100 protein-coding genes and 3 pseudogenes (1 of these 103 only partly in view) are annotated in these 114,114 nt (G+C 73.5%); 42 read left to right on the top strand and 61 right to left on the bottom strand.

All coding sequences use genetic code 11. From position 1 onward, the window contains the following. On the top strand, positions 1–1,136 hold the 3' portion of the coding sequence (locus QSK45_RS03385; RefSeq protein ID WP_285553017.1) for an amino acid permease. Its footprint begins 373 nt before the window's first position; the window shows 1,136 of its 1,509 coding nt (coding positions 374–1,509); its start codon lies beyond the left edge, outside the window; it ends in the stop codon at positions 1,134–1,136. 43 nt (positions 1,137–1,179) lie between these two features. Here QSK45_RS03385 and QSK45_RS03380 read toward each other — a convergent pair whose 3' ends face one another. Then, on the bottom strand, positions 1,180–1,578 hold the full coding sequence (locus QSK45_RS03380; RefSeq protein WP_285553016.1) for a PIN domain-containing protein: 399 nt from the start codon (positions 1,576–1,578) through the stop codon (positions 1,180–1,182). 77 nt (positions 1,579–1,655) lie between these two features. Between QSK45_RS03380 and QSK45_RS03375 the strand changes: the two genes are divergently transcribed. Together QSK45_RS03375 and QSK45_RS03370 are read left to right on the top strand one after the other, a co-directional pair. After that, entirely contained in the window at positions 1,656–2,672 is a 1,017-nt protein-coding gene (locus QSK45_RS03375) for a DUF8189 domain-containing protein (protein WP_285553014.1), read from the top strand. Positions 2,673–2,823: 151 nt separating this feature from the next. Next, entirely contained in the window at positions 2,824–4,059 is a 1,236-nt protein-coding gene (locus QSK45_RS03370; protein WP_285553013.1) for an epoxide hydrolase family protein, read from the top strand. Between the two features lie 72 nt (positions 4,060–4,131). Here QSK45_RS03370 and QSK45_RS03365 read toward each other — a convergent pair whose 3' ends face one another. The 5 genes from QSK45_RS03365 to QSK45_RS03345 form a co-directional block, all read right to left on the bottom strand. After that, positions 4,132–6,258: a 3-hydroxyacyl-CoA dehydrogenase NAD-binding domain-containing protein gene (locus QSK45_RS03365; RefSeq protein WP_285553011.1), complete on the bottom strand. Its 2,127-nt coding sequence runs from the start codon at positions 6,256–6,258 to the stop codon at positions 4,132–4,134. Then, a complete protein-coding gene (locus QSK45_RS03360; protein ID WP_285553009.1) occupies positions 6,255–7,472 on the bottom strand; it encodes a thiolase family protein in 1,218 nt (405 codons plus the stop codon). Before QSK45_RS03360 ends, QSK45_RS03365 begins: the two co-directional genes overlap by 4 nt. Before the next feature lie 255 nt (positions 7,473–7,727). Continuing rightward, on the bottom strand, positions 7,728–9,017 hold the full coding sequence (locus tag QSK45_RS03355; protein WP_285553007.1) for a ribonuclease D: 1,290 nt from the start codon (positions 9,015–9,017) through the stop codon (positions 7,728–7,730). Between the two features lie 212 nt (positions 9,018–9,229). Next, on the bottom strand, positions 9,230–9,889 hold the full coding sequence (locus QSK45_RS03350; protein WP_030777669.1) for a response regulator transcription factor: 660 nt from the start codon (positions 9,887–9,889) through the stop codon (positions 9,230–9,232). Between the two features lie 318 nt (positions 9,890–10,207). Beyond that, positions 10,208–10,885: a DUF3000 domain-containing protein gene (locus QSK45_RS03345; RefSeq protein ID WP_285553005.1), complete on the bottom strand. Its 678-nt coding sequence runs from the start codon at positions 10,883–10,885 to the stop codon at positions 10,208–10,210. Between the two features lie 111 nt (positions 10,886–10,996). Here QSK45_RS03345 and hemE point away from each other — a divergent pair, with 111 nt between their 5' ends. Then, a complete protein-coding gene (gene hemE, locus QSK45_RS03340; RefSeq protein WP_285553000.1) occupies positions 10,997–12,064 on the top strand; it encodes a uroporphyrinogen decarboxylase in 1,068 nt (355 codons plus the stop codon). Positions 12,065–12,067: 3 nt separating this feature from the next. Here the strand turns inward: hemE and QSK45_RS03335 are convergent, their stop codons facing one another. Continuing rightward, positions 12,068–12,892: a rhomboid family intramembrane serine protease gene (locus QSK45_RS03335; RefSeq protein WP_285552999.1), complete on the bottom strand. Its 825-nt coding sequence runs from the start codon at positions 12,890–12,892 to the stop codon at positions 12,068–12,070. A gap of 52 nt (positions 12,893–12,944) precedes the next feature. Next, complete coding sequence (locus tag QSK45_RS03330; RefSeq protein WP_285552998.1) at positions 12,945–14,330, bottom strand: FAD-dependent oxidoreductase; 1,386 nt, start codon at positions 14,328–14,330, stop codon at positions 12,945–12,947. A 290-nt stretch (positions 14,331–14,620) separates the two neighbouring features. Between QSK45_RS03330 and hemG the strand changes: the two genes are divergently transcribed. Continuing rightward, complete coding sequence (hemG, locus tag QSK45_RS03325; RefSeq protein ID WP_285552997.1) at positions 14,621–16,072, top strand: protoporphyrinogen oxidase; 1,452 nt, start codon at positions 14,621–14,623, stop codon at positions 16,070–16,072. A gap of 4 nt (positions 16,073–16,076) precedes the next feature. Next, complete coding sequence (gene hemQ, locus QSK45_RS03320) at positions 16,077–16,808, top strand: hydrogen peroxide-dependent heme synthase (protein ID WP_285552996.1); 732 nt, start codon at positions 16,077–16,079, stop codon at positions 16,806–16,808. 3 nt (positions 16,809–16,811) lie between these two features. Here the strand turns inward: hemQ and QSK45_RS03315 are convergent. The 3 genes and pseudogenes from QSK45_RS03315 to QSK45_RS03305 all read right to left on the bottom strand — a co-directional run bounded on the left by QSK45_RS03315 (position 16,812) and on the right by QSK45_RS03305 (position 20,680). Beyond that, positions 16,812–18,267 (bottom strand): annotated as a pseudogene (locus QSK45_RS03315) (alpha/beta hydrolase). A 107-nt stretch (positions 18,268–18,374) separates the two neighbouring features. After that, on the bottom strand, positions 18,375–19,160 hold the full coding sequence (locus QSK45_RS03310; RefSeq protein ID WP_285552994.1) for a TIGR04222 domain-containing membrane protein: 786 nt from the start codon (positions 19,158–19,160) through the stop codon (positions 18,375–18,377). A 179-nt stretch (positions 19,161–19,339) separates the two neighbouring features. Continuing rightward, positions 19,340–20,680, bottom strand: a complete 1,341-nt coding sequence (locus tag QSK45_RS03305; RefSeq protein WP_285552992.1) for an MbnB/TglH/ChrH family RiPP precursor modification enzyme — start codon at positions 20,678–20,680, stop codon at positions 19,340–19,342. A gap of 474 nt (positions 20,681–21,154) precedes the next feature. Here QSK45_RS03305 and QSK45_RS03300 point away from each other — a divergent pair, with 474 nt between their 5' ends. Beyond that, complete coding sequence (locus tag QSK45_RS03300) at positions 21,155–21,697, top strand: helix-turn-helix domain-containing protein (protein WP_285552990.1); 543 nt, start codon at positions 21,155–21,157, stop codon at positions 21,695–21,697. Positions 21,698–21,754: 57 nt separating this feature from the next. Here QSK45_RS03300 and QSK45_RS03295 read toward each other — a convergent pair whose 3' ends face one another. The 6 genes from QSK45_RS03295 to QSK45_RS03270 form a co-directional block, all read right to left on the bottom strand. Continuing rightward, positions 21,755–22,834, bottom strand: a complete 1,080-nt coding sequence (locus QSK45_RS03295) for a peptidase C39 family protein (protein WP_285552989.1) — start codon at positions 22,832–22,834, stop codon at positions 21,755–21,757. 55 nt (positions 22,835–22,889) lie between these two features. Beyond that, positions 22,890–24,596, bottom strand: a complete 1,707-nt coding sequence (locus QSK45_RS03290; protein WP_285552987.1) for an ABC transporter ATP-binding protein — start codon at positions 24,594–24,596, stop codon at positions 22,890–22,892. Next, positions 24,593–25,420 carry an ABC transporter permease gene (locus tag QSK45_RS03285; protein WP_285552986.1) on the bottom strand — a complete coding sequence of 276 codons (828 nt, stop codon included), beginning with the start codon at positions 25,418–25,420 and terminating at the stop codon, positions 24,593–24,595. The genes QSK45_RS03290 and QSK45_RS03285 overlap by 4 nt, the downstream gene beginning before the upstream one ends. 8 nt (positions 25,421–25,428) lie before the next feature. Beyond that, entirely contained in the window at positions 25,429–26,385 is a 957-nt protein-coding gene (locus QSK45_RS03280) for an ABC transporter permease (RefSeq protein ID WP_285552985.1), read from the bottom strand. Beyond that, a complete protein-coding gene (locus tag QSK45_RS03275; RefSeq protein WP_285552984.1) occupies positions 26,382–28,025 on the bottom strand; it encodes an ABC transporter substrate-binding protein in 1,644 nt (547 codons plus the stop codon). The genes QSK45_RS03280 and QSK45_RS03275 overlap by 4 nt, the downstream gene beginning before the upstream one ends. A 488-nt stretch (positions 28,026–28,513) precedes the next feature. Further along, the gene (locus QSK45_RS03270; protein ID WP_285552983.1) at positions 28,514–29,224 is read right to left on the bottom strand and encodes a peptidyl-tRNA hydrolase; all 711 of its coding nucleotides are present in this window, start codon (positions 29,222–29,224) and stop codon (positions 28,514–28,516) included. A gap of 100 nt (positions 29,225–29,324) precedes the next feature. Here QSK45_RS03270 and QSK45_RS03265 point away from each other — a divergent pair, with 100 nt between their 5' ends. After that, positions 29,325–30,182 carry an ABC transporter ATP-binding protein gene (locus tag QSK45_RS03265; protein WP_285552982.1) on the top strand — a complete coding sequence of 286 codons (858 nt, stop codon included), beginning with the start codon at positions 29,325–29,327 and terminating at the stop codon, positions 30,180–30,182. Further along, the gene (locus QSK45_RS03260; protein ID WP_285552980.1) at positions 30,179–30,850 is read left to right on the top strand and encodes an ABC transporter; all 672 of its coding nucleotides are present in this window, start codon (positions 30,179–30,181) and stop codon (positions 30,848–30,850) included. Before QSK45_RS03265 ends, QSK45_RS03260 begins: the two co-directional genes overlap by 4 nt. A 3-nt stretch (positions 30,851–30,853) precedes the next feature. Here QSK45_RS03260 and QSK45_RS03255 read toward each other — a convergent pair whose 3' ends face one another. The 6 genes from QSK45_RS03255 to zapE all read right to left on the bottom strand — a co-directional run bounded on the left by QSK45_RS03255 (position 30,854) and on the right by zapE (position 37,806). Beyond that, positions 30,854–31,708, bottom strand: coding sequence for a polysaccharide deacetylase family protein (locus QSK45_RS03255; RefSeq protein ID WP_285552979.1), 855 nt, complete (start codon positions 31,706–31,708; stop codon positions 30,854–30,856). Between the two features lie 122 nt (positions 31,709–31,830). Next, positions 31,831–33,393, bottom strand: a complete 1,563-nt coding sequence (locus tag QSK45_RS03250) for an FAD-dependent oxidoreductase (protein ID WP_285552978.1) — start codon at positions 33,391–33,393, stop codon at positions 31,831–31,833. Positions 33,394–33,423: 30 nt separating this feature from the next. Further along, entirely contained in the window at positions 33,424–34,266 is an 843-nt protein-coding gene (locus tag QSK45_RS03245; RefSeq protein WP_285552977.1) for a PPK2 family polyphosphate kinase, read from the bottom strand. A gap of 608 nt (positions 34,267–34,874) precedes the next feature. Continuing rightward, complete coding sequence (locus QSK45_RS03240) at positions 34,875–35,861, bottom strand: slipin family protein (RefSeq protein ID WP_285552976.1); 987 nt, start codon at positions 35,859–35,861, stop codon at positions 34,875–34,877. Positions 35,862–35,963: 102 nt separating this feature from the next. After that, positions 35,964–36,542, bottom strand: coding sequence for a carbonic anhydrase (locus QSK45_RS03235; RefSeq protein ID WP_285552974.1), 579 nt, complete (start codon positions 36,540–36,542; stop codon positions 35,964–35,966). A gap of 160 nt (positions 36,543–36,702) precedes the next feature. Then, positions 36,703–37,806: a cell division protein ZapE gene (zapE, locus tag QSK45_RS03230; RefSeq protein WP_285552972.1), complete on the bottom strand. Its 1,104-nt coding sequence runs from the start codon at positions 37,804–37,806 to the stop codon at positions 36,703–36,705. A 37-nt stretch (positions 37,807–37,843) separates the two neighbouring features. Between zapE and QSK45_RS03225 the strand changes: the two genes are divergently transcribed. The 8 genes from QSK45_RS03225 (at position 37,844) to QSK45_RS03190 (ending at position 44,870) form a co-directional block, all read left to right on the top strand. Beyond that, positions 37,844–38,701, top strand: a complete 858-nt coding sequence (locus tag QSK45_RS03225; RefSeq protein ID WP_285552970.1) for a pyrimidine reductase family protein — start codon at positions 37,844–37,846, stop codon at positions 38,699–38,701. 129 nt (positions 38,702–38,830) lie between these two features. Beyond that, entirely contained in the window at positions 38,831–39,304 is a 474-nt protein-coding gene (locus QSK45_RS03220; protein ID WP_285552968.1) for an indole-3-glycerol phosphate synthase, read from the top strand. Between the two features lie 76 nt (positions 39,305–39,380). Beyond that, positions 39,381–40,772, top strand: coding sequence for a UDP-N-acetylmuramate--L-alanine ligase (gene murC, locus QSK45_RS03215; RefSeq protein ID WP_285552966.1), 1,392 nt, complete (start codon positions 39,381–39,383; stop codon positions 40,770–40,772). Between the two features lie 13 nt (positions 40,773–40,785). Next, positions 40,786–41,193, top strand: coding sequence for a peptide-methionine (R)-S-oxide reductase MsrB (gene msrB, locus QSK45_RS03210; protein WP_285552963.1), 408 nt, complete (start codon positions 40,786–40,788; stop codon positions 41,191–41,193). Positions 41,194–41,396: 203 nt separating this feature from the next. Next, positions 41,397–42,509: an ABC transporter ATP-binding protein gene (locus tag QSK45_RS03205; protein WP_285552961.1), complete on the top strand. Its 1,113-nt coding sequence runs from the start codon at positions 41,397–41,399 to the stop codon at positions 42,507–42,509. Then, entirely contained in the window at positions 42,506–43,159 is a 654-nt protein-coding gene (locus QSK45_RS03200; protein ID WP_285552959.1) for an ABC transporter permease, read from the top strand. Before QSK45_RS03205 ends, QSK45_RS03200 begins: the two co-directional genes overlap by 4 nt. Next, on the top strand, positions 43,156–43,824 hold the full coding sequence (locus tag QSK45_RS03195) for an ABC transporter permease (protein ID WP_285552957.1): 669 nt from the start codon (positions 43,156–43,158) through the stop codon (positions 43,822–43,824). Before QSK45_RS03200 ends, QSK45_RS03195 begins: the two co-directional genes overlap by 4 nt. A gap of 125 nt (positions 43,825–43,949) precedes the next feature. Further along, on the top strand, positions 43,950–44,870 hold the full coding sequence (locus QSK45_RS03190; protein WP_285552955.1) for an ABC transporter substrate-binding protein: 921 nt from the start codon (positions 43,950–43,952) through the stop codon (positions 44,868–44,870). Positions 44,871–44,973: 103 nt separating this feature from the next. Here the strand turns inward: QSK45_RS03190 and QSK45_RS03185 are convergent, their stop codons facing one another. The 3 genes from QSK45_RS03185 to QSK45_RS03175 all read right to left on the bottom strand — a co-directional run bounded on the left by QSK45_RS03185 (position 44,974) and on the right by QSK45_RS03175 (position 46,663). Further along, positions 44,974–45,429, bottom strand: coding sequence for a tellurite resistance TerB family protein (locus tag QSK45_RS03185; RefSeq protein WP_285552953.1), 456 nt, complete (start codon positions 45,427–45,429; stop codon positions 44,974–44,976). A gap of 98 nt (positions 45,430–45,527) precedes the next feature. Then, positions 45,528–45,965, bottom strand: a complete 438-nt coding sequence (locus QSK45_RS03180; protein WP_285552951.1) for a DUF6114 domain-containing protein — start codon at positions 45,963–45,965, stop codon at positions 45,528–45,530. Positions 45,966–45,970: 5 nt separating this feature from the next. Then, positions 45,971–46,663, bottom strand: coding sequence for a DUF6230 family protein (locus tag QSK45_RS03175; protein ID WP_285553391.1), 693 nt, complete (start codon positions 46,661–46,663; stop codon positions 45,971–45,973). 778 nt (positions 46,664–47,441) lie between these two features. Here QSK45_RS03175 and QSK45_RS03170 point away from each other — a divergent pair. The 3 genes from QSK45_RS03170 (at position 47,442) to QSK45_RS03160 (ending at position 50,346) form a co-directional block, all read left to right on the top strand. Further along, positions 47,442–48,092, top strand: a complete 651-nt coding sequence (locus QSK45_RS03170) for a Tat pathway signal sequence domain protein (RefSeq protein WP_285552950.1) — start codon at positions 47,442–47,444, stop codon at positions 48,090–48,092. 390 nt (positions 48,093–48,482) lie between these two features. Next, complete coding sequence (locus tag QSK45_RS03165) at positions 48,483–49,127, top strand: ScbR family autoregulator-binding transcription factor (RefSeq protein WP_285552947.1); 645 nt, start codon at positions 48,483–48,485, stop codon at positions 49,125–49,127. Between the two features lie 22 nt (positions 49,128–49,149). Then, positions 49,150–50,346 carry a damage-control phosphatase ARMT1 family protein gene (locus QSK45_RS03160; RefSeq protein ID WP_285552945.1) on the top strand — a complete coding sequence of 399 codons (1,197 nt, stop codon included), beginning with the start codon at positions 49,150–49,152 and terminating at the stop codon, positions 50,344–50,346. Here QSK45_RS03160 and QSK45_RS03155 read toward each other — a convergent pair. Together QSK45_RS03155 and QSK45_RS03150 are read right to left on the bottom strand one after the other, a co-directional pair. Further along, positions 50,318–51,580: a cytochrome P450 gene (locus QSK45_RS03155; protein WP_285552942.1), complete on the bottom strand. Its 1,263-nt coding sequence runs from the start codon at positions 51,578–51,580 to the stop codon at positions 50,318–50,320. The two genes, QSK45_RS03160 and QSK45_RS03155, sit on opposite strands and share 29 nt — an antisense overlap. Beyond that, positions 51,577–52,353: an alpha/beta fold hydrolase gene (locus QSK45_RS03150; protein ID WP_285552940.1), complete on the bottom strand. Its 777-nt coding sequence runs from the start codon at positions 52,351–52,353 to the stop codon at positions 51,577–51,579. Before QSK45_RS03150 ends, QSK45_RS03155 begins: the two co-directional genes overlap by 4 nt. Before the next feature lie 133 nt (positions 52,354–52,486). On the opposite strand from QSK45_RS03150, the gene cyc2 reads away from it, so the two are divergent. After that, complete coding sequence (cyc2, locus tag QSK45_RS03145) at positions 52,487–54,649, top strand: germacradienol/geosmin synthase Cyc2 (RefSeq protein ID WP_285552938.1); 2,163 nt, start codon at positions 52,487–52,489, stop codon at positions 54,647–54,649. Positions 54,650–54,775: 126 nt separating this feature from the next. Here cyc2 and QSK45_RS03140 read toward each other — a convergent pair whose 3' ends face one another. Next, positions 54,776–55,573, bottom strand: a complete 798-nt coding sequence (locus tag QSK45_RS03140) for a class I SAM-dependent methyltransferase (protein WP_490993498.1) — start codon at positions 55,571–55,573, stop codon at positions 54,776–54,778. Positions 55,574–56,078: 505 nt separating this feature from the next. On the opposite strand from QSK45_RS03140, the gene QSK45_RS03135 reads away from it, so the two are divergent. Then, on the top strand, positions 56,079–57,206 hold the full coding sequence (locus tag QSK45_RS03135) for a M24 family metallopeptidase (protein WP_285552937.1): 1,128 nt from the start codon (positions 56,079–56,081) through the stop codon (positions 57,204–57,206). A 61-nt stretch (positions 57,207–57,267) separates the two neighbouring features. Continuing rightward, positions 57,268–58,200, top strand: a complete 933-nt coding sequence (locus tag QSK45_RS03130) for a phosphotransferase (RefSeq protein ID WP_285552935.1) — start codon at positions 57,268–57,270, stop codon at positions 58,198–58,200. Positions 58,201–58,341: 141 nt separating this feature from the next. Here QSK45_RS03130 and treZ read toward each other — a convergent pair whose 3' ends face one another. After that, on the bottom strand, positions 58,342–60,087 hold the full coding sequence (gene treZ / locus QSK45_RS03125; protein ID WP_285552934.1) for a malto-oligosyltrehalose trehalohydrolase: 1,746 nt from the start codon (positions 60,085–60,087) through the stop codon (positions 58,342–58,344). A 201-nt stretch (positions 60,088–60,288) separates the two neighbouring features. Here treZ and QSK45_RS03120 point away from each other — a divergent pair, with 201 nt between their 5' ends. Next, positions 60,289–60,852: an FHA domain-containing protein gene (locus QSK45_RS03120; protein ID WP_285552932.1), complete on the top strand. Its 564-nt coding sequence runs from the start codon at positions 60,289–60,291 to the stop codon at positions 60,850–60,852. 85 nt (positions 60,853–60,937) lie between these two features. Then, a complete protein-coding gene (locus QSK45_RS03115; RefSeq protein WP_285552929.1) occupies positions 60,938–61,336 on the top strand; it encodes an SSI family serine proteinase inhibitor in 399 nt (132 codons plus the stop codon). Positions 61,337–61,344: 8 nt separating this feature from the next. Here the strand turns inward: QSK45_RS03115 and QSK45_RS03110 are convergent, their stop codons facing one another. The 3 genes from QSK45_RS03110 to glgX all read right to left on the bottom strand — a co-directional run bounded on the left by QSK45_RS03110 (position 61,345) and on the right by glgX (position 67,853). Continuing rightward, on the bottom strand, positions 61,345–62,598 hold the full coding sequence (locus QSK45_RS03110; RefSeq protein WP_285552927.1) for a M14 family zinc carboxypeptidase: 1,254 nt from the start codon (positions 62,596–62,598) through the stop codon (positions 61,345–61,347). 669 nt (positions 62,599–63,267) lie between these two features. Further along, on the bottom strand, positions 63,268–65,637 hold the full coding sequence (gene treY / locus QSK45_RS03100) for a malto-oligosyltrehalose synthase (protein ID WP_285552925.1): 2,370 nt from the start codon (positions 65,635–65,637) through the stop codon (positions 63,268–63,270). Between the two features lie 107 nt (positions 65,638–65,744). Beyond that, positions 65,745–67,853 (bottom strand): glycogen debranching protein GlgX, encoded by a 2,109-nt coding sequence (glgX, locus tag QSK45_RS03095; protein ID WP_285552924.1) that lies wholly within the window; start codon positions 67,851–67,853, stop codon positions 65,745–65,747. Positions 67,854–68,133: 280 nt separating this feature from the next. Here glgX and QSK45_RS03090 point away from each other — a divergent pair, with 280 nt between their 5' ends. Both QSK45_RS03090 and QSK45_RS03085 read left to right on the top strand, forming a co-directional pair. Continuing rightward, positions 68,134–69,372: a DUF5919 domain-containing protein gene (locus tag QSK45_RS03090; RefSeq protein ID WP_285552922.1), complete on the top strand. Its 1,239-nt coding sequence runs from the start codon at positions 68,134–68,136 to the stop codon at positions 69,370–69,372. 100 nt (positions 69,373–69,472) lie between these two features. After that, a complete protein-coding gene (locus QSK45_RS03085; RefSeq protein ID WP_285552920.1) occupies positions 69,473–70,195 on the top strand; it encodes a 3'-5' exonuclease in 723 nt (240 codons plus the stop codon). Between the two features lie 33 nt (positions 70,196–70,228). On the opposite strand, the gene QSK45_RS03080 is transcribed toward QSK45_RS03085, so the two are convergent. Next, on the bottom strand, positions 70,229–71,092 hold the full coding sequence (locus QSK45_RS03080; RefSeq protein WP_285552918.1) for a phosphotransferase enzyme family protein: 864 nt from the start codon (positions 71,090–71,092) through the stop codon (positions 70,229–70,231). A gap of 301 nt (positions 71,093–71,393) precedes the next feature. Between QSK45_RS03080 and QSK45_RS03075 the strand changes: the two genes are divergently transcribed. From QSK45_RS03075 to QSK45_RS03065, 3 genes are all read left to right on the top strand, one after another. Further along, positions 71,394–71,945, top strand: coding sequence for a DUF1697 domain-containing protein (locus QSK45_RS03075; RefSeq protein ID WP_285552916.1), 552 nt, complete (start codon positions 71,394–71,396; stop codon positions 71,943–71,945). A gap of 22 nt (positions 71,946–71,967) precedes the next feature. Continuing rightward, the gene (locus QSK45_RS03070) at positions 71,968–73,011 is read left to right on the top strand and encodes a ketopantoate reductase family protein (RefSeq protein WP_285552915.1); all 1,044 of its coding nucleotides are present in this window, start codon (positions 71,968–71,970) and stop codon (positions 73,009–73,011) included. 382 nt (positions 73,012–73,393) lie between these two features. After that, a complete protein-coding gene (locus QSK45_RS03065; RefSeq protein ID WP_285552914.1) occupies positions 73,394–73,717 on the top strand; it encodes a hypothetical protein in 324 nt (107 codons plus the stop codon). 37 nt (positions 73,718–73,754) lie between these two features. Here QSK45_RS03065 and QSK45_RS03060 read toward each other — a convergent pair whose 3' ends face one another. The 15 genes from QSK45_RS03060 to QSK45_RS02995 form a co-directional block, all read right to left on the bottom strand. Then, positions 73,755–74,492 carry a sirohydrochlorin chelatase gene (locus QSK45_RS03060; protein WP_285552913.1) on the bottom strand — a complete coding sequence of 246 codons (738 nt, stop codon included), beginning with the start codon at positions 74,490–74,492 and terminating at the stop codon, positions 73,755–73,757. Positions 74,493–74,497: 5 nt separating this feature from the next. Then, positions 74,498–75,388, bottom strand: a complete 891-nt coding sequence (locus QSK45_RS03055; protein ID WP_285552911.1) for an ABC transporter permease — start codon at positions 75,386–75,388, stop codon at positions 74,498–74,500. Further along, positions 75,375–76,154 carry an ABC transporter ATP-binding protein gene (locus tag QSK45_RS03050; RefSeq protein WP_285552909.1) on the bottom strand — a complete coding sequence of 260 codons (780 nt, stop codon included), beginning with the start codon at positions 76,152–76,154 and terminating at the stop codon, positions 75,375–75,377. The genes QSK45_RS03055 and QSK45_RS03050 overlap by 14 nt, the downstream gene beginning before the upstream one ends. A gap of 34 nt (positions 76,155–76,188) precedes the next feature. After that, on the bottom strand, positions 76,189–77,298 hold the full coding sequence (locus QSK45_RS03045; RefSeq protein WP_285552907.1) for an aliphatic sulfonate ABC transporter substrate-binding protein: 1,110 nt from the start codon (positions 77,296–77,298) through the stop codon (positions 76,189–76,191). 225 nt (positions 77,299–77,523) lie between these two features. Further along, positions 77,524–78,858 (bottom strand): sulfate adenylyltransferase subunit 1, encoded by a 1,335-nt coding sequence (locus QSK45_RS03040; RefSeq protein WP_285552905.1) that lies wholly within the window; start codon positions 78,856–78,858, stop codon positions 77,524–77,526. 2 nt (positions 78,859–78,860) lie between these two features. Next, a complete protein-coding gene (gene cysD, locus QSK45_RS03035) occupies positions 78,861–79,796 on the bottom strand; it encodes a sulfate adenylyltransferase subunit CysD (protein WP_285552903.1) in 936 nt (311 codons plus the stop codon). Next, positions 79,793–80,389, bottom strand: coding sequence for an adenylyl-sulfate kinase (gene cysC, locus QSK45_RS03030; RefSeq protein WP_285552901.1), 597 nt, complete (start codon positions 80,387–80,389; stop codon positions 79,793–79,795). The genes cysD and cysC overlap by 4 nt, the downstream gene beginning before the upstream one ends. After that, on the bottom strand, positions 80,386–81,096 hold the full coding sequence (locus tag QSK45_RS03025) for a phosphoadenylyl-sulfate reductase (protein WP_285552899.1): 711 nt from the start codon (positions 81,094–81,096) through the stop codon (positions 80,386–80,388). The genes cysC and QSK45_RS03025 overlap by 4 nt, the downstream gene beginning before the upstream one ends. After that, on the bottom strand, positions 81,093–81,275 hold the full coding sequence (locus tag QSK45_RS03020) for a hypothetical protein (RefSeq protein ID WP_285552897.1): 183 nt from the start codon (positions 81,273–81,275) through the stop codon (positions 81,093–81,095). Before QSK45_RS03020 ends, QSK45_RS03025 begins: the two co-directional genes overlap by 4 nt. Further along, positions 81,272–82,969, bottom strand: coding sequence for a nitrite/sulfite reductase (locus QSK45_RS03015; protein ID WP_285552896.1), 1,698 nt, complete (start codon positions 82,967–82,969; stop codon positions 81,272–81,274). Before QSK45_RS03015 ends, QSK45_RS03020 begins: the two co-directional genes overlap by 4 nt. 158 nt (positions 82,970–83,127) lie before the next feature. Then, positions 83,128–83,211, bottom strand: coding sequence for a putative leader peptide (locus QSK45_RS38305; RefSeq protein WP_310739661.1), 84 nt, complete (start codon positions 83,209–83,211; stop codon positions 83,128–83,130). 127 nt (positions 83,212–83,338) lie between these two features. Next, positions 83,339–83,911 carry a GNAT family N-acetyltransferase gene (locus tag QSK45_RS03010; RefSeq protein WP_285552894.1) on the bottom strand — a complete coding sequence of 191 codons (573 nt, stop codon included), beginning with the start codon at positions 83,909–83,911 and terminating at the stop codon, positions 83,339–83,341. A gap of 55 nt (positions 83,912–83,966) precedes the next feature. Then, positions 83,967–85,301, bottom strand: coding sequence for a hypothetical protein (locus tag QSK45_RS03005; RefSeq protein ID WP_285552893.1), 1,335 nt, complete (start codon positions 85,299–85,301; stop codon positions 83,967–83,969). Between the two features lie 199 nt (positions 85,302–85,500). Beyond that, entirely contained in the window at positions 85,501–86,796 is a 1,296-nt protein-coding gene (locus QSK45_RS03000) for a GAF domain-containing protein (protein WP_490993505.1), read from the bottom strand. A 344-nt stretch (positions 86,797–87,140) separates the two neighbouring features. Continuing rightward, positions 87,141–88,778, bottom strand: coding sequence for an acyl-CoA dehydrogenase family protein (locus QSK45_RS02995; protein WP_285552888.1), 1,638 nt, complete (start codon positions 88,776–88,778; stop codon positions 87,141–87,143). Between the two features lie 234 nt (positions 88,779–89,012). Between QSK45_RS02995 and QSK45_RS02990 the strand changes: the two genes are divergently transcribed. Both QSK45_RS02990 and QSK45_RS02985 read left to right on the top strand, forming a co-directional pair. Continuing rightward, entirely contained in the window at positions 89,013–90,290 is a 1,278-nt protein-coding gene (locus tag QSK45_RS02990) for a YihY/virulence factor BrkB family protein (protein WP_285552886.1), read from the top strand. Between the two features lie 51 nt (positions 90,291–90,341). Continuing rightward, positions 90,342–91,034, top strand: a complete 693-nt coding sequence (locus QSK45_RS02985; protein WP_285552884.1) for a helix-turn-helix domain-containing protein — start codon at positions 90,342–90,344, stop codon at positions 91,032–91,034. On the opposite strand, the gene QSK45_RS02980 is transcribed toward QSK45_RS02985, so the two are convergent. Further along, the gene (locus QSK45_RS02980; protein WP_285552882.1) at positions 91,017–91,418 is read right to left on the bottom strand and encodes a VOC family protein; all 402 of its coding nucleotides are present in this window, start codon (positions 91,416–91,418) and stop codon (positions 91,017–91,019) included. The genes QSK45_RS02985 and QSK45_RS02980 overlap by 18 nt on opposite strands. Before the next feature lie 63 nt (positions 91,419–91,481). After that, on the bottom strand, positions 91,482–92,114 hold the full coding sequence (locus QSK45_RS02975) for a VOC family protein (protein ID WP_285552879.1): 633 nt from the start codon (positions 92,112–92,114) through the stop codon (positions 91,482–91,484). Between the two features lie 308 nt (positions 92,115–92,422). Here QSK45_RS02975 and QSK45_RS02970 point away from each other — a divergent pair, with 308 nt between their 5' ends. From QSK45_RS02970 to QSK45_RS02960, 3 genes are all read left to right on the top strand, one after another. Then, positions 92,423–93,286: an isocitrate lyase/PEP mutase family protein gene (locus tag QSK45_RS02970; RefSeq protein ID WP_285552877.1), complete on the top strand. Its 864-nt coding sequence runs from the start codon at positions 92,423–92,425 to the stop codon at positions 93,284–93,286. Next, positions 93,283–93,537 (top strand): hypothetical protein, encoded by a 255-nt coding sequence (locus tag QSK45_RS02965; protein WP_285552876.1) that lies wholly within the window; start codon positions 93,283–93,285, stop codon positions 93,535–93,537. Before QSK45_RS02970 ends, QSK45_RS02965 begins: the two co-directional genes overlap by 4 nt. A gap of 268 nt (positions 93,538–93,805) precedes the next feature. Beyond that, positions 93,806–95,365 (top strand): carboxylesterase/lipase family protein, encoded by a 1,560-nt coding sequence (locus QSK45_RS02960; RefSeq protein ID WP_490993504.1) that lies wholly within the window; start codon positions 93,806–93,808, stop codon positions 95,363–95,365. Positions 95,366–95,512: 147 nt separating this feature from the next. Here QSK45_RS02960 and mmuM read toward each other — a convergent pair whose 3' ends face one another. After that, positions 95,513–96,448: a homocysteine S-methyltransferase gene (gene mmuM, locus QSK45_RS02955; protein WP_285552874.1), complete on the bottom strand. Its 936-nt coding sequence runs from the start codon at positions 96,446–96,448 to the stop codon at positions 95,513–95,515. Between the two features lie 135 nt (positions 96,449–96,583). Here mmuM and QSK45_RS02950 point away from each other — a divergent pair, with 135 nt between their 5' ends. Further along, positions 96,584–97,399, top strand: a complete 816-nt coding sequence (locus tag QSK45_RS02950) for an isocitrate lyase/PEP mutase family protein (protein WP_285552873.1) — start codon at positions 96,584–96,586, stop codon at positions 97,397–97,399. Here the strand turns inward: QSK45_RS02950 and QSK45_RS02945 are convergent. The 4 genes and pseudogenes from QSK45_RS02945 to QSK45_RS02935 all read right to left on the bottom strand — a co-directional run bounded on the left by QSK45_RS02945 (position 97,333) and on the right by QSK45_RS02935 (position 100,898). Then, positions 97,333–98,064 (bottom strand): alpha/beta fold hydrolase, encoded by a 732-nt coding sequence (locus QSK45_RS02945; protein ID WP_285552871.1) that lies wholly within the window; start codon positions 98,062–98,064, stop codon positions 97,333–97,335. The genes QSK45_RS02950 and QSK45_RS02945 overlap by 67 nt on opposite strands. A gap of 98 nt (positions 98,065–98,162) precedes the next feature. Beyond that, a complete protein-coding gene (locus tag QSK45_RS38300; protein WP_490993497.1) occupies positions 98,163–98,567 on the bottom strand; it encodes a beta-galactosidase small subunit in 405 nt (134 codons plus the stop codon). A 26-nt stretch (positions 98,568–98,593) separates the two neighbouring features. Further along, positions 98,594–99,535, bottom strand: a pseudogene (locus QSK45_RS02940) (sugar-binding domain-containing protein); the annotation flags it as partial. A 118-nt stretch (positions 99,536–99,653) separates the two neighbouring features. Further along, positions 99,654–100,898 carry an FAD-binding protein gene (locus tag QSK45_RS02935; RefSeq protein ID WP_285552869.1) on the bottom strand — a complete coding sequence of 415 codons (1,245 nt, stop codon included), beginning with the start codon at positions 100,896–100,898 and terminating at the stop codon, positions 99,654–99,656. Between the two features lie 107 nt (positions 100,899–101,005). On the opposite strand from QSK45_RS02935, the pseudogene QSK45_RS02930 reads away from it, so the two are divergent. The 6 genes and pseudogenes from QSK45_RS02930 (at position 101,006) to QSK45_RS02905 (ending at position 108,032) form a co-directional block, all read left to right on the top strand. Beyond that, positions 101,006–102,007: pseudogene (locus tag QSK45_RS02930) on the top strand (hydroxyacid dehydrogenase). 99 nt (positions 102,008–102,106) lie between these two features. Continuing rightward, a complete protein-coding gene (locus tag QSK45_RS02925) occupies positions 102,107–103,444 on the top strand; it encodes a radical SAM protein (RefSeq protein ID WP_285552867.1) in 1,338 nt (445 codons plus the stop codon). A 138-nt stretch (positions 103,445–103,582) separates the two neighbouring features. Beyond that, positions 103,583–105,049 carry a cellulose-binding domain-containing protein gene (locus QSK45_RS02920; protein WP_285552865.1) on the top strand — a complete coding sequence of 489 codons (1,467 nt, stop codon included), beginning with the start codon at positions 103,583–103,585 and terminating at the stop codon, positions 105,047–105,049. 217 nt (positions 105,050–105,266) lie between these two features. Continuing rightward, a complete protein-coding gene (locus QSK45_RS02915; RefSeq protein WP_145486504.1) occupies positions 105,267–105,464 on the top strand; it encodes a tautomerase family protein in 198 nt (65 codons plus the stop codon). A 160-nt stretch (positions 105,465–105,624) separates the two neighbouring features. Further along, positions 105,625–106,899: a multidrug effflux MFS transporter gene (locus QSK45_RS02910; RefSeq protein WP_285552858.1), complete on the top strand. Its 1,275-nt coding sequence runs from the start codon at positions 105,625–105,627 to the stop codon at positions 106,897–106,899. Between the two features lie 200 nt (positions 106,900–107,099). Next, positions 107,100–108,032, top strand: a complete 933-nt coding sequence (locus QSK45_RS02905) for a LysR family transcriptional regulator (RefSeq protein ID WP_285552857.1) — start codon at positions 107,100–107,102, stop codon at positions 108,030–108,032. A gap of 93 nt (positions 108,033–108,125) precedes the next feature. Here the strand turns inward: QSK45_RS02905 and QSK45_RS02900 are convergent, their stop codons facing one another. Genes QSK45_RS02900 through QSK45_RS02880 form a run of 5 tightly spaced genes read right to left on the bottom strand, consistent with a single transcriptional unit; the run spans position 108,126 to position 113,621 of the window. After that, a complete protein-coding gene (locus QSK45_RS02900) occupies positions 108,126–109,010 on the bottom strand; it encodes a DUF6282 family protein (RefSeq protein WP_285552856.1) in 885 nt (294 codons plus the stop codon). After that, positions 108,997–109,704, bottom strand: coding sequence for an RraA family protein (locus QSK45_RS02895; protein WP_285552855.1), 708 nt, complete (start codon positions 109,702–109,704; stop codon positions 108,997–108,999). Before QSK45_RS02895 ends, QSK45_RS02900 begins: the two co-directional genes overlap by 14 nt. Further along, positions 109,701–111,905, bottom strand: coding sequence for an isocitrate/isopropylmalate family dehydrogenase (locus tag QSK45_RS02890; RefSeq protein WP_285552854.1), 2,205 nt, complete (start codon positions 111,903–111,905; stop codon positions 109,701–109,703). The genes QSK45_RS02895 and QSK45_RS02890 overlap by 4 nt, the downstream gene beginning before the upstream one ends. Next, complete coding sequence (locus QSK45_RS02885) at positions 111,895–112,689, bottom strand: alpha/beta fold hydrolase (protein ID WP_285552852.1); 795 nt, start codon at positions 112,687–112,689, stop codon at positions 111,895–111,897. The genes QSK45_RS02890 and QSK45_RS02885 overlap by 11 nt, the downstream gene beginning before the upstream one ends. Then, positions 112,686–113,621, bottom strand: a complete 936-nt coding sequence (locus QSK45_RS02880; protein ID WP_285552851.1) for a hydroxymethylglutaryl-CoA lyase-like TIM-barrel protein — start codon at positions 113,619–113,621, stop codon at positions 112,686–112,688. The genes QSK45_RS02885 and QSK45_RS02880 overlap by 4 nt, the downstream gene beginning before the upstream one ends. Positions 113,622–114,114: the final 493 nt, after the last annotated feature.

Here is a 114,114-nt window from a genome sequence, read left to right as displayed (position 1 = left end):
TCGCGGTCGGCTGGTCCGGCTACATCCGCTCGCTGCTGGACAACGCGGGCTGGCACCTGCCCGAGTACCTCTCCGGCCGCGACGGCGCCCACGGCTTCGGCTTCGACATCCTCGCCGCGCTCCTGGTGCTCGTGCTCACCGCGATCCTCGTCCTCGGCATGAAACTGTCGGCCCGGATCACCTCGCTGGTCGTTGCGATCAAAGTGGCCGTCGTGCTCATCGTGATCATCGCCGGTGCCTTCTTCGTGCGGGGCGACAACTACCGCCCCTTCATCCCGCCCGCCCAGCCGGTGCCGGCCGGCGCCAGCCTCAAGGCCCCGCTGGTGCAGCTGATGTTCGGCTGGGCGCCCGCCAACTTCGGCGTGATGGGCATCTTCACCGCCGCGTCCGTGGTCTTCTTCGCCTTCATCGGCTTCGACATCGTGGCCACCGCCGCCGAGGAGACCCGCAACCCGCAACGGGACGTGCCGCGCGGCATCCTCGGCTCGCTGTTCATCTGCACCGTGCTCTACGTGGCCGTCTCCATCGTCGTCACCGGCATGCAGAACTACACCCAGCTGTCCGTGGACGCCCCGCTCGCCGACGCCTTCAAAGCCATCGGACACCCCTGGTACGCCGGCGTGATCAGCTTCGGCGCCGCCATCGGCCTGACCACCGTGTGCCTGATCCTGCTGCTCGGCCAGACCCGGGTGTTCTTCGCGATGAGCCGCGACGGGCTGCTGCCGCGCTTCTTCTCCCGGGTCCACCCCCGGTTCCGGACCCCGCACCGGCCGACCATTCTGCTCGGTGTGATCATCGCGATCGTCGCCGGTTTCACCAGCCTCAGCGAGCTTGCCGAACTGGTGAACATCGGCACCTTGTTCGCCTTCGTGGTCGTCGCGATCAGCGTGATCATCCTGCGCAGGACGCGACCGGACCTGCCCCGGGCCTTTCGCACCCCGTGGGTACCGTTCGTCCCGATCCTCTCCGTGTGCGCCACGCTCTGGCTGATGCTCAACCTGCCCGCCGAGACCTGGCTGCGGTTCGCGATCTGGATGGTGATCGGTTTCGTCGTCTACTTCCTCTACGGTCGTTCGCACAGCCGTCTCGCCCGTCCCGAGCAGCCGGAACCGGAGCCCGCGCCGCCGATGTCGTGACCCGCGCCGGGGCCGGCGCCGGCCACCGGGCGGCGCGGCCGGCTCAGCCGAGCACCGCCCGCGGCCCGGTGACCCGCGCGCCCAGCGCCGTCACCCGCCGCCGCAGCTCACGGTCCGCGGTGACGACCAGACAGGTACGGTCCCCGGCCCGCGCCGCAAGCTCCACGATCAGGTCGTCCCCACTGCCGGACGCCTCCTCGACCCGCACCCCCGGCACGGACGGCACCCCGCGGGCGGCGCCCTCGACCACCAGCACCAGTTCGAGCGGGCCGGGAAGTTCCGCCGTACCCGAGTCCGCGTACGCCACCAGGCGGTCGCGCAGCCGTTCGGCGGCCCCGCGCCGGTCACGCCACCAGCCGTCGGGGACGGACCCGACGACGTTGGCACCGTCGACGACGAGCAGGGGCGGGACCGGGTCCGGGGCGTCCGGGGTGTGCGTCATGCCTGCCATGGTGCCCCCTCGCCCGCATGGGGGAGGGCGCGGACCGGGGGCGGTGTGCCCCGGCTTAGAGTGACCGGGTGAACGGAGACTGGCTCCTTCGCGGCCGAGACGGCCGGCTCAGTGTCTACCAGTCGTCGGGCGACGCCGTCCTGTGCCGGGCGGAGCAGGGCCCCGGCGGCACCTGGACCGGCCCGCGCAAGGTCGGCGGCGAACAGAAACTGCATCCCGTCCTGGCCCTCGGTCAGGGCGCCGACGGCTATGCCCACCTGGTGTCCTGGCGGCCCACCACCAAGGGCGAGTCGGGCCTCGTGCACTCCACCCACTTCCGCGCCCACCTCGCCGCCCTGGACTGGAACCCCGTCGGCCACCCCGACAAGAAGGGCGACCGCACCGGTTGGCCCGCCGTCGCCGTGGACGCCGAGGGCCGCGCCCATGTCTTCGTCCGCAACGCGCAGGGCGGCGTGAGCCTGCTCGCGCAGAAGGAGAAGGGCGGCTGGGAGCCCTGGCGGGACCTCGGCGGCAGGGGCGTCCAGGACGGACTCGCCGCGGTGACGGGGGAGTCCGGCAGGGTCGAGCTGTACGCGGCCACCCCCGAGGGCGTCCTGTACTGGCGTCAGGAGGCCCCCGGCGCCCCACCGGTACTCCAGGACCCGCTGAAGGCCCCGGTGCGCCCAGGGACCCTCCACGCGCTCGCCACGTCCGCCGAGCGTACGACGCTCTACTACACCGGCACCGGGGGCGAACTGTGCGCCTGGCGGCCCGGCGGCGAGCCGGTCACCCTGCTGCCCGCCGCCGGGCACGGGCCGGTCGCGGCGGTGCGCTGCGAGCTCGACGGCCACGACTGCACCCTGCTGGCCCAGCGCTCGGCGGGCGGCCGGGTCGCCTTCGCCGCCTATCCGACCGAACTGGAGTCCGCGGGCGCCTGGTGGACCGAGTCCGGCCCCCGGCTCACCGTGGACGCCCGGGTGTGCCTCGCGACGGACGAGGACGGGCGGGTGGTCGCGGCGACGCTGTCCCCGTCGACAGGTCAACTCCTGCTGACCCGCCGCAAGGACGAGCCGGGACTCGCCCTGGAGGCGTGGCGGGCGGTCTGAGCCCCGTCCCGACCCCTGTGTCGGCGAGGGTGTCCGGCGTCCGGCGGGGGTCGCGCGGCCCCACGCCCTTGAAGTCGCCGCCCGCGACCCTGGAATGTTGGTCCGACAGGCCCACGGCACCGCTTCCCCCGCACCGGTAAGGAACCACGCCATGACCACCCCGCACGCCTTTCCCCTGGAGCCCACCCCGATCCATGTGCCCGACGAGGCCCTCGACGACCTGCGCGCCCGTCTGGCGGCGACCCGTCCGCCGCTGGACGAGGGGAACGACGACTGGTCCTACGGCGTCCCGGCCGGCTATCTGCGGGAGCTGGTCGCCCACTGGCGGGACGGCTACGACTGGCGCAAGGCCGAGGCCGCCATCAACGCCTACGAGCACTACCAGGTGAGCGTCGCCGGCGTCCCGGTGCACTTCATGCGCAAGCCCGGCCGCGGCCCCCGCCCCATCCCGTTGATCCTCACCCACGGCTGGCCGTGGACGTTCTGGCACTGGTCGAAGGTGATCGACCCGCTCGCCGACCCGGCCGCGTCCGGCGGTGATGCCGCCGACGCGTTCGACGTCATCGTGCCGTCCCTGCCCGGCTTCGGCTTCCCCGGCCCGCTCACCGGCTTTCCGGACGTCAACTTCTGGAAGGTCTCCGACCTCTGGCACACCCTGATGACCGAGACCCTGGGATACGAGAGGTACGCCGCCGGCGGCTGCGACATCGGCGGGATCGTCTCCAGCCAGCTCGGCCACAAGTACGCCGACGAGCTGTACGGCATCCACATCGGCTCCGGGCTGCCGCTCGACTTCTTCACCGGCCCCCGCGCCTGGGACTTCGCCCGGAACCGGCCCCTCACCGACGACCAGCCCGCCGACGTCCACGCCCGCCTCGTCGAGATGGACCGCCGCTCGGCGTCCCACCTCGCCGTGCACGTGCTCGACGGCGCCACCCTGGCCCACGGACTCAGCGACTCACCCGCCGGACTGCTCGCCTGGCTGCTGGAGCGCTGGAACGCCTGGAGCGACAACGGCGGCGACGTCGAGTCCGTCTTCACCAAGGACGACCTGCTCACCCACGCCACGATCTACTGGGTGAACAACTCCATCGGCACGTCGATGCGGTACTACGCCAACGCCAACCGCTACCCCTGGACCCCCTCCCACGACCGCACACCCGTCGTGCAGGCCCCGGTCGGGCTCACCTTCGTCACCTACGAGAACCCGCCCGGCGTCCACGGCGCCGAGGAACGCGTCCGGGCGTTCGAGACCGGCCCGCAGGCCGCCTGGTTCAACCACGTCAACGTCAACGCCCACGACCGCGGCGGCCACTTCATCCCCTGGGAGAATCCCGACGCCTGGGTGAGCGACCTGCGCCGCACCTTCCACGGCCGCAGGCCCTGACGACCGAAGCGGGCTCGGGCGCACGCGAAAGGGCCCCCGCCACGGCGGGGGCCCTTTACGCTGTCACCGGTGTCAGGCCGGAACGCTCGCCACGCCCGGGGCCAGGAACGGCTTGCCGTTCACGCGCTCCGAGACGCCCTCGCGGTCCAGGTACGGCGTGATGCCGCCCAGGTGGAAGGGCCAGCCGGCGCCCGTGATCAGGCACAGGTCGATGTCCTGCGCCTCGGCGACGACACCCTCGTCCAGCATGAGCCCGATCTCCTGCGCGACCGCGTCCAGGACGCGGTCGCGCACCTGCTCCTCGGTCAGGACGACATCGCCCTGCTTGAGGAGCGCGGCGACCTCGGGGTCCAGCTCCGGCTTGCCGCTGTCGTAGACGTAGAAGCCGCGCTTGCCGGCCTCGACCACGGCCTTGAGGTTCGGGGAGACCTTGAAGCGGTCCGGGAAGGCCCGGCTGAGGGTCTCCGAGACGTGCAGGCCGATCGCCGGGCCGACCAGTTCGAGCAGGACCAGCGGGGACATCGGAAGGCCCAGCGGCTCGACCGCCTTCTCGGCGACCTCGACCGGGGTGCCCTCGTCGATGACGTTCTGGATCTCGCCCATGAAGCGGGTCAGGATGCGGTTCACGACGAACGCCGGGGCGTCCTTGACCAGTACCGCCGTCTTCTTCAGCTTCTTGGCGACCGCGAAGGCGGTGGCCAGGGAGGCGTCGTCGGTCCGCTCGCCGCGGACGATCTCCAGGAGCGGCAGGATCGCGACCGGGTTGAAGAAGTGGAAGCCCACGACCCGCTCGGGGTGCTGGAGCTTGGAGGCCATCTCCGACACCGACAGCGAGGAGGTGTTGGTCGCGAGGACCGCGTGCGCCGGGGCGACCGCCTCGACCTCCGCGAACACCTTCTGCTTGACGCTCATCTCCTCGAACACGGCCTCGATGACGAAGTCCGCGTCCGCGAAGCCCTCGGCCTTGTCCAGGACACCGGTGACCAGTGCCTTGAGGCGGTTGGCCTTGTCCTGGTGGATGCGGCCCTTGGCGAGCAGCTTGTCGATCTCGCCGTGGACGTAGCCCACACCCTTGTCGATGCGCTCCTGGTCGATGTCGGTCAGCACGACCGGCACCTCCAGGCGGCGCAGGAAGAGCAGCGCGAGCTGGCTGGCCATCAGACCGGCGCCGACGACGCCGACCTTGGTGACCGGGCGGGCCAGGCTCTTGTCCGGGGCGCCGGCGGGGCGCTTGCCGCGCTTCTGCACCAGGTTGAACGAGTAGATGCCCGCGCGCAGTTCGCCGCCCATGATGAGGTCGGCGAGCGCCTGGTCCTCGGCGTCGTAACCCTGCTGGAGGTCGCCGTTCTTGGCGGCCTCGATGATCTCCAGGGCGCGGTAGGCGGCCGGGGCGGCGCCGTGCACCTTGGCGTCGGCGATGAAGCGGCCCTTGGCGACGGCCTGGTCCCAGGCCTCGCCGCGGTCGATCTCCGGGCGCTCGACGGTGATGTCGCCCTTGAGGACCTTCGCCGTCCACAGGAGCGACTGCTCCAGGAAGTCGGCGCCCTCGAAGATGGCGTCGGCGATGCCGAGCTCGAAGACCTGCTTGCCCTTGAGCTGCTTGTTCTGGTTCAGCGAGTTCTCGATGATGACCGAGACGGCCTTGTCGGCGCCGATCAGGTTCGGCAGCAGGGTGCAGCCGCCCCAGCCGGGGACCAGACCGAGGAAGACCTCGGGCAGCGAGAACGCCGGGATCGCCTGGGAGACGGTCCGGTAGGTGCAGTGCAGGCCGACCTCGACGCCACCGCCCATGGCCGCGCCGTTGTAGTAGGCGAAGGTCGGCACGGCGAGGCCCGCGAGGCGCTTGAAGACCTCGTGGCCGCCCTTGCCGATGGCGAGCGCGTGCTCGTGCTCCTTCAGCAGCTCGACGCCCTTGAGGTCGGCGCCGACGGCGAAGATGAACGGCTTGCCGGTGATGCCGACACCGGCGATCGCACCCTCGGCCGCCTCCTTCTCGACCTGGTCGATCGCCGCGTTCAGGTTCGCGAGCGAGGCCGGGCCGAAGGTGGTCGGCTTGGTGTGGTCCAGGCCGTTGTCCAGCGTGATCAGCGCGAAGCGGCCGGCGCCGAACGGGAGGTCGAAGTGGCGGACGTGCGCGCTGGTGACGACCTCGTCGGGGAACAGGTCCGAAGCCTGCTTCAGAAGCTCGGTGGTGCTCACTTGTCCCCCTCGAAGTGCGGGTTCTCCCAGATGACCGTCGCGCCCATGCCGAAGCCGACGCACATGGTGGTCAGGCCGTAGCGGACGTGCGGCTGCTCCTCGAACTGGCGGGCCAGCTGCGTCATCAGACGGATGCCGGAGGAGGCCAGCGGGTGACCGAAGGCGATGGCGCCGCCGTACTGGTTGACGCGCGCGTCGTCGTCGGCGATGCCGTAGTGCTCGAGGAAGGCCAGCACCTGGACGGCGAAGGCCTCGTTGATCTCGAACAGGCCGATGTCGGAGATGGACAGGCCCGCCTTGGCGAGCGCCTTCTCGGTGGCCGGGATCGGGCCGTAGCCCATGACCTCGGGCTCCACGCCGGCGAAGGCGTAGGAGACGAGGCGCATCTTGACCGGGAGGCCGTTCTCGCGGGCGAAGTCCTCGCTGGCGATGATCGACGCGGTGGCACCGTCGTTCAGACCGGCCGAGTTGCCGGCGGTGACGCGGCCGTGGACGCGGAACGCCGTCTTGAGGTTGGCCAGGCCCTCCAGGGTGGTCCCCGGGCGCATCGGCTCGTCGGCGGTCACCAGACCCCAGCCGGTCTCGCCGCCCACGTCGGTGGTGCGGCGAACCGAGATCGGCACCAGGTCCTGCTGGATCTTGCCGTCGGCGTACGCCTTGGCGGCCTTCTCCTGCGAGCGCACCGCGTACTCGTCGGAGCGCAGCTTGGTGAGGCTCGGGTAGCGGTCGTGCAGGTTCTCCGCGGTCATGCCCATGAACAGGGCCGACTCGTCCACCAGCTTCTCGCTCACGAAGCGCGGGTTCGGGTCGACGGCCTCGCCCATCGGGTGGCGGCCCATGTGCTCGACGCCACCGGCGATGACGGCGTCGTAGGCGCCGAACGCGATGGAGCCGGCCACGGACGTCACGGCGGTCAGGCCACCGGCGCACATGCGGTCGATGGAGTAACCGGGCACGGACTGCGGCAGACCCGCGAGGATGCCGGCGGTGCGGCCGAGGGTCAGGCCCTGGTCGCCGATCTGCGTGGTCGCGGCGATGGCGACCTCGTCGATCTTCTTCGGGTCCAGGCCGGGGTTGCGGCGCAGCAGCTCCCGGATCGCCTTGACGACGAGGTCGTCGGCGCGAGTCTCGTGGTAGATGCCCTTCGGGCCCGCCTTGCCGAACGGGGTGCGGACGCCGTCGACGAAGACGACGTCCCTGACGGTACGAGGCACGATGGCTCTCCTCCATGGTGCGGGACGCTGAGCGCTTGCTTAAGCCCATGCTACTTGCGAGTAATGTAGCTGCCCAGTCCTGCCGGGGCCAGCGGTGAAGGTCACACCGGTGGCGGACGCCGGTGAGCGCCGCGGCGGTTCGCAGGTTGGCGCGATCTGTGCGGCCCGGTCGCGCGTCGCGCCAGGGGCGCGGGGAAACGCGCGAGCGGCCGCGGGAGACCCGCGGCCGCTCGACGTCACGCATTCCAGCGGCGCTCACGCGCCCTTGGCAGACAGCGCGTCCACCAGGACCGGCGTCACCAGCTCCACCTGCCACGGACGCGCGCCGTACCCCGCGAGCGCCGCGGAGACGGACCCGGTGTCGACCACGGCGGGCGGCTGCCAGCACACGCGGCGGACCGTGTCCGGAGAGATCAGGTTCTCCTGTGGCATGGAAAGCCGCTCGGCGAGGGCGGTCACCGCCGCCCGCGCGGCGGAGAGGCGGGCCGCCGCCGAGGGGTCCTTGTCGGCCCACGCCCGCGGCGGGGGCGGACCCGTCACCGGCTGTCCGGGCTGCGGCAGCTCCGACTCCGGCAGGGCCTTCGCCCGGTCCACCGCCGCCTGCCACTGCTCCAGCTGCCGCCGGCCGGTCCGGTGCCCGAACCCGCTCAGTGCGGCCAGGGCGTGCACGTTGCCCGGCACGGCCAGCGCCGCCTCGACGATCGCCGCGTCCGGCAGCACCTTGCCCGGCGAGACGTCACGCCGCTGTGCGACACGGTCCCGCGTCTCCCACAGCTCCCGTACGACCGCCAGCTGCCGGCGGCGCCGTACCTTGTGCATCCCGGACGTACGGCGCCACGGCTCCTTGCGGGGCTCGGCCGGCGGGGCGCTCGCGATCGCGTCGAACTCCTCGAGGGCCCACTCCAGCTTGCCCTGGCGGTCCAGCTCCTTCTCCAGGGCGTCGCGCAGGTCCACGAGGAGTTCGACGTCGAGCGCGGCATAGCGCAGCCAGGGCTCGGGCAGCGGGCGGGTGGACCAGTCGACGGCGGAGTGGCCCTTCTCCAGGACGAAGCCGAGGACGTTCTCCACCATCGCGCCGAGGCCGACGCGGGGGAACCCGGCGAGCCGGCCGGCCAGCTCGGTGTCGAACAGCCGGGTGGGGAGCATGCCTATCTCGCGCAGGCACGGCAGGTCCTGCGTGGCCGCGTGCAGCACCCACTCCACGCCGGACAGCGCCTCGCCGAGCGCGGACAGGTCGGGGCAGGCGACGGGGTCGATCAGTGCGGTGCCGGCGCCCTCGCGGCGCAGCTGCACCAGATACGCGCGCTGGCCGTAGCGGTACCCGGAGGCGCGCTCGGCGTCCACCGCGACGGGCCCGGAGCCGGCGGCGAAGGCGGCGACCGCCTCGGCGAGCGCGGCCTCGTCGGCGATCACGGGCGGAATGCCCTCACGGGGTTCGAGCAGGGGTGTCGGCGCCTCCGTCACAGAAGATCCGGCGTCGTCGGGAGGCGTGCCTCCACTGCTGCGCCGGGTGCTGTCTGCTGCGGTGTCTTGGGCGTCGGTCACCTGTCAAGGGTATCCATGCGTGGACAGCACCCGTCGCCGGAACGTTCCGTCGACGGGCGCCGAGGGGTCGTAAACCAGTCAGCCCGGTGAAACCGCCGGTTCACGCGAGTGAACCGGTCGCTTTCCGGAAGCGGTCGGTGGAGGGGCAGGCGTAGGGGGAGACGGGGCGTAGGGGGAGGTGGACGGAGAAGGGGGCGGGGGAGCGGAGGCGGTCAGTGGATGATCCCGGTGCGCAGGGCCACGGCGACCATGCCGGCCCGGTCGCCGGTGCCCAGCTTGCGGGCGATGCGGGCGAGGTGGCTCTTCACGGTGAGGGCGGACAGGCCCATGGACACGCCGATCGCCTTGTTCGACTGGCCCTCCGCGACCAGTCGCAGCACCTCGACCTCGCGTCCGGACAGTTCGCGGTAGCCGCCCGGGTGGCTCGGGGCACCCGGGGGGCGGCGGTGCATGCGGGCGGCGGCGCCGAGGGGGGCCGCACCGGGGCGGGTGGGGAGCCCGATGTTGGTGCGGGTGCCGGTGACGACGTAGCCCTTGACCCCGCCCGCCAGGGCGTTGCGGACCGCCCCGATGTCGTCGGCGGCGGAGAGGGCGAGCCCGTTGGGCCAGCCCGCGGCGCGGGTCTCGGACAGCAGGGTCAGGCCGGAGCCGTCGGGCAGGTGGACGTCGGCGACGCAGATGTCGCGGGGGTTGCCGATGCGGGGACGAGCCTCCGCGATGGACGAGGCCTCGATCACGTCGCGCACACCGAGCGCCCACAGGTGGCGGGTGACGGTGGAACGCACGCGCGGGTCGGCCACGACCACCATGGCGGTCGGCTTGTTCGGGCGGTAGGCGACCAGGCTTGCGGGTTGCTCAAGGAGAACGGACACCAGGCCTCCTGGGTGGGGGGACGGGGCCGGCTTGTGGGGAAGAAGCCGGGACGAACCGTGCTTTCAAGGTCACAGTCGTCTTCGGCAGCAAACCTGTCCGCCTTTAGAGAGTGATCACGATCTAGTGAGTAACAATCCGTACAATTCGGACACGCGATCGATCACCCGAAGATCGAATCGGTCCGAGCGGATGCGATTCGAGTGCGCAATGTGGCCGTATCGACAAAGAGATGGTCAATAAGACGCCCTTGAGGGGGACGGCGGTCGTGACGCGCCGTCACATCACCGGGACTGCGGGCCCCTGCGCGCGCCGTCACATCACCGGGACTGCGGGCCCCTGCGCTGCGGCAGCGTCACCACCGAGGCGTCGCCCGGACCGGCCGGCGGCAGGCCCCCGACCTGGGCCAGCAGATCGCACCAGGAGACCAGGTGGGCGGCCGCGTCCGGCACGCCGCCGAGCCCCTCCCGCGGCGTCCAGGAGGCCCGGATCTCGATCTGCGAGGCGGGCGGCCGGTCGGCGAGCCCGCCGAAGTAGTGCGAACTCGCGCGCGTGACGGTGCCGCTCGGCTCGCCGTAGCCGAGGCCGCGCGCCCCCAGCGCCCCGGTCAGCCAGGACCAGCACACCTCCGGCAGCAGCGGATCGGCCGCCATCTCCGGCTCCAGCTCCGCCCGCACCAGCGTCACCAGGCGGAACGTGCCCCGCCAGGCGTCGTGCCCGGCCGGGTCGTGCAGCAGCACCAGGCGCCCGTCGGCCAGCTCCTGCTCGCCGTCGACCACCACCGCCTCCAGCGCGTACGCGTACGGCGCGAGCCGCTGCGGCGCGGGGGTCGGCTCGACCTCCACCTGCGGGCGCAGCCGGCAGCCGCGCAGAGCGTCGACCGCGGTCCGGAACGCCGGCGGACCCGCGGCATCCGAGTGCCGGTCCGCCTCCTCGGTGTCCTTCACGTCGCCCAATCCGTCAGCGCCATCCGACCTGTGTCCGTGAGCCGCAGCCATGCGGGGAAGAGTAAGGGGAACCGGGCCTCTGCGCAGGCAGGACACCCCGCGACGTGCGGTTCCCCGCCGCCTGTGCACGGTCCCTCGACGCGGTCGTGCGAGACTTTCCCCGTGACCGCCAACGAGGCCCCCCGGGGCAAGCAGCCGACCGCGACGTACGACAGCGCCTTCCTCAAGGCGTGCAGGCGTGAACCGGTGCCGCACACCCCCGTGTGGTTCATGCGTCAGGCCGGCCGCTCCCTGCCCGAGTACCGCAAGGTGCGCGAGGGCATTCCGATGCTCGAGTCCTGCGCGCGGCCCGAGCTGGTCACCGAGATCACCCTCCAGCCGGTGCGTCGGCACGGCGTGGACGCGGCGATCTACTACAGCGACATCGTCGTCCCGCTCAAGGCCATCGGTCTCGACCTCGACATCAAGCCCGGCGTCGGCCCGGTCGTCGAGCAGCCGATCCGCACCCGCGCCGACCTGGCCCGGCTGCGCGACCTCACCCCCGAGGACGTCTCGTACGTCACCGAGGCCATCGGGATGCTCACCCGCGAGCTGGGCCCCACCCCGCTGATCGGCTTCGCCGGCGCCCCCTTCACGCTGGCCAGCTACCTGGTCGAGGGCGGCCCGTCGCGGACGTACGAGAACGCCAAGGCGATGATGTACGGCGACCCCGAGCTGTGGGCCGACCTGCTCGACCGCCTCGCCGACATCACGGCCGCCTTCCTGAAGGTCCAGATCGAGGCCGGCGCCTCCGCGGTGCAGTTGTTCGACTCCTGGGCCGGCGCGCTCGCCCCCGCCGACTACCGGCGCTCGGTGCTGCCCGCCTCGGCCAAGGTCTTCGACGCGGTCGCGGAGTACGGCGTCCCGCGCCTCCACTTCGGCGTGGGCACCGGCGAGCTGCTGGGCCTGATGGGCGAGGCCGGCGCGGACGTCGTCGGCGTCGACTGGCGCGTCCCGCTGGACGAGGCGGCCCGCCGCGTCGGCCCCGGCAAGGCGCTCCAGGGCAATCTGGACCCGACCGTGCTGTTCGCCGGCAAGGACGCCGTCGAGGCGAAGGCCCAGGAGGTGCTGGACGCCGCCGCGGGTCTGGAGGGGCATGTCTTCAACCTCGGCCACGGCGTGATGCCCCACACCGACCCGGACGAGCTGACCCGGCTCGTGGAGTACGTCCACTGCGCCGGCGCCCGCTGACGCTCACCACGTGGAGTAGGGCCGCGCGCGCCTGCCGAACAGCAGGCCGGGCGGCTCCGGCGGTGGCGGTGTGCCGGGCTTGAGCGGCAGGGCGACGAGCAGGCCCACGAGGAAGCCGATCACGTGGGCCGCGTACGCCACGGTCCCCGCGCCGGAGAGCCCCTGCCCGGACGAGTACACGGCCTGGAGCCCGAACCAGAAGCCGAGCACCAGCCAGGCCGGCAGCCGCAGCGGCAGGAAGACCAGGAGCGGCACCAGCACCCAGACCCGCGCCCTCGGCCACAGCACGATGTAGGCGCCGAGCACCCCGGCGATCGCCCCGGACGCGCCGATCAGCGGCTCCGCCGAACCGGCGTTGAGCAGGGCGAAGCCGTACCCGGCCGCGTAGCCGCAGACGACGTAGAAGACGAAGTAGCGGATGTGGCCCATCCGGTCCTCGACGTTGTTGCCGAAGATCAGCAGGAACAGCATGTTGCCCAGCAGGTGCAGCCAGCTGCCGTGCACGAACATCGCCGTGAACACCGACAGCGGCGGCGACTTGTGGAAAGCGCGCGGCGCCACCACGCAGCCGGGCCCGTGCGGGCCGACGCCCACCCCGCCCGTCGGCACGAGGTGCGGCACCTGGTGGTGGATCAGTTCCCTCGGGACCGCCGCGAAGCGGTCCAGGAACGCCTCCAGATGGCACAGCTGCGCCAGGTTCCCGGCGCCGGTCAGGGAACCGGCCATGCCGGGCGTCGACAGGAACACGAGGACGTTCGCGAGGATCAGGGCGTACGTCACCCAGGGGGTGCGGCGCACCGGATTGATGTCACGGACGGGGATGACCACACAGGAGTAGTGCCCGGCGAGACCCCGGCCATTCGAGTGATCCCCGCGCCGGTCAGTTCCCGCGCACCAGCTGGGCCGCCTTGCGCGCGGCCACCAGAACCGGGTCCCACACCGGCGAGAACGGCGGCGCGTAGCCGAGGTCGAGGGCGGTCATCTGCTCCACCGTCAGCCGCGCGGTCAGCGCCACCGCCGCGATGTCCACCCGCTTGGCCGCGCCCTCGCGTCCGACGATCTGCACGCCCAGCAGCCGACCGGTGCGGCGCTCGGCGAGCATCTTGACCGTCATGGGGGAGGCCCCCGGGTAGTAGCCGGCCCGGCTGGTCGACTCGATGGTCACCGCCTCGAACTCCAGGCCCACCCGGCGCGCGTCCTTCTCGCGCAGTCCGGTACGGGCGATCTCCAGGTCGCACACCTTGCTGACCGCCGTACCGACCACGCCCGGGAAGGTGGCGTAGCCGCCGCCCGCGTTGGTGCCGATGACCTGGCCGTGCTTGTTGGCGTGGGTGCCCAGGGGGACGTACCGCTCCTGCCCGGAGACCAGGTCGAGCACCTCCACGCAGTCGCCGCCCGCCCAGATGTTCTCGTGGCCGCGCACCCGCATGGCCAGGTCGGTGAGCAGCCCGCCATGGGCGCCGAGCGGCAGCCCGGCGGTGCGCGCGAGGGCGGTCTCCGGGCGGACGCCGATGCCGAGGACCACCACGTCGGCCGGGTACTCGGCGTGCTGCGTGGCCACCGCGCGGACCCGGCCGTCCTCGCCGGTGAGGATCTTGGTGACCTCGGCGCGGTTCACCATGGTGATGCCCAGGCCCTCCATGGCGTGGTGCACCAGGCGGCCCATGTCGGGATCGAGGGTCGACATCGGCTCCCGGCCGCGGTTGACGACCGTCACCTCGAAACCCCGGTCGATCAGCGCCTCGGCCATCTCCACGCCGATGTACCCGGCGCCGACGACCACCGCGCGCCGCCCCCGCGTGCGGGCCAGCGTGTCGAGGAGCGCCTGCCCGTCCTCCAGGGTCTGCACCCCGTGCACTCCGGGGGCGTCCGCGCCGGGCAGATCCGGGCGAACCGGGCGCGCGCCGGTGGCGATCACCAGTTTGTCGTACGACGTCCACGACTCGGCTCCGGAACCGACGTCCCGCGCGCGTACCCGCTGCCCCGGCACGTCGATCTCCGTGACCTCGGTGCGCAGCCGCAGGTCGATGCCCCGGGCGCGGTGCTCCTCGGGGGTGCGGGCGATCAGGTCGTCCCGCCCGGGGACGGCGCCGCCCACCCAGTAGGGGATGCCGCACGCCGAGAACGAGGTGAAGCGACCGCGCTCGAACGCCACGATCTCCAGCTCCTCGGTCCCCTTCTGCCGCCGCGCCTGCGACGCCGCCGACATGCCCGCGGCATCGCCACCGATCACGACCAGCCGTTCCCGCCCCTGACCCATGCTCATGGGGACACGCTAGAGGGTCCCGGCGGGCGGGGACACGGCGGCGGGGGCCGGGCGGGGCCCGGGGACGCGGGGTTGGACGCCCGCCGCGCCGGTCGCGTCCGGGCGGCCGCGCGGGACACGCCCGAGGGGCGCGGGGCCGTACCGTCACGCGAGGGCCCGTGCCCATGCGGCCCGGGAGCCCTGAGGGCGGGGTCCGCCCGGGGGCTCCGGCGCCGGGGTCCTGGTGGCCGGGCGGAGCGGGACCTACGGCCCTATCAGGACGCTCGCCGGGGTTTGAGAGAGTGGGGACCATGAGCGCAACGGGTACGAGTTCGCACGTCGTCGTCATCGGAGCCGGTATCGCCGGTCTGGCCGCCGCGCACCGGCTGCTGGAGCGCGGCGCGCGGGTGACGGTGCTGGAGGCGTCCGAGCGGGTCGGCGGCAAGCTGCTGCCCGGCGAGATCGCGGGAGTCCGGGTGGACCTCGGCGCCGAGTCGATGCTCGCCCGCCGCCCCGAGGCCGTGAACCTCGCCCGCGAGGTCGGCCTCGCCGGCCGGCTCCAGCCCCCGGCCGTCGCGAGCGCCGCCATCTGGACCCGCGGCGCGCTGCGCCCCATGCCCAAGGGCCATGTGATGGGCGTGCCCGGCACCGCCGCCGCGCTCGCCGGTGTGCTGTCCGACGACGGCCTGGCCCGCATCGAGCAGGACGCCGTGCTGCCCCGCACCGAGGTCGGCGACGACGTGGCGGTGGGCGAGTACGTGGCGGCCCGGCTCGGCCGCGAGGTCGTCGACCGCCTGGTCGAACCCCTGCTCGGCGGGGTGTACGCGGGCGACGCGTACCGCATCTCGATGCGCTCCGCCGTCCCCCAGCTCTTCCAGGCCGCCCGCGCGCACGCCTCCCTCACCGAGGGCGTCCGCGAGATCCAGGCCAGGGCCGCGGCCGCGCAGCAGACCGGGCCCGTCTTCATGGGCGTCGAGGGCGGCGTGGGCACCCTGCCGCTCGCGGTCGCCGAGTCCGTCCGCTCGCGCGGCGGCGAGATCCGCACGAACACCCCCGTCACCGAGCTGCGCCGCGACCCCGCCGGCGGCTGGCGCGTCACCGCGGGCGGGCAGCCGCTGCACGCCGACGCCGTGGTGGTCGCCGTACCCGCCCCGGCCGCCGCGCGGCTGCTGCGCCCCGAGTCCCCGGTGGCCGCCGCCGAACTGGCCGCCGTGGAGTACGCGTCGATGGCGCTGGTCACCCTCGCCTACCGGCGTGCCGACCTGTCCCTGCCCGAGGGCAGCGGCTTCCTGGTGCCGCCCGTCGACGGACGCACCATCAAGGCCTCGACGTTCGCCTCCCAGAAGTGGGGCTGGATCGCCGAGGAGGACCCGGACACCGTCGTGCTGCGCACCTCGGTGGGGCGGTACGGCGAGACGGCGGTCCTCGGCCGCGACGACGCCGACCTGGTCGAGGTCTCCCGGGACGATCTGCGCGAGGCCGTCGGCATCGAGGCCGCGCCCGTCGAGACCCGGGTCACCCGTTGGACCGACGGGCTGCCCCAGTACCCGGTCGGGCATCACGGGCGCGTGGCCCGTGTCCGCGAGCACATCGCCAAGCTGCCGGGCCTCGCGGTCTGCGGCGCGCAGTACGACGGCGTGGGCATCCCCGCGTGCGTCGCCAGTGCGAACGCGGCCGTCGACCAGTTGTCCGGTGATCTGCGCGGGGTCGAGGAGCTGACGGCCCACCCGGTGCAGAGCCTTCACGGCGGAGCAGGAGAATAGGAACATGAGTGACGACGCCCCCATCATCGAGACCGGCAGGGTCCCCAACAAGGGCAAGCTGGCCAAGGACCTGAACGAGGTCATCCGCTACACGCTGTGGTCGGTCTTCAAGCTGAAGGACGTGCTGCCGACCGACCGCGCGGGCTACGCCGACGAGGTGCAGGAGCTGTTCGACCAGCTCGCCGCGAAGGACGTGACGATCCGCGGCACGTACGACCTCTCCGGCATGCGGGCCGACGCGGACCTGATGATCTGGTGGCACGCCGAGACCAGCGACCAGCTCCAGGACGCGTACAACCTCTTCCGCCGCACCAAGCTGGGCCGCGCGCTGGAGCCGGTGTGGTCCAACATGGCGCTGCACCGCCCCGCCGAGTTCAACCGCTCGCACATCCCGGCGTTCCTCGCCGACGAGACGCCGCGCGACTACATCAGCGTCTACCCCTTCGTGCGCTCGTACGACTGGTACCTGCTGCCCGACGAGGACCGCCGCCGCATGCTCGCCGACCACGGCAAGATGGCCCGCGGTTTCCCGGACGTGCGCGCCAACACCGTCGCCTCGTTCTCGCTGGGCGACTACGAGTGGATCCTCGCCTTCGAGGCGAACGAGCTGGCCCGCATCGTCGACCTCATGCGCCACCTGCGCGGCTCCGAGGCCCGCATGCACGTCCGCGAGGAGATCCCGTTCTTCACGGGCCGCCGCAAGGACGTGGCGGACCTGGTGGCCGGGCTGGCCTGAGGCTCAGCCCGCTGCCCGGCCCCGGCCGGGCTCGGGCTCGGCGCGGGGCGCGCACGACGCGTTCCGCGCCGGGAGGCGGCCCTTCAGCAGGTAGTCGTTCGTACAGCTGTTCACGCAGCCGTTGGGGCCGCCACCCGATACCGTGCGTGCTCGCGCCCCGCTCGGTCACCAGCAGCGAGCCGGCCGGCCGCCGGTTCATCTCCGGGGCCCCCGGGTACGGCGCCGCCGCGTCCCGCTCGGCCGCGAGGATCAGCACCGGCGGGCAGCGCGCCGGGGGCGGTGCGCACGTCCTGCGGCCGTTGCCGGGGCGCGGGCCAGTACGCGCACGGCAGGTTCATCCACGCGTTGTCCCAGGTCTCGAAGGGCGCGACGCGGGCCAGCCGGGTGTCGTCCCGGTCCCACACCGCCCAGTCCCTGGGCCAGGGCGCGTCGTTGCACTCGACGGCCGTGTACACCGCGGCGCCGTTCTCCGCCGCCGCGGCCGACCCGGCTCGCGGTGAGGCCAGCGCGACCAGCGGCTCGGGGTCGCCGCGCAGATAGGCGGAGAGGGCGGCGGCCCGGCTCGGCCAGTAGTCGTCGTCGTACCCGGCCGTCAGGAACACGTTCTGCAACTGGCCGGGCCCGACCTTCCCGCCCGCCGGCCTCCGGGCGAGCCGCGCGGCCGCCGTGTCGTAACCGCCTGCACCTTCTTCGGCGTGTCGCCGAGCCCGTAGACGTCGTCGTGCCGCGCGATCCAGTCCCGCACGTCCGCCCAGCGCCTCTCGAACGCGGCCGGCTGGTCGAGGTTGCCGCGGTACCAGACCTTGGCCGGGTCCGGGTCCACCGCCGCGTCCAGCACCATCCGGCGGACGTGGGAGGGGAACATCGCCGCGTACAGGGAGCCGTAGTAGGTGCCGTACGACGCGCCCATGAACGTCAGCCGGTCCTCGCCCAGCGCGGCCCGCAGCACCTCCAGGTCCCGCGCGTTGTTCAGGGAGGTGAAGAAACGCAGCCCGGGTCCCGAGCGCGGGGCGTGGCCGACGAGGTCGTACGCGGCGGCGACGTGCTGCCAGACGGGCAGCGTGCCGGCCAGCGCGAAGTACATGCCGGAGGCGCCGGGGCCGCCCGGGTCGTAGACGAGGGCGCCCTGCCGGGGGACCGCGCGCTCGCCGTCCCGGCCGGTGGCGGGGGTGCGGCTGACGGTCAGCCGGATCCGCTCGCCGTCGGGGCGGGCGTAGTCGAGCGGGACGGACACGGTGCCGCAGCGCAGGCCGGCGGGGGAGTGCGGGACGGGCGGCACGTCGGCCGGGTCGCAGGCGCCGTAGTGGATTCCGGTCGCGCCGGCCCGGAGGGCGGCCACGGTGGTGCCGCGCGGCTCGGCGGCGCCGGAGACATCTCGCGCGGTACCCCCGGCCGGAGCGGTGGCCAGGGTGGTCAGCAGCAAGGAGGCGGCGGCCGAGTGGAGGGCGACGGCTTTCATCCGGCATCCCTTCGTTCCCGCGGTGGACACCAGGGATGTTTCGGTCCGTCGTGGGGGAAGGCAAGCACCGCCCGGCCGGTGTCGGCCGGCCGTGCCCCGACGCGCCCCTACTCCCCGCGCGGCGCGTCGCGGTGCGCGAAGGCGGCGCGCAGCTCCGGTTCGCCGATGGCGCGGATGCCGCGCAGTGCGACGGACACGAGGAACGGCCGCTCCGCGCCGCCGCGCTGCCGCAGCAGCGCGCCCAGGAGCCGCTGCCCGGCGGGGGAGGCCCAGGGCGAGTACGGGTGCACCTCGAACCGCGCGATGGCCAGGCAGCTCAGCGACAGCGTGAACGGCAGGAGGAACCACAGGCCCACCATGAGCCGCGAGGTGTCGGCCTGCGCGGGCAGCAGCAGCGCGGTGACGGCGAGGACCGCCACGGCGAGCGCGGCGGTCCGCACCTGGCGTACCGCCGCGCCGATGGTGGGGCCCGCGGTGTCGGGGACGGCGAGGCCGGTCCGCACGAGGCGGTCGGCGAGGCGGCGCACGGCGTCGGCGCGGGCCGCGCGGGTGCGCACCGGCGCGATCCTCGACTGGCCCTCGGGGCCGATCGCTCCTATGACGGACCGCTCGATGTCGTCCCGGCCGTGCGGGTCGACGACGGTGGCCCAGCCGGTGTGGGCGAGGAGCAGGCGTCGCTGGCGGGCCATGGAGAGGAGGGTGACGTCGGCGACGCGGGTGGGCCCTCCGGACAGGAACGCCGCCTCGTACAGCGTCAGATCGCGTTCCGCGCCCCCCGCTCCGCGGTCCGTGCCCGTGTCCGTCGCCGCGGCGCGGACCGCCGCCAGGCAGAGCCGAGTGCAGGCCGTACCGGCGAACACCCAGGCGGGGAGCAGGAGGAGGAGCCAGAGCATGAGGTGCTTTGTACGTCAGGGGCGCGGGTGGACGCCAGGTCTTTTCACATGCGGAGCGGGTCCCGCCGGTTCGGGTCTGTTGCCGGGTGTGGGGGTGTCGTGGTTCGGGTCCGGCGCGACAGTGCTCTGTGTGCCGCTCGTGCCATCCGTCCCCTCGGTGCCGGTCCTGACCGGTGTGGTCACCACTGCCGTGGTTGCCGCCGGTTCGGGTCCGTTGCCGGGTGTGGGGGTGTCGTGGTTCGGGTCCGTCGCGACAGCGCTCTGTGTGCCGCCCGTGCCATCCGTCCCCTCGGTGCCGGTCCCGACCGGTCCAGCCACCACTCCCGCAGCTCCCGCCGCGGCACCCCGGCCCGCTCCCCCTCCATCAGGAACCCCGCGAAGTCGAGCGCGTCCCACCGGTATCCCCCGCGCATCGGCCGCTCGCGCGCGTACTCCGCGAACGCCTCCCGGTACGACGCCCCCAGCATCACCGGCAGTTCGGGCGCCACCTTCGCCACCACATCCGCGCGCTTCGAGGCGAGTGCCCGCGCCTGCACCCCCATCCGCGCCCGGTCGAACCCCTCGGGCAACGGTGTCCCGGCCACCAGCGAGGACAGGACGGCGGCCTGTGCGACCCCGAGCCGCTGACGCGCCTCCCCGGCATCCGCGTCCCCCGCGCGCGCCGACGGACCGGGCCGCGCGGCCGAGTCCACCCGGCCCCCGCCCTCCACCACCTTTCTGATCCGCGCCAACTCCCGCTCCAGCTCGCGCGGTTCGGGGAAGTTCTCGTCGCGCTCCAGCAGGACCCCGGGCGGGGCCACCCGCGCGACGAGGTCGGCCAGGATGCCGAGCACCGCGTCCGGCACGGGATGCGCGTGGCTGTCGTGCCACACGCCGTCCCGCTCGACACCGCCCGCGACATGGACGTAGGCGATCGCCTCCAGGGGCAGCTCGCCCAGCGCTCGGGCCGGATCCTCCCCCCGGTTGACGTGGTTGGTGTGCAGGTTGGCCACGTCGACGAGAAGCCGTACGCCGGTCCGCTCGGCCAGCTCGTACAGGAACTGCCCCTCGGTCAGCTCCTCACCCGGCCAGGAGAACAGCGCGGCGATGTTCTCCACGGCGAGCGGCACCGGCAGCGCGTCCTGCGCGATGCGCACGTTCTCGCACAGCACGTCCAGCGCGTCCCGGGTACGCGGCACGGGCAGCAGATGCCCCGCCTCCAGCCGCGGCGAGGCGGTGAGCGCGCCACCCGCCCGCACGAACGCGATGTGCTCGGTGACCAGCGGCGATCCGAGCGCCTCCACACGCTCGGCGAGCGCCGCGAGCCGCCCGGCGTCGGGGCGTTCCGCGCCGCCGAGTCCGAGGGAGACCCCGTGCGGCACCACGGTGACCCCACGCTCCCGCAACCGGCCCAGCGACTCGGGGAGATGGCCCGGACAGACGTTCTCCGCCACCACCTCCACCCACTCGATGCCGGGCATGCGCTCCACCGCGTCAGCGATCTCCGGCCGCCAGCCGATCCCCGTTCCCAGTCTCCGCATGACCGTCCCCCTCCGCGCCCCCGGCGCCCGCGTCGTACATGACCCCGCCGGCCCGTCCCGAATCCCCTCCGGCCGCCTTCAGAGCAACATTTGAGGTTCGGCCCGGCGCAAGCGGATCTCCGACGAGTCGGCCGCGCCCGCCTCCTCGGGCCGGCCGTCGGCATCGTCCGCGGTGGTCGTCGAAGGAGGGGGCGGGGAGCCCGGCGCCCGGACGGACCGACCGGCCCGCACGCCGGGCGTGACGACCCGCCGCCGCTCGGGAGCGGCCGCGCGTCCCCCCGCCGTACGGCGCGCGCAGCGGGACTCGGCGGTGACCGGCCCCGAGCGCGGCGGCCGGGGACCGCACCCGGCGCGGTGCCCGCCCGGGAGGCACGCCGCGGTGCACGGCGTCGGGATCCGCCGCCGCCGCGGTCCCGCGGAGGTGTCCGCCGGCCGGGGCCGGGCCGTGCCCGGGGCCATGTAGGGTTCCCGGGGATGAACGACGCAACGGAGCGGCTGCGCTCGGCGATTGCCGCGAATCTGCGATACGCCCGGCATGCCCAGGAACTGAGTCTTCGCGACCTCGCCGACCGCGCGGGTGTCAGCAAGGCCCTGCTGTCGCAGCTGGAGCGGGGGGTCGCCAACCCCACCCTGGAGGTGCTCCTGGCGGTCGGCGCCGCCCTCGGCCTGGATCTCGCCGAGCTGATCCGGACCCCGCTCTACGAGCCGCAGGTGCTGCCGGCCCATGTCGTGGAGGCCGGTACCCGCACCCTGTTCTCCAGCCCGGACCGGCGTCGTGTGGAGTTCTACGAGGCCACCGTGGCCGCCCGGCACTCCCACGAGAGCGCCCCGCACGGCCGCGGGTCCGACGAGTTCACCTATGTGGTGTCCGGGCAGGTGACGCTGGAGGTCGGGCAGTGGTCGGTGCCGCTGCGGACGGGTGAGGCGGTGCGTTTCTCCGGCGAGGCCGAGCACCGGTACGTCGCGGGCGGGCGGCCGGTGCGGCTGGTCACCGTGCTGTCGATGCCTTCGGAGTGACGGCCGCCGGGCGGACACCGGACGCATGAGGGCCGCCCGGTGCCGGTGCCCCGCGCCTCAGTGGCCCAAGCCCTCGCCGCGCAGCAGCAGCAGGCCCCGGTAGCTGGGCTTTCCGTACCAGGCCAGCCGGTCCAGGGTCGCCGCGGGCAGCGGGAGGTCGTGCGCGTCCAGGTAGGTCTCGCCCAGGTGCGCGTCGGTCCACGGATCGTTGGCGTAGAAGGTGTCCCCGTCCACGTCGTGCACCACGATCCAGTGCGGACAGCTCTCGTCGTGCATGCCGAACTGCTCGACCAGGACCAGCGCGAGGGCGCCGTCGGCGAGTGCCGCGCGCAGGGTGTCCAGGTCGAAGGTCTCGGTGCGCACGCTCAGGCCGCGCTCGGCGGCCTCCGCGCGGAAGCCCCGCTGGACGAAGGCGTGCAGATCCCGGTCCTCGTCGTCGCGGCACAGTTCGAGCAGGACGGGCCGTTCGGTGGACAACAGCACCTGGGGGACCGCGCCGCGGTCGGCCGCCGCCAGGGCGAGGCCCAGCGGGTCGCAGCCGCCGGCGGTGGTGGCCCGGCGCCACAGCCGCAGCTCGTCCTCCCGGGTGGGCCGCGCGAGCAGCCCGAGCGCGGACAGGCCCATCTGCAGTGCCACCGGCCCGCAGGTGAAGTCGGTGGTCTGCCGCATGTAGGGCACCGTCCGGCGGGGTGCTCCGCCGCGGTGGCGCACCTGGCCGAAGACGGTTCCGGGCTGGTGCGGTCCGGCCACCGGTCCGGCCCAGCGGGGGGCCGGCGCCTCCGCCCAGCCGTAGTCCAGCGAGCGCCGCCAGGCGTCGTCCCGGGCACGGAACTCGCGCTTGACCACGACGGCCCCCTCGCGCCAGGCCCGCTGCTCCAGGGTCTCGACCAGCAGCCGCTCGGTGGGGGGTTCCGGCGCCCAGACGTCGACGATCTTCCGGTACGCGGTCAGCGGGCGGTGTACCTCGAAGGCGGCTCCCACCAGTTCGCCGTCGACCCTGGCGGTGGCCAGGGTGGCGACCTGGACACCGCCGCGCCGGCTCCAGCGCCGCAGCAGTTCCTCGGGCAGGGCGCCGAGCCCGTCGGCGACGTCGGCCACATCGCCGGTCACCGGTAGTACGTCGACGTGCACAGACACGGGTTCTTCCTCTTTCTCGCTCGGGGTGCCGGGCGTGGCCCGGCTCCCGCCGCGGCTAACGGGCGGCGGGCCGACAGGCCAGCAGGCGCCGGGTGTACGGATGGGTGGGGGCGGACAGCACGGTGTGCGCCGGACCGCTCTCCACCACACGCCCCCGGTACATGACGTGCACCCGGTCCCCGACCTGCCGGGCCACGGCCAGGTCGTGGGTGATGAAGACCAGGGACAGCCCCAGTTCGCGGCGCAGCCTGGACAGCAGGTTGAGCACCCCGGCCTGCACCGAGACGTCCAGCGCGGACACCGACTCGTCGCAGATCAGGACCTTGGGGCGCGGGGCGAGTGCCCGTGCGATGGCCACCCGCTGCCGTTCCCCGCCGGACAGCGCGCGGGGCCGGCGGCGGGCGTGGTCGGCGGGCAGCCCGACGAGGGCGAGCAGTCCGGCCACATCCGAGGCCGGCCGCCCGGCGACGGCCAGCGCCTCACGCAGGCAGGCACCGATGGTGAGGCCGGGGTTGAGCGCGGAGTACGGATCCTGGAACACGATCTGTATCCGCTGGGGTCCGGCCGGGAGGCCGGGAATCTCGACGGTGCCCTCGTCGGGCCGCTCCAGGCCCACGATGCAGCGCGCCAGCGTGGTCTTGCCGGAGCCTGATTCGCCGACCACGGCGACCGCCTCGCCCTGGCGTACCGTCAGGTCGACCCCGTCCAGCGCCGGGTGCGGGGCGCCCCGGAAGCGCTTCGCGAGACCGCGGACGGTCAGTGCCGGGGCGGCCCCCTCCCGCGCACCGCCGTGCTCGGGTGCCTCGGCGACCGGCGGCCGCGGGTCGGCCTGTCCGATCCGCAGGCAGGCCGCCAGATGGCCGGGGCGCACCTCGACCGCCCGGGGCACGGTGGTGCGGCAGGCGTCGACGGTCAGGGCGCAGCGCGCCGCGAAGGAGCACTCGACGCCCACGGTGTGCGGTGGCGGCACCGATCCGGGGATGGCCGGCAGCGACGCCAGCCGCACGTCCAGCGGCGGGTCGCAGGCGGCCAGCCGTGCCGTATAGGGGTGTGCGGGCCGCTCCAGGACCTCGCTGCCCGGACCTCTCTCCAGCACGCGCCCGGCGTACATGACCATGATCTGGTCGGCGCGGCTGCGGGCCACGGCGAGGTCATGGGTGATGAGGACGACGCCCATCCGCCGGACGCGCTGCAACCGGGCGATCAGGTCCAGCACCTCGGCCTGGGTGCTCACGTCCAGGGCCGTGGTCGGCTCGTCGGCGATGAGCAGCTGGGGGTCGCCCGCGAGGGCGGCGGCGATGGCCACCCGCTGGCGCATTCCTCCGGAGAGTTCGAAGGGGTGGCGGCGGGCCACCTCGGCGGGCAGCCCGACCTCGGCCAGCAGTTCGGCCACCCGCTGGGCGCGGCGGTGCCGGTCGGCCACCGCCCAGCCGATCTGTGTTCCACAGCGGTGGAGCGGCGAGAGGGAGGTGAACGGATCCTGCGGCAGGGTGACGATCCGGGAGCCGCGGATCCGCCTCCACTGCGGCGCCGAGCCGTCGGGGTCCAGCGGTTCGCCGTCCAGTTCGATCTCGCCGGTGGCGTGCAGGCCGCGCGGCAGCAGGCCGCTGAGCGCCTTCACGGCGAGCGACTTCCCGGAGCCGGACTCGCCGACGACGCCCAGCGTGCCGCCGTGTTCCAGGCTGAGGTCCACGTCGGTGACGATGGTGCCCTGCGGGCCGGTGACCCGCAGACCGCGGACGCGCAGCAGCGGCGCGTTCATCGGACCGCCACCGTACGGTCCAGACGCTCGAAGACCCAGTCGCCGAGCAGGTTGACGGCGGTCGCGGTGAGGATGATGAGTACTCCCGGGACGATCGAGGCGAGCGGGTTGTCGCCGAGCAGGTCACGGCCGTCGGCCAGTTGTCTTCCCCAGTCCGGCGCGCCCGGGGGCGCACCGAGTCCGAGGTAGGACAGCGAGGACAGCGCGACCAGGGCGAAGGCCACGTTGAGCAGCACGTTGGCGACGACGGTGGGCACGATGTTGGGCAGGATGTGCCGGATCATGATCCGTCCGGGCCTGATGCCCAGCAGCCGAGCCGAGTCGATGTACGGGCGGGTGGTCTGCTCCAGTACGGCGGCTCTGACCAGGCGGACGTCCGAGGGTGAGAACAGCACCGTCAGAACGGCGACGGTGACCCAGTAGCCGCCGCCCAGCAGCCCGGCCACCACCACGGCGAGCAGTACCGCGGGGAGCGCCAGCACCAGATCGGTGTAGCGGCCGACGAGCGCGTCCAGCACTCCGCCGTGGTAGCCGGCGATCATGCCGAGCCAGGCGCCGAGCAGCATGGAGCCGCAGGCCACCAGCACCGGGCCGACCAGCGCCGAGCGCGCCCCGGCGACCGACAGTTGCAGGATGTCGCGCCCCAGCTGGTCGGTGCCGAGGAGATGGCCGTCCACCCCGGCGCCCACCACACCGGTGTAGAGGTTCTGGTCCAGTGCGTGCGGGGCGATCAGGGTGCCCGCCGCCGCGCACAGCGCGGCGGCCACCAGCAGCAGGGCCGAGAGGGCGGGGGCCAGCGGCCCTCGGCTTCTTGTCGTCCTCATTGTTCTCCTCACCGCGCCATCCGGTTGCGTATGCGCGGGTCGACCGTCAGATAGGCGAGGTCGGCCAGCAGCGCGGTCAGCGAGATCAACACGGCCACCACCACGGTCAGTGCCTGCACCACCGGGAAGTCCTTGAACAGGACCGACTGCTCCAGGAGCGCGCCCAGGCCGGGCAGCGCGAAGGTCACCTCGGCCAGCAGGGTGCCGCCGAACAGGTAGCCGACCATCAGCGCGAGGCTCGTGAGGACGGGGACGGCGGCGTTGCGCAGCACGATCCCCAGCACCCTGGCGCGTCCCAGGCCCCGGCTGCGGGCGAAGACCACGTAGTCCTCGTCCAGCTCGCGGGCCACCGCCGCCCGGGTCAGCTTCACCACGAAGGCTCCGAGGCCCAGGGCGAGGGTGACCGCGGGCAGGACCAGGTGCCACAGGCTGTCGAGGAACCCGGAGCCGGTCCCGTAGACCGGGAACCAGCCCAGGCCCACCGCGAACACGTACAGCAGGATCAGGCCCACCGCGAACCCGGGGGCGCTGATCCCGACCACGGACCAGCCCACCAGCGCCCGGTCCAGCCATTCACCGCGGTGCAGCGCCGCGACCACCCCGGCGGGGACCGCGGCCAGCACCGACAGCAGGAAGGCGAGACCGGAGACCGCCGCCGTCAGACCCAGGCGCTCGCGCATCATCCGGCCGACCGGCGCACCGGTGCGGATGGAGGTGCCGAAGTCACCGGTGAGCGCGTGCGACAGCCAGTGCGTGTACTGCCACAGGAAGGGCTTGTCCAGGTGGTACTGCGCCCGGACCTGGTCGAGCGCCTGCGGTGTGGCGTTCCTCGTGCCCAGCAGATTGCGGGCGATGTCCCCGGGCGCAAGGAACATCAGCCCGTACACCAGCAGCGACAGCGCGAGCAGCAGCAGCACCGTCATGCCCAGGCGGCGGACGAGGAAGACGAGGATCTGCCGGGTCATCTCGCCGCGTACACCCGGCTCGGCCACTCACCCAGCAGGGTGTAGGAGGTGTAGTCCTTCAGCCCCACCGCGTCGGTCAGCGCGACGGCGGACTGGCCCCACCACAACGGCGCGTAGGCGACGTCGGCGGCCTGGGCGCTCTGCGCCTGGATCAGCAGCTCGGCGCGCTTCGCCGGGTCCGCCTCGGTTCCGGCTTCGGTGAGCAGGGCGGTGACCCGGCGGTTGGCGTACCGGGCGGGGTTGTCCGCGCCGAGCAGCCAGGAGGCCAGCTCACCGGGGTCGCCGGTGGTGTTGAAGTACCACATGTAGCCGAGGCCCGGGTGGGTGCCGAGCCGGGAGAGCCACTGCTCGATGGGGAGTTCCTCGACGTGCAGGGTGATGCCGATCTTCTTCAGGTCGGCGGCCAGCGCCAGCGCGGCCGTGCCCAGCTGCGGGCCGGTGTCGGGGTAGGAGATGCTCGTGGTGAAGCCCTTGGGCACGGAGGACTCGGCCAGTTCCCGCCGGGCCTCGTCCAGGCTGTAGTCGTACTGCGGGACCGCCGCCAGCCGCCGGGTGGCCTCGGCGGAGCTCCACAGGCCGCCGAACTGCTCGGGGGTGGACAGCGCGGTGGCGACCGCCCCGTGGCCGCGCAGGATGTCCCGGACGATCGCCTGCCGGTCGACGGCGTGGGCGATGGCCTTGCGCACGTGCGCGTCGTCGAACGGTTTGACGGTGGTGTTGAAGGTCAGTCCGACGTAGGAGCGGTCCGGGCTGTAGACGACCCGGGTGCGCGGGGCGCTCTCCCACTGGCGGAAGGCGGCCGGCGGTACGTTGAGCGCGAGGTCCGCCTTGCCGGCCTTCCAGGCCAGTAGCCGGGTGTTGTCGTCGGGGATGAAGTCGAACCGGATCCTGGCGGCCTTCGGGGCGGTGCCCCACCAGGTGTCCACCCGCTCCAACTCCACGTGCGAGTCGGGGGCGAAGTCGGTGACCTTGTACGGGCCGGAGCCCAGCGGCAGCGCGGAGGCCGTGCCGATCCTGCCCCCGGCCTTCCGCCAGGTGCTCTTGGGGAGGATCCACAGGGCGTCGGCGTTGGAGGGGAGCCAGACGAAGGACTCGTCGCCGCTCTTGCTGGTGAGGGTGATCTCGTGGTCGCCGGTCTGCTCGGCGGTGTCGAGGTCCGCCCAGTAGGCGGCGGTGCTCGGGGAGGTCGCGGTGTCCCGGGCCCGCTCGATGGAGTAGAGGATGTCCGCCACGGTGACCGAGCTGCCGTCCTGGAACCTCGCGTCCGACCGGATCGTGTAGACGTACCGCTTGGCGCCTGCCTTGCGGACCTTGGTCGCCAGGCCGGGCACGAGCTGCCCCGACGGATCGACGCCGAACAGGCCCTCCATGCAGATGCCGGCCACGATGTAGTTGAGGATGCCGGACTCCTGGCCCGGATACAGGTTGGAGAGCGAGCCGGGCAGGGCCACGCGCAGGAGGGCGATCTGCTTGCCGGTGTCCGCGCCGGCGGTCGCGGCCGCGCCGGCGGACGCCTTCCCGGACGGCTGGGCCCCGCACGCCTCCAGGAGCGCCGAGGCCGACAGCACGCTCGCCCCGGCGAGAACGGTCTTGAGTAGGGTGCGCCGGCCGGAGGAAGCCGGTCCTGAGGTCGATGGCATGCTGAAGCACCTTCCAGACGTCTACTGGAATAGGCCGATTGGGATGCCTCAGTAAACACCTGGGTTCGTGACTCCGCTAGCGGCGACTTTCGCGGGGCGGCTCTCGGGCATCGGCTCCAGGAACGGGTGCGCCCGAGGCCCGCGGTCACGTCGCGGGACGGCGATGCCCCTCAAGTTCGCTTCGGCGGAGGGAAGTTGCGGAACCCCGGATGCCCGAGCCGGCGGGGGCCGGCCGGATCCCGCGGGCAGCCGGACACACCGCCGTTACACAGAAGACAAGAAGATGTCGCACTGCGGCACGCGCCGGCCGGCGGGGCCGGCCGGGCGGAGCGGCTCATCGGCCGCGCACCGTACCGGGAAGCCGCCCGGCCCGGGAGCGGCGCGGACGGGCGGCGGAACGCGGCCTCCTGCCCGCCCGCGTCGTCCGCGGCGTCCGCGCCGCCGCGGCGGTCCGATCACGGCTCCACCGGTGGACCGCCGGGCAGAACCTAGCCGAGCGGGCCGCTCCGGCGCAGCGCCGGATGGTCCGCGACCACCGTGCAGGAACCCGGCGCGATCTCCGTGAAACCAGCGTCCCGGACCAACGGCAGGCCGCTGTGGGTGAGCCGGGTCCACTGGGCGGGGCCGGCGGTGCGGACGGAGAGGGGGTAGCCGGCGTCCCGCCAGGCGGCGCGGGACTCCTCGGACAGGGCCCACCAGGCCAGTTGGGCGCCGTGCCCGGTCTGGGCCATGGTCTTGCCGGCGGACATCGCCAGCTCCGGGTTGAGCCACAGCACGGGCTCGGCACGGTCGGCGTCGAGGGGCGGCTCGGGGTCGTCGAGCTCGGTGCCGGAGACCTGGAGCCTGGCCAGGTCCTTGGGCCAGCCGTCCAGGGGGATCGGCGGGAAGACCCGTACCTGCGCGGACTTGCCGGTCACCGTGATGCCGGGCAGCGTCCCGGCGCGCCGCCACTCCGCGCCCCGGGCCCGCCGGACCACCTTGCGGATCCGGGCGTCCTCCCAGTTCCGCACCGCCTCGGCCCACTCGCCGTCGCCGAGCGCCCGCTCGTCGCCGAGCAGTGTCAGGACTGCCCGCGCGGACGTCTCCAGCGCGTCGGTACGGGCGGGCGGCGCGTCGCGCTCGATACGGACGACGAGGGGCAGCACGAACTGCGGGGCCTCGTCGCGGGGGTTCTCGGCGGGGATCGGAGAATCGCTCACGACAGGCCACCCTACGAAGCCGTCCGCCCGGCGATCAACGCGCGTCCCGCGTCGCGGGGACCGGCCCCGCGCGGCCGGTGCGCTGCACCAGAATGGCCCCATGCACCGTGACCTGCGCCTGACCGCCGTGGGCCGCCGCTACGGCGTCCGCGGCCCCTGGGTGTTACGAGGCGTCGACCTCGCCATCGCCCCAGGGACCCTGACCCGTGTCGAGGGAGCGAACGGCACCGGCAAGTCGACCCTGCTGCGCCTGCTCGCCCGGCTCGACGCGCCGACCGAGGGCCGGATCACCGGCCGGCCCCGCACGGCGTACGTGCCGGAGCGGTTCCCGTCCGCGCTGCCCTTCACGGCCGCCGGCTACCTGACCCGGCTCGGCACCGTCCACGGCCTGTCCCGCGCGTCCGCCGCCCGCGCCGCCGGGACCTGGCTGGAGCGGTTCGGCGCGGCCGCGTACGCCGGTACGCCGATGGCCCGGCTGTCCAAGGGCAGCAGTCAGAAGATCGCCGTCGCCCAGGCCCTGCTCGCCGACCCCGAACTGCTCGTCCTGGACGAGGCGTGGACCGGCCTGGACGCGGACGCGCGGGACGAACTGGAACGCGCGGTCGCCGAGCGGACCGCCGCGGGCGGCGCCGTCGTCTTCGTGGACCACGACCCGCGACGGCTGGCGGGGGCGCCGGACGCGACGTACACCGTGGACGACGGCGGGCTCCGGCCCCGTACGGACGGCGGCGGTCCGGTCGTCGGGCCGCTCGCGGTCGTGGTCGTGCACGGCGGCGGGCCGGTACCGCCCGAGGCGGCGCGGCTCGTCGCCGCCGCCGAGGAGACCGGCCCCGGACGCCACCGGCTGACCGTCCCCGCCGCCCGCTCCGACATCCTGCTGCGCACCCTGCTCGCGGCCGACCCGCCGTGGCACGTCGTCAGCGTCGTACCACCCCTCGACCCCGGGAGCCGGGCATGACCGCACTCCTGCGTTACCACGCCGAACTGCTGCTGCGCTCCCAGCGCTGGCTGGCGCCGGTGATCCTGTACGCCGCCTTCCTCGGGGTGGGGGTGCAGAGCGGTCAGCCGGTGCTGGACTCGCTCGGGTACACGGCCGCCGGGCTGCTGCCGGTCGCCGCCTGGCTCGTGCGGATCTGCGTCACCGGCGAACCGCCCGCCGCCCGCGCCGTCGTGGCCGCGCCGCACGGGCCCGGCCGGGCACACCTGGCCTGTCTGCTGACGGCGTTGATCGCGGCGGCCGTCCTCGGTACGGCGGCGACCCTCGTCGTCACCCTGATCAGCGACCCGGCGAGCAACGGCGCCCGGGTCCGGGTGCCGCGCCCGGACGCCGGCGCGGCCGGGTTGTCCGCCGTGCTCACCTGCGCGCTGCTCGGCGCGGCCGTCGGCGCGCTCACGCACTGGCCGCTGCTGCGCACCCCCGGCCGCGCGGTGCCCGCGATGCTGCTGGGCGCGCTGCTGGCGACGGTGCTCGCGGGTTCCCCGGCGCAGGCCGCGGTCAGCGGCCTGGTCACCGGTTCGCGGTCCGGCCGGGTGCCGGTCCCGCTGCTGCCGCTGGGCGGGGCGGCCCTGCTCGCCGCCGCGGCCTTCGCCGCGGCCTGCGCGCTCACCGCCCGCAGAACGCCGTGAACGTCAGCGGTGGCCCCGGCTCTCGCCGATCAGCTGGGAGACCTTCACGAACGTGTAGCCGCGCTTGCGCAGTTCCGGTACGACGGTGCGCACGACCTGCTCGGTGGTGGGGGCGGCGCTGCGGGTGCAGTGCATGACGACCACCGAGCCGGGCCGCACCCCGTCCAGCACCTGCCTGGCCACCGCGTCGGCGTCCGTCGCGAACGCGTCCCCGCTCACCACGTCCCACTGGATCGCGGTCATCCCGAGCCCGCTGAGCGCGCGCAGCGACTGCTGGTCGTAACAGCCGCCGGGGAAGCGGAAGTACGGCAGCGCGTTGCGCAGGCCCGCCTTGCGGAAGGCGGTGTACGCCCGCTCGACGTCCGAGCGCATGTGGGCGGTGTCGACGGTCGGCAGGCCGTAGCAGCTCGGGGTGAACGCGTAGTGGCTGTAGGAGTGGTTGGCGACCTCGAACTGCGGGTCGCCCCCGAGGCTGCGCGCCTCGTCCGGGTACTGCTCGGCCCAGCGGCCGGTCATGAAGATCGTCGCGGGCACCTTCAGCGTGTGCAGGGCGCCGATCAGCCCGGGGTTGTCGAAGTGCTCGCCGGCGGCGGCGCGCGGGCCCTCGTCCGCGGTCATGTCGGCGTCGAAGGTGAACGCCACGGTCTTGCCCCGATCGCGCGGGCCGTGCTCGAAGACCGGGGTGAGGCCGCCGGGGCCCGGGGCGAGCACGGGCGGGCGGGTGGGGGAAGGGGAGGCGGTGACGGGGGACTTGGCCGGGGCCGGACGGGTGCTGCGCGCGGGGTCCGTGGTCCCGCAGGCGGCGAGAGCCGCGCCCAGGGCACAGACGGCGGTGATACGGCGTGCGAGTGGGATCACCCTACGAACGTAGAGCTGATTGATCTTTTGTATGGAGATATGTCCCGTGGCGCGACGATACGGTCACCCGCGCGGCGGCCGGGCCGGGCGGTACGGGGATCGCCCCGGCGCCCGCCCCACCCTCACTCGACGTCCTGCTCGGCGTCGTCCGGGGGCACGCTCGGGGTGGACTCGACGTCCCGTTGCTCCAACGGCCGGACCGCGGGTCCCTGGAGGACGCGGCCGTCGACGTCGAAGCGGGAGCCGTGGCAGGGGCACTCCCAGGCGCGTTCGGCACGGTTGAAGGCGACCAGGCATCCCAGGTGGGTGCAGCGGGCCGACACGGCGTGCAGTGCGCCCGCGTCGTCGCGGTGTACGGCGAGCCGTTGCTCCCCGGCCTTCACCAGCGCGCCGTCGCCCGGTTCCAGGGCGTCGAGGTCGGCCGGCGGCTTCAGCCGGTCGCCGACGAAGTGCCGGGCCACCTCCGCCTGCGTCTTCAGCAGTGCGGACGCCTCGCGCACCACCGACTTCACGCGCCGGGGGTCGTACAGCTCCCGCCAGGGGCTGTCCCGGCCGGTGATCAGCGCGGTCAGCAGCAGTCCGGCCATGATGCCGCCGCTGAGCCCCCAGCCGCCGAAGCCCGTGGCCACGTACGCGTGCCGGGCGGCCGGGTGCAGCGGGCCGACCAGCGGCACGGTGTCGGTGGCGTCGTTGTCCTGCGTGGCCCAGGCGTGGTCGAGCCGCACCCCCGGGAAGTGCTGCTCGGCCCACGCGGCGAGCCCGTCGAGTCCGGCGCCCGGATCGCCCGTGCCCGGGGTGAAGTGCTCCCCGGTGACGACGAGCAGCCGTCCGCCGTCGTACGGCGCGGTGCGCACCGAGCGGGTGTTCTCCTCGGGCGTGATGTACATGCCCTCCGGGTCGGGGCCCTCGCCCAGCGGCCCGGCGACGACCAGTTCGCGGCGCGGATGCAGCCGGGCGAAGAGCAGCGCGCGGTCGAAGATCGGGTAATGGGTGGCGACGACGACGTCCCGGGCGATGACGGTGCGGCCCGTCTCGGTCGTCAGCCGGCACGGTCCCGAGGTGCCGCCCTCGTCCAGGCCGACGACGCGCGTCCCCTCGTACACCCGGCCGCCGCGCGCGAGCAGGTCGGCGGTGAGCGCCCGCAGGTACTTCACCGGGTGGTACTGCGCCTGCCCGGTCACCCGCACCGCGCCGGCGACCGGGAACGGCAGCCCGGTCTCCGTGGTGAACGAGGCGTCCAGGCCCGCCTCCCGCGCGGCCCGCGCCTCCGCCCGCACCTCGTCCACGCGCTCCCGGTCGCGGACGTAGGTGTACGCGTCCCGGGCCTCCCACTCGCAGTCGATGCCCAGCTCGGCCACCAGACGCGCCGCGTGGCCGATCGCCTCCGTCTGCGAACGGGCGTACAGCCGCGCCCCCTCGGGTCCGCGGGTGCGCCGCAGCCGGTCGTAGATGAGGGTGTGCTGGGCGGTCAGCTTGGCGGTGGTGTAACCGGTGACCCCGGCCGCCACCCGGCCGGCCTCCAGCACCACCACCCGCAGCCCGGCCCGCGCCAGTTCGTACGCGGTGCTCAGCCCCGCCATCCCGGCGCCGACGACGGCCGCGTCGGCCTCGGTGTCCTCGGCCAGGGCGGGGTGGGCGGGACCCGGGGCGGTGCCCAGCCAGTACGACTCGGTGACCTTGCGCATGTCCGCCGGGTACCCCCGGCCGGGACCGGCTCACGTCTCCTTCAGCAGCCGCTCCCGGCACTCGGCCAGATCGAAGCGGGACTCGGGGTAGCGCGGGTCCAGCTCGCGCAGGTGTTCCAGGAGGAGGCGGCCGACGGCCCAGTTCCGGTACCACTTGTGGTCGGCCGGGATCACGTACCAGGGCGGGGCGGCGCAGTGTTCGAGGGCCAGCTCGTAGGCCTCCTGGTAGGCCGGCCACAGGGCGCGCTCGTCGATGTCCGAGGGGGCGAACTTCCAGCGCTTGTCGGGGCGGTCCAGGCGACGCAGCAGCCGACGGCGCTGCTCGTCGTAGGACAGGTGGAGGAAGCACTTGACGAGTGTCACGCCGTCCTCGGCGAGGGTGCGCTCGAAGTCGTTGATCCGGCCGTAGCGGCTGCCGATCACGGCGGGCGGGACCAGGTGCCGGACACGGGCGACCAGGACGTCCTCGTAGTGCGAGCGGTCGAAGATGCCGATCTCGCCGGGCTCGGGGAGCGCCCGGCGGACCCGCCACAGGAAGTCGTGGCGCAGTTCCTCGCCGGTGGGTGCCTTGAAGGCGTGGATACGGCAGCCGGAGGGGTTGAGGTGGCCGATCACATGCTTGACCGTGCCGCCCTTGCCGCTGGTGTCCATCCCCTGGAGCACCAGCAGCACCCTGCGCCGGTCGCCCGTGGTGCTCGCCGCCCACAGCCGCTCCTGGAGCCCTGCCAGCTCCCTGCCCATGCGCTCGGCGTCGGCGAGCGAGGCGTGCTTGTCCCCCGGGGCGGCGGGGGTGGCGGCCGGGTCGTGGGCCGACAGGTCGACGCTTTCGCCCGGGGGGAGGCGCAGCAGTCGCCGTAGATCCTTCTTCGCCACGGGTGTCCTTCCGGGTAGCCGTCCTTCGATGGTGCGTCGGCCGGTGCCCGAGCCGTCGGCCCGGGTCCGCTCGGTGACCGTATCGGCCCGTCACGGTGCCCGTGGCGAGGGTGTGGCCGGACAGCGCGCGTCGGAGGTCGTGGGGGAGGCGCCGGGGGAGAGGGGCGGGCGGCGGTCGGTGGCGCAGACCGTGGGGACGTGGCGGTGCGGGCGGTCGCCGCGGCGGGCAGGGGCCGCCGTAGTCACCTGCCGAAGCCGTTGTGGCCCTCGGTGCGTACGCCCCGGGCGCCACGTTCACCCACTGGCCGATCCGGGGCGTCCGCCACGGCCAGGGAGTCCGTGCCCGCGGGCACCCCGGAGGGGACGAGCGGGGGCGATACGTCCTCGCCGTCGCGGGTGAAGCGGCGGGGGACGGCGCCGTCGTCGGGACAGGCCGCACTCGTCACCGTGATCCCGCGGGGGCGGGGCGGTCGTGGCCGCGGGGGAGACGGTCGTCGTGGTCATGGGGGGAGGCGGCGCCGGTCGTCCTGCCGGTGCCGCCTCCGCAGCCGGTGGCGGCGGCCAGGACGGCCGCCGCGATCGCCGCACTCCCGCGCATGCCCGGCACGTCAGTCCGCGCGGGGGCCTCCGCCCGGGTTCGGCGCGAGGGTCTGGCGGCCGATCTCCAGGTCCGGGGCCGGTGCGCCGTCCACGTCCGTGCCCGGCGCGCGGTCGCCGTTCGAGGCGAACTCCGGAGGGGCGACCTCCGGAGGGGCGATCTCCGCGGGGCCCTGGTCCTGCTTCTGTTCCCGCTCCCGCTCCCGCTCCGGGCGCGCGTCGCCGGCCGGTGCGTCCCCCCGGTTGCCCCGCTCCAGGAAGTGCAGCAGTTCCACCGGGATCGGCAGGACCAGCGTGGAGTTCTTCTCGGCCGACACCGCCATCACCGTCTGGAGCAGCCGCAGTTGGAGCGCGGCCGGGGTGCCGGACATCTGCTGGGCGGCCTCGGCGAGCTTCTTGGACGCCTGAAGCTCGGCGTCGGCGTTGATGATCCGGGCCCGGCGCTCCCGGTCGGCCTCGGCCTGGCGGGCCATCGACCGCTTCATCGTGTCGGGCAGCGAGACGTCCTTGATCTCGACCCGGTCGACCTGGATGCCCCAGCCCACGGCAGGACTGTCGATCATCAGCTCCAGGCCCTGGTTGAGCTTCTCGCGGTTGGAGAGCAGATCGTCCAGGTCGCTCTTGCCGATGATCGACCGCAGCGAGGTCTGCGCCATCTGCGAGACGGCGAACTTGTAGTCCTCGACCTTCACCAGCGCGCTCGTCGCGTCGACCACCCGGAAGTAGACGACCGCGTCCACCCGCACGGTGACGTTGTCACGGGTGATGCCCTCCTGGGCGGGGATCGGCAGCGTGACGATCTGCATGTTGACCTTGGCCAGCCGGTCCACGAAGGGAATGATCAGCGTGAACCCCGGCGGCCGCACGTCGCCGGCCACCCGGCCGAGCCGGAACAGCACCCCGCGCTCGTACTGCTTGATCACGCGGGCCGCCATCCCCGTGTACACGAGGGCGACGCAGAACAGCGCGACGATCGCCCCCACCAGCTCCTGGACCATGACGACCTCCTCACAGAGGCCCGTTTCATCTGTCCATGCAACGATATGCCACTTTTGCCCCTACCCGGAGGGGTGCCTCGGGGGGCGGCTCGGAGGAGCGGTTCAGAGCGACTCGAAGGTGTCGGTGTCGGCCCGGTGGGCCCGCACCGCGCCGGTGTGCACCTCGTAGTACCAGCCGTGCAGCCCGAGGCGGCCCTGCGCGAGTCCCCGCTCCACGCACGGGTACGAGCGCAGTCGCAGCAACTGGGCCAGCACATGGCTCTGCACGGCCTCGGCGACCTCCGGGTCCTCGGGCGCGCCGGAGGGACGCGGCGCGGCGTGCGCCAGCCAGTCGCGCACGGCCGGTACGGCGGTCAGGTCGTCGCCGCGCACCAGTGCGCCGACGGCGCCGCAGTGCGAGTGGCCGCAGACCACGATGTCGCGGATGCCGAGCACCTCCACCGCGTACTCGATGGTGGCCGCCTCGCTGGTGGGGTGGGCGGAGGTGTGCGGCGGCACGATGTTGCCCGCCGTGCGCAGCTCGAAGAGCTCGCCGGGGCGGGCGCCGGTGATCAGGGCCGGGACGACCCGGGAGTCGGAGCAGGTGATGAACAGGACCTGCGGAGACTGGCCCTCGGCGAGCCGGGCGAACTCCTCAGGGCGGTGTCCGAAGTTACGGGCGTTGTCGATGAGGGGCTGCATAGGGGTCCACGCCTCTCGTGCGAGCCAACCATTGGTCAACGGAAGGTCAAGAAAGACATTAGCGTGGCAAAGCCTCCCATGGGAGGAGATTCACCCGTTGGGAGGAAGGGCCGCCCGGTCGGCGGCCCTGGTGAGGGGCCCCGGGGCGGGACCCCTGCGGTCAGGAGCCGACGAGCCCCTTCGCGTCCCGGGCGAGCGCGGTGAGGCGGGATATCGCACGGAAGTACTTCTTGCGGTAGCCGCCCTTCAGCATCTCCTCGCTGAACAGCCTGTCGAACGGCAGTCCGGACGCCAGGACCGGGACCTCGCGGTCGTAGAGCCGGTCGGCGAGCACCACCAGGCGCAGCGCCGTCGACTGGTCCGGCACCGGGCGCACATCGGTGAGGCAGACCGCCTTCAGGCCGTCGGTCAGCGCGCCGTACCGGCTCGGGTGCACCTTGGCCAGGTGCTCCAGCAGATGCGGGAAGTCGTCCAGGGAGGCGCCCTCGGTGGCGTACGCCGCCTTGGTCACCTGCTCGTCCGTGAACGGCGCCGGCGCCTCGGGCAGGCCCCGGTGGCGGTAGTCCTCGCCGTCGATGCGCAGGGCGCGGAAGTGGGCCGACAGGCCCTGGATCTCGCGCAGGAAGTCGGCGGCCGCGAACCGGCCCTCGCCCAGCTTGCCGGGCAGCGTGTTGGAGGTGGCGGCGAGCGCCACGCCGGCCTCGACCAGCTTGCCGAGCAGCGTCGAGACCAGCACCGTGTCGCCCGGGTCGTCCAGCTCGAACTCGTCGATGCACAGCAGCCGGTGCTCGGACAGGGTCTGCGCGGTCTGCTGGAAGCCGAGGGCGCCGACCAGGTTGGTCAGCTCCACGAAGGTGCCGAACGCCTTGCGGGAGGGTTCGGCGGGGGTGGCGTGCCACAGGGAGGCGAGGAGATGGGTCTTGCCGACGCCGTAGCCGCCGTCGAGGTAGACGCCGCGGGGGCCCGCCGGGGTCCTCGGCGCCTTCGCGCGGCCGAAGCCGAGGAAGCCGCGCCGGCCCGCGCCGGAGGCGTGCGCCCCGCCGAGCCCGGCCGCGAAGCCCTCCAGGACCGTCACGGCCTCGCTCTGACTGGGCTGGTTCGGGTCCGGTATGTAGGTCGAGAAGCGCACCGAGTCGAAGCGCGGCGGCGGCACCATCTCGGCGACCAGCCGGTCCGCGGGGACGTGCGGCTCGCGCTCGCAGAGGGAGAGGGGGCCCGCTTCGGTCAGGGCGCTGGATCCGGGGGCGGTGGTGGAGGACGACACGATTACCCATGCTAAGCGCCGTGTCACACTGCACGACATGCGACGCCTGTTCCCTGTGACCTACGAAACACCAGCCCACGCCTCCGGGGGCGGGGACGCCGCCGTGACCGCGGGCCGCGACGAGGGCCTCGCGCAGCCGGTCGCCGGGCGCGACGGGGGCCTCGGCGGGCTGACCGCCGACCGCGAGTGGAGCCTCGCGGAGCTGGCCGCCGCCTACGCCTACCCGGAGCGGGGGCCCTGGCTGCGCGGCAACATGGTGTCCTCCCTCGACGGTGCCGCCCAGCACGACGGTCACTCCCAGCCCATCTCCAGCGCCACCGACATGCGGATCTTCGGCACCCTGCGGGCGCTCGCGGACGTCGTGGTCGTCGGCGCGGAAACGGTACGGCAGGAGGGGTACCGGCCGGCCCGCGCGCGGGCGGAGTTCGCCGCGGCGCGCAAGGCGGCCGGCCAGGGCCCCGCCCCGGCGATCGCGGTCGTCACCGCGAGCCTCGACCTGGACTTCTCGCTGCCGCTGTTCACCTCGCCCCTCGTGCCCACCCTGGTCCTGACCGGGGCGGCGGCCGCGCCCGAGCGGGTCGCCGCTGCCGAGCGGGCCGGCGCCCGGGTGGTCGTCGCCGGGGAGGGCATGGGCGTCGAACCCGAGCGTGCGGTGCGCGCCCTCGCGGGGCTCGGGCACACCAGGCTGCTCACCGAGGGCGGCCCCCGACTGCTCGGCCAGCTGATCGCCGCCGAGGTGCTGGACGAGCTGTGCCTGACCCTGTCGCCGACGCTCACCGCGGGGGACGCGCAGCGCATCGCCGGGGGGCCGTCGGTGTCCGTGCCTCGCCGGTTCGGGCTCGTGTCCCTCCTGGAGGAGGACGGTTTTCTGTTCGGTCGTTACCGTCGTCCCTGAAATCGGCGGAGTCTGCCGTTCCGCTTGCCTTTCGGCGGGCACACTTAAACCCGCAGTACCCGTGCAGGCATGGGGAAGGATGGTTTCCGCAGGGCCTGGCCGTGGCCCCCGGAGGAGAAGAGGCGTTTGGTGTTCGCAAGCGTTCTGATGATCGAGAAGGCGCTGACGTCCGCGGACGTCGAGTTCGTCACCACGTTGCACGGCGACGAGCCGGTCGCCTTCCACGTGCTCCTCCAGCCGCGCGGCGACCAGGCCGACCGCCTGCTGCGGGCCATCGACGACATCGCGCTCGGCGAGCTGGACGAGGCGGTGCGCGAGCACGAGACGCCGGAGGGCGAGGACGCGCGCAGCGTCGGCCGGCAGGCCCTGGACGTGTCCCTGACCGCACTGCGGGCGTCGGGGAGCGTGGCGGAGGGGCGGCTGGTGGAGGACCATCCGCTGGACGCGCTGAAGGCGATGGTGGCGGAGGTGGGGGCGGACGAGGTGATCGTGCTCACCGATCCGCACTACGTGGAGGAGTTCTTCCACCGGGACTGGGCCTCGCGGGCGCGGCACAAGGTGGGAGTGCCGGTGCTGAAGCTGTTTTCCCACAGCAAGGCGTAGGGGCTTCACCGGGGGCGGGTGCCGAGCGCATAGGCTAGGACCCGCTCAAGCTCGTACCGTCTCTGGGGAGAAACGCATGGCACCCGGCCTTCCTGCCGCCATGGACCGACCGCACTTCATCGGCATCGGCGGCGCCGGGATGTCGGGGATCGCGAAGATCCTCGCCCAGCGCGGGGCGAAGGTGGCAGGCAGCGACGCCAAGGACTCCGCGACCGCGCAGGCGCTGCGGGCGCTCGGGGTCACCGTGCACCTCGGACACGCCGCCGAGCACCTCGCGGACGACGCCAGCTGCGTCGTCGTGTCGTCGGCGATCCGCCAGGACAACCCCGAGCTGGCCCGCGCCGCCGAGCTGGGCGTCCCGGTCGTGCACCGTTCGGACGCGCTGGCGGCCCTGATGACGGGGCTGCGCCCGATCGCCGTGGCCGGTACGCACGGCAAGACCACCACCACCTCGATGCTGGCGGTCTCGCTCGGCGAGCTGGGCCTGAAGCCTTCGTACGCCATCGGCGGCGACCTGGACGCGCCCGGCTCCAACGCGCTGCACGGCGAGGGCGACATCTTCGTCGCCGAGGCGGACGAATCGGACCGCAGCTTCCACAAGTACGCGCCCGAGGTCGCCATCATCCTCAACGTCGAGCTGGACCACCACGCCAACTACGCCTCGATGGACGAGATCTACGAGTCCTTCGAGACCTTCGCCGGGAAGATCGTGCCCGGCGGCACCCTGGTGATCTCCGCCGACCACGAGGGCGCGCGCGAACTGACCCGGCGCCTCGCCGGGTCCGTGAGGACGGTGACGTACGGCGAGGCAGCGGATGCCGACGTCCGGGTGCTCGCCATCGTGCCGCAGGGCCTGAAGAGCCTGGTCACCGTGGTGATCGACGGCGAGGAGCTGACCTTCGCGGTCTCCGTGCCCGGCCGCCACTACGCCCTGAACGCCGTCGCCGCGCTCGCCGCCGGTGCCGCGCTCGGCGTCCCGGCCGCCGAGCTGGCGCCCGCGCTCGCCGCGTACACGGGGGTCAAGCGGCGCCTCCAGCTCAAGGGCGAGGCAGCCGGGGTGCAGGTGATCGACTCCTACGCCCACCACCCCACCGAGATGACCGCCGACCTGGAGGCCATGCGGTCCGCCGCCGGCGACGCCCGGATCCTCGTCGTCTTCCAGCCGCACCTGTTCTCCCGCACCCAGGAGCTGGGCAAGGAGATGGGCCAGGCCCTCGCGCTCGCCGACGCCTCGGTGGTCCTGGACATCTACCCGGCCCGCGAGGACCCGATCCCGGGTGTGACCAGCGAGCTGATCATCGAGGCCGCGCGGGCCGCGGGCGCCGGGGTCACCGCGGTGCACGACAAGGCGGAGATCCCCGCCGTGATCGCGGGAATGGCGAAGCCCGGTGATCTCGTTCTCACCATGGGCGCGGGCGACGTGACCGACCTGGGCCCGCTGATCCTGGACCGCCTGTCGCAGCAGTAAGGGGCTGAAACCCATGTCGTACGACATCGAGAAGCCGGACGAGCAGTGGCGCGCGGAGCTGAGCCCGAAGGAGTACGCGGTGCTCCGCCAGGCCGGAACCGAGCCCGCGTTCACCGGTGAGTACACGGACACCACGACCAAGGGCGTCTACTCCTGCCGCGCCTGCGGGGCCGAGCTGTTCACCTCGGCCACCAAGTTCGCCTCCCACTGCGGCTGGCCGTCCTTCTACGACCCGAAGGACACGGACGCCGTGGAGCTGATCGAGGACCGCTCCCACGGGATGGTCCGCACCGAGGTGCGCTGCGCCCGCTGCGGCTCCCACCTCGGCCATGTCTTCGAGGGCGAGGGCTATCCGACCCCGACCGACCAGCGGTACTGCATCAACTCGATCTCGCTGCGGCTGGAGCCGGAGGAGAGCTGACGCCCGGGGAGAGCACGTCCGGACGGGCACCGACACCCCGCCGAGGTCCGCCGACAACCCCCGCTGAGGGCTGACACGCCCGTCAACTGCCGCCGGACCACAGGCCGGTTCGCCGTCTAGACTCTCGCGGCAACGGCCCCTGTGTCGTGGACCGGGGCCGTGGGCGGGCGGACAGCTGTCAAACCCGGAGGGTGTTCGGCGTTTTGATACGGATAGATGCAGTCACGAAGCGGTACGACGACGGCACGGTCGCGGTCGACCGGCTGTCGCTCGACATACCGGACCGCGCGATCACCGTCCTCGTCGGGCCCTCCGGCTGCGGCAAGACGACGACCCTGCGGATGATCAACCGGATGGTGGAGCCCACCGAGGGCGGCATCTTCCTGGACGGCGCGGACATCCGGCGGCAGCCGGTCGACTCCCTGCGGCGGTCGATGGGTTACGTCATCCAGAACGCCGGTCTCTTCCAGCACCGCACCATCCTCGACAACATCGCCACCGTGCCCCGGCTGCTCGGCTGGAGCAAGCAGAGGGCGCGCGGCCGGGCCGCGGAGCTGATGGAGCGGGTCGGCCTCGACGCCGCGCTCGCGCGGCGCTATCCGTACCAGCTCTCCGGCGGCCAGCAGCAGCGCGTCGGCGTGGCCCGTGCGCTCGCCGCCGATCCGCCGGTGCTCCTGATGGACGAGCCGTTCTCCGCCGTCGACCCCATGGTCCGCAAGGGGCTCCAGGACGAACTGCTGCGGATCCAGGCAGAGCTGGGAAAGACCATCGTCTTCGTCACGCATGACATCGACGAGGCGGTCAAGCTGGGCACCATGGTCGCCGTGCTGCGCGAGGGCGGTCGGCTGGCCCAGTTCGCCCCGCCCGTCGAACTGCTCAGCGCGCCCGCCGACGCGTTCGTGGAGGACTTCCTCGGCGCGGACCGCGGCATCCGCAGGCTGTCTTTCTTCCCGTCCGCGGGGCTGCCGTTGGAGACCGCGCCGCTCGTCCCGCTGGACGCGGACGCCGAGCGGCTCGCCGCCGGGGCCGACGCTCCCTACCTCCTGGTCACCGACGCCGACGGCAGACCGCTGGGCTGGGCCGAGCCCGGCCGGCCCCTGGAGCGGGACCGACTCCTCGACCACGGGCGGCCGTTCCGGCCCGGCACCGACTCGCTGCGCTCCGCCCTCGACGGGGCCGTGCTGTCACCGACCGGCTGGGCGGTCGCGGTGGACGGCGAGGGGCGCGCGCTCGGTGTCGTGTCGCAGCGGGTCATCGGGGACGCGATCCGCGCCGCCCACGGCCGGGCGGGCGCCGACGCGGGAGCCGTGCGATGAACGGCTTCTTCGATCTGCCGAGCGACCTCCAGTACAGCTATGCCGGCCTCGTCGGACTGCATCTGCGCGAGGCGCTGATCCCGGTGCTGGCCGGGCTGGTCATCGCGCTGCCGCTCGCCCAGTTGTGCGTCCGGTTCCGCTGGGTCTACCCGCCCGTGCTCGGTCTCACCACCGTGCTCTACTCCATCCCCTCGCTCGCCTTCTTCGTCGTCCTCATCGACTACTTCGGGCAGAGTGAGACCACGGTGATGATCCCGCTCGGGGTCTACAGCCTGGTGGTGCTGGTCCCCGGCATCGTGGACGGCGTCCGCTCGGTGCCGCGGGAGACGCTGGCCGCCGCCGAGGCGATGGGCTTCGGCCCGCTGCGCCGCTATCTCCAGGTCCAACTCCCCATCGCCGCCCCGGCGATCATCGCCGGCCTCAGGGTGGCGGTCATCTCCAGCCTGTCCCTGGTCAGCGTCGGCATGCTCATCGGCAACCAGGGCGCCCTGGGCAACATGCTCTACGACGCCAGCACCTACCACCTGCCCCTCCTCGCCGTCAACTCCGTACTGACCACAGCGGTGCTGGGCATCCTCGCCGACGCCCTGCTGGTCCTCGTCCGCCGCCTGCTGACCCCCTGGATGCCGAGGAAGGGCGCCGCCCGGTGAACGTACTCGACCTCGTGCGCGCCTTCTTCGGCGACGGCGCCCACTGGCACGGCTACGACGGCATACCGGCCCGGCTCGCCGAGCACGTCACCTACTCGCTGGCGGCGCTGCTGCTCGCCGCCGTGATCGGGCTGCCCGTCGGCCTGGTCACCGGGCACTACGGCCGCGGCGGCAACGCGCTCGCGCTGATCGCGACCGCCGGGCGGGCGCTGCCCAGCTTCGGGCTGCTGGTGCTGATGGTCCTCTGGACCGGGCTGGGGCTGGTGCCGGTGATGATCCCGCTGGTGGTGCTCGCCGTACCCCCGATCCTGGTCACCACCTACGAGGCGGTGCGCACCCTCGACCCGTCCCCGGTGGACGCCGCCCGGGGCATGGGGATGTCCGAGGCCCGGGTGCTGTTCCGGGTCGAGGTGCCGGTCGCACTCCCGCTGATCCTCTCCGGGCTGCGCACGGCGGCCGTCCAGATCATCTCCACCGCCACCATCGCCGCGTACGTCGGGCTCGGCGGCCTCGGCCGGTACATCATCGACGGCCTCTACCAGCGCGACTACGAGAAGGTCGTGGGCGGCGCCGCCCTCGTCGCCTCGCTCGCCCTGTCGACGCTCGCGCTGTTCTGGGCGGCCTTCCGCCTCACGGTGTCGCGGGGAGTGCGCGCCCGCGCCTGACGTCGGCAGGCCGGGAACACGGCCACTCCGACGCGCCGACCGGCCGCGCCGCCTTCGTCAAGAATGCGTTACAAGAGCGGGAGGCGCGGTTGACGGGGCGTCAAGCGCCTGGATTGGATCAGGTGGTGACTTCAACCACCCACCTCAGCAGGTCCATACGGAGGAACCGGGGCGCGGCGGCCGCACTCGCGCTCGCGATGGCGACGGCCCTGCTGGCGGGCTGCTCCTCCAAGTCCGACGGCGTGGTCGTCGGTTCCAACAACTTCCCCGAGAGCAATCTGCTCGCCGACATCTACGGCGAGGCCCTCAAGGCGAAGGGCATCGATGTCACGTACAAGCCGAACATCGGCAGCCGCGAGACCACGTACGGTCTGCTGAAGAACGGTTCCCTCGCCGTCCTGCCCGAGTACAACGGCGCGCTGCTGGCCTACCTCGATCCCAAGGCGACGCCGAAGACCGCCGAGGAGACCACGGCGGCCATCAAGGCCAGGCTCGATCCCAAGCTGACCCTGCTGGACGCCTCGTCGGCGCAGGACAAGGACTCCCTGGCGGTCAACGCGGCGACCGCGCGGAAGTACCGCCTCACCACGCGGTCCAGCGCCGCCGACCTGAAGGCCGTCGCCAAGGACCTGGTGATCGGGGGCTCGCCGGAGTTCCAGACCCGGCAGCAGGGCCTGGTGGGCCTCAAGTCCGTCTACGGCCTCGACTTCAAGTCCTTCAAGGCGCTGGACGCGGGCGGCACGCTCACCCAGACGGCGCTGAAGAAGAACGACGTCCAGGTCGCCGACATCTTCAGCACCGATCCCACCATCGCCAAGGAGAAGTTCGTCGTCCTCCAGGACCCCGAGAACCTCTTCGGCTTCGAGAACGTACAGCCCGTCGTCTCCAGGACCGCCCTCCCCGCGAAGGGCGTCGCCGCGCTCAACGCCGTATCCGCCAGACTCGACACCGCGACGCTGCTGGACCTGGACGCCCAGGTCCAGCTCCGGCACAAGGACCCGCTGGACGTGGCGAAGGCATGGCTGAAGTCGGCGGGGCTCGACTGAGTCCCGCGGTACGCGAGGCGCGGGGGGCGCGGCCGACGAATCCCGGCCGCGGACGCCCGTGCGGTGACCGAGGCGGCGCTGCCCCCGGCCCGTGCCGCCCCGTTCAGAGGTCGAACTCGTGCGGCGACAGCTCCAGCGTGTAGCACGCCTCGCGGACGATGGCCTGTTCGGTCTTGTCGAAGTCGCCGTCGGCGCCGCCGATGACGATGCCGATCTGGATCACGGCGCGGGCCTCGGCCTGCTTCTTCCTAGCCTTGGCGATCTCCTGGAGGACGCTCACCTTGCCGAAGGCGAAGTCGGTGGTGAGCTTGTTCAGATTGTCCTCGAAGCGGCGGCGCAGGTCGTCCGCGGGGAAGTTCTGCAGCACCTCGTTCGTGGCGATGAGCTGGGCCACGCGCTGGCGCTCGGAGGGGTCGACGGTGCCGTCGGCGGCGGCGACGAGGGCGCACATGGCCATGCTCGCGTCCCGGAAGGCACCGCTCTTCAGGTCGTTCTTCTTCGCCACCAACTGGGTCTGCATCTGCGACGCGGACTCCTTGAGGCGGTCCCACAGGGCCATGCTCGCTCCTCGTCTCCACGGTGGGTGCCCCACGGCACCCACCGACAACTTCTACAGCACAGTAGAAACTGTCGGTGGGGCCGGAAAGTTCCGGGGCGTCATGCCGTGGTGGTCTCGGCCTCCTTGGTGAGGGCCCGAGCCTGGCGGCGCTTGCGACGGCTCCTGCGCGGCTCCTGGTCCGGCAGCCAGCCGAAGGCGAGGCAGCTGCCGACGACGCCGAGCAGCAGACCGATGAAGAAGCCGCCCAGGTTGGAGGTGACCCAGGTGCCCAGCGACAGCAGCACTCCGGTGATGGAGTAGAAGAGCCGCTGGGCCGGGTTGAAGAGGACCAGCAGGCCCAGCAGCGTCATCAGGGCCGGCAGCAGGTAGCCGGCGAGCCCCTGCATGCCGATGTGCATCACGACCTTCAGCGACGCCTTCTCGGACAGCAGGATCTCGGCCCCGCCCAGGGCGAGCAGCAGCCCGCCCCAGAACGGCCGGCGGGACCGCCAGGCCCGGAAGGCGTGCCGGGGTCCCCGTCGTGGACTTACCGTCACGGCGCTCAGCAACCCGAGTCGCTGAAGCGCAGCTTGAGACCCGGCAGCTTGAACACCCCTGCCGTGGTCGCGTAGTTGGTCTGCCGCAGGTTGTCGATGTGCACACTGTCGGCCTGCTGGCTGAAGACGCCCTTCGGGCCCTTGGCGTTGGCCTCGGTCAGCGTGCTCGCGTCGTTGCCGATCTCGATGTGGTTGAACGACGCGTCACCCGACATCTCGGTGGAGTCGGTGGTCAGGTCGGACGCGCTGACCTTGGTGGCGCCGTTGCCGGCGGTGATCAGCAGGTTGGTGCCGCCGAGGTCGACGCTCTGGCACAGCTTGGTGAGCGTGGCCTTCTTGATCGCCGAGGTGACGACGAGCACCTGGCCGCCGGTGTCACCGGCGTTCGGGCTGCCGTCGGCCATGTTGTCCAGGCCGCCGAACTGCTCGAAGCCGGTGCCGTCCAGCTGGCTCGCGGCGACGGTGAACGGCATGCCGGAGATCGCGAACTGCACGCCCAGCGCGCCCTGCGCGGTGAGGACCGCGAGGCCGGCGGCGACGAGGGTGGCGGGCACCGCCATCACCGCGGCGCGGCGGGCCCGGACGCGGCCCCGTCTCTCGGCCGCGGTGGTGCCTGTGCTGCTCGGTGCTTCGGACGGCGAACCATCCGGGTTCTCGGGGGTGTTGCCGGTGGACGGGACGTCCGGGGACGAGGCCATGTCTGCTCCCATGGGCATGGATCAATGCGGGTTGGGCTTCAGTGGCGCGATGTCCTGGCGCGGACAGCGGCCGCCGCGGACGCCTCCTCGCACTCCCGGCGGGTGCAAGGGCTTTCTCGTTACGCGGCGGTAGCCTTTCCAGGAAGTTACCGCCGGTTACTTTTAGGGGTCAAGGGAGTTGTGAAAAAAGGGTGTCGACGGTGCGTGCGGGCCGCCTGATCCCTCAACTCGCTCTGGAAAGTGCGATGTTGAACGGTCGGATGGCTTGACGCCGATGGTTGACGGGGCTACAAATTCCCCAGATTCCACGGATCCGTGGCGCCGGATCCCCCGAGCGGCAGCGGCCGTGTCCCGCAAGGGCACCGGCCGCGTTCCCGGCCCTTACGCGGCAACCGCTCCCTCGCACGGCCGATCGTCTCGAACGCGGGTCGCCGCCACGCCGGCCCTTTCGAGCGGTGGCCGTTTCGCACGGCGATCCCCCCGCACTTCGCGCGAGCACGGCACGGACGGCTCCCCCGCGGGTCCGTACCGGCATCCCCCTGTTCGTCCGGCCCGGCCGATTCCCCCCGGGTACCGGCCGGTGTCCGGCCCGCCGCCGTCGCCGGTCCGTCGTGTACGGAGAAGGCGTGACGGACCGCGCCGGCGGCGACACGGCACCGCCGCGCACCACCTCGTACCACCGGCACCGCCGCGCACCACCAGTACCGCTGGCACCACCCCGCACCGCTGCGCACCGCCCACGTCCTGATTTCCCCCACTTCATCAGAGAGGCACCCGCATGCGTACGCGAACCCTCATCGCCCTCGCCGGCGCCGCCACGGCCACCGCGCTCGCCCTCGTGTCGGCCGGTCCCGCCTCCGCGGCCGGCTCGGTCCTCACCACGGGCAGCGCCGGCGGCACCGCCGTCGCGGTCGGCGACACGTTCACCGCCCCCCTGGCGAGCGGCACCTCCGCCACCTTCTACTCCAGCACGACCGGCACCAGCGGCGTGAAGTGCGGCACCTCCCAGTTCACCGCCAAGGTCACCGCCAACCCCACCGCGCCCGGCACCGCCACCGAGTCCGTCACCGCGCAGACCTTCAGTGGCTGCACCAGCAACGTCACCGGTGTGACCGGTGTCAACAGCGTGACCATCGACAACCTGCCCTACACGGCGTCGGTCACCTCCGGCGGCGCCCTCACCGTCACACCTCCGAGCGGCTCCGTCATCCAGTCCACGGTCAAGCTGAACACCCTGCTGGGCAGCGTCACCTGCGTCTACCAGGGCCCGAGCCTGTCCGGGAAGGCGGACAACGCCGACAACAGCATCACCTTCACCAACCAGCAGTTCACCAAGACCTCCGGGTCCTCGCTCTGCTTCTCCACCGCCTACTTCAGCGCCAAGTACGCGCCGGTGACGGACGGCGGAGCCGCGGTCTACGTCAACTGATCCCCGGAGCGGCCCTCTTCGGGCCGTCATGAGCACAGCGCCCAGGCGGCGCCGTCCCGGTGCATCCCAGCACCGCGGCGGCGCCGCCCTGCTGTGTGCCGCCGACTGCGACGGGCCGTACTCCCTTGTGTGACAGGCCAGTTGACCTGTTTCCGACCCGCGGTGAGATCCCGTTGAGGAGCCGGCGGTCGGCCTCGTATCGTGGCGATCATGGGTGCGGCGCCGGGTGTCGAGCACTCGTTCGACGTCAGGGTGCCGGTGCGGGTGACGCGTGTCCCGCAAACGGGTAGCAATACGGACTCCCGTTGTCATTCGGTGAGTTATCGTATGCAAGGGGTTAAAAACAAACCGCATGTCCCGTTCGTTCGTCTCGCGAGGAGGGGTCCCAGGATGGCGAGGCAGTTACGCGCCGAACAGACCCGGGCCACGATCATCACGGCCGCCGCCGATCTGTTCGACCAGCACGGCTACGAGTCCACGAGTCTCAGCGACATCGTCGCACACGCGAAGGTCACCAAGGGCGCTCTCTACTTCCACTTCGCCGCCAAGGAGGACCTGGCGCACGCGATCCTGGAGCTGGAGGCCCGCGCGGCCCGCCGTCTGGTGGCCGATGTCGAGGGCCGCGGCTTCTCCTCCCTGGAGGGGCTGATGCGCACCACCTTCGGGATCGCCCGACTCGCCGTGGACGACCCGGTACCGCGCGCCGGGCTCCGTCTCGCCACCGCCGACGTCACGGTGCGGCCGCCGCTGCGCCACCCCTACACCGAGTGGCTGGAGTTCGCCGCCCGCAAGTTCACCGGGGCCGTGCGCGAGGCCGACGTCCACGGCGACCTCGATGTCAGCGCTGCCGCCCACTCGCTCGTCTGCTTCTTCTTCGGCACCCGGGTCACCGGCCGGTTCGAGCCCGTGGGACGCCTGCCGCGCCGGGTCGCCGAGATGTGGCACCTGATGATCCGCGGCCTGGTCCCGGTGCACCGCCGCCCCCGCTACGTCACCCTCGCCACGCAGCTGGAGCGGGAGATCAGAACCGCGTGAGGTGCGCGGTACCGTGACGGACATGCCCGAAACCCCGTTCGCACCCGTGATCTTCGGCAACGAACCCGGCTCGTTCCCGCACGGTGTGCTGGCCGAGCGGCACCCGGCGATCATCCGGCAGGTGCGGGCCGCCTTCCCGTACGGACCCGGGCAGCACCGGGCGCTGGACGAGCTGCTGGAGAGCTGCACCGAGGGAACCGTCGAACCCCTGCCCGCCGACGCCCCGGACCGGGCGGCGTGGCACGCGTGGGGCCTGGCCGAGTACGCCGGGCGGTCCTGGTTCGACGTGCCGTGGCTGTGGTCCGAGAGCTACTTCTACCGCCGGCTCCTCGAAGCCGTCGGCTACTTCGGCGCCGGAGCCTGGGGAGCCATCGACCCCTTCCGGCCCTTCAAACGCGCCGAGCTGGACGTGCCGGAGACCGACCGGGAACTCGCCGCGCTGGACGACCTGCGGGAGCTGCCGGAGCGGGAGCGGGGGCGCGCCCTGCTGCACGGCTCGCTGTGGGGAAACCGCGCCGACCTCGGCTTCCGGATCTCCGCCGCGGGCGCCGAGGCCCGGGAACCGGCGCCCGCACTGGTCGCCGACGACAGCGAACGGCTCTGGTCGCTGCTGCCGCCCGGCGGCGCCGCCGCCCTCGTCCTGGTCGCGGACAACGCAGGCCGCGAACTCGTCCCCGACCTGCTGCTGATCGCCCACCTCCTCGCCGGGGACCGGATCGCGCGTGCGGTCCTGCACGTGAAGCCGTACCCGTACTACGTCTCGGACGCGACGACGGCCGATGTGATCGACGCCCTCGAACGGTTGCGTACGGCGCCGGGCACGGCCGGTGACCACGGGCGGCTGCTGTGGTCCGCCATGTCCGACGGCCGGCTCACGGTGCGCGCGCACCCCTTCTCCTGCGCCCCGCTGCCGTACGCGCGGATGCCCGGGGACCTGCGGGCCGACTTCGCCGCGGCCACGCTCACCGTCCTCAAGGGGGACCTCAACTACCGCCGCCTGGTGGGCGACCGCCTGTGGCCGCCGACCACGCCCTTCGCGGCGGCGACGGCGTACTTCCCCGGCCCGGTGGCCGCCCTGCGCACCCTGAAGTCGGAGGTGATCACAGGGCTGTCCGCCGCCACCGAAGAGCGTCTGGTGGCGGCGGGGGGACAGCGCTGGCGCACGGTCGGCACGCACGCGCTCGTCCAGGTCAACCCGTCCGCACCGGAAGCGACTTGATCCCGTTGATGAAGTTGGACACCAGCCGCCCTGCCGGTCCCGCGGGTCGCAGGGCGGGCAGGGCGCGCAGCACCTCGGCGTAGAGCAGACGCAGTTGGAGCCGGGCGAAGTGGGCGCCCATGCAGACGTGCGGTCCGTCGCCGAAGGAGACGTGCGGGTTGGGGGAGCGGGCGAGGTCCAGCCGGCCGGGAGCGTCGAAGGCCCGTTCGTCGCGGTTGGCGGAGGCGTGGAGCACCACGACCTTGTCACCCGCCCGGATCCGCCGGCCCGCCAGCTCGGTGTCCTGTGCGGCGGTGCGCCGGAAGGTCAGCACGGGCGGGTGCCAGCGCAGCAACTCCTCGACGGCGGGCCCGAGTTCCGCCTCGCCGTCGCGCAGCAGGCGGTACGACTCCGGGTGCTCGGCCAGGGCCAGGAGGCCGCCGGGGGCCGCACTGCGGACGGTGTCGTTGCCCGCGACCGTGAGCAGGAAGAAGAACATCTCCAACTCGGGACCGCCGAGTTCGGGGTCCTGGGCGAGCGTGGTCATGATGTCGTCGGCGGGGTGCCGGCGTTTGTGCCCGGCGAGCTGGTGGGCGTAGGCGAACATGTCGCGCAGCATCGCCGGGGAGCGGGGGTTCAGGGGCCTGCCCGACGCGTCCAGCACCGGCCGGCCCGCCTCGTCCGGGTCCTGGTAGCCGATCACCTCGCGCGTCCAGCGCAGCAGCAGCAGCCGGTCGCTTTCCGGGACGCCCAGCAGGTCCGTGAGGTTGAGCAGGGCGTACTCGTCGGTGACGGCCGCTACCAGGTCGACCGTGCCGTCCCCCCGCGCGGCCCGCTCCAGCGCCGCCGCGAGCAGCGTCCGCGCCCGCTCCCGGGCGACCGCGGCGAACCGCTCGATCCGTCCCGGCGTGAACGCCCGGCTCACCAGGCGCCGCAACCGGCCGTGGGCGGGCGGGTCCTGGTTGAGCATCATGCGCCGGATGAACGGCAGGTCCTCCGGGTCGGGGTCCCGGATCTGGGTCGCGCCGAGGTGTGACGAGTACGTCACCGAGTCCTTCAGGACCCGTACGACGTCCGCGTGCCGGGACACCGCCCAGAAGCCGGGCCCGGCCGGCCAGCCGAGCACCTCGGGCTCCTCCTGCCAGGCCACGGGGTGCTCGTCGCGCAGGACCCGGTAGGCGTCGTACGGCACCCCGGCGGCGTACCGGCGCGGGTCGAAGACGTCGGGCACCGGCGCCGCCTCGCGCGCGCTCACGCGGGGCCGTCCGCGCGCAGGAAGTCCTCCACGACCCGGATCAGCTCCAGCGGCGTCTCGTCCATCGCGTAGTGCCCGGCCCCGGGCAGGGCGACCAGGTGACCCCGCGGGTACCAGGACAGCCACGTCCGCCGCATCAGGTCGGGGGACAGTGCCGGGTCCAGTTCGCCCGCGACGGCCAGCGCGGGCACCTCGCTGCCGGCCACCTCGGCGTGGAAGTCCTCGCCCGCCCACGAGTCCAGCCAGGCCCGGAACGCCTTCGCGTCGCTGCGCCGGAGCGAGGCCGCGACCATCCGGTCGAGCCAGGCGGCCGGGCGGCGGCCACCGGTGGTGAAGTCGATGATCGCGCGCCGGTTGCCCGCCTTGTGCGCCGCGTCCGTGAACAGCGCGCCCTGCTCGCCCGAGAGCGGCATGCCCGCGGCGGGCACCGGGGAGACGCCGACGATCCGGCGCAGCCGCTCCGGGGCGAGCGCGAGCATCCGCTGGGCCACCGCGCCGCCCATGGAGTGCCCGATCACCGAGAACCGCGTCCAGCCGAGCCGGTCGGCCAGCGCCACGAGATCCGCGGCCGCCCGGGTCGTCGTGTACGGGCCCTCGGCGGCCATCGCCTCCCCGTAGCCGCGCAGGTCGACCGGCACGTACGTGAAGGAGGCGCGGTCCAGGTCCGGCAGGACGGCCGCGTAGGCGGACCGGTCGGCGAACCAGCCGTGCACGGCGAACACCCGGTGGGCGCCGTCGCCGTGCAGCTCATGGGGCAGCACGAAGGAGTTCATGCGCCTACCGTGTCCCGGCGGCCCGAGCACGGCAAGAGCGCGGACGGGGCCCGCCCGAGGACCGGTTCACGCGATGGTGTGATCATGTCCCGTGCGGCGGATGGGCGTTCAGGGCCGCGGGTAGGGCCCGGCCATGACGCAGCCGTTCGAACTCCCGCACTTCTACATGCCGTATCCCGCGCGGCTCAACCCGCACCTCGACGAGGCCCGCGCCCATTCGACCGCGTGGGCGCGCGAGATGGGCATGCTGGAGGGCTCCGGGGTCTGGGACCAGGCCGACCTGGAGGCGCACGACTACGGACTGCTGTGCGCCTACACCCACCCCGACTGCGACGGACCCGCCCTGTCGCTGATCACCGACTGGTACGTGTGGGTGTTCTTCTTCGACGACCACTTCCTGGACATGTTCAAGCGCACCCAGGACCGCGCCGCCGGCAAGGCCCACCTCGACCGGCTGCCGCTCTTCATGCCGGTCGACCCCGCCGCTCCCGTGCCCGAGCCGGAGAACCCGGTCGAGGCCGGTCTGAAGGACCTGTGGGCGCGGACGGTGCCCGCGATGTCCGAGGACTGGCGCCGCCGCTTCTCCGTCGCCACCGAGCACCTGCTCAACGAGTCGATGTGGGAGCTGTCCAACATCAACGAGGGGCGGATCGCCAACCCCGTCGAATACATCGAGATGCGCCGCAAGGTGGGCGGCGCGCCCTGGTCCGCCGGGCTCGTGGAGTACGCGACCGCGGAGGTGCCCGCCGCCGTCGCCGGGACCCGGCCGCTGCGGGTGCTCCTGGAGACCTTCGCCGACGCCGTCCACCTGCGCAACGACCTGTTCTCCTACCAGCGCGAGGTGGAGGACGAGGGCGAGAACAGCAACGGCGTGCTCGTCCTGGAGACCTTCTTCGGCTGCACCACCCAGCAGGCCGCCGACACCGTCAACGACATCCTGACCTCGCGCCTGCACCAGTTCGAGCACACCGCGCTCACCGAGGTGCCCGCCCTCGCCCTGGAGAACGGCCTCACCCCGGCCGAGACGGCCGCGATCGCCGCCTACACCAAGGGACTCCAGGACTGGCAGAGCGGCGGCCACGAATGGCACATGCGCTCCAGCCGCTACATGAACAAGGGCGCGCGGAGCGAGTCGCCCTGGCGGTTCCCGAGCGGGCCCGGCACCTCCGCCGCCCACGTCGGCGCCCTGCTCGCCGCCGCGGCGCAGGAGCGCCTGCGCGCCTACACGCACGTGCCCTACCAGAAGGTCGGCCCCTCGATCCTGCCCGAGTTCCACATGCCGTTCGCCCTGGAGCTCAGCCCCCACCTCGACGCCGCCCGCCGCAACCTGCGCACCTGGTGCGACCGGATCGGCATCCTCCGGGAGGGTGTCTGGGACGAGGACAAGCTGCGCGCCTACGACCTCGCCCTGTGCTCCGCGGGACTCGACCCCGACGCCACCCCCGAGGCCCTCGACCTCAGCGCCCAGTGGCTCGCCTTCGGCACGTACGGCGACGACTACTACCCGCTGGTGTACGGCCACCGCAGGGACCTCGCCGCCGCCCGCCTGACCACCGCCCGGCTGTCGGCCTGCATGCCGATCGAGGGCGGCCCCGCGCTCGTGCCCGGCAACGCCATGGAGCGTTCCCTGATCGACCTGTGGGCCCGCACCACCGCCGGGATGAGCGCCGACCAGCGGCGCACCCTCAGGGCCGCCGTGGACACCATGACCGAGAGCTGGGTGTGGGAGCTGTCCAACCAGTTGCAGAACCGCGTCCCCGACCCGGTCGACTACCTGGAGATGCGCCGCTCCACCTTCGGCTCCGACCTCACCCTGAGCCTGTGCCGGATGGGCCGCGGTCCCGCGATCCCGCCCGAGGTCTACCGCAGCGGCCCGGTGCGCTCCCTGGAGAACGCCGCCATCGACTACGCCTGCCTGCTCAACGACATCTTCTCGTACCAGAAGGAGATCGAGTACGAGGGCGAGATCCACAACGCCGTCCTGGTCGTGCAGAACTTCTTCGGCATCGACTACCCGACCGCGCTCGGCGTCGTACACGACCTGACCACCCAGCGCATGCGGCAGTTCGAGCACGTCGTCGCCCACGAACTGCCCGTGCTGTACGACGACTTCGAGCTGTCGCGGGAGGCGCGCGAGGCGATGGACGGGTACGTCCTCGACCTGCGGAACTGGCTGGCGGGCATCCTCAACTGGCACCGGAACGTAGACCGTTACAAGGACGCCTGGCTGGCACGGCGCGCCCATGGCTTCCTGCCGGACCGGACGCCCGCGCCGCCGGTCCCCGCCCTGGGCTGAACCGAGCCGGCCCGACCGGACGGGCTGGGTCGACGGCGGTCCGGGGCCGGTGCGGGGGGCGTCCGTGGTGACCGCCCCTCCGTCGGCCTCCGGCCGGTCTCCGTCGGACGCGAACCCCGCGATCCCCTAGCGCCGGCCGGATGCCAGCAGCGCCACGGCGGGAAGGTCGATCAAGCCGTCCTCCGCCACCCGCTCGCCCACCAACCGGTCGTAGGCGGACTTGATCCGGGCGACCGTCCCGGGTGTCTGGCCGGTCACCACCAGACCCCTGTGGGCCACCCCGCGGGCTGGCCCGGACCACCAGACCTCCGGGTCCTCCCGATGCGTCCAGGCAACCTCTTCGCCGACCACCTCGGCCCACCCCGACTGCTCCAGCAGTCCACGAAGGCCCTCGGCGGTCCGGGCGAAGTCCGGCGGGGCCGGGAACACCGGGCGCTCCACACCGGCTTCGTCCAGCGCAAGGTCGAACAAGGACATCGCCTCGTTGCTCGTGCCGTGCCAGATCGTCGCCGCGAGCCGCCCACCCGGACGGACCACCCGGCGCAGCTCGATCAGGGCCGCCCACGGGTCCTCCACGTGGTTGAGCACGAAGTTGGCCACCGCGGCGTCGAACGAGTCGTCCGGGAAGGGAAGCTCGGGCAGCACCGCGTGCCGGACCTCGGCCCCGGGGGCGTTCGCGGCCGCCAGCGCCACCATGCCCGGCTCGGCGTCCACCGCCACGACCCCGGCGCCCCGGGACAACGCCGCCGCCGCGACCGTGCCCGGCCCGGTCCCCACGTCCAGCACGCGCGTCCCGGCACCGACCTCGGCCGCGTCCAGCAACGCCTCGGCCGTCGCCGCGCACAGGGCCGCAAAGCTCCCCGCGTACGCCTCGGCCGCGCCCGCCCACATCCGTCTCTCGTGCGCGTCGAACCCGCCGGCCACCGTCCGCCCCCCTGTTCCGGATCGTGCCGCCAGCCTAGCCCGGTGCCCGAGCGGATCCCCAGGAGATTCCCGGCCCGCGGGCCGCGTCGGCTTCCCGCCCGAAGACGCGGGGAACGCCGGCGACGGGCAGGACGGACGTGCTCCGGTGGCCCCGCCCGCCACCACCGTGCGTCACCGCGGTGGCGGCTGCCGGCAGTCGACGCCGGTGCCGGGGACGGTGGGCCCAGCGGTCCGCCGGCCCGCGGAGGACGCCGCCGGACACGTGAAATTCGCTGGTCAGCAGGGTTCCGGCGAGTCATCATGGCCGTATGCGGACCGTCCTGCCGACCCCCGGGCCCCGTCCCGTGCGGACGTGTCCCGCGTGGACGTGTGCCGCGCGTGCCGCGATCGTGGGATCGTCCGATCGGGTCGCGTGGCCCGGTCCGGGCGGGCAGGATGCTGCCCGGGGGCGCCGCCCGCGCGTCCCGGCACCTGCCCGACCAGCGAGATCCGCCCGGAGGCCCGGATGACCGGTAGTACGACCACGCCCTTCAGCGCAGCCGACCACAAGGCCCGTATGGAGCGCGCCGCGCGCGCCGCGGCCGACGCCGGTCTCGCCGGGCTGCTCGTGGCACCCGGCCCGGACATGGTGTGGCTGACCGGTTACACCCCCACCGCCGTCACCGAGCGGCTCACCCTGCTGGTCCTCGCCCCCGGCCAGGACCCCGTGCTGGTCGTCCCCACCCTGGAGGCCCCGGACGCCGAGAACTCCGCGGCCGGCGAGGCGCTGACGCTGCGCGACTGGACCGACGGCAAGGACCCCTACGCCGTCACCGCCGACCTGCTCGACGGCCGCGGCCGCTACGGCATCAGCGACAACACCTGGGGGATGCACGTCCTCGGCCTCCAGCGCACCCTGCCCGACAGCTCGTACGCCGCCCTCACGGACGCCCTGCCGATGCTGCGCGCGGTCAAGGACGCCGCCGAGGTGGAGCTGCTCGCGGCCGCCGGGGCCGCGGCCGACACCGCGTTCGAGGAGATCCGCAAGGTGCCCTTCGCCGGGCGCCGCGAGTCGGACGTCGGCCATGACCTCGCCGCGCTGCTGCGCCGCTTCGGCCACTCCCAGGTCGACTTCACCATCGTCGGCTCCGGACCCAACGGCGCCAACCCGCACCACGAGGTCGGCGACCGCGTCATCCAGCGCGGCGACATGGTCGTCCTCGACTTCGGCGGCCTCAAGGACGGCTACGGCTCGGACACCACGCGCACCGTGCACGTCGGCGAGCCCACGGAGGAGGAGCGCCGGGTCCACGACATCGTGCGCGCCGCCCAGGAGGCCGGCTACCAGGCGGTACGGCCGGGCGTGGCCTGCCAGGAGGTCGACCGGGCGGCCCGCGCGGTGATCGCCGACGCCGGGTACGGCGAGTACTTCATCCACCGCACCGGGCACGGTATCGGCGTCACCACGCACGAGCCGCCCTACATGATCGAGGGCGAGGAACTGCCGCTGGTGCCCGGCATGTGCTTCTCCGTGGAGCCCGGCATCTATCTGCCCGGCCGGTTCGGGGTGCGCATCGAGGACATCGTCACGGTGACCGAGGACGGCGGCCGCCGCCTCAACAACACCACCCGCGAGATGGTCATAGTGGACTGACGGCCCAGGCGGGCCCAGGGAGACCGAACCCGACGACACCCGGAACGGCAACGCGCGACCCATGACCGAGGCACCGACCCCCACCGCGGACACCGTCCGCCAGCTGGTCCGTTCGCTGCTCAAGGAAGGCCCGGAGGGCGACGGACCCGACGTCCGGCCCGTGCGGGAGGGGCACGACTACACCTGGTGGGTCGGCACCCGCCAGGTGCTGCGCCTCGCCCCCGACCGGGAGGCGTCCGCCCGCCGCCGCCGGGAGCTGCGGCTGCGCGCCCTGGTCCGCCCGCACGTCCCGGTCGCCGTGCCGGTCAGCGTCGCGCGCGCAGACTGGGCGCCCGGCCTCGCCTGCACCCTCGACACCGTGGTGCCCGGCGGCACCGCCGAGGAGCACGAGGTGTCGGCGGCCGGGGAGGCCGATCTCGCCGGGCTGCTCGCGGGGTTGCACGCGGTGCCGGTACGGCAGGCCGAGTCGCTCGGCGTGCCGCGCGTCGCGCCGCGCTCGCTGGAGGCGCTGCGCCGGATGGCGGTGCACGCGGCGGAACGGCTCGCCGCCGCCGACGAGTTCGACGCCGCGCCGATGTACCAGCTCACCCCGGCCGGCGCGGCCCAGCTGGCCGCCCAGCCCGGTGTCGCCGTGCTCACCCACCACGGGCTGACGGGCGAACACGTGGTGGTCAGCGCCGACGGGCGGGTGCGCGGCATCCTGGACTGGACCGAGGCGGCGCTCGGCGACCCCGCCGAGGACATCGCGGGACTCGCCGTCGCCGTCGGCTCCCCGGCCGCCGTCCGCGCGGCCACCCTCGCCGGCTACGGCGCCCGCCCCTGCCTGCGCGGACTGTGGCTCGCCCGCTGCGACACGGTCCTGCGCCTCATGGAGCACCTCGACGGCCGGGCCCCCGGCGACCCGACGCTGCTGCGCACCCAGCTGCGCCGGGCGTGGGAGCCGATCCTGCTGGAGCGGGTGACGGACTTCAAGACGGCGGGGGAGGAGCCCTGACGGTCGCGCCCGCCTCGGAGCGCGCTCCTGTCTGGGGCGCGCTTCAGCCTGGGGGTGTTCCGTCCGGGGCGCGCTCCCGTCCCCCGGGGGCGCGTCCGCGTGCCGGGTTCGGGGGGTCCCGTGTCGGGGTGCGTCCCCGTCTCAGGGCTGGGTGAGTACCACGCAGGACTCCCCGGGGAGGTGGAGCAGGCCGTCCGGGCCCGGGGGGTCCACCGGCTCCCACGCGGCGAGCAGCAGGGCCGGGCGGGGGCCCATCGGGATGGCGGCCGGTTCCTTGCCGAGGTTCACCGCGACCCGTACGTCGCCGCGCCGGAAGGCCAGCCAGCGGGCCTCCTCGTCGTAGGCCACCTTGGTGTCGGCGAGGTCGGGGTCGGTGAGGTCCGGCTGGTCGCGGCGCAGGGCGATCAGCCGGCGGTACCAGTCCAGCACCCGCGCGTGCGGCGGGCGTGCGGGCTCCGACCAGTCGAGGCACGAGCGGTCCCGGGTCGCCGGGTCCTGCGGGTCCGGTACGTCCTCCTCGGCCCAGCCGTGCGCCGTGAACTCCCGTCGGCGGCCGCGTCGTACCGCCTCGGCCAGTTCGGGGTCGGTGTGGTCGGTGAAGTACTGCCAGGGCGTGCCGGCCGCCCACTCCTCGCCCATGAACAGCATCGGCGTGAACGGCGCGGTCAGCACCAGCGTCGCCGCGCAGGCCAGCAGGCCGGGGGAGAGGTGGGCGGAGAGCCGGTCGCCCTGGGCGCGGTTGCCGATCTGGTCGTGGGTCTGGGCGTAGCCGAGGAGCCGGTGCCCGGCGACCCGCGCGCGGTCCAGCGGACGGCCGTGGTGCCGGCCGCGGAAGCTGGAGTACGTGCCGTCGTGGAAGTACCCTCCGGTCAGCGTCTTGGCCAGCGCGGCGAACGGCGCCCGCGCGAAGTCCGCGTAGTAGCCCTGGGACTCGCCGGTCAGCGCGGTGTGCAGGGCGTGGTGGAAGTCGTCGTTCCACTGCGCGTGCAGCCCGAGCCCGTTCTCCGTGCGCGGCGCGATGAAACGGGGGTTGTTGAGATCGGACTCGGCGATCAGGAACAGCGGCCGGTCCAGCTCCGCCGCGAGCTCGTCCACGGCCGCCGACAGCTCCTCCAGGAAGTGGCGGGCCCGGGTGTCGTACAGCGCGTGCACCGCGTCCAGCCGCAGCCCGTCGAGCCGGAAGTCCCGCAGCCACGCCAGCGCGCTGCCGACGAGGAACGCGCGCACCTCGTCCGAACCCGGCGCGTCCAGGTTCACCGCGGCGCCCCACGGCGTGGTGTGCGTGTCGGTGAAGTACGGTCCGAAGGACGGGAGATGGTTCCCCGAGGGCCCCAAGTGGTTGTGCACGACGTCCAGTACGACGCCGAGTCCCAGTTCGTGCGCCCGGTCCACGAACCGCTTCAGCGCCTCGGGGCCGCCGTACGGCTCGTGCACCGCCCACGGCGAGAACCCGTCGTAGCCCCAGCCGTTCCGCCCGGGGAACGGGCACACCGGCATCAACTCGACGTGGCTGACGCCCAGTTCCACCAGATGCGGGAGACGGGCCGCCGCCGCCTCCAGGGTGCCCTCGGGGGTGTACGTGCCCACGTGCAGCTCGTAGAGCACCGCACCCGGCAGCTCCCGGCCGGGCCACGGGGTGCGCCACGCGTACCGCTCCTGGTCCACCACCGCGCTGAGCCCGTCCGGGCCGTCCGGCTGCCGGCGCGAGCGCGGGTCGGGCAGGACCGGACCGTCGTCCAGCGCGAACCCGTACCGGGCGCCGTCGCCCGCCTCGGCCTCCCCTCTCCACCAGCCCGCGCGCCCGGGATCGCGCGCCAACGCGTGCTCGACGCCCTCGCACCAGAGCGTCACTCGGTCTGCCTGCGGTGCCCACACCTCGAACTGCACGGACGGTTCCCCTTCGTCTGCTCACCGTGATGTCCCGCCTCCCCATCGTGCCCGGCCGGGCGCTCGATCCGCCTTCGAATCGGGGCCTTTCCCCCAGGTGTCGTGGCGCGCTTCCCGGCGGGTGGCGTGGAAGTCGCCGCGCGGGGACGCCGATTACCCGTTTTCTGGACACCCGCCGTCCGCTGACCGACAATCACAGGCGTGACGTCGTCCTTCGAGTTCTCCACCGCCCCGGCCCCGGCGTCCGCGCGGCTGTCCGACGCGGAGCGGGAAGCGGCGCTGGAGGTGCTGCGGGACGGCGCGGCCAAGGGCCGCCTGTCGCACGACACGTTCCTGCGCCGCATGGAACTGGCGCTCGCCGCGCGCCACGCCGACGAACTCGCCGTCCTCGTCGCCGACCTGCCCCGCGAGAACCGCTTCTCCCGCGCGGTCTTCGGCACCGTGGAGGCCGTCTCCGGATTCACGGTACGACTGCGCCGCGCCTGGCAGGCCGAGCGGCTGCCCAAGCTGCTGCTGCCGGGGCCGGCCCACACCCGCCCGCTGCGCATAGGCCGAGACCCGGGCAACGGGCTGCGCCTGACCCACGAGACGGTCTCCCGGGTGCACGCCGAACTCAGCCACCAGGGCGGCCTGTGGATCCTGCGGGACCTCGGCTCCACCAACGGCACCACCGTCAACGGCCGCCGGGTGATCGGCGCGGTCGCCGTCCGGGCGGGCGACCAGGTGGCGTTCGGGCGGGTGGCGTACCGGCTGTCGGTGAGCTGAGCGCGCCTGCGGCACCATCGGCCGTGGTCGTTCGAACGGGTGACCCGCCCTGCGGAACGGGGGGCGCCCTGCCGATGCAACGGGCATGACGTACTTCACCAGAGCGACAGCGGCCGCCGGCGTACTCCTGGCCGCCGCCGGTCTCCTCGCGGCGGGCCCGGCCCAGGCGGCGGCCCCTCCGGGCGCCGGCCGGCTGCACCTGACGATCACCCGCTCGGGCGACCGGGCCGACAGCGCCCTGCTGCGCTGCCTGCCGCCCCGGGGCCACCCGTACGCGGCCGAGGCCTGCGCCGAACTGGCCGCCGCCCGCGGTGACATCGACCGCGTCCCGGCCCGCAAGGTGTTCTGCCCGCGGATCTACTCCCCGGTCACCGCCACCGCGCGGGGCCGCTGGAACGGCCGGATCGTCGACTTCCGCAGGACGTACACCAATTCCTGTGAGCTGCGGGCGCGGACGGGGGCCGTCTTCGCCCTGGACGACTGACCGGCGGCCTACCGCTCGGCCTGCTCCCGGGCCTGCTGGGCCGCCATCAGCACCGTGCGGGACTGGTGCTCCACCTGGTGGTCCAGCGGCACCCAGCGGGCCCGGAAGCGCCGGGCGAAGGAGTCGGACCAGGCGGCGACGAGCCGCTGGAGGTCCGGCGCCGCCCGGTCGTCGGCCTCCCGGAGCACCCGCAGCAGCATCGCGGCCGCGCGCAGCGGCAGCCGCCGCCCGAAGGCGTCCACGCTGCCCACGTAGGCCATCGTCGTGGCGGCCGGCGGGGTGTGCGTCCAGTCCTCGGCCAGGCCCGGGATCAGCTCCAGCGCCCAGCGCGCGGCCCGCAGCAGCGGCCCGTCGGCGCCGTCGAGCCGGGGCAGTGCCTCGGCCAGCACCCGCTCCACCTCCAGCGCGTCCCGCAGCAGCCGCCGGGCCAGCCGCCGCATCGCGGCCGCCGGTGCCGGGTGCGGCGCCGGGTCGTCCACCAGGTCGCTGGCCCACATCGGCACCTCCACCACGGCGGTGAGCCCCCCGTAGCGGTGGACGTGGTACCAGGTGCTGCGCCGGGCGTCGTCCGGCATGCTCGGGTAGGCCGCGCCCGTCTCCGGCCCCGGCATCACATGCACCCCGGGCCCGGACGTCGGCCAGCCCGCCGCGTCCGAGGCGCCCGTCTCCACCGGGATGTGCAACTGCGCCGCCGACTTGGCGAACGGCTCCGCGAGACCGGGCACGTCCCGGGTCAACTGCACCCAGCTGCCGCCCAGATCGGTGCCGTGCAGGGTCACCTGGAGGTAGGGGCGCAGCTCGTCGATCACGCCGGTCAGCGCCCGGGTCTCGGGCGGCAGCCGGTCCGGGGGCAGCACGGACGGCGACCACTCCGGCTGCTCGGCGCCCGTGGGCCGGTAGAAGCCGAGGTGGTAGTCGAGCAGGCTGTGCGGCGCCGGGGTGACATGCAGGGCGGCGCCGTCCGGGTCCGCGCACAGCAGGAAGTGCCAGGAGGTGCCGGTGCGCAACTCGCGTTCGGCCAGCACCCGTCGGGCCAGCACCCGCAGAGTCGAGCCGCCCGTCGGCTCGTTGGCGTGCGCGCCCGCCACCACCAGCACCGAGCGCCGCGCGTGCCCGACCGACAGCAGGTGCAGTGGTCGGCCCGCGCGCGAGAGGCCCACCTGGCGCAGCGCGCACAGCCCGGGTTCCGAGGCGGCCAACGCCCGTGCGGAGGCCACCAGTTCGGGAACGCTGGGATAGCGCAGCTCCGGCAGGAGACTCACCCCCGATTCGTCCGCCCTGCTTCGCCCTCCCAGTCCCGCACGACGCGGGGTGGCTGTCAAGCATCCGGCCGAACACCCCGGGGCCACGTGCCAACCGGAGCCGTGGCCACCGCATTCGGCGTGCTCACCGCCGGTGCGGCCCGCGCCCCGCGAGCGTCGGGAACACCTCGCCCACCGCCTGCGGGGCACCGCCGACCCGGCCGTCGGCCCGGCGCCCGTCGGGCGACCGTGACCGTGTTGCCGGCCGGGGCGGAGGAGATCGTCCCGGTGGGGCCGTTCGACGACCGGCTCGCGGGCCGCACGGCGGTGACGCCGCCCGGACCGGCCGACCGGGCCTGGATCCGCTGCGCCTCGGAGCCCGTCGTGCACGGCGCCCGCTTCCTCGACCGGGCCTGTGGCCGGGCCGGGTGCACGCCCCGCACCGCCGTGTGGACCGAGCGGTCCTCGACGGCCGTGCGGACGGCCGCCGACGGGGCCGGGGTGTGCGCCGCGCCCGCCCACCTCCTGCGCGGCGCCGTCGGCGAGGACTCCGTGCTCCTCACCCCGACCCGGCCCGGCGGCGCCCGCCGGCCGTCCACGCCCGCGCGGCGCCGGCCGCCTTCGTGGAGCTGCCGCGCGCCCTGTGGCCCGCCGCGGGCGCCCTCCCGGGGCGGCACGGCGGAGCGACCCTCACCCCTGCGGGACCCGCTCCATCAGCGCCACCGGCGAGGGGCCGAAGAGATCGGCGAGTCGTACACGACCGCGGTACTCCCGGCCCGGTGCCAGCACGTCCGCCCACCGTCCGGGCGGCAGCGGCAGGCGCGTGTCCCGCCAGCCGCCCGACTCGGCGAGCCGCAGCGACAGGCGGGTCACCGCCGTGATCACCTCCCCGGAGCGGGTGAAGGCCGTGCAGTGCTCCGCCGCAGCGCCCTCGGCGGCCAGCGGCTCGTACGACCCGGACGCGCCGAAGGCATCGGGCCTGCGGGCGCGCAGCCGCAGTGCCGCCCGCGTCAACGCCGCCTTCTCGTCGGGCGTCTGCGGCGGCGGACTCACGGCCGCACGGTTGTCCGGGTCCACCAGCGCCCGGAACTCGCCCTCGGCGCCCTGGTAGACGTCCGGAACCCCCGGCATCGTCAGGTGCACCAGCGCCGTGCCGAGGACGTTGGCACGGATGTGCGGCTCCAGCGACTTGCGGAAGGCGGCCACGCGTTCGCCGGGCGGACCGCAGGGGCCGGCCGTGACGAAGGCGGCCACCGCCTCCTCGTACGGCGCCTCGCGCTCGGTCCAGCTGGTGTACATGCCGGCCTCGCGCACATGCTTCAGCAGGTACCGCCGTACCCGCTCCTCCTCGGCGGGCCCCAGTCCGAACACCGTCTGCCAGGCCGCCCAGACCAGCTGCCCGTCCGGTGTGCCCTCCTCGGAGCGGGTCACCTCGGCGACCAGCTCCGCCCAGCGGCCGGGGCATTCGGTGAGGACGGCGAGGGCGGCGCGGACGTCGGCGCTGCGTTTGGTGTCGTGCGTGGTGACCGCCGTACCGGTGAGCGGCCGGTCGTGCTGGACGCGGGCGCAGTACGCGTGGAACTCGCGCGGGGACACGCCGGGCCTGCCCGGGTCGCCGCCCACCTCGGTCGCCGACAGCAGCGGCACGTAGCGGTAGAACGCCGTGTCCTCCACGGACTTGGCCCGCAGCGCCGAGGCCGTCTGCGCGAACCGGGTACGCAGCTCCAGCCGGTCGGCGTGGTCCGGCGCGGCCGGGTCGCCGGGCGGCTCCACGAGCAGCCGGCGCACGAGGTCGACGGCCGTCGCCTCCTCGGGCACCACGAAGGCGAGCCGGGCCTCCTCGGCGGCCTGCTCGGTGATGACGGCGGCCGCGTCCCCGCAGGCGTACGGCCGGTACACCCGCATGCGGACCAGGAGTTCCTCCAGGGCCGTGCGCAAGGCCCAGGGCGCCCGGTCGCGCAGCGCGAGGTCCGGCGAGGTGGCGCACAGCCGGGCGGCGACCCGGGTGAGCCGCTCCGTCTCGGTGGCCAGCTCGTGCGTGAGCACCTTGTAGGCGGCCCGGCGCGCCGTGGCGTCCCAGACGCCGCCCCGGTCCGCCTGCGGGGCCGCGAACCGGCGGTACTCCGTGAGGAGCTCGAACGCGCCGTCCGGGTCCGTGAACAGGCCGTCGATCCGGCGCAGGGCGTCATAGCCGGTGGTGCCCGCGACCGGCCAGGAGGCGGGTAGGTGCTCGTCGTCGGCGAGGATCTTCTCGACCACCGTCCAGCGGCCGCCGCTCGCCTCGTGCAGCCGGGCGAGGTAGGCGTCGGGGTCGGCGAGTCCGTCGGGGTGGTCGACGCGCAGCCCGTCGGCCACGCCCTCGTCCAGGAGCTGGAGGATCTTGGCGTGGGTCGCGTCGAACACCCCGGGGTCCTCGACCCGCACCCCGATCAGCTCCGAGATGCTGAAGAACCGGCGGTAGTTCAGCTCGGTGCGGGCCAGTCGCCACCACACCGGGCGGTACCACTGGGCGTCCAGCAGCTCGGGCAGCGGCAGGTGCGCGGTGCCGGCGCGGAGCGGCAGGACGTGGTCGCGGCAGCGCAGCACGTCGCCCTCGACCGCCAGGTGCTCCAGCTCGGCGCCGAGCGGGCCGCCCAGCACCGGCAGCAGCAGCCGGCCGCCCCCGGCGTCCCAGTCGATGTCGAACCAGCGCGCGTACGGCGACTCGGGACCCTCGCGCAGCACCTCCCACAGGGCGCGGTTGTACCGGGGTGCCGTCGCCATGTGGTTGGGCACGATGTCGAGCACCAGGCCCAGGCCGTGCTCCCGGGCGGTCCTGGACAGTGCCCGCAGTCCCTCCTCGCCGCCGAGCTCGGCACGGACGCGGGAGTGGTCCACGACGTCGTAGCCGTGCGTGGAGCCGGGGACGGCCTCCAGGACGGGGGACAGGTGCAGATGGGAGACGCCGAGCGACGCCAGGTACGGGACGGCCGCCGCGGCGGCGGAGAACGGGAAGGCGGGCTGGAGCTGAAGCCGGTAGGTGGCCGTGGGCACCCCCGGTCCGGGTCGCGCAGAGGTCATGGGGACCTACGTACCCGTCCCGGAGCGTTTCGTGTCACCGGGGCGGGGCCGGTGGGCGAGGCGGCCCACGTCCGCTCGCCCACATGGCCCAATCCGCCCCCGCCGTCCTACGCCGGCCGCTGGAGGACCGTGAGGCTGCGGTCGTCCAGCACCAGCCGGTCGCCCGCCCCCACCTTCGGCCCCGAGCCCGGCGCGATCCCTTCCGGGCGGGCCGTGTCGACGACCACCCGCCACTGCCGGCCGTGGTGCACGGGTACCCGGAAGTCCAGCGGCCCCGGCGAGGCGTTGAACATCAGCAGGAAGGAGTCGTCGGTGATCCGTTCCCCGCGCGGACCCGGTTCGGAGATGGCGTTGCCGTTGAGGAACACCGTCAGCGCGGACGCCCGCGCCGAGTTCCAGTCCCGCTGGGTCATCTCCGCGCCCTCGGGGGTGAACCACGCGATGTCGGACAGCTCGTCGTGGGTGCCCTCCACCGGACGGCCGTGGAAGAAGCGGCGGCGGCGCAGCACGGGGTGGTCGCGGCGCAGCCACACCATCGTGCGCAGGAACTCCAGCAGCTCCCCGCCGTCCTCGGGCCAGTGCAGCCAGGACAGTTCGTTGTCCTGGCAGTAGGCGTTGTTGTTGCCGCGCTGGGTGCGGGCGAACTCGTCGCCGTGACTGATCATCGGCACGCCCTGGGACAGCATCAGCGTGGCGAGGAAGTTGCGCGTCTGGCGGTCGCGCAGCGCGAGCACGCCCGGATCGCCGGTGTCCCCCTCCGCACCGCAGTTCCAGGACCGGTTGTGGCCTTCGCCGTCCCGGTTGCCCTCCCCGTTGGCCTCGTTGTGCTTCTCGTCGTACGACACCAGGTCGCGCAGGGTGAAGCCGTCGTGGCAGGTGACGAAGTTGATGGAGGCCAGCGGGCGGCGGCCGTCGTCCTGGTAGAGGTCGGAGGAGCCGGTCAGCCGGGAGGCGAACTCCGCGAGCGTGCGCGGTTCGCCGCGCCACAGGTCGCGCACGGTGTCGCGGTACTTGCCGTTCCACTCGGTCCACAGCGGCGGGAAGTTGCCCACCTGGTAGCCGCCCTCGCCCACGTCCCAGGGTTCGGCGATCAGCTTCACCTGGGAGACCACCGGGTCCTGCTGCACCAGGTCGAAGAACGAGGACAGCCGGTCCACCTCGTGGAACTGCCGGGCCAGCGTTGCGGCGAGGTCGAAGCGGAAGCCGTCGACGTGCATCTCGGTGACCCAGTAGCGCAGCGAGTCCATGATCATCTGGAGCACGTGCGGGGAGCGCATCAGCAGCGAGTTGCCGGTTCCGGTGGTGTCCGTGTAGTAGCGGGGATCGTCCGCGAGCCGGTAGTACGAGGGGTTGTCGATGCCCTTGAAGGACAGCGTCGGGCCCAGGTGGTTGCCCTCGGCGGTGTGGTTGTACACGACGTCCAGGATGACCTCGATCCCGGCCTCGTGCAGGGCCCGGACCGCCGACTTGAACTCCAGCACCTGCTGGCCGCGGTCGCCCCAGGAGGCGTACGCGTTGTGCGGGGCGAAGAAGCCGATGGTGTTGTAGCCCCAGTAGTTGCTCAGGCCCAGGTCCACCAGCCGGTGGTCGTTCACGAACTGGTGCACGGGCATGAGTTCGAGCGCGGTCACCCCGAGCTTGGTCAGGTGCTCGATGACCGCCGGGTGGGCGAGTCCCGCGTACGTGCCGCGCAGTTCCTCCGGAAGGGCCGGGTGACGCATGGTCAGGCCCTTGACGTGGGCCTCGTAGATCACCGTGTGGTGGTACTCGGTGCGCGGCGGCCGGTCGTCGCCCCAGTCGAAGTACGGGTTGATCACGACCGAGGCCATGGTGTGCGGCGCCGAGTCCAGGTCGTTGCGCCGCTCGGGCGCGTCGAAGTGGTAGCCGTACACCTCCTCGCCCCACCGGACCGAGCCGCCGACCGCCTTCGCGTACGGGTCGAGCAGCAGCTTCGCCGCGTTGCAGCGCAGCCCGCGCCCGGGGTCGTAGGGGCCGTGCACCCGGAACCCGTACCGCTGCCCCGGCATCACCCCCGGCACGTACGCGTGCCGCACGAACGCGTCGCTCTCGCGCAGTTCCACCGCCGTCTCCGAGCCGTCGTCGTGCAGCAGACACAGCTCCACTCGGTCCGCGGCCTCCGTGAAGACCGCGAAGTTGGTACCGGCGCCGTCATAGGTGGCGCCGAGCGGATACGCCTCGCCAGGCCAGACCTGCATGGACACGACTCTCCCAGGTGGGCGGCCCGCCCGGGGGCCGGTCCGCGCGACGGCACGAAGTCTCCCCGAAAGCAGGAACGGGCCGGGCCGGGTACCCACGGCTATGAAACCGCTCACTCCCCGTGCGCCGACGGCGGGGAACGACCCGGAAAAGCCAAGCAGTTGAGCAAAGCAGGCGGAGAACCGACCTGTCCATCCGGCTGCACCGCGCGGCGCTCCCGGAGTACCCTTCCTTGATCGTTGAGACGGGAAAGGCCCGGGGACGGAAGGCGGTGCACGGGTGGGCTCGGGAGGGCTGGAGCTGCCCCCTGGTGACGAGGGTCACGAGGGGAACTCCCCGGACGTCCCGCCCGGCGCGGTGTCCCTGGCGCGGCCGATGGACGCGGGGTCCATCGGACCGGAGCTGGACTGGGGCGCCGACGCCTGGCACGAGGTGCGCACCCGCGCCCAGCGGGCCGGCCGGGCCTACATCTGGCTGAACCTCGTGGAACAGCGGCTGCGTTCGGTCGTCGCCGCCGTCCTGCGCCCCGTGTACGAGCCGGTGCACGGCGACGAGTGGGTGGTCGCCGCCGCCGGACCGGCCGGCCAGGAATGGGTGCAGCGCGCGGTCGCGGTCCGCGAGGTCAGCCGCCGCAAGGGCTACTTGCTCGACCCGGCCGACGACAACGTGCTCAGCTTCCTGACGTTGCCCCAGCTGCGCGAGCTGATGGTGCAGCACTGGCCCTGCTTCGAGCCGTACTTCGACGAGCGCCGCGACCTCGAACTCGCCCTGGACGAGCTGGAGGTGACGCGCAATGTCGTCTCCCGCAACCGCGCCCTGTCCGAGGCGGTGCTCGGCCAGGCGGAGCGCGCCTCGGCCCGGCTCCTGGAGATGCTCGGCGCGGGCGCCGACGTGCCCTCCGCGCGCCGGCTGCCGGTCGACGCGGTCGAGGACCTGGTCGGCGACCGGTACGCCGACGTGGTCGCCGTGCACTCCGACCGGGTGCGGCTGATGCGCCAGTTCCCGGCCGAGGACATCTTCGGCGGCGCCCGCCGCCTGGACGCCATCGGCATCGGCCTCAACCTGCTGGTGCAGAACTTCTCCGGGCGGCGCCTGGTCCGGCTCGCCGAGTCCGGCTGCCGGGTCCGGCTGCTCTTCCTCAACCCCGCCTCCAGCTCGGTCAAGCGCCGCGAGCGCGAACTCGGGATGAAACGGGGCGAACTGAGCCGATCCGTCGAGATGAACATCCTGCACATGCGCCGGGTGCGCGCCCGGCTGCGCGACCCGGGCGCCTTCGAGATCCAGGTGTACGACGAGACGCCGCGCTTCACGGCCTACCTGGTGGACGGCGACGGAGCCGACGGCGTCGCCGTGGTGCAGTCCTATCTGCGCGGGGCGCGGGGCATGGAGTCCCCGGTCCTGGTGCTGCGCAACGGCAGCCGACTGGTCACCTCGGACGACGCGGGCGAGGCCGGGCTCTTCCCGACCTACCGTGAGGAATTCGAGCTGGCTTGGACGGATTCGCGTCCTGTGTCCTGAAGTGTCCCCGGGAGAAGCGGAACGCGGGCCTCTGATTGTCAGTGCCCCGTGCGAGGGTGGAGAACACCGGGGGACGCACCATCGAGAAGGGGGACCGCCCATGGGCTGGCACCAGGAGCTGCTGGTCGGCTTCGACCTGGAGACGACCGGCACGGATCCGCGCGAGGCACGCATCGTCACCGGCGCGGTGATCGAGGTCAGAGCGGGTGAGCAGCTGGGCCACCGGGAGTGGCTGGCCGATCCGGGTGTGGAGATCCCGGCCGACGCGGTCGCCGTGCACGGGATCAGCAACGAGCGGGCGGCGGCCGAGGGCCGACCCGCCGACCGGGTGGCCGACGCCATCGCCGAGGCGCTGGTGTCGTACTGGAGGGCGGGCGTCCCGGTCGTCGCCTACAACGCGGCCTTCGACCTCACCCTGCTCTCCGCCGAACTGCGCCGCCACGGACTGCCGTCCCTCGCCGACCGCCTCGGCGGGCTCGCTCCCGCCCCGGTGATCGACCCGTACACCATCGACCGCTGGGTGGACCGCTACCGTCGCGGCAAGCGGAACCTGGAAGCGGTCTGCGCGGAGTACGGCACGGTCCTGGACGCGGCGCACGACGCGTCCGCGGACGCCCTCGCGGCGGCCCGCCTGGCCGCCGCGATAGCCGTCCGCCACCCGAAGATCGCCGCCCTCGGCCCGGCGGAACTGCACCGCAGGCAGATCGAGTGGTACGCCGCATGGGCGGCCGACTTCCAGGACTTCCTGCGCCGCAAGGGCGACGCGACGGCGGTGGTGGACGGGATGTGGCCGCTGCGGGAGCTGACGGCCGAGGCGGTGTGAGGGGGCCGTCGGGATTCCGGCGACGGCGCCGGATCAGAACGGATACCAGCGCACCGACTCGTCCCCGTCCCGCAGGGACGCCACCCTGCGGCGGAACTCGGCCAGGGCCTTGGGATTGCTCGGCGCGTGCTGGGCGACCCAGGCGCAGCTGGCGGTCTCGCGGGCGCCGCGCAGCACCGAGCAGCCCTCCCACTCGCGCACGTCCCAGCCGTAGGCCGCGGTGAAGGCGTCGTACGACGCGGCCGGCAGCCCGTACCGGTCGCGGGAGAGGACCATCACCACCAGGTCGTGCTCGCGCAGGTCGGCGGAGAAGGTCTCCAGGTCGACCAGGACCGGCCCCTCGGGCCCGATGTGCACATTGCGGGGCAGCGCGTCGCCATGGACGGGGCCCGGCGTCAGACGGGGTGTCAGCGCCGCCGCGGCCGCCGCGAAGCCGTCCCGGCGCTCGCGCAGATAGGCCGCGTCCTCGGGGTCGATGGCCCCGTCCGCGAGCCGCAGCCAGCGCTCCACCCCGCCCAGCAGCTCCCGGGGCGGCAGCGCGAACGGGGCGTCGGGCAGCGCGTGCACGAGCCGCAGCAGCTCGGCCAGGTCGCGCGGCTCGGCGGGTCGCACGGCGCCGGGCAGCCGGTGCCACACGGTCACCGGGTGGCCCCCGACCAGCCGCGGTTCCGGCTCGGCCGCCCGCACCGCGGGCACGCCCGCCTCCGCGAGCCAGCCGGCGACGCGCACCTCGCGCCGCGCCCGGTCCAGCAGCTCGGCGTCACGCCCCACCTTGACGACCAGGTCGCCGGCGGCGAACACCGCGTTCTCGCCGAGCGCGAGCAGAGTCGCGTCACCGGCCGCGACCGCGGGTACTCCCGCCGCGGCCAGTACGTCCCGTGCCCGTGCCTCGTCCATCGTGGTGCCTCCGTGCCGCCGTCTTCCGAGCCGCTGTCCGGGGACCCGGCACCTGCCGTTCCCCCCGGTCAGTCTCCCACCCGCGCCGGCCCGCGCCCGCCGGGCGTCATGGGATGTCCGTTCCGCCGTCAGAGATCCACTTTGTGATGACGAAAGCTTGTTGAACAAGTCACAGCTGCGTGCAGAGGTTGATCCGCCCCCCGCCGAACGGGCATTGTTTCGCGCAGCCCGCCCCCCGGGGCCGGGCCCCGGTCGTCGTGCCCGCCCCCACGGGGCACGACGGCCGCTCTAAGCTGACGGTGTGACGACCTATGCGGCGCTGTTGCGCGGGATCAACGTCAGCGGCAACCGGAAGCTCCCGATGGCCGACCTGCGCGCGCTGCTCGGCGACCTCGGACACCGTGACGTCCGCACCCATCTCCAGAGCGGCCAGGCGGTGTTCACCGCCGAGCACGGTGACGAGGACTCCCTGGCAGGCGAGTTGACCCGGGCCATCGAGGAACGCTTCGGCTTCACGGTGGACGTGCTCGTGCGCGACCACGCCTACCTGGCCGCGGTGGTGCGCGACTGCCCCTTCCCGGCCGCCGAACTGGAGGGCAGGCAACTGCACGTCACCTACTTCTCCGCCGCCGTCACGGCCGACCGCTACGCGCACCTCGACCAGGTCGCCCACCTCCCCGAGGAGTTCCGCCTCGGCGACCGCTGCCTCTACCTGTACGCCCCCGACGGCCTCGGCCGCTCCAGGCTCGCCGAGGCGCTGAGCCGGCCGCGGACCACCAAGGGCCTGATCGCCACCAGCCGGAACTGGAACACCGCGGTCAGACTGGCGGAACTGACCGCGCCCCCGGCGTGAGCACGTGTGAGGGAACCCGACGATGCGCTACATCGTGATCGGAGCGGGAGCGGTCGTCGGCACCGTGGGCGGGCGGCTGGCCCAGGCCGGCCGCGAAGTCGTCCTCGTCGCCCGCGGCAGCCATCTGACGGCACTCGGTGAGCGCGGGCTGCGACTGCGGGTGCCGGAAGGGGAGTCGACGCACCGGCTGCCGGCCGTCGAGGGCCCCGGGGCGCTCGGCGCGCTGCGTGCCGACGACGTCCTGCTGCTCGCCGTGAAGACCCAGGACACCGTGGCCGCCCTGGACGCCTGGGCCGACGTCCCCGTGGCCGGCGGCGGTACCGCGGGCGAACGGCTGCCGCTGCTCTGCCTGCAGAACGGCGTGGAGGGCCCGCGGCTCGCGCTGCGCCGCTTCCGCCGGGTGTACGGCGTCTGCGTCTGGCTGCCCTGCACCTTCGTGGAGCCCGGCGTCGTCTCCGCCGCGGGGACCCCGCTCACCGGCATCCTCCATCTGGGCCGCGCCCAGGGCGGCACCGACGACACCGCCCGCCGGATCGCCGCCGACCTCGCCGACGCGCACTTCGAGGCGCCGGTCGTGCCCGACGTGGCCCGCTGGCAGTACGCCAAGCTGCTCGCCAACCTCGCCAACGCGCTGGAGGCCGTGAGCGGCCCGCTACAGGGCGAGACCGCCGAGGCCCTGTTCGCGCGGGTACGGGCCGAGGGGGAGGCCGTGCTGGACGCCGCCCGGATCGCGTACGCGAGCCCCGAGGAGCAGCGCGCGGCGCGCGGCGACAAGGTGACCCTGGTCCCGCTGGACGGGGCCCCGCGCGGCGGCGGTTCCTCCTGGCAGTCCCTCGTGCGCGGCACCGGCAGCATCGAGGCGGACTACCTCAACGGCGAGATCGTCCTCCTCGGCCGCCTGCACGGCGTCCCGACCCCGCTCAACGAACTCCTCCAGCGCCTCGCCGGCACCTTCGCCCGCGAGCGCCGGCCCGCCGGTTCCCTGCCGCTCGCCGACCTGGTCCGGATGGCCGACGAGGCCGGGCGGGCGCGGGACCGAGCCGCCGGCGAGGTCCGCTTGCCCTGAAGCGGAGTTCGAACAGGGGAACGCCGACGTGGCCGATAACCGCCCCTGTGGAGCGCCGAGTCGACCTTTCCCTGTGACAACCGGGCCGCCCCGGGCGCAGAACGGAGTGCCGTCGCGGTCCGACGTCACAGGGGAACGCCGGACCGCGGCGGCTTGTACCACGTCCTCGCCCGTAAGGGGGCGGCTCCGCGAACAACGCGACAAGTCCGTCCCGCTGTCCCTAGGGTGAAGCACGCCGGGCGGCCGGAACGACACCCTGAGGCCCCCGTCCCGGAGCGTCCGCGCGCCCTTCCGCTACCGCGTCCCCGGCCGTCAACGGACACGGGTCAACCGGAGGAGCGGCGATTTTCGGCCTACCTCCGACCACGAGCGAGGACTGGACATGAGCACCTATGACCACGGACACGTCAACGGCCCCGGCCACTACGGTGAGTTCGTCGGCCTCGACCTGACGCACGGCACCCCGCCCCTGGAGGCGCTGATCGCCGTCTCGGCCCGGCTCACCGAGGCGCTGCGCAGGGAGTGCCCCGGGCTCGTCCGCCAGGGCCAGATCATCGAGGCGGCGTTCGCGGAGTCGGCCGACGACGGACTGCCGCCCAACCGCGGCCGCATCCGCTCCGCGCTGGACGACATCTGCATCGGGGCGTCGGCCGGCACGGCGAGCCTCGCCTACACCCGGCAGCTGGTGCAGGCCCTCGGCCTGTGACGCCCCGCGAACCCGCCGTGGCCGACGGCCGGGGCGACTAGGCGCCGAGCGCCTGGAGCAGCGGGCGGCACGCCGTGTCGTACCGGTGCAGCAGCAGTCGCGCCACCTCCGGCGCGGGTCCCAGGACCTTGGCGAGGACGTCCGCGCCGGCCGCGCCGCGCGCGATGCGGTCCGGCAGGAAGCCGGGGGCGAGGACGTACGGCGCCACGGCGACCCGGGCACAGCCGAGCGCGCGCAGTTCCCGTACGGCGTCCTCGGTGCGCGGCAGGGAGGCGGAGGCGAACGCGGGTCGCACGGCGCACCAACCGGTGTGCCACCACTCCCGCGCGATGTCGGCGATCACCGCGATCGCCTCCGGGTCACTGGACCCCGCCGAGGCCAGCACGACCCCGGTCGAGGACTTGTCGGCGGGGCTGAGTCCGGCCTCGTACAGCCGTCGCTCCAGCGCCGCGAGCAGCAGCGGCGAGGGGCCGAGCACCTCCGCCTGCCGGACCCGCAGCCGCGCCGGGGCCGCCCGCAGCACCGCCGGGATGTCGGCCTTGGCGTGGAAGGCGCGGGTGAGCAGCAGCGGCAGGGCCACCACGTCACGGACACCCTCCGCCGCCAGTGACTCCAGCACCCCGTGCACGGACGGCAGGTTGAAGTCCAGGAAGCCGGTTTCCACGCGCAGCCCGGGACGCTGCGCCCGCACCCGCTCGACCAGGGCGTGCACGGCGTGGGCGTGCCGCGCGTCGCGGCTGCCGTGGGCGATGACGAGGAGCACGGGTGCCGCCATGCCGGTCAGCCCTTCACCAGCAGGCCGCGGCTGCGCAGCACCCACCGCTCCAGCGGACTGAAGATCAGCAGGTCGATGGCGATGCCGACGAACAGGATGAGCAGGATGGCCTCGAACACCATGGCCATGTCGCTGGCCGTGCGGGCGTTCTCCAGGAGCTGGCCGAGGCCGGTGCCGAGGTCGGGGAAGCTCGCGATGATCTCGGCGGCCATCAGCGAGCGCCAGGAGAAGGCCCAGCCCTGCTTCATGCCGGCCACATAGCCGGGCAGGGCGGCGGGCAGGGTGATGTGCCAGGTGCCCTTGACGCCGGTGGCGCCGAGCGTGCGGCCCGCGCGCAGGAACAGCGGGGGCACCTGGTCCACGCCGGAGACCAGCCCGTTGGCGATGGACGGCACGGCGCCGAGCAGGATCACGGTGTACATCATGGAGTTGTCCAGGCCCAGCCAGATGACGGCCGGCGGGACCCAGGCGACCGACGGCAGCGACTGCAGGCCGGACAGGATCGGCCCGATGGCCGCGCGCACGAACCTCACCCGCGCCACCAGCAGCCCCAGCGGGGTGCCGATCAGCAGCGCGAGGCAGAAGCCGAGCAGACCGCGCGAGACGGAGGTCCAGATGTAGCCGAGCAGCTTGCCCTGGAGCCAGTCCTCCCGGAAGGCGCCCCAGACCGCGCCCGGCGTGGGCAGCTTCGTCGGATCGTCCACGATCTTCAGGGTGATCAGGCCCTGCCAGACCACCAGCACCACGACGATCGCGGCCAGGGGTGGCAGGACCTTGTCGACCAGGGTCCTGCGCAGCGGTGTACGGCTCGACTGCGTGGTCTCCAGCGCGTCGAGGCCCGCTTCCACGCTGCCCTCGGCCGGCGCGTTCGTGGTGGTCGTGTCAGTGCTGGCCATGGCGGCGGATCTCCCCACGCAGTACCTCGGTGATCTCCAGGGACAGTTCCGCCACGGGCGCGTCCTCGATGCGGCGCGGCTGCGGGAGGCCGACCTCCCACTCCCGGGCCACGCGGCCCGGCCGGGAGGACAGCAGCACGACCCGCTGGGCGAGACGCACGGCCTCGCGCACGTTGTGCGTGACGAACAGCACCGACAGGCCGGTCTCCTGCCAGATCCGGGTCAGCTCGTCGTGCAGCACGTCCCGGGTGATGGCGTCCAGGGCCGCGAAAGGCTCGTCCATCAGCAGCAGCCGGCTTTCCTGGGCGAGCGCGCGGGCCATCGCGACCCGCTGGCGCATGCCGCCCGACAGTTCGTGCACGCGTTTGCCGTGCGCGCCGCCCAGGCGGACGAGTTCGAGGAGTTCCTCGGCCTTGCCGCGCCGCTCGGCGCGGGGGACCCCCCGCAGCCTGAGGGCGAGTTCGATGTTCTTTCCGGCGGTCAGCCAGGGGAACAGGGCGTGGTCCTGGAACATCAGCGCGGGGCGGCCGTCGGTACGGATGGTGCCGGCGGTGGGCTCGTCCAGGCCCGCCACCAGGTTGAGCAGCGTGGACTTGCCGCACCCCGAGGCACCCAGGAGGGTGACGAACTCGCCGGGCGCGACATCGAGGCTGATGTCGTCGAGGACGAGCTGGGACCCGCCCGGTGTGGCGAAGGACTTCGAGACATGCTCAAGGCGTGCGGCGTACTCCACCGACCGCGCGGCCTTGGCGAGGGTCGTGGCCATGGTCGTCACCTCCTGGGACGTCTTCGGGCGGGCGTCAGCTGCTGCCGAGGCCGGCGGCGTCGACCGGGCGGTCGCCCTCGGCCTTGAGCACCTGGTTGAGGATCGTCAGGTCGTAGATCCCCTTGAGGTCGGGCTTGTCCAGCAGACCGGCCTTGACCGCGTGCGCCGCCTCCGTGCCGAGGCTCGCGGCCAGCGGGTCGTCGGTGAACCGGACGGACTTCCACGCCGGGTCGAGCACCGCGGCCGGCAGTGCCTTGCCGGAGTCGTCCGCGAGCTGCTTGTTCGCGGCCCGCTTCGCCTGCTCCGGGTTGGCGTTGATCCACTTGTTGGCCTCGACGGACGCCTTCAGGACCGCCTCGACCGCCTTCGGGTGTTCCTTGAGGAACGCCTGCCGCACGATGATGTTGGTGATCACGAACTTGTGCCCCGGCCACAGCGAGGACTCGTCGAGCAGCACCTTGCCGCCCTCGGCGACCAGCTTGGACGCGGTCGGCTCCGGCACCCAGGCGCCGTCGACGGAACCGGACCTGAACGCGTCCGGGGTCACCTTGTTGTCGCTGCGCACCACCGTGACGTCGCCCTCGCCGCTCTGCGGATCGATCTTCCAGCCCCGCTCCGCCGCCCAGTTGAGGAACGCCACGTCCTGCGTGTTGCCCAGCTGCGGGGTGGCGATCCTCTTGCCCTTGACGTCCTTCAGCGAGGTGATCCTCTTCGGGTTCACGACCAGCTTGACCCCGCCGGACGCCGAACCGCCGATGATCTTCAGGCTCTTGCCGTCGGACTTGGTGTAGCCGTTGATCGCCGGGGACGGGCCGATCCAGCCGATGTCGATGGAGCCGGAGTTCAGCGCCTCGATCTCGGACGGCCCGGCGTTGAAGGTGGCGTAATCGGCCTTGGTGGCGCCCAGTTCCCTCTGGAACAGGCCCTGCTCCCGTCCCACCAGCGCGGTGCCGTGGGTGAGGTTCGGGAAGTAGCCGATCCTGACGGAGTCGAGGCCGTCGATCTTCTTGGCCCCGGCGGCGACCTTCGCGGTGTCGTCGTGAGCGGCCTTCGAGCCGTAGCCGCACGCGGCGAGCGCGAGCAGGGGAAGCGCGACGAGCACGGTCATACCGCGGCGCAGGAACGGGGAGTTGATGGCAGGCACGGGAGGGGTTCCTCTCGTTGGCCCGGCGGGTCACGGTCTCTTCAGGTCGTGGCCGGGAGGTCGGCAGGTCTTCGTCTGTGGCGGTGGGGGGTGAGGGCGCGCGAGCGGTGCGCGTACGTCAGCGCGCACATCGCGCCACCCCGCCCTGTCCGCTGCCGAGGGCGCCGCTGCCGACGCGGCCGCCCTCCTTCGCGAACAACGAGTAGAAATCGGAGGAGTTCATGCTCAGAAGTCCCAGCCGTCCTCGTCGGCCGCGTCCTTGACCGGATCGGGCGCGGCGAAGGACTCGCCGACCATGCCCGCGGTGAGCGTGGTGCCGTCGGCGGGGTCGATCAGGATGAAGGAGCCGGTGCGGCGCGAGTCGGCGTAGGCGTCGACGGGCAGCGGTTCGGCGGTGCGGATCTTCACCCGGCCGATGTCGTTGGCGGCGAGCCGACCGGGGTGGGGGTGCAGGGACAGGTCGTCCAGGGTGAGCCGGGAGGGGATGTCCTTGACGATGGCCTTGACGGTGCGGGTGCCGTGCTTGAGCAGGACCCGGTGGCCGACGGCCAGCGGCTGGTCGGCGACGTGGCAGACCGTCGCCTCCACGTCCTGCGTGGTCGGCGGCGCGTCCTTGGCCGGCACGATCAGGTCGCCGCGCGAGACGTCGATGTCGTCCGCCAGCAGGAGGGTCACGGACTGGGTGGTCCAGGCGACGTCCACCGGCTCGCCGAGCAGGTCGATGCCGGAGATCGTCGTGGTCAGCCCCGACGGCAGGACGGTGACCTCCTCGCCGACGCGGAAGCTGCCGGCGGCGATCTGGCCCGCGTAGCCCCGGTAGTCGGGGTGCTCGGCGCTCTGCGGGCGGATCACGTACTGCACGGGCAGCCGGGCGTGGCAGTGGGCCAGGTCGTGGCTGACGGGGACCGTCTCCAGGTGCTCCAGGACGGTGGGTCCGCCGTACCAGTCCATGTGCGCGGACGGCTCCACCACGTTGTCGCCGGCGAGCGCGGAGATCGGGATCGCGGTGACCTCGGGCACGCCCAACTCGGTGGCGTAGGCGGTGAACTCCTCGGCGATCGCCGCGAAGACGGGCTCCCGGTAGCCGACGAGGTCCATCTTGTTGACGGCCAGCACCACGTGCGGGACGCGCAGCAGGGCGGCGATCGCGGCGTGCCTGCGGGTCTGCTCGACCACCCCGTTGCGGGCGTCGACCAGGATCACCGTCAGCTCGGCGGTGGAGGCGCCGGTGACCATGTTGCGGGTGTACTGCACATGGCCGGGGGTGTCGGCGAGGATGAACCGTCGCCGGGGAGTGGCGAAGTAACGGTACGCCACGTCGATGGTGATGCCCTGTTCCCGCTCGGCGCGCAGCCCGTCGGTGAGCAGGGCGAGGTCCGGGCCGTCCTGGCCGCGGCTCGCCGACGCCCGCTCCACGGCCTCCAGCTGGTCGGCCAGCACCGACTTGGAGTCGTGCAGCAGCCGCCCGACCAGGGTGGACTTGCCGTCGTCGACGGAGCCGGCGGTGGCGAACCGGAGCAGCGTGGTGGCCGACAGCGCCTCGGTCGTGACAGTGCTCATGGTTAGAAGTACCCCTCGCGCTTGCGGTCTTCCATCGCGGCCTCGGACAGCTTGTCGTCCGCGCGGGTGGCGCCCCGTTCGGTGAGGCGGGACGCGGCGATCTCCGCGATCACGGCGTCCAGGGTCGTCGCGTCGGAGTCGACGGCGCCGGTGCAGGACATGTCGCCGACCGTGCGGTAGCGCACCAGGCGCCTCTCCACCGTCTCGTCCTGCCGCGGCCCGCCCCACTCGCCGGCGGTCAGCCACATCCCGGCGCGCCGGAACACCTCGCGCTCGTGCGCGAAGTAGATCCGCGGCAGCTCGATGCCCTCGCGGGCGATGTACTGCCACACGTCCAGCTCGGTCCAGTTCGACAGCGGGAACACCCGCACGTGCTCACCGGGCGCGTGCCGACCGTTGTACAGGTTCCACAGCTCGGGGCGCTGGCGGCGCGGGTCCCACTGGGAGAACTCGTCGCGCAGCGAGAACACCCGCTCCTTCGCGCGGGCCTTCTCCTCGTCGCGGCGCCCGCCGCCGAAGACCGCGTCGAACCTCTCCGACTGGATCTTCTCCGTCAGCGGCAGCGTCTGCAGCGGGTTGCGGGTGCCGTCCGGGCGCTCCTTGAGGACACCCCGGTCGATGTAGTCCTGCACGGAGGCCACGTGCAGGCGCAGCCCGTGCCGCTCGACCGCGCGGTCGCGGTAGTCGAGCACCTCGGGGAAGTTGTGCCCGGTGTCGACGTGCAGCAGCGAGAAGGGGACGGCCGCGGGGGCGAACGCCTTCAGCGCGAGGTGCAGCATGACGATCGAGTCCTTGCCCCCGGAGAACAGGATCACCGGGTTCTCGAACTCGCCCGCCACCTCGCGGAAGATGTGCACGGCCTCGGACTCCAGCGCGTCCAGGTGCGACAGCGCGTACGGGTTGTCCGTACCGCCCTCGACCTCGGCGAGCGTGGTCATATCAGTCCCCTCTCGCTGAGCAGGGCGGACACGGCGGCCGCGGACTCCTGCACGGTCTGGTGCTGCGACTCGATGCGCAGCTCGGGCGACTCGGGCTCCTCGTACGGGTCGTCCACACCGGTCAGCCCGGTCAGCTCGCCCGCGGCCTGCTTGGCGTACAAGCCCTTCACATCGCGGACGCTGCACACCTCGACCGGCGTCGCCACGTGCACCTCCAGGTACGGGGTGGCGTTCTCCGCGTGCCGCTTGCGCACGGCCTCCCGGCTGTCCGCGTACGGCGCGATCACCGGCACCAGCGCCAACACGCCGTTGCGGGCGAGCAGTTCGGCGACGAAGCCGATGCGCTGCACGTTGGTGTGGCGGTCCTCGCGGGAGAAGCCGAGGCCGGCGGAGATGAACTCGCGGATCTCGTCGCCGTCGAGCACCTCGACCCGGTGGCCCCCGGCGCGCAGCCGGCCCGCCAGTTCGTGGGCGATGGTGGTCTTGCCGGCGCTCGGCAGGCCCGTGAGCCAGACGGTGGCTCCGGTGGTCACGTCGTTCTCCTGAGTCTGAGTCTGAGGTCGGTCCTGGGGCGGCAGCTGACGTGTCGTCATCCGTGCAGCCCGCACTCGGTCTTGGCGCGCCCGGCCCAGCGTCCGGCGCGCGCGTCCTCGCCCTCCAGCACCCGGCGGGTGCAGGGGGCGCAGCCGATGGAGGCGTAGCCGTCCATCAGCAACGGGTTGGTCAGCACGCCGTGTTCGGCGACGTAGGCGTCCACGTCGTCCTGGGTCCAGCGGGCGATGGGGGAGACCTTGACCTTGCGCCGCTTCTCGTCCCAGCCGACCACGGGGGTGTTCGCCCGGGTCGGGGACTCGTCGCGGCGCAGGCCGGTCGCCCAGGCCCGGTAGTCCGCCAGGCCCCGCTCCAGGGGCCGCACCTTGCGCAGGGCGCAGCACAGGTCGGGGTCGCGGTCGTGCAGCTTCGGGCCGTACTCCGCGTCCTGCTCGGCCACGGTCTGCTCCGGCGTGAGCGTGATGACGTGGACGTCCATCACCGCGGCCACCGCGTCCCGGGTGCCGATGGTCTCCGGGAAGTGGTAGCCGGTGTCGAGGAAGACCACGTCCACACCCGGGCGGACCCGCGCGGCGAGATGGGCGACCACGGCGTCCTCCATCGAGGAGGTGACGCAGAACCCCTCGCCGAAGGTGTCCACCGCCCAGCGCAGGATCTCCAGCGCGGAGGCGTCCTCCAGCTCACGCCCCGCGCGCTCGGCCAGCTCCCGCAACTCCCCGTCCGCACGCGCATTCTGATCGTCCGTCATGCCTGCTCGCCCCCTTGGTCGCCGGCTCGCCGCAGTCCCCGCGCGAGCAGTCCGAGGAACTTCAGCTGGAACGCCCGGTTGCACGCCCCGCACTCCCACGCCCCGTGCCCCTGCTCGCTGGGCCGCAGGTCCTCGTCGCCGCAGTAGGGGCAGTGGAAGGGGGCGGCGCGCTCGCTCACGACAGGGCCTCCTCGGAGGCACGGGACGCCCAGGCGGCGAACCGCTCGCCGTCCGCACGCTCGGCGAGGTAACGCCGCAGCACCCGCTCGATGTAGTCGGGCAGTTCCCGGGCGGTGACCTTCAGGCCGCGCACCTTGCGGCCGAAGCCCGCCTCCAGACCGAGCGCGCCGCCCAGGTGTACCTGGAAGCCCTCGACCTGGGTGCCGTCGTCGTCCAGGACCAGCTGGCCCTTGAGACCGATGTCGGCCACCTGGATACGGGCGCAGGCGTTCGGGCAGCCGTTGATGTTGATGGTCAGCGGTTCGTCGAACTCCGGGAGCCGGCGCTCCAGTTCGTCGATCAGGGAGCTGCCGCGCTCCTTGGTCTCCACGATCGCGAGCTTGCAGAACTCGATGCCGGTGCAGGCCATGGTGCCGCGCCGGAAGGGCGAGGGGGAGACGGTGAGGCCGAGCGCGTCGAGGGCCGCCGACAGCGGCTCGACCTGGTCCTCCTCGACGTCCAGCACGATCATCTTCTGCTCGACGGTGGTGCGCACCCGACCGGAGCCGTGGGCCTCGGCGACATCGGCGATCTTGGCCAGCGTGGCACCGTCGACCCGGCCGACGCGCGGCGCGAAGCCGACGTAGAAGCGGCCGTCCCGCTGCCGGTGCGCGCCGACGTGGTCGCGCCAGCGCTCCACGGGCTGCGCGGGCGCCGGGCCGTCGATCAGCTTGCGCCCGAGGTACTCGTCCTCCAGCACCTGCCGGAACTTCTCCGCGCCCCAGTCGGCGACCAGGAACTTCAGCCGGGCCCGGTTGCGCAGCCGCCGGTAGCCGTAGTCGCGGAAGATCGAGATGACGCCCTCGTGGACGTCGGCGACCTCCGCCAGCGGCACCCAGGCGCCGAGCCGGACACCGATCTTGGGGTTGGTGGACAGCCCGCCGCCGACCCACAGGTCGAAGCCGGGCCCGTGCTCGGGGTGTTCGACCCCGACGAACGCGACGTCGTTGATCTCGTGCGCCACGTCCAGCAGCGGCGAGCCGGAGACCGCGGTCTTGAACTTGCGCGGGAGGTTCGAGTACGCCGGGTTGCCGATGACGCGTCGGTGGATCTCCTCGATGGCCGGGGTGCCGTCGACGATCTCGTCCTCGGCGATGCCGGCGACCGGGGAGCCGAGGATCGCGCGGGGCGTGTCACCGCAGGCCTCGGTCGTGGACAGTCCGACCTCTTCGAGCCGCCGCCAGATCTCCGGCACGTCCTCGATGCGGACCCAGTGGAGCTGGATGTTCTGCCGGTCGGTGATGTCGGCGGTGCCGCGCGCGAACTCCTGGGAGACCTCGCCGATCACCCGCAGCTGCCGGGTGGTCAGCCGGCCGCCGTCGATCCGCACCCGCAGCATGAAGTACTCGTCGTCCAGCTCCTCCGGCTCCAGGATGGCGGTCTTGCCGCCGTCGATCCCGGGCTTGCGCTGGGTGTACAGGCCCCACCAGCGCATCCGGCCGCGCAGATCGGTCGGGTCGATGGAGTCGAAGCCGCGCTGGGCGTAGATCGTCTCAATACGTGTCCGTACGTTGAGACCGTCATCGTCCTTCTTGAACTGCTCGTTGCCGTTGAGCGGTGTGAAGTGGCCCTGGGCCCACTGGCCCTCGCCGCGGTGACGGCTCACCTTGCGGCGGGGCGCGGAGGCGGCTGGGTTCGGTGGGGTGGCAGCCATGGTTGCTACGTCCTTCGGACAGGCTTCGGACATGGGAGAAGTGGCGCTGAAAAAGCTCTGACCTGCGCGGACAGGGCGCACGGGCGAAGATTGCGAACCGTGCGCGGGCAGGGGTCGGGCGGGGGCCGACGTAAGGGGGAGCGGCGTTGCTGGAAGGGTCAGCTCGCCGGACAGATGGCGCTGGACATGCGGCCGAGGTCGACGTGCCGCCGACTCACCAAGGCAATTCCAGTTCCAGGCATGACGGCAGCGTGTCACGGCGATCTGGACAGAGTCCAGCTTCTTCCGTCATGTGGACACCCTTGTCTCGCATCGCGGGACAAGGGTGCGATCGCTCACATGTGTCGCAGGGAGGCTTGTCGGGGCAGGTCAGGCGGGGTATGCGCCCGGCCACGGACCCGGGTTGGACACGTCCGGTTCCAGTTCGACCTTGGTTTCGTACAGCTTGAAGCCGCGTCGCTGGTAGTTGGCCATGGCGAACTCGCCGTCCTTGTCGCAGGTGTGGACCCACACCCGCTTGGTCGGTGTCCGTCCGGGCCAGCGCTCGCCGAGGTCCCAGGCACGGGCGGTGCCGTACGCCAGCAGGTGCCCGCCGATCGCGCGGCCGCGGAAGGCGGGGAGCAGCCCGAAGTAGAGGATCTCCACCGCGCCGTCGTCCTGCGCCTCCAGCTCGATGAAGCCGGCCGGGGTGCCGCGGTCGTACGCCACCCATGTCTCGACGCCCGGCCGGTCCAGCAGCTCCCGCCAGCGCGCGTACGACCACCCGAGCCGGTCGGTCCAGCGGATGTCCCCACCGACCGCCGTGTACAGGAACCGGTTGAACTCGGGGGAGGGCACCTCTGCCCGTACGATCCGCACGTCGCCCTCGGGTGCGGCGGCGGGCAGCAGATCGGCCGGGGACGTCTGCTCCAGGAACCATGTCGTGACAGGGACGCTGCTCATGCGGGCCAGGGAATCATCCCGCCCCGGTGTCTGTCGATCGCCCCCCTGGTGGGGGTCAGCCCAGTGACCGGTCCAGCTCCGCCAGCGGCACCGCGAACAGCATCCGCCCGGACAGGGACCACACCTCACCGGTCTCCCGCCAGTACGACAGGGAGCCCGCGGACTCGGCCCAGCAGCGATGCGTGGCGTCCGCGCCGCACTCCGCCGCCTGCGCGCCCCGGGTGTCCTGTCGCCACAGCCCGCCGTGCCCGTCTTGCGCCTCGGGCACCCGTCCCACATACCAGGACGTGCGCTCCGCCCCGGCCTCCCGGTAGGACAGCACGCCCCGGATGCCGGTCACCCGCGTCCGGTACTCCTCCACCGCGTCCACCCGGCCCCGGGCGTTCGCCGCGAGCAGCCCCGCGCGGCGCGGGTCCGTGCTGAACGCGTACCGCCACAGCCGGGCGGGCCGCTCGCTGCCGGGGGTCGTCCACTCCGCTGCGACCAGGGTGGCCGGCGCCGTACCGCGGTCGAGCGCGAGCGCGCCGGGACAGGGCGGTCCGGTGGCCGAGCAGCGGCCGGCGGCGAAGCTGTAGCTGCCGACCGCGGGCATCACGTACCGGTAGCCGTCGGCGGACCAGCCGCCCCGCACCCGGCCGATCGCGGGCCCGTCGACCGTGGCGCGCTGGATCCGGTCGAGGTCGTACACGTAGAGCGCCGCGGAACCGCCGCGACGGGTGCCGACCAGCAGCTTGTCCCGGTACCAGACCATGGAGGAGATCCCGGAGCCCAGGCCCCGGTAGTCGCGGCCGCCGTCCACCGGCACCACCAGCAGCACCCAGCGGTAGGCGAGCCGGTCCGGGTCGTCGGCGTCGACGAGGGCGACCCGGGCGAGGCCGCGCTCGGCGCGCGGACCGGTGCGGGTGCCGTGCGTCCAGCCGCCGAGGACGACCCGGTGGGTGCCCCACACGCCGTCCTCGTCGGCGTCCCCGGACGTGGTCACCGAGGCCGGACGCCAGCCCCGGGCACCGGTGTCGGCCGGGTCCCAGCAGTACGCACGGGTGGGCGAGGGAGCGACGGGCAGGGTCGCGCGGTCGGCGTCGGAGCAGCCGGGACCCTCGCGCAGGGTGCGGTCCGCGCCGGCGAGCACGGTGTCCACACCGACCGGGCGGCCCATCGAAGCGGCCAGGCGGTCCAGGGTGCGGGCGGGCACCAGACGCTCGCGCAGCCGCAGCCGCGCCGTGTCCGCGGGGGAGGTGAGCGGCCTGAGCGCGCCGGGGCGCTCGGTGACCTGTGCCTGGGAGGCGCTGATCAGGGTCGCGGCCGCGGTCAGCGCCAGCGCGGTCCCGGTCAGCGCGGCGCGCAGAGCCGTACCCCGCCTGCGCCGGCGATGTCTGCCGCGATGCATCATGTCGTCCCCTCTTCAGGGCCCTTCCACTCCGGCGCACGCCGTCGCCCCGGCCCCGGCCGGTACGGACCAACTGCGCCCACCGGTCCCTACGTTGACGCCGCGTCCGGACCCTCAGGGGATGCTACGGCAGTGACGGTCCGCGCAGGGCGAAGACCCCGCAAATACCCGGAAGTCCCGCCGGAACCGCCGGGCCCCGCCGTCACGCGGGTCTCGGGCGGTCCCGCCGCGGCACCGTCCGCCGGTGCGCCACCGCCGCGGCCGTGGAGCGTGGCAGCAGGTCACGGGGGTCATCGGGCAGCACGACCTCGATGTCGGCCGTATCAGAGAAACGATACGGCCGATGCTGGAGAAGTCCCCCGAGATAGCGGCGGATCCGCGACATCTCCGCCCGCACCGTCACCGTGCGTGTCGGGTCGCCGAAGAGATCCCCGGCCAGTTCCGCCGCCCCGCGCCCGCCCGGGTGTTCGGTCAGCAGGAACAGCAACTCGGCATGGCGCGGGCTCAGTTCCCGCGACCAGGAGCCGGCCGACGCGGACACCGACACGGTCACCGTGGCGCGCTCCGGCCGGGACAGGTCCAGCACGACGCGGGAGGCGGCCGCGGCGTGCGGCTCCCCGTCGGCCCGCAGCAGCCAGCCCTCGCCGAGTGGCTCCACCGCGCACCAGCCGAGCGCGGCCAGCCACCGGCGGCCCGGCACCAGCGCCTTGGGCAGCGTCACCCGCCGCAGGTACGGCATCCCGGTCACGGCCGCCGACCAGCCGTCCCGGTCGACCACCAGCGCCCGCCCGTCCAGTCGCGCCAGCACCGGCGCCGCCACCGTGCGCAGCCGCTCCAGCGAGCCCACGTGCAGCTCCCGCAGCCGTGCCTCGGCCAGCTTCGCCACCGCGTCCACCCAGGCGAGCGTCGCCGGATGCACGGTCTCCAGCGGGCCGCTGAGATCCACCACCCCGAGCAGCCGGCCGTCCCGGGGATCGGTGATCGGTGCCCCCGTACACACCCACGAGGTGTGCGACCGCACGAAGTGCTCGGCGGCGAACACCTGGACCGGCCGCCGTACGACCGCGGGGGTGCCCACCCCGTTGGTGCCGACGACGTCCTCACGCCAGTCCGCGCCCGGCTCCAAGCCGAGCCCGTCCGCCTTGCGCAGTACCGGGACCGAGCCCTCGCGCCACAGCACGCGCCCGTCGGCGTCCGCGACGACCATGATGTGCTGGGCCACGTCCGCGACCGGAAGCAGCCCCTCGCGCAGCACCGGCAGCACATGCCGCAGCGGCGACTGCTCGCGTCGCCGTCGCACCTCGTCCGGGGGCAGCAGCCGGGATCTGAAGTCGCGGTCCGGGTCGACGCCGCTGCGCAGCACCCGGCCCCAGGACTGCTCGATCACCGGCCGGGGCGCGAGCGGCCCGCGCTGGCCGGCGAGCGTGGCCTCGCGCACCTCGCTGAGCACCCGCGCCGCCTGCGCCGCGTCCACGGCGGCCAGGCGCGCCACGTTCATCGGCGGGTTCACCACGGGTTCTCCTCCCGGCGAAGGGGGTCGCGCACAACTCTTCGGCTCTCCGGGCGGCGCTTTCCGGTCGGCCGCTCCTCACATACTGCCGGTCCGGGCAGGCCGGAGGCACAGACTCCGCGCATGTGCGCCGACAAGTTGCAACCCCCTGCAACCCTGGTGAACCGTCGGAACCCCGCCGAGACTTGACCAGGACGCCCGTCGCGGCGTCCACGGGCCGCAACGGGCCCATGCGGCGGGGGTGGTGCCGTGTCGGCGCAGCACCACCCCCGGCCGGGCACCGGCGGTTTCCGGCCAGGGCGGCGAGCAACCCCCGTCGTCGGTACGGCGTCTCAGGAGACCGGGCGCGCCCGCTCCACCACCGACGCCAGGTCCAGACCCCCCGGCAGCGTCCCGAACGTCCCGCCGTGATCGCCGCCGAGCCGTGAGGCGCAGAACGCGTCGGCGACCTCCGGCGGCGCGTGCCGCACCAGCAGCGAGCCCTGGAGCACCACCGCGAGCCGCTCCACCAGCCGCCGCGCCCGGCCCTCCGCGTCGGCCAGATCGGCGAGTTCGGTGAACAGGTCCTTCACCGCCCGGTCCAGCCGGTGGTCGGCGCCGTGCGCCTGCCCGATCTCCGTCAGACACGCGTCCAGCGCGGCCGGCTCCCGCCGGAGTGCCCGCAGCACGTCGAGCGCCTGTACGTTCCCGGCGCCCTCCCACACGGAGTTGAGCGGCGACTCGCGCACCAGCCGGGGCAGCCCCGACTCCTCCACGTACCCGTTGCCGCCCAGGCACTCGGCCGCCTCGACCACCACGGGCGCGCACCGCTTGGTGATCCAGTACTTGGCGGCCGGCACCGCGAGCCGCAGGAAGGCGCGCTCCCGTTCGCCCCCGTCGTCGTAGGCCGCCGCGAGCCGCAGCGCCAGCGCGGTCGCCGCCTCCGACTCCAGCGCGAGGTCCGCGAGCACGTTGCGCATCAGCGGCTTGTCGAGCAGCCGGCCGCCGAACGCCTCGCGGTACGCGCAGTGGTGCACCGCCTGCGCCACCGCCTGCCGCATCAGGCCCGCCGAACCGAGCGCGCAGTCGAGCCGGGTCGCCGCGACCATCCCGATGATGGTGCGCACCCCGCGCCCCTCCTCGCCGACCCGGCGCGCCCAGGTGCCGTCGAACTCGACCTCGGCGGAGGCGTTGGAGCGGTTGCCCAGCTTGTCCTTCAGCCGCTGGAGCAGGAAGACGTTGCGCGTGCCGTCCTCCAGGACGCGCGGCACCAGGAAGCAGGTCAGACCCTCGGGCGCCTGCGCCAGCACCAGGAAGGCGTCCGACATCGGGGCGGAGCAGAACCACTTGTGCCCGGTGAGCGCGTAGGCGCCCGCCTCCGCGAGCGGGCGGGCGCGGGTGGTGTTCGCGCGGACGTCGCTGCCGCCCTGCTTCTCGGTCATGCCCATCCCGAAGAGCGCGCCGGGCTTGCGCGCGGCGGGCCGCAGGTCGGGGTCGTAGACCGTGGAGGTCACCCGCGGCTCCCAGACGGCGGCGAGCGCGGGATCGGTGCGCAGCGCGGGCACGGCCGCGTGGGTCATGGACAGCGGACAGCACGTGCCCGCCGCCACCTGGGTCCACAGCAGGAACCCGGCCGCCCTGCGCACATGCCCGGCGGGCCGGGTCCAGGCGCCGGTCAGCCCGGCCGAGACGCCCTTGCCGAGCAGCCGGTGCCAGGCCGGGTGGAACTCCACCTCGTCGATCCGGTGGCCGTACCGGTCATGGGTGTGCAGCCGGGGCGGCTGTTCCTCCGCCTGCCTGCCCCACTCCTGCACCTGCGCCGAGCCCCCGGCCCGCCCCAGCGCGGACAGCTCCGCGCGCGCCTCGTCCAGCAGTTCCCGCGGTGTGTACCGCTCGACGGCGTCCACCAGTGCCCGGTCGCCGGCGAAGAGGTCGTGGCCGATCAGTGGGGGCGGCTGGTTCGTCACGGTGTGGGTGGAGATGCCTGCCATGCTTGTGAACCTACCCGGGACGGCGGCGGTGATGGCCTCCAGGGTGGCACAGGGCGGCCGGGGTGGTGGGAGGACACAGGGCGGGGTGGTGGGAGGACACAGGGCGGGGTGGTGGGAGGACACCGGGCGGGGCGGTGGGAGGAAACGGGACGGCCGGGCGCGGGACGCGCGGAGCCGGTCGCCGGACCGCCCCGCGTGGTGAGGGCGGCCCGTCGCTGCGGATACCGTTGGGTCGTGCAGCCAGCGAGTGATTCCCCCGAACGGCCGGTCGGACGGCTCCACCGGGCCCGCGCCCTCTACCGGAACGTATCCAAGCGCAGGACCGCCTGGCTGCTGCTCAAGGACACCGTCAACTCCTGCATGGAGTACCGCATCCTCGGCCTCGCCGCCGAGGCCGCGTTCTTCACCCTGCTGTCCGTTCCCCCGCTGCTGCTCTGCCTCATCGGGCTGCTCGCCTACGTGGACACCTGGACCGGCGCGCACACCATCGGCAGCCTGGAGACCAACCTCCTCGAAGCCTCCCGGACCGTCCTGTCCGACAAGGGTGTCAAGGAGATCACCGAGCCGATCCTGCACGACGTGATAAAAGGCGGCCGGCCCGATGTCATCTCCCTCGGCTTCCTGTTCGCCCTGTGGTCCGGCTCCCGCGCGGTGAACGTCTTCATCGACACCATCACCGTCATGTACGGCCTCGACGGAGTCCGGGGCATCGTCCGCACCCGGATCATGTCCTTCGTGCTGTTCATCGTGGCGCTGCTGATCGGTTCGGTGGCACTGCCGCTGATGGTCGCGGGACCGGACGCGGTGGTACGGGTGGTGCCCTGGTCGGAGACGGTGGTGCAGGTCCTGTACTGGCCGGTCGTCATCGTCCTGTCCGTCGTCTTCCTGACCACGCTGTACCACGTGTCCGTGCCGGTGCGCTCGCCGTGGATCGAGGACGTCCCGGGCGCCCTGGTGGCCCTCGCCATGTGGGTCCTCGGCAGCTTCCTGCTGCGCATCTACCTCGTGCACACGATCGAGGGCGCCACGATCTACGGCTCCCTCGCCGCGTCCGTCGCCGTCATGCTCTGGATCGGGGTGTCCGCCTTCGCCGTGCTGGTCGGCGCGGCGGTCAACGCCGCGATCGACCGGGTCTGGCCGGCCGCCGCCACGGCCGCCGCGCGTGAGGCCAACGAGCGGGCGCGGGAGGCGCAGGTCGCCGAGTACGTGGCGCGTGCGGCGGCGGCGCGGGAGAGCGACCCGGACGATCCCGACATGCCGTCCGAGTTCCCCGAGCGGTGGTCCCGGTTCCTGCCGCCCGAGGACGTGACGTCGCGGCTGCGGGGGCATGCGCGGGGCGCGCAGGGGGCGGGCAGGGAGGGCAGGGGGACCAGGGAGCAGGCCAAGGGGGACGGCTCCCGGGTGGACGGCGACGGTCCGCGCGTGAACGGCGGCGGCTCCCAGGCCCCCGGCGACGGCCCGTACCTCGACGGCGGGGGGAACGGCGGCGACACCCCCCACCGCCGGTGGTGATCTGACCAGGTCACCGGACCGGGTCCCCGCCGCCGTCGTACGCTGGCGGCCGTGTACGCGGAACGGACCTCCCGGCTGACCGGCGCGGTGGTGTGGACGAACGAGCCCGTCCCCGACCCGGCCGCCGTCCGGCCGGTGCTCCCCGACGGCTGCATGGACCTGCTGTGGGACGAGGAACGTCTGCTGGTCGCCGGGCCCGACACCCGCCCGTACCTCCCCGAGGGCCCGGCCCGCCGCTGGGCGGGTGTCCGCTTCCAGCCCGGCATCGCCCCCGTGCTGCTCGGCGTCCCGGCGCGCGAACTCCTCGACCAGCGGGTGGAGCTGGCCGATCTGTGGCCCGCCGCCCGGGTGCGCCGGCTGCGCGACCGCATGGCGGCGGCGGCCGACCCGGCGACGGCCCTGGAGGACATCGCCCTGGACGCGGCGGCGCGGGCGGCGGCGCCCGAGCCATGGGTGCACCGGCTGGTGCGACGCCTCGACGAGGGCCGCCCGGTCGCCGCCACGGCCGCCGAACTCGGCCTCGGCACGCGCACCCTGCACCGTCGCTGCCTCGGCGCCTTCGGTTACGGCCCCAAGACCCTGGCCCGCGTCCTGCGCCTGCGCCGGGCGCTCGCGCTGGCCCGCGCGGGCGTGCCGTACGCCGAGACGGCGATCCGCGCGGGGTACGCCGACCAGCCCCACCTCGCGCGCGAGGTGAGGCAGTTGGCGGGCATGCCGCTCGGGGAGCTACTCGGCGGCCGGTAGCGGCGCGAACAGGTCGACGCCGTTGCCGTCGGGGTCGAGGACGATGGCGTACCGCTGCCCCCAGACGGCGTCCCACGGCGCCGACTCCCCGTGGTACCCGGCGCCCACGAGGTCCGCGTAGAGCGCGTCGACCGCCGCGGGCGCCCCGCACCGGAAGGCGAGCGAGACCCGGCCCCCGGCGGCGGGCGGGCGCCAGCCGGGGCGGAAGGAGCGGACGGTCTCCTCGGTGTCGAGGGCGAGGACCGATCCGCCGGGCAGCCCGGCCTCGGCGTGCGGCAGGGCCTCGGAGCCCTCGGGAAAGACCAGTCCGAGGCGGCGGTAGAAGGCGAGCGAGGCGGCCATGTCGGAGGCCACCAGGCCGATCAGGGCGAAGTGTGCGGTCATGGGGGCACGGTAGGCGGCGGCCGGGGCAGGGGTCTTGAAGGAATCGGACACCGGGCCGCGGGGTCAGCCGAACGTGACCGGCCCGTTGGGCGTGTCCACCGTGAACGTGAGCGCCTCCGGTCCCTCCGCCAGGGCGAGCCGCGTGCCCAGCGCCGTCAGCGGGCCGCTCACCTCCTCCGGCCCCGGCACCGTCGCGGACACCTCCAGCAACGGGGTGACGGGCAGCCCCGAGGCGGCGGGGTGGCGTGAGTCGCCCCAGTCGATCAGGAACGGGACCAGGCCCGAGGGGTGCGCCTGTTCGCCGCCGGTCAGCCGCCAGCGCAGCACCGTGCCGTCCGGGGTGCGTCGGCTCATCGGGTGCGCGGGACCGGGGTCGTAGCCCCGCGCGCGGGCCGCCGCGATCGCCTCGTCCAGGTCCGGCGGACTGATCGCCCAGGTCAGCACGCGCGGCCCGGGAAGCCGGTCGACCCCGAACGGCCGCTCCCCGACCGGCCCGTGCTGCTCCGGGTCCGGGCCGACGATCTCCAGATAGGCCCGGCCGCCCAGGCCCACCAGATGGTTCCTGGTGCCATGGCCGAGGTGCGCGCCGCCGGGCGCGGGGGTCACGCCGGTGCGCCGCGCGAACTCCGCGACGGTGGCGTCCAGATCGGGGGTGGCGAGGACGAGATGGTCCAGATACGCGGGAATGGCGTTCACCCCGTGGGAGGCTACGGTCAACCGCCGCCCCGTTCAAGGCCGTCGCGCCGGCGGGCCGTCACCGACCGCGAGTCCGTCCCGGGCCCGCCTCCCGGACCTCCCGGCTCACCTGAACGGCGGACCGTCCGGACGGATCGGCTCCCCAAGTGACGTTTCTGCGGTGAACGGACTACGCCACCCGAGTGAGTAAAGCTGGCGTCATGTCAAGTCAATGTGAGTACCTAGAGATGCTCTTGGCTTGGTAAAGGGCTTTTAAGGTGCGGTGGCTCTCGCCGCCGCTCTCGCATACCCACAGAAGGAGCCGGACCTTGACCTACGGGAAGAAGCTGCGCGATCGCATCGCCGGGCCCGGGACCACACCGCTGATCGGCGTCTACGACATGTATTCGGCGTCGATCGCGGCCAAGCACTACGACGGGATGTTCGTCTCCGGATTCGGCTTCGCGGCCTCGTACTACGGCCTGCCGGACATCGGATTCATCGCCTGGCCCGACATGGTGGCCTTCGTCCAGCGACTGCGGGGCGCGTTCCCGCACCACCACCTCCTCGTGGACATCGACGACGGGTACGTCGACCCCGAGGTCGCCTGTCACGTCGTCGAGGGCCTGGAGCGCATCGGCGCCTCCGGGGTGATCCTTGAGGACCAGAAGCGGCCCCGCCGCTGCGGCCACGCGGACGGCAAGCAGGTACTGCCGCTGGAGGAGTACCTGGAGAAGCTCCACCAGGTCCTGGAGACCCGCAAGGACCTGGTCGTCGTCGCCCGCACCGACGCGACCGACGAGCACGACATCCTGCACCGCGCGGAGCGGCTCGCCGCGACCGACGCCGACGTGGTCCTGGTCGACGGGGTGCGCAGCGTCGAGTGGATCAAGCGGATCCGGGAGGCGGTCGGCGACAAGCCGCTGCTGTTCAACCAGATCGCGGGCGGCAAGTCCCCGCGCCTGTCCCTCGGCGAACTCTCCGAACTCGGCGTCGACGTCGCCATCTACAGCACGCCCTGTCTGTTCGCCGCGCACGAGGCGATGGACTCGGCGCTCGCCGGGCTGAAGGCCGCCGACGGCCGGCTGCCCGTGGTGGACCCCGCGAGCGGGGTGGGCGTGCAGGCGTCCACCAGCCTGCTGGAACGCAACATCGCCCGCGACCGGCTGGTCCCCGAAGGCGCGGGCGTGTGACCGGCGGGGCCCGCGCCGGCATGGCGGCCGCGCTCGCCGTGGCCCTCCTCGGGGCGGGTGCCGCCCCGGCACTCGCCGACGACAGCCTGGTCACCCTGGTCGACAACTCCCACGCCGACTCCTGGCTCGAGGTCGACCGCACGGCCAACGTGCAGACCGGCAAGGGCGACGCCGGCAGCGACCACGACGGCAGCGCCGTGGACGCGATCGAGGCCCTCCTCGGCAATCCCCCGTCTCCCGACGAGGACTGACGGGGGCGGCGAGGGGCCGAGAAGGCCGAGAAGGCCGAGAAAGGGGGACGAGCACACGCGGCCGTGACGGCCGCGTGCTCGGGGCGGCGCGGGCCGGGCAGCTTCCGTGTGGAGGCGGCCCGGCCCTCGTCGTCTCCGGGTCGGGCCGCGGGCGATGCTCGCCCCGGTCCGCCGAACGGCCCGACCGGAGGTCCGTGCACCGGAATACATCGAGGCCCTGTGGCGCTCTGAACATGAAAGGTGCATGACGGCGAAGGGCTGGTGGGCGATGGCGGCAGACCCGACGGGCCCGGTGGTCCGAACGCCCCACGGCGCCGTACGCGGCCGCTACGAGCGGGGTGTCGCCGTGTTCCGGGGCATCCCGTACGCCGCCCCGCCCGTCGGCCCGCGGCGCTTCCGGCCCCCCGAGCCGCCCGAGCCCTGGGACGGGGTGCGGGACGCGGCGGAGTTCGGTCCGACCGCGCCCAAACCGCCGTACTCCGAGGCGTTCGCCCAGTATCTGTCCGACCCCTCGATCCCCGGCGACGACTGCCTCAACCTCAACGTATGGACGCCCGACCCGGCCCCCGGCGCCCGGCTCCCCGTCCTGGTGTGGCTGCACGGCGGCGCCCTGACCAGGGGCTCCTCGGCCGTGCCGGTCTACGACGGCCGGACCTTCGCCCGCGACGGCGTCGTGTGCGTCTCGGTCAACTACCGGCTGGGCGTCGAGGGCTACGGACTGTTCCCGGACGCGCCGCCCAACCCCGGCCTGCGCGACCAGCTCGCCGCGCTGCGCTGGGTGCACGAGGCGATCGGCGCCTTCGGGGGCGACCCGGACCGGATCACACTGGGCGGCCAGTCGGCCGGCGCGATCAGCGCGGGCGTCCTGCTGGCCTCCCCCCACACCGACGGCCTGATCCGCCGCGCGGTGCTCCAGAGCGGCCCGCCGGAGGTCTCCGAGCGGGACAGGGTACGGCGGATGGTGCGCCGGATGGCCGCCCGCCTGAAGATCCCCGCGACGGCCGCCGCCTTCGCCGCCACCGACCGCGAGCTGCTGCTGCGCACCCAGGCCGAGGCGGGCCGGCTGGCCGGCCCGGTGCTCGGCGGGCCGGCGTTCGGCATCGTGGTGGACGGCGACCTCGTCCCCCGCGACCCGCTCGAGGCGCTGGTCGAGGGTGACACCGCCCGGGGCGTGGACCTGCTGATGGGCTGGACCCGGGACGAGTACCGGCTGTGGCTGGTACCCGGTGGACTGCTGGAGCCCATCGACCGGCTCGGCGCCGTCGCCGTCGCGGGGGCCATGGCCCGCTGCCACGCGGGGCCCGAGATCCCGCGCGGCTACCGCGTCCTGCACCCCGGGGCGGGGGCCGCCGAGATCGTCGGCCAGATGGTCACCGACCACATGCTGCGCGTCCCGCTGCGGCGCCTCGCCGACGCCCGCCCCGCCACCAGCCACCTCTACGAGTTCGCCTGGCCCTCCCTGCGCCCCGGCCTGCGCGCCTGCCACGCCCTGGAGCTGGGCTTCGTGTTCGACTCGGGGGACATCCCGGAGGCGCAGAAACTGGCCGGGCAGGGCGCCCCGCACGAGCTGTGCGACGCGATGCACGGTGCCTGGGTGCGGTTCGTGACCACCGGCGATCCCGGCTGGGAGGCATGGAACCCCGCGCACCCCGTCCGCGTCTTCGGTGACGGAGCCCCCCGCACGGCCTACGGCCCCCGCGACGCGGAGTACGCCCTGTGGTCCACCACCCCGCGCACCCCGTCGTCCGGCCCGACCACGACCCCCCGCGCCGAGCCGGCCTCCGCCATGCGCCGTCTGCGGCGCTCGGTGGGCGCGCTGCGCCGCTGAAGCCGGGCCTTCGCGCCCGGGACCGGCTCGTCGAGCGCCGAGACCCCCCGGCCCGCCGCGCGTCCTCGGTCCCGAGACCGCGCGGCCACCGGTGACCGCCCCGCGGAGGCGGGGAGCGCGGCGACCGGCGCGGGCCCCGCCCGCCGATCAGCCCCTCCGCGCGCCCAGCGCCCGCGCGATCGCCCCGATGCCCTCCGGGCCCACCCGGCAGCACCCGCCGATCAGCCGCGCCCCCCGCGCCCGCCAGGCCGTGACCTGCTCGGGGCCGAAGGTCGTACGGCCGTCCCAGGAGCGGGCCGCGGCGTCCCAGGACTCGCCGCTGTTGGGGTAGACCACGACCGGCTTGCCGGTGACACGGGCCGCGATCTCCACGGCGGGGGCGACGTCCTCGGGTGCGCAGCAGTTGACGCCCACCGCGATGATCTCGTCGGCGTCGGCCGCGAGGGCGAAGGCCCGCTCCAGGGGCTGCCCGGCGCGGGTGCGGGGGCCGTCGATCGTGTACGACAGCCAGGCCGGGACCCCCAGACCGCGTACCGCCCCGAGCAGTGCCTCGGCCTCGTCGGTGTCCGGGACGGTCTCCAGGGCCAGGACGTCCGGCGCGGCGGCGGCCAGGACCTCCAGGCGGGGGCGGTGGAAGCGCTCCAGCTCGCCGGTGGTGAGCCCGTAGCGGCCGCGGTACTCGGAGCCGTCCGCGAGCATCGCGCCGTACGGCCCGGCCGAAGCCGCCACCCACAACGGGCGCCCCACGCCGGCGTCCCGGGCCCGACGGGCCGCGTCCCGGGCCAGCCCGACGCTCAGCGCGAGCAGCCGCGCCGCCTCCGCGTGGCCGATGCCGCGCCGGGCGAAGCCCTCGAAGGTGGCCTGGTAGCTGGCGGTGATCGCCACGCTCGCGCCCGCCAGGTAGTAGGCGAGGTGCGCCTCGGTGATCGCTTCCGGTCGTTCGGCGAGCAGCCGCGCGGACCACAGCGCGTCGGTCAGGTCGTGCCCCGCGGATTCCAGCTGGTTGGACAGCCCGCCGTCGAGGACGACCGTCCCGGCGGCGAGGGCGGCGGCGAGGCCGGGGGCGGAGACGTTGCCGGTCATGCCGGTGACGCTAGTCCAAACGGCGCGGGAGCGGGGCGGGCGTCCAGCGGCTGGGCAGCCGGCCGGGGAAACGCCCTCCACGGGCGCCCGCACGTTTCGGCCCGCGCCGAAACGATCCGGAACTAGCGTGGCCGCATGACCGCAGACCAGTCTCCCCCGGGAACGTCCTTCGCCGCGCTCCACCACCGCCCCGGTGAGCCGCTGCTCCTGCCCAACGCCTGGGACCACGCCTCGGCCGCCGCGCTGGCCGCCCGGGGCTTCGCCGCGATCGCCACGTCCAGTCTCGCGGTCGCGGCGGCCGTCGGGCTGCCCGACGGGGAGGCCCGCACCCGGGAGCACACCCTGCGGCTCGCCCTCACCCTCGGTTCCGAGCCGTATCACCTGACCGTGGACGCCGAGGGCGGCTTCTCCGACGATCCGGAGGAAGTGGCGGGGACGGCCCGGGAGTTGTGGGCCGTCGGCGCGGTCGGGGTCAACCTGGAGGACGGACTCGGGCCGAGCGACCTGCTCGCCGCGAAGATCGCCGCCGTCAAGGCCGCCGTGCCGGGGATGTTCGTCAACGCCCGCACCGACACGTACTGGTCGGGTGACGGCGACGAGAGGGACACCCTCCGGCGCCTCGACGCCTATCAACAGGCGGGCGCCGACGGTGTGTTCGTGCCCGGCCTCACCGACCCCGCACGCATCGCCGGCCTCGTGCGGCGCCTCGACACCCCCCTCAACATCCTCCACTCGCCCGCCGGACCCACCGTGGCCCACCTCGCCGATCTGGGCGTGGCCCGGATCAGCCTCGGCTCCCTGCTCTACCGCAGGGCGCTCGGCGCGGCGCTGGACGCGATGGCCGACATCGCAGCGGGCCGGGCGCCGGGCGGTACGACCCCCTCCTACGACGAGGTGCGCGCGCCGGAGCGCAGCGTCTCGGTCAGCAGGTCCGCGAACTCCACCGGGTGATCCAGCGTGCCCAGGTGGCCGCCTGGGAACTCCGCGAACGCGCCGCCCAGCCGTCCGGACAGGAACTCGGCCGTGCGGTGGAGGAGTTGGCCCCGCGAGTCGGCGCCCGCGGCGAGCGTCAGCCGGGTCGGGTCCCCGACCGCGAGCGGCGTGTGCGCGGTGAACGGGCGCAGCACCCGCGCCAGGAAGACCCCCATCGCAGTCGCCGAGCCGCCCTCGGCGGGCGGCCGACTCGGCCCGTCCAGCTGCCCGAGCAGCTCGGCGCGCCGCTCGGCACCGTCCGGCAGCACGGTGACACACGGCGGTTCGTGCGCCACCACGTGCGCCAGCCGTTCCGGATGCCGTGCGAGCAGATCGAGCACCGCGATCCCGCCCGAACTGGTGCCGAACACACGCGCCGACTCGCCCTCGGGCAGCACCGCCGACAGCACCCGGTGCGCGCCCTCGCTCCAGTCCGCCACCCGCTGCTCGGGCACCGGCAGACCGAGCCGCCCGTGGGCGAGCCCCAGCGGGTCGTACGTCACCACGGTGAACCGCGTGGCGAGCCGCTCGACCAGCGGTCCCCATCCCATCGGATGCCCGGCCCCGCCCGGCAGCACCAGCAGCACGGGCCCCTCGCCCGTGACGTCGTAGTGGTCGCCGTCCTCGTGTGCCGTCTCGGTCATCGCTCGTCCTCTCCGGGTCCGGCACCGGGGCCGGCCGCGGGGCGTCGGTCGCCCTGCCCGCCGGACAGTACGCCCCGTCCCGTCCCGAAGCCCGCGAATTACGCGGCGCCCGGCCGGGCGGAGAAGACGAAGGAGAACTCCGCCGGTTCCGCCCACAGCCGGTAGCGCGGCAGCGGGCCCGGTCCGCACGACTGGGAACCGATGCCGTGCTGGGCGTGGTCGAGCCCGACCCAGACCGTGTCACCCGGCACCAGATCGGAACGGTGCGCCGCGGCGTCCAGTTGCTCGCCGGTCCAGCGGCGGGCCGTCAGGAAGAAGACCGGGTCGCCCTCGACCCGCAGTCCGCCCAGCTCGGCCCAACGGACGTCGATCCGGGCGCCGTTCTCCTGCGGACGGACGTACGGCGTCTGCAACTCGTCCACCGTGGACTCCCAGCACCCCACCACGGCGGCCGACCTGGTGTCCGGGTACGCCTCCCCGGGACCGCCGCCGAACCAGCGCACACGGTCGGTCGTGGCCGCCGCCAGCCCGAGGCGGATTTGAAGAGCACGGGCCTGCCGTTCACCGTGAGCAGGCCGTCCGCCACCTCCACCGTGCGGAAGCCGATCCGCAGCGGCACCCGTTCGCCCCCGGTGGCCGGCACCCCGTCGTACAGCCGCGGCACCTCCGCGGACCACGGCCGGACCGGCACCGTCACCGGCTCCCCGGTCGGCACGTCGACGCCGAGGTCCGGCACCGTGACCCTGCCGTCCACGTCGGAGTCGACGCGCAGGGTGCCGGTGCCCGTGCGGTGGTCGTACGAGGCGTGCACGAAGAAGTCCCGCACCCCGCCGGCCGGCCGGTGCAGCAGGGTGACGTCGCGGAAGATGCCGGGCAGCCACCACTGGTCCTGGTCCTCCGGGTAGGAGCCCGCCGACCACCGGTGGACCCGCACCGCCGGCACGTTGCCGGCCGGCCTCAGCAGCGGCCCGACCGCGAACTCGTGGGCGAGCCGCGAACCCTTGAACGTGCCCGGCTCCGTACCGTTCAGCCACACCCGGGCGCAGGACTCCACCCCGTCGAACCGCAGCACCGCCCCGTCGCCGCCGCCCCGGGGCCAGTGCGCCGGCAGGTCGAACACCCGCAGGTGGTCGCCGGTCGGGTTCTCGGTCGGCACCCGCGGCGGATCGACCGGGAAGGGGTAGCGGTGGTTGGTGTGGACGGGTGAGCCGTGGCCCTGGAGGACCCAGTGGCCGGGGACCGTGACCCGCGCCCAGCCGCCGGCGTCGTACCCCTCCCGTGAAGGCGTCGGCGTCGCGCCCCTCCTCGAAGAAGCGGGCGTCGGCCGTCGGCGACAGCCTGAACCGCCACGAGCCGTTCAGGGAAAGGGACGTGGCGTCCGAGGTCGCGTACCAGGCGCGGGCGGCAGGGCCCCGGAGCCGGGGGAGACGTCCTCGACGTACTCGGTGCCGGAGGGGGAGGCGACGGACATCGGTCTCCGATCTGGTGCCCCACACGACGGAAGGGTGGGGTCAGGTGGGAGGGATGCTCACGTGAGGCTGGGCGCGGGGCCCGGCACCCGACAAGGGACCGGGCCCCACGGGACGTCGTCAGGCGCCGAGCACGTCCGCGACGAACGCGTTGGTGAACTTGCCCGCGGGGTCGAGGGAGCGGGCCAGGGCCCGGAAGTCGCCGAGGCGGGCGTAGCGCCCCCGCACCACCGCCGGCGGCATGCCGAACACCTTCCCCCAGTGCGGGCGCGGGTCGAACGGCTCCAGGACCGCCTCCAGTTCGCGCACCACGCGCAGGACCGCCGCCTCGTCCCGCACCCAGGTGAAGTGCAGCGCCACCGAATCCCGCGCGTGCGCCGGGCTGAGCCACTGCGGATCGGCGGCGATCGTGCGCACCTCGCACGTCTGGAGCACCTCCGCCACGGCCGCCCGTATCCCGTCGACCGCGTTCAGGGCGTCGACGGCTGCCGAGCGCGGCACCAGGTACTCCGACTGGATCTCCTCCCCGCTGCTCGGCGTGAACTCCGCCCGGAAGTGCGGCAGCCGCTCGTGCCACGGCCCGGGAACGCCCAGCTGCTCCGTGCAGTTGGCCGCGGGCATGCCCGGCACCGGATGCAGGGGCTCCGCCGCCGGCGCCGCCCAGGGGAAGTCCACCGCCGGCTGGTCGGTGCGCCGCTTGACCCACACCTGCCTGAAGCCCGGCTCCCGCCAGTCCGTGAACAGGCTGACGCTGTACGCGGATCCGGCGACCGCCTCGAAGTCCAGTCCCGCCAGCGGCAGCTCGGTGTACACCCGCTGCTCGACCTCGAACGCCGGTACGAGGTCGAGGGTGAGCGCGGTGACGACGCCCAGCGCGCCCAGCGAGGTCACGGCGCCGTCGAAGCGGTCGTCACCCCGGGCGATCGTCACCGTCGTACCGTCCGCGACCACCAGCTCCACCTCCCGTACCGCCGAGGCCAGCGGGGGGTTGGCCATGCCCGAGCCATGGGTGCCGGTCGCCACCGAACCGGCCACCGAGATGTGCGGCAGCGAGGCCATGTTCGCCACGGCGAGGCCGTGGGCGTGGACCGCGCGGGCCAGCTCGGCGTAGCGGACCCCGCCGGAGACCCGGACCGTCCGCGCGGCCCGGTCCACCTCGATCACCGGCGGCAGGGCGGCGGTCGACAGCAGCACGCCGGCCGGGCCGGGGTCCGCGACACGGTTGAAGGAGTGCCCGCTGCCCAGGACCCGCACCCTCGCCGCGTCCGCCACCAGGGCGCGCAGCGCGTCGAGCGTCCGCGGGCGCTGGTACTCCTTCGCGCCGTAGGTGATGGTGCGGGCCCAGTTGGTCACCGTCTCCCTCATACTGCCGTTCCTTTCGCCGGGCGGTGGGTCCGTTGACCCTCTCATCCGCCGCGACCTACCGTAGAGACCGCTTGCCGCCCGCGCCGCACCGAGCGGAGGGTCCGTCCTTGCCCGAGCGTCCGCGGGCCGTGTTCGCCATGGCGGCCGAGTACGTGCCGTGCGTGTTCCCGCCCGGCCTGCTCGCCCGTCTGCGCGCCCACCTGGACATCGACCCCGCCCTGGTGGCGCACGACTTCGCCGAGCCCGGGTGCGGACGGCCCCCGCCCACGCCGAGATCCTCGTGACGGGCTGGGGCTGCCCCCGCCTCGACGCGGCCGCCCTGGACGCCGCCCCCCGGCTGCGGGCCGTGCTGCACGCGGCCGGCTCGGTCAAGGGGTTCACCATCGCCGAGGTGTGGCGGCGCGGCATCGCCGTCTCCTCGGCCGCCGAGGCCAACGCCCTGCCCGTGGCCGAGCACACCCTCGCGATGATCCTGCTCACCGGCAAGAACGCCTTCGCCCTGCGCGAGGAACCGCGCGAGCGCCGCGGCTTCCCGTACGGCGCGATCGTCCCCGGCATCGGCGACCACGGCCGCCGCGTGGGCGTCGTCGGCGCCTCCCGCGTGGCCGCCGGCTGATCGCGCTGCCGCGCCCGTACGACCTCGCCGTCACCCTCGGCGACCCCTGCGTGGAGGTCCCGGAGGCCGCACGCCTCGGGGTGCCGCTGCTGCCCCTGGACGACCTGCCGCGCACCAGCGACGTCGTCACCCTGCACGCCCCGCAGACCCCCGCGACCCGGCACCTGATCGGCGCCCGCGAGCCGGCCCTGATGCCCGCCGACGCGGTGCTCGTCGGCACCGCGCGCGGTGCCCTCGTCGACCACGAGGCGCTCGTCGCGGAGCTGCGCACCGGGCGCCTGAGCGCCGTCCTGGACGTCACCGACCCCGAACCGCTGCCCGCCGACTCCCCGCTGTTCGACCTGCCCAACGTGCTCCTCACCCCCCGTCTGGCCGGCTCCCAGGGCAACGAGGTGGCCCGGCCCGGGGCCTCGGTGGTCGAGGAGGCCGCGTGGTCGGGGCCGGCCGGCCCCGGTACGCGGTCGACCCCGCGACGCCGGACCGGACGGCCTGAGGAACTCCTCCCGGGCGCGCCCACGGGACCCGGCACCGTCCCGCCCGAGCCGGGGGCATACGGTTGGGCAGTACGCCTGAGCCGGGAGGAGACATACGGATGGGCACTCGCACCGCACTGGTCGAGGATCTGATGGAGCGCTTCCCGCACGTGCCGCGGGAAGCCGTCTTCAAGGAGGACCTGCTCCGGGGCGGTGTCGCCTTCGACGAATCGGCCCTCAGCGACAACGAGAACGGGGACGTCAAGCCGAAGTCGTACTTCATCTTCTCCTTCGACCACGGCACCCTGCCCGAGCTGGGCGAGGCCGCGCTGCGCCGGCCCCCGGAGGAGATCATCCTCACCGGCGGGCCGTACGACCTGCGCCGCACGGTCGTCTCCGTACGGGTGAACCCCGCCTCCCCCTACCGGGTCGCCGCCGACGACGAGGGGATGCTCGGCCTCTACCTCGACGGCACGCGCATCGCCGACGTCGGCGTGCCGCCGATGCCCGAGTACTACCGGCACACCCTGTCCAACGGGAAGTCGGTGATGGAGGTCGCCCCCACCATCCAGTGGGGCTACCTCATCTACCTGACCGTCTTCCGGGTCTGCCAGTACTTCGGCGCCAAGGAGGAGTGCCAGTACTGCGACATCAACCACAACTGGCGCCAGCACAAGGCGGCGGGGCGGCCGTACACGGGCGTGAAGGACGTCGAGGAGGTCCTCGAAGCCCTGGAGATCATCGACCGGTACGACACCCAGAAGGCGTCCACCGCGTACACGCTCACCGGCGGCGCCATCACCAAGACGGTCGCCGGGCGGGACGAGGCCGACTTCTACGGCCACTACGCCAAGGCCATCGAGGAGCGCTTCCCGGGCCGCTGGATCGGCAAGGTCGTCGCCCAGGCGCTGCCCAAGGACGACGTGCGGCGGTTCAAGGACTACGGCGTGCAGATCTACCACCCCAACTTCGAGGTGTGGGACCGCCGGCTGTTCGAGCTGTACTGCCCCGGCAAGGAGCGCTACGTCGGCCGCGACGAGTGGCACAAGCGGATCCTGGACTCCGCCGAGATCTTCGGCGCGCGCAATGTGATCCCCAACTTCGTGGCGGGCGTGGAGATGGCGGAGCCGTTCGGCTTCACGACCGTCGACGAGGCGATCGCCTCCACGACCGAGGGCCTGCGCTTCTTCATGTCGCACGGCATCACGCCCCGCTTCACCACCTGGTGCCCCGAGCCCACCACCCCGCTCGGCAAGGCCAACCCGCAGGGCGCGCCGCTGGAGTACCACATCCGGCTGCTCCAGGCCTACCGCCAGACCATGGAGGACTTCGGGCTGTCCTCGCCGCCCGGCTACGGCCCGCCCGGACCCGGTCGCGCGGTCTTCTCGGTCAGCTCCTTCATGGACAGCCTGCCCGCGCAGGAGCCGGACGGGGCGCAGGAGCCGACCACGGCCTGAGTTGCTACGGTGCGTGATTGCGCGCGCACGGGCCGCCTTGTCAGCGGGGCCGGGCCCGTGAAAGGCTCGGTTCCGCGAGGTTACGCCAACTCCGTCGTCCCTGTGGCGAGTTGACCTCGTCCGTGATGCAGGAGTTCCATGCCCGAGCTGCCGACCCCTCAGGGCGACACCGAGGCCGCGCTGTTCTCGGAGGCCTGGGACGCGGTGCTCGCGTACGCCGCCCTGTGCGCCTCCGGGCCGGCCGCCGCCCACCGGCTGGCCACCGAGGCGTTCACCCTCGGCATGCGCGAGGTCCGCGCCGCCGGACGCACCCATGTGCGCGGCGCGGGCCGGCGTCCCGCCCGGCTGCCGACCATCCCGGTCCTGCTCGGGGCCGTCCGCACCACCGCGGCCACCTGGTCGGCCGCGGGCCGGGGCCGTCTGCTCGCGCCGGGCCTGCCCCGGTGGCTGACCTCCCCGGAGGCGTCCCGCCTCACCGGCCCGCCCCGCGCCCACCCGCCGGCCCTGCGCGCCCTGCGCGAGTTGAGGGAGACGGACGCGGCCCTGCTGTGGCTGGCCGAGGTGGAGTCCCTGCCGCTGCCCGCGGCGGCGCACCGGCTGGGGCTGGACCCGGCCACCGCGCGGGCCGAACTCGACCGGGTCCGGGCGCTGTTCCGGGACGGCTGGCACCGCGCCCGGGGTGGCGCTCCGGCGGCCGGGGACGACGGGCCGGCCGCGGTGCTGGCCCGCGGGGTGATCGGCTGGGGCGGGCTGGACTATCTGGAACTGCGCCGGCGGTCCGCCGAGATGCGGCTCGGCACCGGGCGGGCGGCGGACCCCGGCAGGGGCGAGCCCGCGGAACGACCGGGGCCCGCCCGGTGGTTGCGCGGCGGCGGGATGTTCGCCACCGCCCTGCTGCTGTCGGCGATGGCGCTGGGCGCGTCGCTCATGGCGCCCGGCGGCTCCGGCACGGACTCCTTCGCCGCGCGGGACGACGCCGCCGCCACCCGCGACGACACCTCCGCACCCGACGACACCTCGGTACCCGAGGACGCCTCGGCACCCGACGGTGCCGGGACGTCCGGCGACAACACCGCCCGGGGCAGCGGTCGTACGGGAGTGCGCCCCACCGCCGCGGGCACCTCCCCGGCGCCCGCGCCCGCCGCCCCGCCCTCCCCGGCCCGCACGCCCTCCTCCCCGGGCAGCCGCGACGCCGGCCGCGCGCGCCCCTCGCGCACCCCCGACTCCCCGTCCCGGGGCCTCTCCTCCCTCGCCCGCGGCCCCGGCGGCACGACGGCCCCCGCGGCGACCCCGACGGCCCCCTGTCACATCGCCTACGACCTGGTCAGCCAGTGGTCCGGCGGCTTCCAGGCCACCGTCACGGTCACTTCCGAGCGGGCCCTCGCCGGATGGACGGTCGACTGGGCGTTCCCGGACGGCCAGCGGATCGGCCTGACGTGGGACGCCACCGCCCTCCAGAGCGGCGCGGAGGTCACCGCCACCGCGGCCGCCTACGACGAGGCCGTCCCGGCCCGCGCCGCCGTGTCCTTCGGCTTCACCGGCACCTGGACGGGCGCCAACCGCGCCCCGCACGCCTTCACGCTCAACGGCCGGCCCTGCGCGTAGGCGCGGGTGCGCTCACCGCGCCCGGGGTGACTGGTCTCTACCTGACGCGTCGTCGTGCGGCCGCCTCACCTGGACGTATCACGACTCGTGATTGTTCTCAGAGCGGATTGCGTCTTGGCCGGTCCCGGGTCCGGTGCTGGACTGGCTCCACGGCGGATCCCGGCTGACCGGCCGAGGTCCGTGCGTCTTCGGCACAACCTCGATCCAGGAGAACGCGATGCCTCTCATCCACGTGCAGCAGACCCCCGGCAAGACCGCCGAGCAGAAGGCCGAGCTGGTCCGTGAGCTGACCGACGCCTACGTCAAGGCCACCGGGAGCAAGCCCGAGAGTGTCTGGGTGACCGTGCAGGAGATCGCCACCGACAGCTGGTCCATCGCCGGCGAGACGCTCGCCGCCCGCGCCGCCAAGCGCTGACCCGGCGGGCCGGTCCCAAGCCGCCGTTTCCGGGTCGAGATCCCCCGTCAGACCCGGAAACGGCTCACCCCTCGGCCGGCCCGTGCCGGCCATCCCTCCCCCGCACGCGGACGGGAGTCCCGCACCGACTCGTCCTTGACCGAGGAAGTTGCCACGTACCATGAAGACCGCCACGAAACGGACTCCCTACGCCCTGCTGCTCGCCGTCCTGTCCTCGCTGAACGCGGGTGGCCTGTTCGCCTCCGACATCAACCTGCCCGGCGTGCCGGCCACCGCGCACGCCTTCCACACGCCCGTCGCGTCGGTGCAGTGGACGTTCAGCGCCTTCATGATCGGCATCGCGGTGTCACAAGCGGTCTACGGGCCCATATCGGACGCCTACGGCCGTAAGCGCGTCATCGTCTCCGGGCTCGGCCTGTTCGTCCTCGCCTCGCTGGTGTGCGCCGCGGCGCCCACGGTCGAGGTGTTCGGCGCGAGCCGCCTCCTCCAGGCGCTGGGCGCCGGCTCGGGCATGGTGCTCGGCAGGGCGGTGATCAGCGACCTGTACGAGGAGAAGGACGCGGCCCGGATGTTCGCGACGGTCATGCCGATCGTCGGTGTCTCCCCGTCCGTCGCCCCGCTGATCGGCGGCTATCTGACGACCTATGTCTCCTGGCGCGCGCCGTTCGTGGTCACCGCGGTGATCGGCCTGGTGACCCTGGTCGCGATGATCACCGCGATCCCCGAGAGCCTGCCGCCGGAGCGGCGCAGCAAGCACCTGGGCGCCACCCTGAGAAGTTACCCGAAGCTGCTGGGCCGCCCGCTGTTCTGGGCCTACACGGTCAACCTGTGCGTGGCGTACGGCGGTTACTTCGGCTACCTCGCGGCCTCTCCGCTGGTCTTCGAGAAGATGAGGCTGGCCACCGAGACCACCAGCTACTGCTACATCACCGTCTCGCTCGCCTACGTCGCGGGCAACCTCACCTCGCGCGCCCTGGTCCGCACCCGGTCCGTCAACCGGCTGCTGTGGACGGGGCACGGCTTCTTCCTCGTCGGCGCGCTGATGATGCTCGGCCTCGGCCTCAGCGGGGCGGGCGGGCGCTGGGGCCTGCTGGTGCTGGTCTTCATGCCGGTGATGACCTTCGGCAACGGCTTCCTGCTGCCGCTGTCGATGAGCGCGGGCGTGACCACGTTCCGGTCGACCGCCGGTTCCGCCTCCGGACTGATGGGCGCGCTCCAGCTGCTGTCCGCCTCGCTGGGCATCTACCTCTCCAGCCGGCTGCCCGCGGGCGACCTGTTCGCCCTCGGCTGGTTCGTGCTGATCGCCGCGGTGCTCGGGATATCCGCCTTCGCCCTCTTCCTGTCCCTGGCGAACCGGAAGCCGACGGTCGTGCCCGCGCCGGCCGGAGCGGACGACAGGCCGGCCGCCGAACTGCAGGAAGCCGCCATGGAATAGGGCCCTCGGTACGACGGTGGCGGGACCTGCTCAGGGGCGGGTCCCGCCTTCGGGTACGGCCGCGGCCGCGGGGTGTGCGAGGATTCCTCTGCGCGACCCCGAAGGCTGTATTGCGTCATTCATCGACATTGAATCGATCACCGGCAACGTATTTTGAGATTCAATCACAGGGTCGCCCGCTCGGAGGATTGGGGGGTCCTGTGGAACTGCGTCAGATCCAGTACTTCGTCGCCGTCGCGGAGGAGCTGCATTTCGGCAGAGCGGCGGAGCGGCTGCACATCGGCCAGCCCGCGGTCAGCCAGCAGGTGCGCCGGCTGGAACGGGAACTGCGCACCCAGCTCTTCGACCGCTCCAGCCGTACCGTCACGCTCACCGCGGCCGGCCAGGCCCTGCTGCCCGAGGGCCGCGCGCTGCTGAAGGCGCTGGACTCCTTCGCCGCCAAGGCCCAGCGGCTGGCCGCGCAGAGCGATGCCACCTTCCGGGTCGGGATCAGCTCCGCCCTCGGGGAGCGCCTGGACGACTTCCTGGACGCGCTGCCCGACTCCGGCTCCGGCACGCGCTTCGAGTTCCAGACCCTCGGCGCCCACAACCGGCTGGAGAAGGTCCGGGCCGGGCGGCTGGACGCGGCCTTCGTACGGGGCGTCGAAAGCGCCCCGGGCCTGCGGCTGCTCACGCTCTGGTACGACCCCCTGGTCGCGGCCCTCCCGGCCGCCCACCCGCTGTCCGGGCGCACGAGCCTGAACCTCGCCGACCTGGCCGGAATCCCCCTGCGTATCGCGTCCCGCAGCGAGAACCCGGCGCTGTACGACGCCGTCGTCGCCGCGTGCCGCAAGGCCGGTTTCGAACCCACCTTCGGCGCGCCCGTCACGGGATTCCAGGACACCCTCGCCGAGATCGGCGCGAGCGGCGACGGCTGGACACTGATGTACCCGACGGCGGCCGACACCGTCTCCTCACGCCGGATCGCACTGCTCCCGCTGGACGGGGAGCCCATCACCATGCGCATGTTTCTCGCGCTGCCCGAGAACGCGGACCCGACGCGCCTGGAGCTGCTCACCGCGACGGCCGCACGAGTGCGCCGCAAGACCGCGCAGGAGAACCGGAGACCGGCGCCGAACGGCGCCTCGACGTGATCCCGGTATCGCCGGCCCCGGCCGACTCCCCCTCGCACGCGCTCGGGCGGGCCCGGAACCCCGGGCCCGCCCGAGCGGCTGCCACCAGTCGGCCTACAGGCCGAGCATCCTCAGCGGCGCGTCCCGCACGACCTCGGTGATCCGTTCCTCGCCGAGGCCGGCCTTCGAGAACCACTCCCGGCTCCGCGCCCACCACGCGCCGATGTCCATCTGGGAGGTCTGCCCCAGGTCGGAGCTGTAGACGACCCGCGGCACCCGGGCGAGGACGGCGGAGAAGTCGTCCCATTCCTGGTAGCCCAGCAGGTACGTCAGCGCGGTCTGCTCGGTGTAGACCTGCCGCGCCGACGCGATGTCCAGGAGGTCGGCGCAGCTCAGACCGGTCATCGGGTTGGCCGGCTGATTGAGCATCAGGCGCGGCACGTCGAGCTTCACCGCCTCCTCGACGAGCAGGGCCACCTCGCGCCCGTCGGCGTGGCCGGTGGAGATCACGACCGGCAGGTCGCGGGCCATGCGCAGGATCTCGCGCACCTCCGCGCGCAGCCCGCCCGACCCGTCCGTGACGGTGAGCGGACGCAGTCCGTCCCGGGCCAGCAGCGGATGGGCCGGGGTACGGGCCAGACGGCTCCTGTGGGTGCGGCCGGTCGCGGTCGGCAGATGGACGACGAGGCGCAGACCGCTGTCCTCCCCGTGCTGGACGACGGCCTGTTCCACCAGCCGGGGGTCCAGGCCGCCCGCGATGTCGTTGAGCACGATCGATCCCGACACGGGCAGGCCCTGCTGCCGGGCCTCCCACGCCTGGGCCGCGGTGGAGCCCAGGTGGTTCTTCAGCACCACCCATCCGCCGAGTTCGGCGTAGCGGGCGCCGGCCTCGGCCGCGGTGTGCCGTCGTACGTACGCGTCCGGACCCACGTGGTAGTGGACGTCCACGAAGCCGGTGCGCTCGGCGGTGGCCGCGGGCCGGGTGTCAGCGGGCGTCATCGTGGCCCTCGTCCTCCCACGGGCGCGCGTAGCCGTAGCGGGCCCGCGCCTCGTCCAGCCGGGTGCCGTCCAGGGCGGCCTCCCGGATGCGCCGTTCCGTCCGCTCGACGGCTTCGGCGCGGCGGACGACCTCCGCCACGAGGTCGGCGGGGATGCGCAGCGCCCCGTTGTCGTCCGCGAACACCAGGTCGCCGGGGCGGACGACGGTGCCGGCGATGTCCAGGTCGATGCCGGTGCGCTCCAGCACCACCCGGTTCTTGCCGCTGACCATGGTGACCGCGCTGCTGAAGAGCGGGTAGCCCGCCTCGCGGGTCTCCCGTACGTCGCGTACGGCGCCGTGCACGACGGTGCCCGCGATCTCCCGGCGCAGCGCCACCGAGGTGAGCAGGGAACCCCAGTTGGTGCACGCGCCGGTGCCGCCGTTGTCCACGACCACGACCGAACCGGGCGGCACGTCGTCGATGTAGTTGGCGGCGTTGTGGAACGCGCCGTCGTCCTCGATGGGCCGGTAGCGCAGGGTGAACGCCGGGCCGAAGGCCACGCTGCCGGGGGTGCGGGCGCTGATGCCCGGCAGCACGCACGGCGCGGCCCGCAGGCTGTCCACCGCGTCGGAGAGGGCGGCGGTGTCCAGCCGTGCCAGGCGGGCGCGCAGGGCGCTGTCCGGCATCGGGTCGGCGGATGCGGCGGTGGTCATGCGGTCTCCTCCACGAGACGACGGGCGAGGGTCCAGGCGGCGAAGTGGACGGCGTAGGTGATGACTTCGGGGCCCCGGTTGGGGACGGTCAGTTCGCCGGTGTACTCGGGTGCCCCGTCGCGCACCGCGCACAGGAGGCGGACGGTGCCCGTGTGGTCCTCCGGACCCCCGCCGTCCCAGGTCGCCCCCAGCGTCACGGACACCCCGCCGTCCGGCGTCCCGTCCGGCGCCGGCCGCCGTGCGGCGGCCAGTTCGGCCGCGAACCGGCCGCCGGTTACCCGGTCGGCCGCGTCCAGGGCCAGTCCGCGGGCGTCGAGCAGCGCGGCCAGCTCCTGGACGGCGGTGCGCTCCCTGCCGGTGACCACGTACGCGCCCAGTGCGTCGTCCAGCCGCTTCGCGAGCTCGTCCGCGCCGTCGGGCGGGCAGTCGATCCGGACGTCGACGTACGGGTAGTGCCAGCGGTAGGCGGGCTTGACGCCGAGCCCCATGTCCCGGACGAGGGCGTCCACCGCGGCGGCGGCGTCCGCCTCGATGACCCCGAGGGTGCGCCGGAACACCGTGACGACGGGCTCCGGTAGGGGGAGATGGGCGAGGCCGTCGCGCAGGAGGGCGTCGAGCATCGGCAGGCACTCGCGCGGCGGGCCGGGGAGCATGACCACCGTGGTGCCCTGCACGTCGAGGCGGCAGCCCCAGGCGGTGCCGTTGGTGTTGGGCAGCAGTTCGGCGCCCTCGGGGAACCGCGCCTGGCGGCGGTTGTCCTCGTGGACGGCCACGCCGAAGCGGGTGAGCCGTTCGACGACGCCCTGCCAGGCCTCCTCGCGGTGCTCCAGCGGGCGGCCCAGCGCGCGGGCGACCCCGACCCGGGTCACGTCGTCCGAGGTGGGACCGAGACCGCCCATGACCACGACCACGTCGTCACGGCCGATGGAGGCACGCACCGCGTCCGCGATCGCCGCCTCGTCGTCCCCGACGGTGTGCCGGACGCGGACCGGCACGCCGCGGGCGGCGAGCCTGCGGGACGCCTCGCCCGCGTTGGAGTCCTCCAGGGCGGCCCGCAGCAGCTCGTCGCCGATGGTGACGACGGCGGCGGTGTGGGCGCGCGGCACGGCACGGCAGGCGTCCCGCACCGACGCGGCGCACTGCGTGGTGGTCGCCGTACCGCCCAGGTCGTACGTCACCCGGTCCCGGCGGCGCGTGACGTGCGAGACCGCGTCCCGCACCTGGCCGGCGGCCTCGCCGAAGCCGAGGTGTTCGAGCAGCAGGCCGATGGTGAGGAAGGCGGCGAGCGGGTTGGCCCGGCCGGTGCCGGCCAGGGCGGGGGCGCTGCCGTGCACCGGCTCGAAGTAGTTGCCGTTCTCCCCGATGTTGGCGCTGGGCGCGAGGCCGAGCCCGCCCATCACACCGCCGCCGAGGTCGGACAGGATGTCGCCGAACATGTTCTCGGCGACGATGACCCCGAAGCGCTCCGGGCGCCGGGCCATCCACAGCGCGACGGCGTCCACGTTGAGGATCTCGTACTCGATCTCCGGGTAGTCCGCGGCGATCTCCTCCAGGCGTCCGCGGGCGTACGCGCTGCTCTGCCGCAGGACGTTCGGCTTGTCGGCGAGGGTGACCCGGGGGTGCCCGTGGACCCGGGCGTGCTCGAAGGCGAAGCGCAGGATGCGGTCCAGGCCGTGCCGGGTGAGCATCCGCACGCTCGCGGTGGTGGCGCCGCGGCCGCTGCGGCGGGCGTTGGGGTGGTCGGCGAGGAGCGGCCACATCTCCTCGGGCACCCGGTCCCAGTCGAGGCCCGCGTAGAGGCCCTCGGTGTTCTCGCGTACGACGCAGAAGCGGTACGGGGTGCCGCCGAGGTGGTTCTCGACCGGCCGGAGGTTGGCGAACAGGTCCAGCCGCTGGCGCAGTTGGATGATGGGGGACACGTACTGCGGGGCCCGCTCGCGCAGGTGCGGCCGGAGGTCGGCCAGGGCCTCGCGCCCCGGCTTGCTGGTGGTGGCGCCGAGCAGCACGGCGTCGCTGCGGTCGATCAGGTCCCAGGTGCGCTCGGGCACCGGGTTCCCCTCGGTGCGCCAGAACTCCCAGCCGATGTCCCCGTGTTCCAGTGTGATGGGCAGTCCGAGGTCGTCGATGACCGGGAGGGCCGCGTCGAGGACTTCGGGGCCGATGCCATCGCCGGGGAGGACTGCGACGGTCTTACTTCTCATGGATCCTCTTCGTTCGCTGTGCTTCAAGGAATGCGGCGACGGCCTGTCGGGTGACGCCCGGCTGGTCGGCGTGGGGACGCATGCCCGCCCCCGGGACACCGACGCGGGTGTGTCCGGGACCGGTTGCGAGGTGATGGTCCCGGACGAGCTTCGACTCGGTGCCGTAGACGTGCAGCAGCCCGCCGGGGAACGCCTCGACCCGGCGGCGGGCGTCCACGCGGTGCAGCAGGCGCAGCCCGGCGGCCAACCGCCGTCCGTGCAGCGGGTCCTCGTCGGGGTGGCGTGGGCCGCCGGGCGCCGGGGAGGGCGCCGCGGGACCGCGGACCACCTCGTGCAGCAGGTCCAGGGCCGCCGCCGTGCCGTGCGACGCCACGGCCGCCGCGACGCGTTCCAGCGTCGCGTCGAGCGGCCCGTCGGCCACCGTGGGGGCGGACAGCAGGACGACGTCGGTCCGGTGCGTCCAGGGCTGGTCGAGGAGATGCTGTACGACGGCTCCGCCCAGGGCGTTGCCGGCGAGCAGGTCGGGTTCCTCGGCGCGCAGGACGCCCGCCCACCGGTCGGCGAGCGCCGCGAGGTCGTCGCCCTCGCACAGCAGCGAGAGGGTGTCGTACACGGTCACGCGGTGGCCGCTCGACAGCAGTGCCCCGGCGACGGGTTCGAAGAAGGCGCCCTGGTCCCACCGCGCCATGACCGGGCCCAGTACGCAGGCGGTGCGGGGTGCTCCCGCGTCGCCCAGGCGTACGGCGACCGGGGCGGGGACGGGGGTCGCGGTCGGCGAGGTCATGCCGCGACCCCCGGGGAGGTGAGTTCGCGCGCGGCGCTGAAGGCGGCACCCATGTGGTCCACGGGCAGCTTGGCGCGTTCCTCGACGGAGAGGTCGAAGTGGCCGAGGACCAGGTCCGGCAGCGGCAGCGACGGCTTGGCCTCGGCGATCTCGGACTCCATGCGGTGCGCGAGGGTGAGGATCCGCCCGAGGTCGTACCGGTCGGTCCGGCCGGCCCGGCCGAGGTAGGCCAGCCACTGCTCGGTGATCAGGTTGCCGGGGCCCTTGCCCATGCCGAGCACGGAGGAGTCGATCCAGGTGGCGCCCGCGTCGACCGCCGCGATGGAGTTGGCCAGCGCCAGGCCCAGGTTGTTGTGCGCGTGCAGGCCGATGGCGGATCCGGTCACCGAGCGCACGAGGGTGACCAGCCGGGCGACCTCGTCCGGCAGGAGGCTGCCGTTGGAGTCCGCCAGGTAGATCACGTCCGCGCCCGCGTCCTCGGACAGCGCGGCGAGCTCCACGAGCCGCCGGCGGTCGAGCTGGCTGACGCGGGTGATGTTCACGGTGGTGGTGAAGCCGGTGTCCGCCGCCTTGCGGAGCATGGCCAGGCCGGGTTCGGGCGTCTTGGACGGCAGGCAGAACCGCACGAGCCGCACGCCCGCCTCGAACATCCGGGTGAGGTCGTCGTCCTCGATGTTCTTCGGGTGCAGGATCATGCAGATCCGCTCGGGCGGTACGACCTCGGCCACGGCCCGTATGTAGTCGTCGGTGCCCACGCCCGTCAGACCCAGACCCGGCCTGGGCTGGAAGGACCCGTTGCGGTAGCCGATCTCAACCCACTCGACACCGGCTTCGACGCTCTCCCGGGCGTGGTGCAGGGCGTAGTCGAGCGAGAAGTCGAAGTTGTTGCGGTATCCCCCGTCTCGCAGCGTCACATCGAGATTGGTGACCATGTCTCCTCCGTTGACTGTCCGAGGTGGCGGCCGGGAAGGCGAGACTGATGGCGGGCATCGTGAACCGCGTTGAAAAACCGGTGTCAACGGATAACTGACACACAGCGGCGATTTCCCCCGTCCCCGTCGCCCTGATTCAATGCTTCAACAGGTCCGCAAGAAAACCGGCAGTTCCGGAACGGAACATCTGCCGGGCGGACCCGGAATTCTCCGTGGTACAACGATCAAGCATTCGCGTCGCCGGCTGCGACCCCCGAAAACTCCACTGATTCCCCCGTATTTCTCCGAAAAGGGCCACTGCCCCAGTGATGCTCGCACAGCGTGCCGCAATTGCCGAAGAAATTTACTGTTTATATACCATGAGCCGACCCGTTGGGGTTTCGGCTGGTCCGGGCGTCATGAACGTGCGTCCCTGGGGGTTTTGTGGGGGTCTGCTGGCCGTACGTGCTCGGTCACGCGCCAAGTTCAGCATCGATGCACGGGCCGTCCAAGA

It is taken from the genome of Streptomyces hygroscopicus subsp. hygroscopicus, assembly GCF_030269125.1.
Classification (GTDB): Bacteria; Actinomycetota; Actinomycetes; order Streptomycetales; family Streptomycetaceae; genus Streptomyces; species Streptomyces hygroscopicus_C.
The sequence above is the reverse complement of the archived record's forward strand: the minus strand, read 5'-3'. Positions and strand labels throughout refer to the sequence as shown.

Bases quoted from the DNA above. Each gene is read 5' to 3' on its own strand.
- hemG (WP_285552997.1), top strand. From the start codon at position 14,621: ATGAGCGCAACGGGTACGAGTTCGCACGTCGTCGTCATCGGAGCCGGT.
- QSK45_RS03185 (WP_285552953.1), bottom strand. From the start codon at position 45,429: ATGGCCCTGTGGGACCGCCTCAAGGAGTCCGCGTCGCAGATGCAGACC.
- QSK45_RS03135 (WP_285552937.1), top strand. From the start codon at position 56,079: ATGACCGGTAGTACGACCACGCCCTTCAGCGCAGCCGACCACAAGGCC.
- QSK45_RS03305 (WP_285552992.1), bottom strand. From the start codon at position 20,680: ATGCGGAGACTGGGAACGGGGATCGGCTGGCGGCCGGAGATCGCTGAC.
- cysD (WP_285552903.1), bottom strand. From the start codon at position 79,796: ATGACCACGCTCGCCGAGGTCGAGGGCGGTACGGACAACCCGTACGCG.
- mmuM (WP_285552874.1), bottom strand. From the start codon at position 96,448: ATGACCGGCAACGTCTCCGCCCCCGGCCTCGCCGCCGCCCTCGCCGCC.
- QSK45_RS38305 (WP_310739661.1), bottom strand. From the start codon at position 83,211: ATGCCTGGAACTGGAATTGCCTTGGTGAGTCGGCGGCACGTCGACCTC.
- QSK45_RS03235 (WP_285552974.1), bottom strand. From the start codon at position 36,542: ATGCAGCCCCTCATCGACAACGCCCGTAACTTCGGACACCGCCCTGAG.
- QSK45_RS02925 (WP_285552867.1), top strand. From the start codon at position 102,107: ATGGGCACTCGCACCGCACTGGTCGAGGATCTGATGGAGCGCTTCCCG.
- glgX (WP_285552924.1), bottom strand. From the start codon at position 67,853: ATGCAGGTCTGGCCTGGCGAGGCGTATCCGCTCGGCGCCACCTATGAC.
- QSK45_RS03150 (WP_285552940.1), bottom strand. From the start codon at position 52,353: ATGAACTCCTTCGTGCTGCCCCATGAGCTGCACGGCGACGGCGCCCAC.
- QSK45_RS03130 (WP_285552935.1), top strand. From the start codon at position 57,268: ATGACCGAGGCACCGACCCCCACCGCGGACACCGTCCGCCAGCTGGTC.
- QSK45_RS02945 (WP_285552871.1), bottom strand. From the start codon at position 98,064: ATGACCGAGACGGCACACGAGGACGGCGACCACTACGACGTCACGGGC.
- QSK45_RS02920 (WP_285552865.1), top strand. From the start codon at position 103,583: ATGCCCGAGCTGCCGACCCCTCAGGGCGACACCGAGGCCGCGCTGTTC.
- QSK45_RS03000 (WP_490993505.1), bottom strand. From the start codon at position 86,796: ATGAACGTGGCGCGCCTGGCCGCCGTGGACGCGGCGCAGGCGGCGCGG.
- QSK45_RS02880 (WP_285552851.1), bottom strand. From the start codon at position 113,621: ATGGTCACCAATCTCGATGTGACGCTGCGAGACGGGGGATACCGCAAC.
- QSK45_RS03080 (WP_285552918.1), bottom strand. From the start codon at position 71,092: ATGGACGAGGCACGGGCACGGGACGTACTGGCCGCGGCGGGAGTACCC.
- QSK45_RS02960 (WP_490993504.1), top strand. From the start codon at position 93,806: ATGGCGGCAGACCCGACGGGCCCGGTGGTCCGAACGCCCCACGGCGCC.
- QSK45_RS03055 (WP_285552911.1), bottom strand. From the start codon at position 75,388: ATGGCCAGCACTGACACGACCACCACGAACGCGCCGGCCGAGGGCAGC.
- QSK45_RS03175 (WP_285553391.1), bottom strand. From the start codon at position 46,663: ATGGCCTCGTCCCCGGACGTCCCGTCCACCGGCAACACCCCCGAGAAC.
- QSK45_RS03200 (WP_285552959.1), top strand. From the start codon at position 42,506: ATGAACGGCTTCTTCGATCTGCCGAGCGACCTCCAGTACAGCTATGCC.
- QSK45_RS03285 (WP_285552986.1), bottom strand. From the start codon at position 25,420: ATGAGGACGACAAGAAGCCGAGGGCCGCTGGCCCCCGCCCTCTCGGCC.
- QSK45_RS03280 (WP_285552985.1), bottom strand. From the start codon at position 26,385: ATGACCCGGCAGATCCTCGTCTTCCTCGTCCGCCGCCTGGGCATGACG.
- QSK45_RS03065 (WP_285552914.1), top strand. From the start codon at position 73,394: ATGAGCACCTATGACCACGGACACGTCAACGGCCCCGGCCACTACGGT.
- QSK45_RS03005 (WP_285552893.1), bottom strand. From the start codon at position 85,301: ATGATGCATCGCGGCAGACATCGCCGGCGCAGGCGGGGTACGGCTCTG.
- QSK45_RS03115 (WP_285552929.1), top strand. From the start codon at position 60,938: ATGACGTACTTCACCAGAGCGACAGCGGCCGCCGGCGTACTCCTGGCC.
- QSK45_RS02950 (WP_285552873.1), top strand. From the start codon at position 96,584: ATGACCGCAGACCAGTCTCCCCCGGGAACGTCCTTCGCCGCGCTCCAC.
- QSK45_RS02915 (WP_145486504.1), top strand. From the start codon at position 105,267: ATGCCTCTCATCCACGTGCAGCAGACCCCCGGCAAGACCGCCGAGCAG.
- QSK45_RS03085 (WP_285552920.1), top strand. From the start codon at position 69,473: ATGGGCTGGCACCAGGAGCTGCTGGTCGGCTTCGACCTGGAGACGACC.
- QSK45_RS03015 (WP_285552896.1), bottom strand. From the start codon at position 82,969: ATGGCTGCCACCCCACCGAACCCAGCCGCCTCCGCGCCCCGCCGCAAG.
- QSK45_RS03330 (WP_285552998.1), bottom strand. From the start codon at position 14,330: ATGAGCATGGGTCAGGGGCGGGAACGGCTGGTCGTGATCGGTGGCGAT.
- QSK45_RS02895 (WP_285552855.1), bottom strand. From the start codon at position 109,704: ATGACCACCGCCGCATCCGCCGACCCGATGCCGGACAGCGCCCTGCGC.
- cyc2 (WP_285552938.1), top strand. From the start codon at position 52,487: ATGACGCAGCCGTTCGAACTCCCGCACTTCTACATGCCGTATCCCGCG.
- cysC (WP_285552901.1), bottom strand. From the start codon at position 80,389: ATGACGACACGTCAGCTGCCGCCCCAGGACCGACCTCAGACTCAGACT.
- QSK45_RS03225 (WP_285552970.1), top strand. From the start codon at position 37,844: ATGCGACGCCTGTTCCCTGTGACCTACGAAACACCAGCCCACGCCTCC.
- hemQ (WP_285552996.1), top strand. From the start codon at position 16,077: ATGAGTGACGACGCCCCCATCATCGAGACCGGCAGGGTCCCCAACAAG.
- QSK45_RS02900 (WP_285552856.1), bottom strand. From the start codon at position 109,010: ATGACGCCCGCTGACACCCGGCCCGCGGCCACCGCCGAGCGCACCGGC.
- QSK45_RS02890 (WP_285552854.1), bottom strand. From the start codon at position 111,905: ATGAGAAGTAAGACCGTCGCAGTCCTCCCCGGCGATGGCATCGGCCCC.
- QSK45_RS03025 (WP_285552899.1), bottom strand. From the start codon at position 81,096: ATGACGGACGATCAGAATGCGCGTGCGGACGGGGAGTTGCGGGAGCTG.
- QSK45_RS03265 (WP_285552982.1), top strand. From the start codon at position 29,325: ATGCACCGTGACCTGCGCCTGACCGCCGTGGGCCGCCGCTACGGCGTC.
- QSK45_RS02910 (WP_285552858.1), top strand. From the start codon at position 105,625: ATGAAGACCGCCACGAAACGGACTCCCTACGCCCTGCTGCTCGCCGTC.
- QSK45_RS02885 (WP_285552852.1), bottom strand. From the start codon at position 112,689: ATGACCTCGCCGACCGCGACCCCCGTCCCCGCCCCGGTCGCCGTACGC.
- msrB (WP_285552963.1), top strand. From the start codon at position 40,786: ATGTCGTACGACATCGAGAAGCCGGACGAGCAGTGGCGCGCGGAGCTG.
- QSK45_RS03060 (WP_285552913.1), bottom strand. From the start codon at position 74,492: ATGGCGGCACCCGTGCTCCTCGTCATCGCCCACGGCAGCCGCGACGCG.
- QSK45_RS03275 (WP_285552984.1), bottom strand. From the start codon at position 28,025: ATGCCATCGACCTCAGGACCGGCTTCCTCCGGCCGGCGCACCCTACTC.
- QSK45_RS03290 (WP_285552987.1), bottom strand. From the start codon at position 24,596: ATGAACGCGCCGCTGCTGCGCGTCCGCGGTCTGCGGGTCACCGGCCCG.
- QSK45_RS03170 (WP_285552950.1), top strand. From the start codon at position 47,442: ATGCGTACGCGAACCCTCATCGCCCTCGCCGGCGCCGCCACGGCCACC.
- QSK45_RS03240 (WP_285552976.1), bottom strand. From the start codon at position 35,861: ATGGTCCAGGAGCTGGTGGGGGCGATCGTCGCGCTGTTCTGCGTCGCC.
- QSK45_RS03250 (WP_285552978.1), bottom strand. From the start codon at position 33,393: ATGCGCAAGGTCACCGAGTCGTACTGGCTGGGCACCGCCCCGGGTCCC.
- QSK45_RS03165 (WP_285552947.1), top strand. From the start codon at position 48,483: ATGGCGAGGCAGTTACGCGCCGAACAGACCCGGGCCACGATCATCACG.
- QSK45_RS03300 (WP_285552990.1), top strand. From the start codon at position 21,155: ATGAACGACGCAACGGAGCGGCTGCGCTCGGCGATTGCCGCGAATCTG.
- treY (WP_285552925.1), bottom strand. From the start codon at position 65,637: ATGACCTCTGCGCGACCCGGACCGGGGGTGCCCACGGCCACCTACCGG.
- QSK45_RS03040 (WP_285552905.1), bottom strand. From the start codon at position 78,858: ATGAGCACTGTCACGACCGAGGCGCTGTCGGCCACCACGCTGCTCCGG.
- QSK45_RS02980 (WP_285552882.1), bottom strand. From the start codon at position 91,418: ATGACCGCACACTTCGCCCTGATCGGCCTGGTGGCCTCCGACATGGCC.
- QSK45_RS02995 (WP_285552888.1), bottom strand. From the start codon at position 88,778: ATGGCAGGCATCTCCACCCACACCGTGACGAACCAGCCGCCCCCACTG.
- QSK45_RS03345 (WP_285553005.1), bottom strand. From the start codon at position 10,885: ATGGCTGCGGCTCACGGACACAGGTCGGATGGCGCTGACGGATTGGGC.
- QSK45_RS03370 (WP_285553013.1), top strand. From the start codon at position 2,824: ATGACCACCCCGCACGCCTTTCCCCTGGAGCCCACCCCGATCCATGTG.
- QSK45_RS03380 (WP_285553016.1), bottom strand. From the start codon at position 1,578: ATGACGCACACCCCGGACGCCCCGGACCCGGTCCCGCCCCTGCTCGTC.
- QSK45_RS03160 (WP_285552945.1), top strand. From the start codon at position 49,150: ATGCCCGAAACCCCGTTCGCACCCGTGATCTTCGGCAACGAACCCGGC.
- murC (WP_285552966.1), top strand. From the start codon at position 39,381: ATGGCACCCGGCCTTCCTGCCGCCATGGACCGACCGCACTTCATCGGC.
- QSK45_RS03070 (WP_285552915.1), top strand. From the start codon at position 71,968: ATGCGCTACATCGTGATCGGAGCGGGAGCGGTCGTCGGCACCGTGGGC.
- QSK45_RS03310 (WP_285552994.1), bottom strand. From the start codon at position 19,160: ATGCTCTGGCTCCTCCTCCTGCTCCCCGCCTGGGTGTTCGCCGGTACG.
- QSK45_RS03010 (WP_285552894.1), bottom strand. From the start codon at position 83,911: ATGAGCAGCGTCCCTGTCACGACATGGTTCCTGGAGCAGACGTCCCCG.
- QSK45_RS03050 (WP_285552909.1), bottom strand. From the start codon at position 76,154: ATGGCCACGACCCTCGCCAAGGCCGCGCGGTCGGTGGAGTACGCCGCA.
- QSK45_RS03260 (WP_285552980.1), top strand. From the start codon at position 30,179: ATGACCGCACTCCTGCGTTACCACGCCGAACTGCTGCTGCGCTCCCAG.
- QSK45_RS02935 (WP_285552869.1), bottom strand. From the start codon at position 100,898: ATGAGGGAGACGGTGACCAACTGGGCCCGCACCATCACCTACGGCGCG.